The sequence below is a fragment of the Pseudarthrobacter niigatensis genome (assembly GCF_030812615.1).
GTDB lineage: Bacteria > Actinomycetota > Actinomycetes > Actinomycetales > Micrococcaceae > Arthrobacter > Arthrobacter niigatensis.
The window spans coordinates 226993-341673 of the sequence record NZ_JAUSTB010000001.1 but is presented as its reverse complement, the minus strand read 5'-3'; the positions used below and the strand labels follow the sequence as shown (position 1 = coordinate 341673).

Here is a 114681-nt window from a genome sequence, read left to right as displayed (position 1 = left end):
CGCCGGTTCCCTGGGGGCTGCCCGCGAGAACGCCCGCCGTGCACGCGAGACCGTGTCCTCGGGGCTGTGGGAAAGCCTGAACACCACGTACTACGGGCTGAGCCAGCACCGGAAGGACGTGGTGGGCACCTACCGGTTCTGCAACTGGACCCTGGAGCGTACCGCGATGGTCAGCGGGCTTGCCGACACCACCGTGAGCCACGACGAGAGCTGGCTCTTCCTGGTGCTGGGGCGTTCGCTGGAGCGCGCGGACATGACGGCACGGATGCTTTCCACCCGGGATGTGCTCTCTGCCGGCATGTCGTGGGTGAACATGCTCCGCTGCGCCGGCGCCTATGAATCGTTTTTGCGGACCCGGCGGGCAGCGTTTGGCGACCAACACGCCGCCGAGTTCCTGCTCCTGGACCGGCTGTTCCCCCGGTCCATCGTTTACGCGCTGCGGGATGCGGACGAGTGCCTCGCCAAGCTGGACCCCTCCGCCCAGCGCGTGGGCTTCATCAACGATGCTCGCCGCATCGTGGGGCAGGCCCGCACCTTCCTCGAGTTCCACCGCACTGACGACCTCATGTCCGAACTGCCCGAACACATGGAACGCGTGCAGAAGGCCGTGTCCCAGGCCTCGGACGCCATTTCCCGTAAGTACTTCAATCAGGCGGACGAACTTGCCTGGGTGGGAGAAGTGTCATGACCCGGTTGAGCATCGTCCACAGGACGGCCTACAAGTACAACAAGCGGGTGACGCTGTCCTACAACGAGGCCAGGATGACGCCGCTGACGGATTCGCAGCAGGTGGTGCTGGAGTCCGTGGTGAAGGTCTCTCCGTCGCAGGCAGCAGTAAGCACCTACCGCGACTACTGGGGCACCCGGGTCACGGCCTTCGACATGCAGATGCCGCACGAAAACCTCGAGGTGGTTTCCAACATCACCGTTGAAGTGCACAGGGCGGAGAAGATTCCTGCCGAGGCGGACATTGTGGGCTGGGACCAGCTGGCGTCCCCGGAAACCCTCGACGCATTCAGCGACTGGCTGCCCCAGTCCCGGCTGAGCGGGCCCGGTGAAGAAGTCCTGGGCATCATCCCGGGCGTCGTGGCAGGAAAGAACCCGCACGAGGCCGCCATGGCCGTGTTTGCCTGGATGCGCGGGGAGATGACCTACATGTCCGGCTCCACCGCCGTCACCACCAACGCGGAGGAAGCCTGGGGCCAGCGCCAGGGGGTGTGCCAGGACTTGGCACACCTGGCCATCGGCGCGCTGCGCAGCTGCGGAATTCCGGCCCGCTACGTCTCCGGCTACCTGCACCCCCGCTCCAGCTCCGGGATCGGTGAGACCGTTGCCGGGCAATCGCATGCCTGGCTGGAATGGTGGGACGGGGACTGGCGCAGCTGGGACCCCACCAACCACAAACCTGCCGGCGACTTCCATGTCACCGTGGCCAGGGGCCGCGACTACCGCGACGTCCCCCCGCTGAAGGGGATCCTGTCCGGGGGCGGCGGCTCGGCCTTGAAGGTCAGCGTGGAGATCACCCAGCTCGCCTGACGCATGGGGTTCCCCGGCCTCCTGGCCGGGGAACCCGCCGTCGGCCTATTCCTGGGATGCTTTGGCGGAACCGCTGATCTGGGTCCACCACGTCATCGGGTCCGTTACCTTGAAGCGGCGGCCCGTGACGCTGTCCGGGGTGATGCGGACGAACGCGTCCTTGCGCCCGGCCTGCCAGGGGAAGAGGTACAGGCGGGAGGTCTCCAGCACTTCCTCTGTGGCCTTGACCAGGGCAGCGGTGCCCTTGATCACCACGCTCCACGCCAGGCCCGTGTCAGGGTCCACGCCGTCCGCCTCTACCGCCACGGGGGCATCGCCGGAGGCAGCCGACAGTTTGGTTCCCTGCGCCGTCCTGAAGACCAGGGTGCCGCCGTCCACCGTGAAGTTGACCGGGAAGATGTCCGGCCTGCCCTCGACGAGGACCGCCAGCCTTCCTACTGACACAGTCCGCAGCAGCGCCCAGCATTCGTGGTGTTCAAGTTTCTGCACTTGGGAGGAGGATGACTCGTTGCTCATGCCGTGAGCATACCCCGCATCACCAGGGACTGGGCTTGTAATCCTTCAGGAAGACCCCGTACTGGTCCTCGCCGTTTTCACCCACGACGATCGGATCGTAGACGCGGGCCGCGCCGTCCACCAGGTCCAGGGGTGCGTGGAAGCCTTCCTCCATGAGCCGGACCTTGGTGAAGTGCGGGCGCTCGTCAGTGATCCAGCCGGTGTCCACGGCAGTCATCAGGATGCCGTCGGTATCCAGCATCTCCTGGGCGCTGGTGCGGGTCATCATGTTCAGCGCCGCCTTGGCCATGTTGGTGTGCGGGTGACCGGGGCCCTTGTACGCGCGGGAGAACTGCCCCTCCATGGCCGAGACGTTCACAATGTATTTGCGTCGCGCCGTGGACCGCTGCATGGCACCGCGGAGCCTGCTGACCAGCAGGAACGGTGCGGTGACGTTGCAGAGCTGGACCTCAAGCATTTCCAGGGGATCCACTTCGTCCACCACCTGCGTCCAACTGTTGATGGTGGCAAGGTCCGGGACCAGGCCCCCGGCGTCGATCGCGGTGCCCGCGGCGATGCGCTCCAGGGAGGCAGATCCGGTGGACAGCGCCAGGGACGTGACGGCATCGCCTGCAAGGACGGGGTGGTCGGTGACGCTGCCCGCCAGTGCCAGCGGGTGCTTGTCATGGGCATGGCCGAAGGTCAACAGTTCAGGGCCGCCATTGGCCTGGTCCAGTGCCGCCGGAAGCGGTTCCTCCTCGGCGTCCACCAGTGGCTTGTAGGCGTTGCCGGATCGGCGCACGGTCTGGGCCGCATTATTGATGATGATGTCCAGCGGACCGGCCTGGTCGAGGGAATCGGTCAGGGCCATGACCTGGGCAGGATCGCGCAGGTCGATGCCCACGATCCGGAGCCGGTGCAGCCACTCGCCGCTGTCTTCCATGGCGGCGAAGCGACGTGCCGCATCCTTCGGGAACCGGGTGGTGATGGTGGTGTGCGCACCGTCGCGCAGCAGCCGGAGGGCGATGTACATGCCGATCTTGGCCCGTCCTCCGGTGAGCAGGGCCCGCCGACCGGTGAGGTCGGTCCGGGCATCGCGCTTGCTGTGGCTGAACGCAGCGCATTCCGGGCAGAGCTGGTGGTAGAAGGCGTCCACCTGGGTGTAATGCTGCTTGCAGATGTAGCAGGGGCGCGACCGGATAAGGTGTCCCGCGATGTTCCCGGTGGCTGAGGTAGCCAGCTTGTTGCCGCGGGTTTCGTCATCGATCCGGTCCGGGGCCGCGGTGGCGGTCTGGGCAATCACGGCGCGGTCAGCCTCGGCGATGGAATCGCGCTTGGTTACCCTGCGGTGGCGCTTGACGGCCTTGAACATCTTCCCCGTGGCGCGGCGCACCGAGATGTAGTCCGGGTGCTCCTCGTCATACGCGTGGATGGTGTTCAGGACCTTGAGGCAGGCCTGGATGTCCTCAGGGGTCAGATCGGGGGAGCTCATTGGGAAAATTTTACAGCGTGCGCCGCAGGCCGGGGCACCATCTCTGGTGCCCCGGCCTGCGGGATGCCGTGGGAGGTCGTGCGTGGCGGGTCAGCGAAGCCGCGCGGCTGGAGCGGCCTCCGCCGCTGCGGCGGCGTGCGTGCCGGCCACCTTGTCGGCTGCCTCACGGACATCCGGGTACTGCTCTGCCGCCGCTTTGATGGCGTTGGGCAGGACGCTCAGGTGGCTCGCGGCGAGCTGCCGTTCCTGCTCACCGGGCTCCGGAACTTCCTGGCCCTTGGCGAGGACCGTGATGCCGGACTCTGTCACCTTGAATCCGCGCGACCGGTCCAGCTCGGGGTCCAGGCCGATGGCGGCTCCGGCGGGGACCTTGACGTTCTTGTCCAGGATGGCGCGGTTGATCACTGCCCCTTCACCCACCTGCACCTTGTCCATCAGCACGGAATCGATGACCCGGCCGCTGGTTGCTACATAGACGTCGTTGGACAGCACGGAGCCCTCCACGACGCCGCCGGAAATCACCACCCCGTTGGCCACGATGGAGTCCAGCGCCGTGCCCACGGTGTTGTTCTTGCCCCGGACGAACTTGGCGGGCGGGGAAATGCTCTGCCGGGTGTAGATGGGCCACTCGGAGTTGTAGAGGTTGAACACCGGCAACGGTGAAATCAGGTCCATGTGGGCGTCGTAGAAGGAGTCGATGGTGCCCACATCACGCCAGTAGGTGCGGTCCCGCTCGGTGGAACCGGGGATGTCGTTGAGGGTGAAGTCGTAGACTCCGGCCTCGCCCCTGTTGACGAAGTAGGGGATGATGTCCCCGCCCATGTCGTGCTTGGTGTCAAGGCGCTCGGCGTCCACGTGCAGCGCGGCCACCAGGGCGTCGGCGTCGAACACGTAGTTGCCCATGGAAGCAAGGAACTGTGAAGGGTCGGCGGCAAGCCCGGGGGTGCTCGAGGGCTTCTCCACGAAGGCGGCGATCTTTTGGGCGTCGTTCTGGTCCACTTCGATCACGCCGAACTGGTCAGCCATGTGAAGCGGCTGCCGGACGGCCGCCACGGTGGCTTTGGCGCCGCTGCGGACGTGCTGGTCCACCATTTGGGCGAAGTCCATGCGGTACACGTGGTCCGCGCCCACCACGACGACGATGTCGGGGTTGGCATCATGGATCAGGTTCAGGGATTGGTAGATGGCGTTGGCGCTGCCCAGGAACCAGCTCTTGCCGACGCGCTGCTGTGCGGGGACGGAGGCGACGTAGTTGCCGAGCTGGGTGGACATCCGCCATGCTTCGGAAATATGCCGGTCGAGGCTGTGGGATTTGTATTGGGTGAGGACCACAATCTGCAGGTAACGCGAATTCACCAGGTTGGAAATCGCAAAATCGATAAGGCGGTAGCTGCCCGCGAAAGGCACCGCGGGCTTTGCGCGGTCTGCCGTCAGTGGCATCAGTCTGTTTCCCTCGCCACCTGCGAGGACAATGGCCAGGACTTTTTTGGTCAACGGCATAATGGTCGCTCCTGTACGCCTTCGTAACTCCCCAAGACAGTCCGGTAGGCCCGGACTCCTTCACACTAGAACAGTTATGCGTGAACGACTACCTTGGGTCTTGTGCGAATAGACATTGTGACTAAAGAGTTCCCGCCGGAGATCTACGGTGGCGCCGGGGTGCACGTAGCCGAGTTGAGCAGGGTGCTTAGTAAGCACGTTGACCTGCAGGTTCGTGCATTCGGGGCCCCCCGGGACGCCGACTACCACGGCGCCACCGTGACGTCCTACCAGGTCCCGGAGGACCTCGGCGCGGCCAACGCGGCGGTGCAGACCCTGGGCGTGGACCTGCGCATTGTGCCGGACGTGCAGGGCGCGGACCTGGTCCATTCGCATACCTGGTACGCCAACATGGCCGGGCACCTGGCCTCGCTGCTGCACGGAATTCCGCACGTTCTCAGCGCCCACAGCCTTGAGCCGCTCCGGCCCTGGAAAGCCGAGCAGCTCGGCGGCGGCTATGCCCTCTCCTCCTGGGTGGAGAAGACGGCGTACGAAGCGGCGGCGGCGATCATCGCCGTGTCCGAGGGCATGCGCCAGGACATCCTGCGCAGCTACCCTGACGTTGACCCGGAAAGGGTCCGCGTGGTCCACAACGGGATCGACGTGGCCCTCTGGCAGCGTGATGAAAACGACGACGCCGTCCGTGCCCTGGGCATCGACCCGGCCAAGCCAAGCGTCGTCTTTGTGGGAAGAAACACACGCCAGAAGGGCGTTCCCTACCTTCTGCGGGCGGCAGCGAAACTGCCCGCCGATGTCCAGCTGGTGCTGTGCCTCGGCGCGGCGGACACTCCGGAACTGGCTGCGGAAACAGCGGCACTCATCGAGGAGCTGCAGAAGCAGCGCACCGGCGTGGTGCTGATTGAACGGATGCTGCCGCGCCACGAACTGATCCAGGTCCTCAGCCATGCCACGGCCTTTGCCTGCCCCTCCATCTACGAGCCGCTCGGCATCGTGAACCTTGAAGCGATGGCTTGCGGCGCGGCAGTGGTGGCCAGTGCCACCGGCGGCATCCCCGAGGTGGTCCAGCACGGTGAAACCGGGCTGCTGGTGGACCTGGAACAGGTCACCGATGGCACCGGGACGCCCCTGGACCCGGAGAAGTTCGTTGCGGAGTTCGCAGCCGCCCTGACCGAAGTGGTATCCGATCCCGCACGCGCCCGGGCCATGGGGCAGGCAGGCCGCGAGCGCGCCGAGAAGCACTTCTCGTGGGAATCGATCACGGAAACCACCCTTGAGGTGTACCGCTCGGTGCTGCCTGCCGGAGCCTGAGCGTCCCGGCAGTACAAACAACGACGGCGCCGCTCCCCTTTTGCCAGGGGAGCGGCGCCGTCGTTGTTTGCCTTGTTCGTGGTGTCCGCCGGGGGTCAGGCCTTCCGGCCGGTGGTCCTGGCGATCAGGACTTTCTCGTCCACCGGGGCCTGCCCGCTGGCCCGCTCGCTGCGGAAGTGCGCACGCGCCTCGTCCTGGCGGCTCATTTCGGCGCCCGTGGCGATGGCCGCACGGACGTGCTCCGCGCCGTACCCGAAGGCCTCCACCAGATCGAGGGCATGTGGGCGGATCTTTTCCACCAGCCTGTTGATGTAACCGCCCACCGTGCGGGCACGCTGCATGGAGAGCCTGCCGTTCATGAGGTACCAGGACAGGTTCTTCTCAATCAGGGACAGGCCAAAGAGGTCCCGCAGCCAGGTGAGCACCGTCCTGGTTCCCGGATCTTGCACCTCCCGGAGAGCCTCCGTGAACGCCTCCCACTGCAGCAGTTCAGCGTGCGCCTGGGCGGCGTCGATGAGTTCGTTCTGGTGCCGGTTGAACAATGCAGCGCCCTGGTCCTGCGGCAGGCGCTTGCTGCCCTTCAAGGCAGCGCCGGCCTCAGCCACCATGGTCTGTACCCGGTCCGTGAGCAGGGCTCGCTGGCCTTCCTCGTCGCGGAGCGCGATCGCGGCCTTCTGGACCGACCCCGTGTCCGCCATGAACTGGGCCACCTGGCGCAGGCCGGTGCGGTGCACAGCGGCGCCGGCGGCCTGGTTCACTACGTACCGGGCCAGCACGCCGAAGTCCACATTCCTGAACTCCTTGGCGTAGTCGGCCAGCAGGCGCTTGGCCACCAACTGGAGAAGCACGGTGTTGTCTCCCTCGAAGGTGACATACACGTCCAGGTCGGCGCGCAGCGAGGCGAACCTGTTTTCGATCAGGAAGCCGGCACCGCCGCAGGCTTCGCGGCATTCCTGGAGGGTGTCCAGGGCGTGCCAGGTGCTGAGGGGCTTCAGCGCTGCGGCCAGGGTTTCCAGGTCCTGGCGGTCTGCGTCGGTGTCGTGGGCGCCGGAGAAGACGTCGTCGAACTTCTGCAGCAGCTGCTCGTGCGCAAAGCCGGCCGCGTAAGTGGTGGCCAGGCGGGTGAACAGGCGCCGCTGGTGCCGCTGGTAGTCGAGCAGCACTTCTTCCTCCGTGTGCGAGGAAGCGTTGAACTGGCGGCGTTCGGTGGCGTACTGGATGGCGGCTTTCAGCGCGACCTTGGAGGCGGCCACGGCGGCGCCGTCCAGGGATACGCGGCCCTGGACCAGGGTGCCCAGCATGGTGAAGAAGCGCCGGCCGGGGCTGGCGATGGGGGAGGTGTAGGTTCCGTCCGCGTCGACGTTGCCGTACCGGTTCAGGAGGTTGGTCCGGGGGACGCGGACGTTGTCGAAGTGCAGCCGGCCGTTGTCGATGCCGTTCAGTCCGCCCTTGACGCCGTCGTCCTCCCCGCCGATTCCGGGCAGGAATTCCTTGGTGTCCGGATCCCGGAGGTCCACATAGAAGGCGTGGACGCCATGGTTGACGCCGCGGGTGACCAGCTGGGCGAACACGACGGCGCCGAGGCCGTCGTTGGCCGCGTTGCCGATGTAGTCCTTCCAGGCGGCGCGGAACGGGGTGTTGATGATGAACTCTTCGGTGCCGGGATCGTAGGTTGCGGTGGTGGCGATGCTGGCCACATCCGAGCCGTGGCCGGTCTCCGTCATGGCGAAGCAACCGGGGATTTCCAGGCTCATGATTCCGGGCAGCCACTTGGTGTGGTGTTCTGCGGTCCCCAGGTGCATCACGGCGGATCCGAAGAGTCCCCACTGGACCCCGGCCTTGATCTGCAGGGACGGGTCCGCCACTACCAGTTCCTCGAAGCCGGCGATGTTGCCCCCATGGTCGTCGGATCCTCCCAGCTCCGAGGGGAAGGCGCGGTGCACGGCTTCATTGTCCACGAGGTACTTGAGCTGTCCGAAGACGCGGGCGCGGTGTTCGGTGTGCGTCAGGCCCTCGATCTTGTGCAGTTCGGGCCGGCCGGCCAGGTCCCGTGCCTGGAGCCTGACATCGGCCCATTTGCCCAGGAGTTGCCTGCCCAGCGCCTCGATGTCGACGGCGGGTGCGGGGCTTTCGTCCGAGGGCTTGGCGGCGGGGGTTGCGGCGGGGCGGAGGCCCTTGCGCGCAGGGCGGTCCACTACGTCAGTCATGTCACAGTCCTTCTTTGGCGGATAACTTGGTGGTCGGTGAAGCGGGGGTGAGCTCGGGGACGATGCCCACGCACAGCCATGCCGTGATCTGGCGGGCCATGGTCTCCTGGTCTGGTTTGGTGGGGGAGTCCGGGGTGCTGAGCCATTGTTCGCCGGCGTTCCGGACCAGGCCGATCGCCGCCTTGGGCCAGTAACCGATGACGGTTTCCTTGACGTCCGCCAGGTGTGACCGCATGGGAGTGGCGATCATGTCCGCGATGGCGTCGAAGAAGGGCCCCAGCGGTCCACCTGCTGCGGCGGGGTGCGGAGGGTTGGCGGCATCAGCCGGGGCATAGCTGGTGACGAAGGTATAGACGTTGGGGCTGGTGGCGGCCATCTGGAGATAAGCCGAGACCATCGCGAGCAGGCCCTCCCGGGGCGTGAGTGCACTTTGCGCGGCCTCCTGGATGCGGTGCTGCATCTGGCTGAGGACTACCTCGCCCACGGCCTGCTGCAGCCCGGCCTTGTCCCCGAAGTACCTGTAGAAGACGGACTTCGATGTCCCGGCTGCCGTGGCGATGTCCTCCATTGAGGCATCACTGCCGAGGGCATGCACCGCGCGCCGGGCCTGCTTGATAAGTTCCCTGCGCCGCTCCTCCCGGTGGCTCTGCCAGCGCGACGAACGCCCGTCGGGGCTGGCCGGCGACGGCAGTTCGATGGTCAAGGGGGAGTGCGTGTCCTGGAGGTTCACGATACCCAGCGTATCAGGTACGCTGGGTATCGGTAACCACTTGTGACCAGAGGAGCCCTCCATGTCCACAGAAGGACAGTCCATCCCCGCACGCGGATCCGCGCTGCCTGCCGTTCCGGCAACGCGCAGGGCGGTGATCGTTGGCGGCAACAGGATCCCGTTTGCCCGCGCAGGCGGAGCCTACGCGAAGTCATCCAACCAGGACATGCTGACGGCGGCCCTCGACGGCCTGATCGCGCGGTTCGGGCTCCAGGACGAACGGATCGGGCAGGTGGCGGCGGGCGCGGTCCTGAAGCACTCCCGTGACTTCAACCTCACCCGGGAGGCAGTGCTGGGATCGGCACTCTCGGCGGAAACGCCCGTGTACGACCTCCAGCAGGCGTGTGCCACGGGCCTGGAGACCGTGGTGGGCCTGGCGAACAAGATCAAGCTCGGGCAAATCGATTCGGCCATCGCCGGCGGCGTGGATTCTGCCTCCGACGCACCCGTGGTGGTCAGTGAAGGGCTCCGCGAGGTTGTACTGGACCTTCACCGGGCCAAAACCCTTCCCCAGCGGCTCCAGATCCTCAGCCGGCTCCGTCCCAAGGACCTGGCGCCTTTGGCCCCGGGCACAGCGGAGCCGCGTACCGGCCTGTCCATGGGCGAGCACCAGGCCCTGACCACCGCGCAGTGGAAGATCTCCCGGGAAGCGCAGGACGAGCTGGCACTGAACAGCCACCACAACCTGGCCGCCGCCTACGACTCCGGGTTCTTTGACGACCTGATGACCCCGTACCGGGGACTGACGCGTGACGGGAACCTGCGGGCGGACACGTCGCTGGAGAAACTGGCATCCCTCAAGCCGGTCTTCGGCCGCAGCCTTGGCGCCGATGCCACCATGACGGCGGGCAATTCCACCCCGCTGACAGACGGTGCGTCCACGGTGCTGCTGGCGTCGGATGAATGGGCAGATGCCCGCGACCTGCCCAAGCTGGCAGCCGTGGTCGACGCCGAGGCTGCCGCCGTCGATTTCGTCCACGGCAAGGACGGGCTGCTGATGGCGCCCGTATTCGCAGTGCCCAGGCTCCTGGCCCGGCAGGGTCTGACGCTGGCCGACTTCGATTTCTTCGAGATCCATGAGGCGTTTGCCGCAACAGTGCTCAGCACGCTGGCAGCATGGGAGGACGACGAGTTCGGACGCACGCGCCTGGGCCTCGACGGTGCGTTCGGCAGCGTCGACCGTTCCCGCCTCAACGTCAACGGGTCCTCGCTCGCAGCAGGCCACCCATTTGCCGCCACCGGTGGCCGCATCGTCGGCACGCTGGCCAAGATGCTCCATGCCAAGTCTGCTGCCACCGGGAAGCCGGCCCGGGGCCTGGTCTCCGTATGCGCTGCCGGCGGCCAGGGCGTCGTCGCCATCCTGGAATCTCTGTAGGGGGCGGCCATGGCAGATACATACACCCAACTGGTCAACAGCGGCATGGGCCGCAGCCTGGCAAAGAAACTCGGCCTTCCGCAACCTGCGGTGCTGCGCCGGTACCAGCCCGGCCAGCCATTGGTCACCGGACCGGTCGTGGTCCTGGGAAACACTCCGGGGGCGGACAAGCTCGCCGCGGAGCTGCTGTCCTGGGACCTCGACATCCGGCGGCATGCTGTACCCGCCGAAAAGCTGGGCGCCATCATCCTGGTCCTGGACGAGCTGGAGCACCCGGCGGACCTTGAAAAGCCCGTGCTGGCGGCGGCAGGCTCCCTCCGTGACCTGCGCGCCGGCGGGCGGGTCATCACGCTTTCGCGCCCGGCGTCGGAAGCGTCCGCACCCGAAGCTGCGGCAGCCCGGCAGGGGGTGGATGGCTTCCTGCGGTCCCTGGCCAAGGAACTGCGGGCCGGCGCAACCGGCAACGGCGTGGTTCTGGCCGATGGCACCACCGCCACCAGTTCCAGTGCCCTGGGCGCCCTGCGGTTCTTCCTCTCCGGCCGGTCGGCATTCGTAGACGGACAGTTCCTGACCGTCTCCTCGGAGGACGGCAGCCTGCCCGCTGATCCGGAACGGCCTTTGGCAGGCAAGGTCGCCGTCGTCACCGGAGCCGCCCGGGGCATCGGAGCCCAGATCGCCAGGACGCTGCACCGCGATGGCGCCACCCTGGTCCTGGTTGATATTCCTGCCGCAGGGGACCAACTGGCCGCGGTGGCCAACGAGGTGCGGGCCACGGCGCTCCAGCTGGACATCACCGGTGCCGACGCCGGCCAGCGGATCATCGACCACGCCGTTCAACGGCACGGGCGGCTGGACATCGTGGTGCACAACGCAGGCGTTACGCGGGACAAGCTGTTGGTCAACATGGACCAGGCCCGGTGGAACCCGGTGATCAACATCAACATCGCCGCGCAGCTCCGTATCAACGAAGCCCTGCTGGCCTCCGAACACTTCCGGCAGTCACCGCGCATTGTTTCAGTGGCCTCCACCAGCGGCATCGCCGGAAACCGGGGACAAACCAACTACGCCGCGTCCAAGGGAGGGGTCATGGGAATGGTGCGGGCCACAGCCCCGCTGCTCGCGGCCCGCGGCGGCACCATCAATGCCGTGGCTCCCGGCTTCATCGAAACGGAAATGACGGCCCGCATTCCCTTCGCCGTCCGGGAGGTGGCGCGCCGGCTGAACTCGCTGCAGCAGGGCGGACTGCCGTCCGACGTCGCGGAGACCATCGCATTCCTGGCCAGCGATGCCGCGGGCGGGATCAACGGGGAGGTGCTGCGGGTATGCGGGCAAAACCTGGTGGGGGCATGACGGTCCAGCAACCGGTGGTCCTGGCCGAAATGCCCTCGCTGTCCAAGCTTTATGTCAACGCCGCCGCGCAGGCCGCAAGGCGCAGGCTCCTGGGAACGCATGACTCCGTAGTCCTCCCGGCGGAGAGCCATGAAGTCAGGGGCGTCACGGTCGGGGTGGAAAACCTTACGGCCTACCAGCACCTGATCGGCGAGACGGCCAGTGACGTCCTGCCCGCCGGCTTCATCCACGCCATCGCCTTCCCTTTGGCCATGAGCGTCATGAACCGGGACGACTTCCCGTTGCCACTGCTGGGGATGATCCACCTGCGCAACAGCGTTGAGCAAAGATCACCGCTGTTGTTCACCGACATCCTTGACATGGCCGCCCGGGTGGAAAACCTCCGCGGCCACCGTGCAGGGACACAGGTGGACGTCGTGGCGGAAGTGCGGCGCGCCGGCTCCGGCGAGGTCCATTGGCGCGGAGTTTCGACATACCTGGCCAAGGGCGTCTTCCTGCCTGGGATCGACAAACCCACAGCCATCCCTCCCAGGGCTGACTTCACGGCACCGGACCCCACGGCGCTGTGGCTGCTGGGCGTGGATACGGGCCGTGCCTATGCGGCTGTTTCGGGGGACTTCAACCCCATCCACCTCAGCGTGCTCTCGGCCAAGGCCCTCGGTATGCGGCGATCGATAGCGCACGGCATGTACCTCGCGTCCCGCGCGCTCGCAGATGTGGGGCCCGCCCGGGGTGACTCGTTCACGTGGGACGTGGAATTCGAAGCCCCGGTCTTCCTGCCATCCCGGGTGGCCCTGGAGATCGGCACCGAACAGACAGGTTCCGGGGCATGGAAACAGTCCAGCTTCGTCGCCTGGAGTCCACGCTCCGGGCGGCGCCATTTCAGCGGGACGGTTTCGGCACTGTAGGGACCAGGCCCGCTATTTCCGGCCAGGTCCTGCCTGGTCCTCCCGCCGGATGGCCCGCAGGATCCGGTGGAGGCTGAGGAGGACAGATTCTGAGGCAGGGACCGCTCCCTGTTCTGCCGGCCTGTGGGCGGTGGCAGCCATGCAGGCTTCCACCGCCGCGCTGGCAGCGTCGTAGCGGTCCTTCCACTCCTGGACGTCACCATCGGAGTCTGTGGACACCAGTTCCCCGGTGGCGGTGATGGCGTCTGCCAGCGGTTCATTGTCGTGCAGCGGAATCTCGTAGGGCACATCGTCCTCCCAGATCACATCGGACAGCACATCCGTCATGTCCTGGATGTGGAAGGTGACCCGTTCGAGGTTCCGCAGGTCCTGGTAGTCGCGGTCCATGTCCCGCGGGTGCAGCTTCCGCCGGGGATTGGCGCGCCGGCTGGCGTCCGCTTCCTTGACCAAATGACGCACTGAACGTGCCGCTTCCGCCAGTTCGTCCGACCTGCGCGACCAGTCCTCGTGCTCAGGGGGCCATTTTTCCTTCAGGGCTGCGCCCATGTCCGTCAGCTGCCGGCCAAGGGCGAGCCGCAGGTCGGCAAGGCTGGATGCGGCGGCGTTCAGGTGCAGCGGAGGAAAGATCAGGAAATTCACCGCGATCCCGACCACCACGCCCGCCGCCATTTGCACAAGGTAGCCGTAGGAGAAATCTTCGGCATTGCTGCCGCCCACCAGCAGGACCAGGAGCGCCGCCGTGGGAATCCAGTCACTGCCTGAGCCGATGCCCGGCAAGCCGCCCAGCAGGACGCCGACCCCCATGAACACGGCGACCGTCAGCGGCGAAGGTTCGCCGATGCTTACCAGGACGAAGGCAAGACCGATTCCCATCGCCAGCCCCGCCAGGGCCTGCGCCCCCTGCTTCATGGACCCGGCGACATTGCGGTACATGGCCACCAGGGCGCCCAGCGGTGCGTAGTACGCGTAGTGCGAGGCGGCGCCAGGCATGAGGGGTGCGATGGCGAACGCCAGCCCCGCGGCTATGGCAGCTTTCCCTGCCAGTTGCAGCCGCTGTGCGGCGAAGGCAGCAGAAAGCCCCGCCACTGATTGTCTAAGAAGTTGGGTCCCCCGAGCCCACCGTGCGTCCGGCCGTGCCTGAGTATTGCCCATCCGGACAACAGTAGGGCCGGGGGTGCCTCAGGACAAACCTGCTGCTGAGCGCCTTACCTCAGCGGCCAGCCTGTGGGCGCGGCCCGGGGTGCGGCCCTCTTCCGCGCGCCGGGGGATGTAGCCGAAGCCCAGCCCGTACGAGGGATCGGCGAAGCCCAGGGCAGCGTTCGCTCCCTCGTGGCCGAAGGCCCGGTGGCTCCCGAAGTTCCGCGAGGGGTGGGGTTTCATGAACACGACGGCGAAGGCATTGTCCAGGCCGGAGGACCGGTCCAGGCCCCAGACCTGTTCCCTCGTCATGGCCGTGATGGTCCCGCCGGAGAGGAACGGCCCTGCACCTCCGATACCGGTGGTGGCCGCTGCGTACAGGCGCGCCAGCCCCTCGGCGGAGCCCACTCCAGCCGCGGCGGACATGCCCGCGGCACGCACGGAGCGGATATTGGGCAGTTCCATGATGGTACTCACCGGGGCGTTGCTGTTCAGGCCGTCGAGGCTAAGCGGATCCAGCCACGCTTCGGCCGGGTCTGCTTCATACAGCACGTCCCGGTACCTGTCCTCCTGGCAGTCCGGCAGGCCCAGAAAGAAATCCACCGCCTGCGGCTTCCGGATTCTCCGTTCGTAGATGTCCTGCAGGGCCTCGCCCGTGGTCCGCCGGCACAGCTCTTCCATCAGGATGCCAATGGTGAGGGCATGGTAGCCGAACTGGCGGCCAGGCTCCCAGGCGGGAGCCGCAGCGGCCAGCCGGGCGGCGGCCCCGGAGGTGGTGAATTCGTCCAGGGCAAAACCGCCCTCGACCCCCAACAGCCCCGCCTGGTGCGACAACGCCTCCCGGACGAGCAACCGTTCCTTGCCGTGGACCGCAAACTCCGGCCAGTAATGGGCCATGGCCCGGTCAAGGTCAAGGACACCGTCCTGGACCAGCAGGGCGATGACCAGTGCGGCGACGCCTTTGGAGCAGGAGTAGGCGCCGGTCAACGTATCAGGGGCCATATCCGGGCCGCCGGTCAGGCGCACCACCTGCACCCCGTTCCGGTAGGCGGCCAACTGCGCGCTGTAGCGGGAGTCCTCCGCGAGGAAGGACTCAAACAGCGCCAAGACACCCTCGTACCCCGGCGCCACGAAACCCAGAGAAGTCTGCATGCCTTCCAGTGTAGGAGGAAAGCGATTTCCGTCCGCGGATAGGTCAGCGGGAGGCGCCGTGTCCGGTGGCGACTTCCTCCCCGGGGCGCACAGGCCCTGGTGGGGTGCCATCGCCAAACGGGCGTCCACCCAGCGCCTCCCGGCCGTGTTCCGTCAACCAACCGGCAAGATCCGGGCCGGCAGGAACAATCCCAGTGGGATTGATGTCCTCATGGACGATGTAGTAATGCCGCTTGATCTGCACGAAGTCGATGGTGTCCCCGAACCCCGGCGTCTGGAACAGGTCCCGCGCATACCCCCACAGGTTGGGCATTTCGCTCAGCTTTTGCCGGTTGCATTTGAAATGTCCGTGGTAGACGGGATCGAACCTGGCCAACGTGGTGAACAGCCTGACATCTGCCTCGGTAATGGTTTCACCCACCATGTAGCGCTGCCGCGAGAGGCGGTCCTCGAGCCAGTCCAGCGCGGTCCACAAACGCTGGTACGCCGAGTCGTAGGCCTCCTGTGATCCGGCGAAGCCGCAGCGGTAGACGCCGTTGTTGACCTCGGTGAAGACGCGCCTGTTTACCTGGTCGATCTCTTCGCGGAGATGCGCGGGGTAGAGCTGTGGGGCGCCCGGGCGGTGGAACTCTGTCCACTCGGTCGAGAAATCAAGGGTGATCTGGGGGAAATTGTTGGTCACCACTTCACCGCTGCGCACGTCGACGATGGCGGGAACGGTGATTCCGCGGGGATAGCCGGGGAACCGCTTGAAGTAGGCGTCCTGCAGGCGCTCGATTCCCAGGACCGGATCCACTCCACCCGGGTCCAGGTCGAAGGTCCAGGAACGTGCATCGTGGGTGGGTCCAGGCTGGCCAAGGGAAATGGCCTCCTCCAGCCCCAACAGCCTGCGGACGATGACGGTGCGGTTGGCCCATGGACAGGCCCTTGCGGCAATGAGGCGGTAGCGCCCGGCTTCCACCGGCCAGCCCGGTTCACCGTTGCTGCCGGGCGTGGCATTCCTGGTGATGCGGTCCTCAATGTAGTTGGTGTCCCGGGTGAATTCCGCCCCGCCTGTCACGTAGGCTCCGCGGGTGCTGTGCGCGTCGGCGGTGTCTGCTGGTGTGCTTTCCGTTTCCTGGCTCATGACACCAGCCTATGCGCCGGCTTCACGCCCTACGCGCCCTGCCGGAGGATTTCCACGATGGGCTGCCACGCCACCAGCCAGGAACCGGCCACGAGGAGCGTGAACAGGGCAATCCAGATGCCGGTCGGAACGGAGGTGGCCCGGTACAGGAGGTACGCGTCCGAGGTGTTGAGACGGTCGCGATGGCGGAGGTGCACCTGGGTGAGCTTGACCAGGTCCCGGACGGCGGCCACGAGGAGTGCCAGGCCGAAGATGACGGCGGCATGGCCGACGGCGGTGGGCGGCGCGAGGAAGGTGAGGGCACCGGTCGCGGCGATCGCGGCCCCCGTGATCGCGAAACCTGCAAGGTTGCGAAGGAAGAGGAGCGAGGCAGTCAACACCAATGCGCTGGCTGCCACGGCGGCCGGTCCCCATCCGTTGAGCCCGGACCAAACAAATGCGGCTCCCGCCAGCGCTGGTACCGGATATCCCCAAAAGCAGGACCAGGCAGCGGCCAGCCTGCTCCTGCTGTACGCACTGGTGGTTCCGGAGTGGTCAAGGCGAAGACGGATGCCGGAGAGCCGCTGGCCTGACGTAAGGGCAGCGAATGCGTGGCCCAGTTCGTGGGTGGCGGTGGCCAGGAGGCCGAAATATCGCCAGCTGCGCCTGGGGATGGACAGCACGACGGCGGCTGCCAGCGACAGCAGCAGCTCAGCCCATGTGATGTTGGGTACGTTCGTGTGGGTGAATGCCGCGCTGAAGGTGTTCCAGAAACTGGCAGGGCTGTCCAATAGTGCCTCCTGGCTGCCGTGTCGCCGTCGTAAGTCCTGCGCCCCACGCTACGCACCCAAGCTGGACGCGGGCAGGAACCTGCCATTGCTTAAAGCCGAAAGGCACGCCTGGTGCGGCGTGCCCTTCTTGCGGGGCCGGGCGTTGCAGCCCCGGTAAAACCTTCTGACTAACCTTCGCACTCCGTGCAGTAGCTGTGTCCGTCTTTTTGCCGGGCGATCTGGGACCGGTGGCGGACCAGGAAGCAGGAGTAGCAGGTGAATTCGTCCTCAGCCTGGGGGATGACCTGGACTACGAGTTCCTCAGCGACGAATTCGCCGCCAGGAACTCCGGCGCCGTCCAGCCCGTCAGCCTCGTCCAACTCCTGCACAACGCTGCGGGCGTCCGGAGCATTCGCTGACTGGAGCTGCTCGAGTGAGTTGTCCTGCGATTCCTTGACGTCGGAACGCAGTTCATCGTAATCGGTTGCCACTTTGGGTGCTTCTCTTTTCTTAGTTGGGCTGTCGGGTATGAAACGTACAGCATGAACCCGGTATTCCCCAACAGGAAGCGTAGATCCGTTGCCGGTTGGGTACAGGTTCATAGGAGCGGCCGCGGGTACTCAAACCGGCATCCGGCTGCGTGGGCAGGGGAGGGACGGCCATGCGTTTCCCTCCCCGGGACGGAAGGGGCAGTTCTTGGAGCAACTCACTGCAGAGCTTGGCGGTGCCGGACAAATCGGTGTGGGGGTAGGCCCGGTGCTGGAGAAGTTCGACGCCGTGTCCCGGATTGCGGTCCTGCGCGGAGGCGGCCTGGGGGATCTGATGTTCGCGATTCCCGCGATGGCTGCGTTAAAGGCGGCCTACCCTGCAGCACACCTGACACTGCTGGGCACCCCAATCCATGAGGCGGTTCTCGGGGCGGTGGAAAGCCCCGTCGATGAGGTGGTTGTCCTGCCCTTTGCCGAAGGAGTCCGGCCCGGGGAGGAAGATGCCGGCGAGCTGGACCGGTTCTTTGCCGGCATGCGCGGGCGCGCCTTCGATCTGGCTGTCCAGCTCCATGGGGGCGGACGGTTCTCGAATCCCTTCCTGCTGCGGCTGGGAGCCAGCCATACTGTAGGAACGCGGACGGCCGACGCCGCCCTGCTTGAGCGCAGCGTCCCCTACCTCTACTACCAGCACGAACCCGTCCGGGCCCTGGAAGTGGCCGGTTTCGCGGGCGCGTTCCCCGTCGACCTTGAAGCCCGCCTGGCCCCCGCCGGGCAGGCATCCTTCCCGCCGCGCCCCGGCGACGGCGCCCAGCCACTCGTGGTGATCCATCCGGGCGCCACCGATCCCCGCCGTCGTTGGCCTGCCGCAAAGTTTGCTGAGCTTGCTGCCGCCTGTGCAGCCGATGGTTCGCGGGTCGTCCTTATCGGGGACGGCAGCGAACAGGGCCTGGCGGCGGAGATTGCGGACAGTGCCGCTTCAACAGCGGTCAGTTCCCTGGCCGGCGCCCTGGATATGGCAGGGCTTGTGGCGTTGCTGGCGGCCGCCGACGTGGTGGTGGCAAACGACAGCGGGCCCAGGCACCTTGCACAGGCGCTGGGCGTGCCCACAGTCGGCATTTTCTGGGTGGGCAACGTAATCAATGCCGGAGCGCTGGGGCGGAGCCTCCACCGTGTCCACGCCTCATGGGTGACGGCTTGTCCAACGTGTGGTGTCGATGTCACCCAGGTCGGCTGGACCGCAGCGCGGTGTGTCCACGACGACTCACTGGTGGCCGGAGTTGCCGTCAGCGACGTCTATGGGGACGTCTGGAGCCTCACGGCCGGCAAGTTCGCAAAGCAGGATGCGTGACGGGCATGGATGCGCCACACGAAGCCGTTGTTCACGAGCCGGCAGACGGAAGGCCGGAGCTCCTGGTCCTGCGCGCTTTGAAGCTCGGAGACCTGCTGGTGGCCGTGCCGGCGTTGAAAGGCCTCCGGCAGGCCTTTCCCGGGCACCGCCTCCGGTACGCCGCGCAGGGGTGGTTGTCCGAGGCCCTCGGCCTGGTGGGCGGCTATGAACTGCTGCCCACGCACGGGCTGGACGAGCCGCTGGCGCTGCCACCGGGCGTGGTGGACGTCGCCGTCAACCTTCACGGCAGCGGCCCGGAGAGCCAGGGGCGGATAGAGGCGCTAAAGGCCCGGCGGACCCTGGGACATCGAAGTGCGCACCGGAACGGGCCGCACTGGCGGCCGGAACTGCACGAACGCGAACGCTGGGTGCGCCTCCTTGAATGGCATGGGATAGACGCCGATCCGTTGGACGTGCAGTTGGACACGCCCCAGGTCCCCAGTCCGGTCCCCGGTGCCAGTGTCCTGCACGTTGGGGCAGCGTACGGCAGCAGGCTTTGGCCTGCGGAGCGGTTTGCGGCGGTGGCGACCGCACTGACGGAAGCCGGACACCAGGTAGTCTTCACCGGCGGCAGTTCCGAGAGAGACCGGGCCGACGAAGTGTGCCGCCTCGCAGGAATCCCTGGTACCGCTGTCCTGGCCGGGGTGTTGGGCCTGGGGGAGTTCGCTGCGACCATTGCTGCTGCCCGCCTGGTGGTTTCTGCCGACACCGGCGCCGCGCACCTGGCATCAGCGTACGGCACACCGTCAGTGGTGCTCTTTGGCCCGGCCCCACCGGAGATTTGGGGGCCGCCACCGGGACCCCATATCGTCCTCACCCGGGCCGAACTGCGGCGCGGGGACACTTTCGCGGCGCGGCCGGATCCAGCCCTCCTGGCTGTCCAGGCCTCCGATGTCATGGCGGCTGTCAAAGCACTGGGCTTGCTCTGAAACGCTGTGGGTTTCAGCGTCCGCCATGTGGGTCCGCAAGGGAGTGGAACCAGCCCAACGAGCCTAAAATTCTGTGTATGAGCACTGAGCTGGAAATCGCTTTGGTGTTGGGAACGGCGCTCCTCTGGATTGCCCTAACGCTGACCATCCTGTCCGCCATCGACCGGCCGGAAAGAAAGGCCCGGCGGCAGGAACGCCGCAACGTCAGGGCCGATAAGCACCGGATTGAGTACCGTCCGGCGGCAGCGGCGGCCCACAGCCCCGGACGTAACCGGCACCCACGGACCCGGCGGCTTCATCCACACTGACATCGGCGGCGCTCCGGAGGTGGAAAGGCTGGGAGCACCCGGGCCGAACGCGGCTCCCGGCGCTCGCCGTCGTGCGCTCATGGCAGTCACGGGCAGGGCAGTGAACCACGCTGCACGCCCCGGCGCTCCCTTCGCGAGGTCTTGACGGGCCTGGCCGGATCCCCGACACTTTCCCGATGGGAGTAAGCGAAGAGTTGCGGGCGCTTGGCGACGTGGTGGACAGGCTTGCCGCGAAGTTTCCAGCCCTGTCCAGGGAATACATCGAAGATGTGGTGCAGCAGGAGCACAGCCTCCTGGATACGGGCAGGGTCCGCGCCTTCGTGCCGGTCCTGGTTGAGCATGCAGCCAGGGACAGGCTGGCACGGTAGGGCGTCAGGGGGCCGGCGCGACGTCGATCAGCACTTTTCCGACTGTCTCCTGTTCCACGGCGTCATGGGCTGCCGGGGTCTGGTCGAGCGGGAACCGTGTCAGGGGCAGTCCGTACTCTTCCCCCACCCGCAGCGCGCCTGCCGCCAGGGCCTCGCCGACGGCGGCAACGGCTTGACGTTTCTGCTCGTCGGTGACGGTGTAGGTGAGGATGAACTGGTAGCGGACGTTCCTTGCCATGCTTTCGCGGATTGGAACAGTGAGTGATTCTCCGGGGTTCGCCGCGTAAATGGAGATCGTTCCGCCCGGTTTGATGACGTCCAGGTCCGTTGTGATGTTCGCGGGTGCATTGACGTCCACGATCATGTCGACGCCGTTTGCGGCCACCTGGTGGACGGCGCCAACGACGTCCCCGGTCCGGTAGTTGATGATGGTGCCGGCACCGGCACGGCGGGCAAGTTCAGCCTTTTGCTCCCCGCTGACGGTGGTGATCACGGTGGCCCCGGCCCAGCGCGCGAGTTGGATGGCCGCGTGGCCTACGGCTCCGGCCCCTCCCGTGACCAGGACGGTTCGTCCTGCGAGGGCACCGGCGGAGAGCCTCGCCGGGCCGTCCTCGTTCGATGTCAGGGCCCGGTGCGCCGTCAACGCCGGGATTCCCAACGAAGCGCCGGTATCGAAGGATTCGGTATCGGGAAGGGGCACTGCTTTATTGCCGGGCACCACAACGTATTCCTGTGCTGTGCCTTCATTGCTGCCCCAGGCGACGTCCCACAGCCAGACTCGGCCGCCCACGGAAAGGCCGGTCACCCCGGGACCCAGCGCATCGATGACTCCGGCTCCGTCCTGGTTTGGAACTTTAGGGGCATCCAGCTTCTTGCTTCCGTTCCCGGACCGCGACTTCCAGTCGGTGGGGTTGACGCCGGACACCACCACCCGGACGCGGACTTTTCCGGGCCCCGGGACCGGCAGTGGCCTGTCCCGTAGCTTCAGCACGGATGAGGGCCCTGTTTCTTCGTAACTGATTGCCTTCACATCTACTCCCAACCCGGTTGCCGTTGCCCTTAATGCCCCAACCTACCGAACGTGCTGGGGGCGCATGAAAAAAGCGCACCCCGTTCGCTGAGTGCGCTTTTTCCATGACTGCCTGTCAGTGCTTGAAGGCGTCCTTGACCTTTTCGCCGGCCTGCTTCAGATCACCTTTTGCCTGATCTGCCTGGCCTTCGGCCCGCAGGCTTTCGTCGCCCGTGGCAGCTCCGGCTGCTTCCTTGCCCTTACCGCCGGCCTTTTCAGCGGCGTTCTCAATCTTGTCGCCCAGTCCCATGGTGATTCCTCCTCTGGTTGGCAGCCGTTCGCATTCGGCTGTGAATATCATAAGCATGCTTAGGAACCATTTTTCAAGTCCCCGGCCTACTCACTGTCCGCCTAAAACCTGGACGTGCCACGAAGCGGCCGGGGCCGCCCGTCCGGATCAACAATCAGCCGGTAGATCGGATCAGCCCAGATACGGTGGATGGCCCGGACCGGTTCGGGGGAGTGGTGCCGCACCTGGCCTGGCGGCCGCGGCCCTGATCGGCCGGTCCCGTGCCACTTTTCCAGGGCGCCGGCCATCCTGTTCCAAAGATCAATTTCTCCGCCGCCGGTGGTCAGGAGGGGGTCGTCCTGGTCCATGCCCAGATGTTCCGCCCAGAGCTGGAGCCGCAACTTCCGCGGGAGTGGCTGGGGCGTTCGGCCACCGGCGCTGCCATCGGCGTCAGCCGCAGCGGCGGTGTCGATCACTGCGCAGGTGAGCTCGCTGTCGGTGGTCCAGGACCGGCGGTTGAAGTTGTCAGATCCGCAGGTGAACCACGTGTCGTCGATGATGCAGATCTTCGCGTGGACGTAGATCGGTGTCCCGTCATTATTCTCCAGGTCGAACACCCCCACCCGGTCGGGTGCCGCCCGGCGAAGCATGCTGATGGCACGCTGTTGCCCCAAACGCCGGGGCGGGCCGCCAAGGAACCCGTCCGAGTCGGGGTAGCGCGGCACCACGATGATGACCTGCAGCGCCTGGTTGCGCTCCAGTGCCTCCGCGATGCCCGCGGCGACCTCTGTTGACCACAGGTACTGGTCTTCGATGTAGATGAGCGAACGCGCCTGGGCGAAAGCCTTTGCGTAGGCCCGCGCGATGCTCCGCTCTCCGTGAGGCGCGAACGGGAAAGGTGGGTGCTTCACGCCGTAGGTGCGGAGCAGCTGCACGGCGTGCGTTCCGGCATCCGGCGGGGGCGGAGCGGCTTCCGGCAATGGTTTGGGGTGCCTTGGCATGCGGGCCAGGCGCTGCAGCAGCATCCGGTAAGGGGTGCGGCGGTCCAACGGGTGGGGATCATTCCAGCGTTCCGCAAAAATAGCCAGCACATCGGCAACCACCGGCCCCCGAAGCTCGAGAGCGGCGTCGTGCCACGGGGGCGTCGGCCCGTAGCGGGAGTCCATCTTCACCGCCTGTGGGTCTCCCAGGTGGGCGGCGTTGTCCCGGCGGCTGTGTGACAGGTCAATCCCGCCCACGAAGGCGACGTCGCGGGAAGGATCGTCACGACGACGGATGACCACCAGTTTCTGGTGGTGCGACCCGAAGACGCGGACCCGTTGGTCCAGCAGCGCCTCGCCGCCGGCGTTATTGATCTGGCGGCTGAGGAGTTCGTTGGACCGACCGCTGATCGGGGCCGATATCCGCTCGCCGTGGGATCTCCAGACGAGGCCCCTGACTTCCACGCCGGACCGGGCCAGTCCCGCGAGCAGCCCGCCGATCGTGGTGTCGCCCGGCTCCAACTGCTCATCGCCGTCGCCGCGCCAGTCGGTGAACCACACCCGGTCTCCAGCCTTCAAGTCCGAGAGCTCCGCATACAGCCTGGCAAAGTAGGCTTCCCCATGCACCAGGGGCTCCACCAGGTTGCCTTCCGACCAGGACGCCGAGCCTGAGCCGCCCGCGTGGATCCCCGAGGCAGGGTTTCCCCGCTCAGCGCCGCTCAGGAACCACTTGCCAACGGTGCTGTCCACTCGGTGCTCCTTTCGGGGCCCGGGGACCCAGGCCGCTGCGGCTTCCAAACTAGCCTACGGCCGCTCCGGGGTGTCTTTCCCGCGGGGTGGAACCAGCCGGGGACACCGGATTACTCGGGCCGCCCGCGGGAATAGGCTTGTCCCGGAACGCTTTCCACCAAAGAAGAACGAGGCACGCCATGTCGTTGAAGGAACAGTTGAAAGGCGACGTCGTCGTCCACATGAAGGCGGGCAACCGGGTTGCCCTTACTACCGTGCGCAATGTCCTCGGAGAGATCGAAACGCGGGAGAAGTCGGGCAAGACCCCGGTGGAACTCGACGATCTCCAGGTCACCGCGCTGCTGCAGAAGGAGGCCGCCAAGCGCCGGGACACGGCCGCCACCTACTCGGCGGCGGGTCATGACGACCGCGCCCAGGCGGAGATCGCCGAAGCAGAGGTCATCGAGACGTACCTTCCGAAAGCCTTGACCCGGGCGGAAGCCGAAGCGATCGTGGATGGGGTCATTGCGGAACTGGGGGCGGACGGTATTGTGCTGACCATGCGCTCCATGGGTGCCGTCATGAAATCCGTGACGCCCAAAATCGGCGGCCGGTTCGACGGCAAGGCCGTCAGCGAGATGGTGAGGGCACGCCTGGCCTGAGTGCTCCCGGGAATGCCGCATCAGCTGCCACTGGGCAGCTGAACAACGATTTGGCGGCAAAAGTCCATAATCTGGGCTCCTGACCTGCGACGCTGAACATACTTGGATGCTTCTATATTCGTCAAGCAGCGGCTGGATTCCATCCGAGGAGTCCCAACGCACAGGGGAAGGACCGGAACGTGCGCCCAGCACCCCCGCGCATCCTGTGGAGCTAGGCTTGGGCTTCGAGCAGTCAAAGGAACTGCGGCCAAACAATAGGGGGACGGGCTTGGGAAGCGGGCAGCATGAAGGCATTGGTTTCCGTGAGGTGAGCAATGGGGACGGTACGGTACCGGCGACCATGACCGCGGCAGCGGCCGAAGAGATCGGGCCTTCGCCCCGGACAAAAAATCCTTTCATCATCATCCTGTGGGCGTTGTCAGGAGTATTGATCCTGGGCGGATTGTTGGCACTTCTGAATGGCTCTTTGGAGGTGAGCATGACCCAGCGGGTCAGTATGGCCGACATCCTCTTCACCTTCGCACCGCAAAGTGTCTTCATCGGCGTCACTACCGTTATCGCACTCATGTTCTGGCACGCTTGGCGGTGGCAACGAGGACAAGGTTAGTGGGGCCTGGCCTCTAGATATCGGCAGGTGATCAAGCAGCCCTGCGCGGGGGAAACCAGGCTCGCATTCCAAAGTATTCAGATCGAACACGGCGAGGGCAGACCGACCACGAGGCGAAGTTCCTTGCTCAATAACAATATGCTCAACAATTACGCGGTGATCGTCACGCCCTGTACCCATGTGGGCGGTGCCTTCGGAGAGTATTACCTGCAGTTCCGGATGACGTAGCCCGAGGAGGATCCATGGTTGGGGGCCGCCTGCCGCGTGGCTCCCAACTTGGCTTCTGTCAGCCCTTTCCGCGGCTAGGGGAGTGGAGAACTTGGGCCAGTCCGATGTGCGACAAACCCGCGGACAGTCCCAGGTAAACCTAGATTTCTCGTCCATTGGGGGCTAAGCTCTATTTACTAAATAGGGGGAGAAATGCTAAGTCGAATTAACCTTTTGCCTGTTTGGGCGAAGATTCTATGTCTTTCCTGCCTTGCATGTGGCGTCATCTTTATTATAGTCACATTGGTGGCGCTTGGTCGCGGTTCGGAGGTTACTGAATTACTTTTTAATCTACTGCTGATCGCCGCTTTCGTTGGGCTTGCAGCTGCGGTCGCTTCGAAGGCTAAGCCGGCTTCAAGTCGAGACGGACACAACTCAGGAAAGCGGCGAGGACCCCTTTTCTTTTAGACCTTTAGCAGATCTAAGAGACTCCCTGCCGCGGGCATCCCGCTGCAGGTAAGGATTCCTGTGCGGCATTTAGGGTTCGATAGATTTGCCGCGTTATGTAGCGCTTGAGGCTTCGGATGATTTCCTTCTTAGTTCTGCCTTGGCTTGTTCGCTTCGTCACGTAACCTCTGGTGGCAGGGTCCCGGTTCATTCTGATGAGGGCGATAGTGTAGATCGCTTTGTTGAGTTGGCGGTCGCCGCTGCGGTTTAGTCGGAATCGTGTGGTGCCGCCTGATGAGGCCGGGACCGGGCAGGTGCCGGCAAGAGCTGCGAATGCGGCTTCGGAGCGCACTCTTCCGGTGTGTGACCAGGCTGTGAGGATGATTGCGGCCAGGACCGGACCAACGCCGTAGACATCGAGGAGACACGGCTGGACTTGCTTCACAAGGATCTCAAGTTCTGCGTGATTCCTGGTCATTTGCTCCTGCAGTGTGAGGATCTGCTTTGCGAGGCGTATTGCTTCGCGGCGGCAGGTTTGGACTCCGAATTCTTCGTCTCTTTCCCGCCATCCTGCGATGGTACGGGTCTGGGTGACGGTCAATGGTTTCCGGGCGTCCATGCCGAGGTCTACGACGCGTAGGAGAGCCGTGAGTGCGTTGATGGCTGCGGTGCGTTCTCGTGCCATGGTGCGGCGTGCGTTGGAGAGGATCCGTAGTGCCATGTGGTTCTGCCCGGACCGGGGTTCTCGGAGGCGGTCCATAGGTATGCTCAGCGTCCCTCGTGCTGCCCGCGCTGCGTCGATGGAATCGGATTTTCCCTGATATCTCCCGAGCCGTTGGTTCGGGACGGGCGCTTCGGTGACTTGAAATCCGGCGTCTGTGGCCTGCTGCCGGAGTTTGGCACCGTACGAACCCGTTCCCTCCATAGAGAGTAGAACCTGTCCAGGAGAAGCTTCGGTGCGGCGCAGGACCCAGGACAGTGCGCGACTGCCTGCGGCTGCGGTGGCCGGGAATGTTTCGTTCGCGACTTCTCCACCGCTGCCGGTTTCGATGATGGCGAATGTATGCGTTTTGGCGTGGGTATCGATGCCGACGACGAAACCGAAGTGCTCTGCCACAATCATCTTTTCCTCCTGAGTTCCGAGAATGGAAACGCGTCGGTGGGTTACGGCGTGGCAGGTCTGTAATGGGCCACACCCGGTGCACGGGTGGGCATGCTTCTAATCAGGCCAGCGCTGTAGACACAACCGATGCTGGGCCCGGCCAGGGCGGACATATCCAAGAAAGCGCACTCCGAAATACTGAGCTCGGAGGCAAACCCATGGGTGAGTCACACCCCAGCCCGGCCACAGCACCAGCCTGCCAGCCGCTCACTGAGCAACCGGGTAAAGACTTACAGCTCATGGGGTTCCAGGCTTTTTGGGCAAGGCCGCCGGGGAAGAGAGTTGTCACGGCGGCCACAGGCTGCGTCTTGTTCGCAGGCTGTTTGTCCGCCTGTGCCGGAACATGGCAAGGAGAGCCGCCCTGCTTTCCTCCCGCCTATGAGGTGAGCCCCGGCGTTGCGGGCCCCGGAGACCCAGTCACCGTCCGCGCAGCCGACGCCGGCTGCAATCCCCGGTACGGAAACAACGCCCGGATTCACATCACCGTCACGGACGCCGCCGGGCAAAACGTCCTGAGTACGACGTCGCCGATGAATGACGCCGGCGGATTCGTTTTCCAGTTTGAAGTCCCTCCGCACGCGGCGCCGGGCGTTGCCACTGTGGAGGCCTACCCGTTCGGCGTGGATTGGTGTGATGACACCGGAACGAATAACCGGGTGCCGCATGCTCAAGGTTTTAGCAGGACCTCGTGCGCGGCTCCCGCGAAACCATTGACAATCGCATCCTGAGCCCCAACCGAATGCCAGGCTCCATAACGGAGGCATTGATCGGATACGCGAAAAAACCCCGGAACATCGATGATGTTCCGGGGTTTTCCCTTTTTGTGCGCGGAGGGGGACTTGAACCCCCACCCCCTTTCGAGGACTAGCACCTCAAGCTAGCGCGTCTGCCATTCCGCCACCCGCGCAGGTGGTATTTCGGAAAGCGGTTCCGCCTTTCAGCGTTTCGCGCCTCTCCGAAGCAGCGAGAAAAACTCTAACACGAACTTTCCGGGAACTACGAATCGGGCCAAGTAGGTAGGCTGAAGGCAGCGATTCAGCTCGTGCCACCCAGTCATTCCCTACCAAGGAGCCACCAATGCCTGACGTCCTGCCCGAGGATGAAGTTGTCCGGATCTGCCAGGAACTCATCCGGATCGACACCTCCAACTACGGCGACGGGTCGGGGCCTGGGGAGCGGGCGGCGGCCGAGTACGCGGCGGGGCTTATCGAGGAAGTGGGCCTGGATGCCGAGATCTTCGAGTCTGCCCCGGGCCGGGCGAACGTTGTCACCAGGATGGCAGGGGAGGACCCCTCGGCCAGTGCGCTGGTGGTACACGGACACCTGGACGTCGTTCCCGCACTCCGGGACCAGTGGTCCGTTGACCCGTTCGGTGCGGAACTGAAGGACGGCCTCATCTGGGGACGCGGCGCCGTCGACATGAAGGACATGGACGCCATGATCCTGTCAGTCCTGCGGGGATTTGCCAGGGAGGGCAGGAAGCCCAAGCGTGACATCATCTTCGCGTTTTTCGCGGACGAGGAAGCCGGCGGGGTTTACGGCGCCCGCTACGCGGTGGACAACCGGCCCGAATTGTTCGAGGGCGCCACGGAGGCCATCTCGGAGGTGGGCGGCTTCTCCGCCACCATCGGCGGCCAGCGCACCTACCTGCTGCAAACCGCCGAGAAGGGGATCTCCTGGCTTCGGCTGGTGGCACATGGCAGGGCCGGCCACGGCTCGCAGATCAACACGGACAACGCGATCACCCGGCTTGCCGCCGCTGTGACCAGGATCGGCGAGTACAAGTGGCCCATCGAGCTCACCCCCACCAGCAGGCAGTTCCTTGACGGGGTGACGGAACTCACCGGCGTGGAATTCGACGCCGACAATCCGGACCTCCTGCTCGACCAGCTCGGCACGGTGGCGAGATTCGTCGGGGCCACCCTGCAGAACACGACGAACCCCACCCTCCTCAAGGGTGGCTACAAGCACAACGTCATCCCCGAGTCCGCCGAAGCCCTGGTGGACTGCCGCACCCTCCCGGGCCAGGAACAGCAGGTCCTGGAGATCGTGCGCGAACTCGCCGGCAACGGCGTGGACGTCAGCTACGTCCACCACGACGTTTCGCTTGAGGTCCCCTTCGCCGGCAACCTGGTGGACTCCATGATCGACGCGCTCCACAAGGAGGATCCCGGCGCCAAGGTGCTGCCCTACACGCTTTCCGGTGGCACCGACAACAAATCACTCAGCCGCCTGGGCATCACCGGTTACGGTTTCGCGCCCCTCATGCTGCCTGACGAGCTGGACTTCACCGGCATGTTCCACGGGGTGGACGAGCGGGTTCCCGCGGATTCCCTCAAGTTCGGTGCCCGGGTGCTGGACACGCTGCTCACCAACTACTGAGAGGAACCGGCCATGACTCCAGAGGACCTGCTGCCGGATGACCTCCTGGAGCGCATCCGCAGCCGTGCCGCCGGCTATGACCGCGACAACGCCTTCTTCCATGAGGACCTGCAGGAGTTGGCAAAGGCCGGGTACTTGAAGCTGTTCGTACCAGCGTCCGACGGCGGCAAGGGGCTGGGGCTCGAAGCGGCGGCGCAGTGCCAGCGCAGGCTGGCAACGGCTGCACCGGCCACCGCGCTGGCCGTCAACATGCACCTGGTCTGGACCGGCGTCGCCCACGTCCTGGCGGCCCGGGGCGACCACTCACTTGCCTTCGTCCTCGAGGAAGCCGCGCAGGGAGAGGTATTCGCTTTCGGCAATTCGGAGGCCGGCAACGACTCGGTCCTGTTCGACTCCCGGACCACGGCGGTGCCGGACGAAGACGGGGGCTACACCTTCACGGGAACCAAGATCTTCACCAGCCTCTCGCCGGCCTGGACCCGCCTGGGCATCTTCGGCAAGGACCCGGACGCGCGGGACGGTGCCGGTGAACTGGTCCACGGGTTCATCACCAGGGAAACTCCCGGCTACCGGATCCTGGACGACTGGGACACCCTGGGCATGCGGGCCAGCCAGTCCGCCACCACGGTCCTGGAAGGCGTAAGAGCTCCAGCCGGCCGCATCTTCCGCAAGCTGCCCGTCGGCCCCAACGCCGACCCGCTGATCTTTGCCATCTTCGCCTGCTTCGAAAGCCTCCTTGCCGCCGTCTATACAGGCCTGGGTGAACGCGCCCTGGCAGTCGGCGTGGAGACCGTGAAGCGGCGCGCCTCCTTGAAGAACGGCGGCCGCAGCTACGCGCAGGACCCTGACATCCGCTGGAAGGTGGCAGAGGCTGCCATGGCCCTGGACGGCCTGTACCCCCAGCTCAAGACCGTCACCGCCGACGTCGACGCCCTGGCTGACCATGGCGCCCAGTGGTTCCCCAAGCTGGTGGGGCTGAAGGTGAACGCCACCGAGACGGCGCGGCGCGTAGTTGACCTCGCCATCCGCGTCAGCGGGGGATCGAGCTACTTCAGGGGCTCCGAACTGGAGCGGCTTTACCGGGACGTGCTGGCCGGGATGTTCCACCCCTCGGACGACGAGTCTGCCCATAACACCGTGGCCAACGCGTGGCTCGGGCCGGTCGAAGACTGAACTGTCCCCTGGACCGCGAGTCGCTAAACGGTCCTTTGGACCTGCATCACCCGGCGCCGCAGCCAGAAGCGCCGGCCGCCGCCCACGTAAAGCTTGCTGCGTTCCAGTTCCCACTTGCCATATTCGGAGTGTTCAACGAGCCGGCGCCGCGCCTCCGGCAAGGAATCATCAGGGCTCACGGTCAGCACGAGGTACTCGTACTGCCGCAAATAATCCCGCTCCCGCTGGACCGAGCTGGTGAGAAATTGTTCCTTCATTTGCTCTCCATTTTCGTCCTTTTCCGGCTAACGTGAAGTCATGAGCATCGATCCGCGTGTCGCGCTTTCGTCCCTGACCACCGCTTTGGAAGAACACCTTATAGCAGCATCGAACCGCCGCGGGGACGGTGATCCCTCCGTTGAGGCAGCGTTTTTCGCAGTTGCCGATGCTTTCGAAGTTTACGAGGACGCCCTTTACGAGGCCTACAACGAAGTAACGCCCCTGCAGGTCTTCGACGACGAGGATGACGAGGACGAAGAAGCCGACGTGGACGAGGATGAGGACCTCGAAATCGTCGAGGAATAGCAGCGGCCCCGGATCAGGGAAATCCGGGAACAAACCCTAGGACACCGCGGAAACATCCTCCAGCGCGCGCGCAATCTGCGGCGGCAGGGGCGCCAGCTGGGCATCGAGGATTTCCTTCAGCTGCACCGGAGTGCGCGCGCCAACGATCGCCGTGGCAACTCCCTGCTGCGCGAGCAGCCAGGACAGCGAGACATCCTGCGGAGTCCGGCCCAGCCCGTTGGCAGCCATGCACACGGCATCCACGATCCGCGACGGCTTGTCCTCCAGATACGGCTCCACGTATGCGGCTTCGCTGACGGAGGCGCCGCGTGAACCGGCGGGAATGCTGCCACGGTACTTTCCCGTGAGTACCCCACGGCCCAGGGGGGCCCAGGCCATCAGGCCGAGCCCGGCATCGTCGGCGGCCGGCATCAGTTCCGCTTCCGCCGTCCGGTCAAGGAACGAGTACTCCGCCTGGACAGCCACCAGCGGCACAACGCTGGTTGCCGCGGCCTTCGCGGCCTGCCAGCCCCTGTAGTTCGAGATTCCCGCGTACCTGGCCCGCCCGGTGCGGACTGCGAATTCCAGCGCCGCCAGGGTTTCGTCGAGGGGAACGTTGCCATCCCAGGCTTCGGCGAACCAAAGGTCCACATAGTCCGTACCCAGCCTTGCCAGGCTGGCGTCCAGTCCGGTGAGCATCGCATTGCGTGACGTGTCCACCGCGCGCCGGCCATCCGGCGTCGTCATCCCCGCTTTCGTGGAGATGGAAACCTCCGTGCGGGACACTACATCGCCCAGCAGCGATCCAAGGATCGCCTCCGATCCGCCGCCCGCATATGACGCCGCCGTATCCACGTGCCGGCCGCCCGCCTCGAGGAAGGTGCGCAGCAACTCCGAGGCGTCCTGCTCATCCGTGTCGCCACCCCAGGACCGGGTGCCAAGGGAGAGGGCTGAGACTCGCAATCCACTGTTGCCGACGTAACGCTGCTGCATAGCAGCAAGCTTACGGGCAGGAGCACCGCCGCCATGCCGTAGGGTCTTAGCGTGAACTGGTTTGAAGCGGCCCTGCTGGGCCTAGTGCAGGGACTGACCGAATTTCTACCGATTTCATCAAGCGCGCACCTGCGGATCGTGGGGGAGTTCCTCCCCAACGCGCAGGACCCGGGGGCAGCCTTTACGGCCATCACCCAGCTCGGCACGGAGACCGCCGTCCTGATCTTCTTCTGGCGGGATATTGTCCGCATCGTCAAAGCCTGGGCCGGCTCCCTTTCCGGCAAGGTGCCACGGCAGGACCCTGACGCACGCATGGGCTGGCTGGTGATTCTGGGCAGCCTGCCCATCATCGTGCTGGGGCTGCTCTTCCAGGACCAGATCGAATCCGTGCTCCGCAGCATGTGGATCGTGGCCACCATGCTGATCGTCTTCGGCCTCATCCTCGCCGTGGCGGACGCAACCGGCGCCCAGAAGCGGGACCTGGCCCACCTGACCTACAAGCACGGCATGTTGTACGGACTGGCGCAGGCCCTGGCCCTTATTCCGGGCGTCTCCCGCTCCGGCGGAACCATCACCGCGGGCCTGCTGATGGGCTACACCCGTGAGGCCGCGGCACGGTACTCGTTCCTGCTGGCAATCCCCGCCGTTTTCGGCAGCGGGCTGTACCAGCTGTACAAGGTGGTCACCAAGGAAGGGATCTCCGGACCCTTCGGCCTTCCCGAAACTGCGCTTGCCACCGTCATCGCCCTTGTGGTGGGCTACGTCATCATCGGTTGGTTCCTGAAGTTCGTCTCCACCCGCAGCTACCGGCTCTTTGTCTGGTACCGGATCTTCCTGGGGCTCGCCCTCTACCTCCTCCTCGGTTTCGGCGTCATCAGCGCCTAGGACTAGGCTTGGCATGTGAAATCCTGGACTTCCCGCCCTGTGCCTGCCCTGCCCGGAAACATGCCCGCCATCCGCCTGTTCGACACCGCGGCGGGCCGCGACGTGGCACTGGAACCGGAGGCCCGGCCGTCCATGTACGTCTGCGGCATCACCCCCTACGACGCAACGCACATGGGGCATGCGGCCAGCTACGTGGCTTTTGACCTGCTGAACCGCGCCTGGCGCGATGCAGGCAGCGAAGTCTCCTACGTTCAGAACGTCACGGACGTGGACGATCCCCTGCTGGAACGCGCCACCGCCACCGGCGTCGACTGGCGCGACCTCGCCGCGGAACAGGTGGAACTCTTCCAGACCGACATGGAGGCGCTGAACGTCCTCGCGCCGGACAACTACGTCGGCGCCGTCGAATCCATCGGCCTGATCGTCCCCGAAGTGGAACGGCTGGTCAGCATGGGGCTGGCGTACCGGGTTGCAGGCACCAACGGCGAACCTGACGGGGACGTCTATTACGACGTCGAAGCCGCCGGCAAGCAGTCAACGGCACCTGATGCGTGGGCCCTGGGGTCCATTTCCCACCTGGGTGAAAGCGCCATGCTGGAGCTCTTCGCCGAGCGCGGCGGGGATCCGGGCCGCGCCGGTAAGCGGCAGGCCCTGGACCCGCTGCTCTGGCGGGTGGAACGGGAAGGGGAGCCGAGCTGGCCTGGTGGCAGCCTTGGACCGGGACGGCCGGGCTGGCACATTGAGTGCACCGTGATCGCACAGAAGTACCTCCCCGCGCCCTTCACCGTGCAGGGCGGCGGATCGGACCTGATTTTCCCGCACCACGAAATGGGCGCGGGCCACGCCTACTCACTGGCCGGCGTCCCGCTGGCGAAGCACTACGCCCACGCCGGCATGGTTGGGTTGGACGGCGAGAAGATGAGCAAGTCCAAAGGCAACCTGGTGTTGGTTTCGAAGCTCCGCGCTGCCGGGGAAGACCCGGCGGCCATCCGACTGGCCATCCTTGCCCACCACTACCGCTCGGATTGGTCCTGGACTGACGAAGGCTTCGCTGCCGCGAAGGCAGACCTGGCGGCCTGGCGGACGGCGCTCGACCACGCCCCGGAGGGCTCGGGCCCGGCCCTGCTGGCCGGGATGCGCGAAGCGCTGGCAGCCGACCTGGATGCGCCTGCAGCGGTCGCCGCGGTGTCGCGCTGGGCCCGGGCAGCCAACGACGGCGGTGCTGCCGCCAGCGCCCCTGACGCAGCGCTGGTCAAGGACGCGGTTGACGCGCTCCTGGGCGTCCGGCTCTAGGAGTCGATCCACAGCAGCAGACGGGAAGGGCCTGGCGGGATCGCTCCCGGCCAGGCCCTTCCCGTTGAGGCAGTCAGTACGGCCGCATCAGGGCCGGTCCTGGCCCCGGCGCTTCAGGTAGCGCTCGAATTCACGGGCGATGGACTCGCCGCTGGCTTCGGGCAGGTCTGCGGTGTCCTTGGCTTCCTCCAATTGCCGGACGTACGCGGCAATTTCAGGATCCTCCGTGGCGAGTTCGTCCACGCCGCGCTCCCACGCGTCAGCTTCCTCCGCCAGCTCGTGCGTGTCCAGCGGCACCTGGAGGAGCTCCTCGATCCGGTGCAGGAGGGCCAGCTGGGCTTTGGGGGAGGGCGCCTGGGCCACATAGTGCGGCACTGCGGCCCACAATGACACGGTGGGGATGCCGGCCAGGAGGGCCACCTCTGACAGGACGCCCACGATCCCAACGGGGCCCTCATACTGTGACGCCTCCAGGTTCATGCGCTCACGGAGCGGAGCGTCGTCCGAGGACGTGCTCACCGGGATTGGGCGGCTGTGCGGAACGTCGGCCAGGAGCGCCCCCACCAGCACCACGTAATCCACGTTCAGGGCCTCGGCATGGACCAGCAGCTCGGCCGTGTAGGCACGCCACTTATAGGACGGCTCAGTGCCCTGGACAAAGATGACGTCCACATTGGAGTTGGGGGCACTGGCCTTGTAGATCCGGGTGGAAGGCCATTTGATCTTCCGTTCACCGGCCGCGTTCCGGCGCACCGTGGGGCGCGTGAACTGGAAGTCGTAGTACTCGTCGGCATCGATGGAAGCGACTTTCTTGCCGCCCCACAATTTGTTCAGGTAGCGCAGCGAATCGCTGGCTGCTTCTCCGGCGTCGTTCCACCCCTCAAAGGCGGCAAGCATCACAGTTATGCGCTGTCCGTCAGCGACTGGCTGCAGGAACCGTTCCCGCTCGGGTCCGGCACCCTGTTCGGCGGTGTCTCCCTCGAAGCTATTCATTTCTTCACCCTACGTCCAAGCGGCTGGCCCGTGCAGAGAATGAAGCGCCACAAATCCCGCGAAACCCACCCGCTGGGCCGTCCGGCCGCGGCATATTCGCCGAGGGCGTAGCCCACAGCCGCCGCCCAGCCACGCCCCGTAGACTGGCGGTATGCCAATTCCTGCCGCCAGTTCCCCGCTTAAAGCCGTCCTCTGGGACATGGACGGGACCATTGTGGACACCGAGCCATACTGGATCGCCGCGGAGCATGCGCTGGTGGAGGCCCACGGGGGAACGTGGAGCCATGACCAGGCAATGCAGCTGGTTGGCCAGTCGCTGACGTTTTCCGCCGGCCTGCTCCAGCAGGCCGGCGTCGAACTCGAAATCCGGGAAATTATCGACACCCTGACCGCCCAGGTGGTCAGCAGCGTCCAGCAGCAGGTGCCGTGGCGGCCCGGCGCCCGTGAACTCCTTGAGGAACTGCACCTTGCCGGCGTGCGCTGCGCTTTGGTGACCATGTCAGAGGGCCCGTTGGCCCGCGAAGTGGTGGCCAGCCTTCCCCGGCCGTACTTTGACGTACTGGTTACCGGGGACACGGTGAGCCAGGGCAAGCCGCACCCCGAGGCGTACCTGACCGCCGTCGAACTCCTGCAGGAGGACGATCCCCACCTTGGAATCCACCACTGCGTAGCCCTTGAGGATTCCGTTCCGGGCGTGGCCGCGGCCGTGGCCTCCGGTGTGGCCACTGTGGCTGTCCCGCACATTGTTCCCCTCCCGGACAACGGCAGCTATGCGCTGTGGGATTCCCTGTCCGGCCGGGGCCTGGAGGAGCTGGAAGCCCTGCTCCTGCCGGCCGGTTCCACTGGGGCGGCCGCCTCGCGCGGTGGTCACCGTGGCTGAACCGGATACCGGACAGGGTCCCGCAGCGGGCACGCCAGCGCGCCGCGCGGGCATTCCCCTGGGGCGCATCGCCGGCGTTCCGGTGGTGCTGGCATACTCGTGGTTTGTGATCGCGGCCTTCACGGTGATCGTCTACGGGCCGGTACTTGCGCGGAACAACCCCATGCTGGGCGCCAGCGCCTATGTGGTGGCGTTCGCCTATGCCGTGTTGCTGCTCATTTCCGTCCTTGTCCACGAACTCGCCCACGCCCTGACGGCAAAAATCTACGGCTGGCCCACCCAAAAGATCGTCCTCAACCTCTGGGGCGGCCACACCCAGTTTGAAAGCTTCACCTCTTCTCCGGGCCGGTCGTTGCTTGTTGCTTTGGCCGGGCCGGCCGCAAACTTCGTCCTGGCCGGCGGAGCGTGGCTGGTGCTCAGCACCAACAGCCTGGGCAGCGTGGCCGAAATCCTGACGAACATCTTCATGTGGGCCAACTTCCTCATCGGTGTCTTCAACGTCCTGCCGGGCCTTCCACTCGACGGCGGCCGGCTGGTCGAATCCATCGTCTGGAAAGCCACCGGCAGCCAGGCGAAAGGCACCGTGGCGGCCGGCTGGGGCGGCCGGATCATCGTCCTCGCCATCGGCTACTGGTTCCTCCTTCGTCCGTTCCTCGCCGGCGACCAGCCCGAATTCAGCCTCCTGATGATCACCATCCTGGTGGGCGGGTTCCTGTGGATGGGCGCATCCGCATCCATCCAGCAGGGCACCCTGCGCGGGCGGCTCCCACTGGTCAGCGCCGCAGCATTGTCGACGCCGGCTGCCGGCGTTCCCTCCAGCGGTACGGTCCGGGACGCCCTCCGCCTCGGCGAAGCAGGAACAAAATCCGTGGTGGTTTGCGGCCCCGACGGACGGCCGGAAGGCGTGGTGGACACGGGCGCCCTTGCAGCCGTGCCCGGTTCAGCGGCAGATACGACCCCCGTCACCGCCGTCTCGTTTCCCCTGGCCGCCGGCGCCTATATTCCGGAGTGGTCCAAGGGGCAGGAACTGATCCAGTTCCTCTCCCAGCTTGAGGGACGCCACTACGCCGTGGTTGACCACCACGGAACCGTTACGGGTTTGCTGACGCAGGAAGCCGTCCTGGCCGCCATCACCGGGAAGCGCCTGCGCAACGATAGGCACCCCCAGGGCCAGAACCGGTAGAGTTACCTGCCGGTCGTGCATTGCCACCGCACGTAGCCGCGTCCCTGGGAGCATCAGGCAGCGGCACAACAGGTTTACAGGAGCGAGGAAGAAACATGAGCAGCGAAACTGCCGTCAACGACGCCAAGGGAGCAGCGCAAGCCGGTGCTGCCGCCAGCGGCTCGCAGCCGGTGGGCGCTGCCCGTCGCCGGGGCCCATTCCGGGAGGGCGAACGCGTCCAACTGACCGACGAGCGTGGCCGGATGAACACCATCACCCTGGAACGCGGCGGCGCTTTCCACACCCACCGCGGATTCCTGAACCACGACGAAATCATTGGCCAGGTGGACGGCTCAGTGGTGGTGAACAACGTGGGCCAGCAGTACCAGACCCTCCGGCCCCTGCTCTCGGACTTTGTGCTGTCCATGCCGCGCGGCGCCGCCGTCGTATATCCCAAGGACGCCGGCCAGATCGTCACCATGGCGGACATCTTCCCCGGCGCACGCGTCGTGGAGGCCGGCGTGGGCTCGGGGGCACTCTCCATTTCCCTGCTCCGCGCGGTGGGGGACAACGGCTACCTGCACTCCTTCGAAAGGCGTGAGGAGTTCGCGGACATCGCCCGCGGCAACGTGGAAACCATCTTCGGTGGCCCCCACCCCGCGTGGCAGATCTCCCTTGGTGACTTCCAGGAGGAAGTGGTCAAGGCCGAGGCGCCCGGCTCCGTGGACCGCGTGGTCCTGGACATGCTGGCGCCGTGGGAATGCCTCGACGCCGTGGCCACCGTGCTCGCGCCCGGCGGCGTCTGGATCAACTACGTCGCCACGGTGACCCAACTCTCCCGCACGGCCGAAGCCATCCGCGCGGACGGACGCTTCACCGAACCCGATGCCTGGGAGTCGATGGTCCGCGGGTGGCACCTTGAAGGACTGGCCGTGCGCCCCGACCACCGGATGGTGGCCCACACAGGGTTCCTGCTGGTCACCCGGCGGTTGGCAGACGGCGTCACCGGGATTTCGGTCAAGCGCCGCCCGTCCAAGACCGAGTTCAACGAAGAGGACGTCAACGCCTGGACGCCAGGAGCGGTGGGGGAGCGGGCAGTGTCCGACAAGAAGCTCCGGCGTGCCGCCCGTGACGCCATCGCGGGGACCAACGTCGTGGACAACCCCGAAGTTACGAACTAGTCCATATTTCGGGAGCCTCCATCCCTACCCGGCCTCTTGGGACTAATGTCTTAAGAGAAGCGCAGGAAGGGGCTGATACATCATGGAGACACCAAACCAGGACTCCGGACGTACACCGGCAGAGCAGTCTGCCGCCAACGACCTCTCGGTTGCTGACCGCCAGGTCAACATACTTCGGGACAAGCTCAGGCACATCGACCGCCAGTTGGCAGCGGCAACGCAGAACAACTCGAAGCTGGTCAGCATGCTTGAGACGGCGAAGGCAGAGATTCTCCGCCTGAAGAACGCCCTGGACCAGGAAGGGCAACCGCCCTACAGCTTCGGCACCATCCTCCAAATCAACCCGAAACGGCAGCCCGCCCCCGGCAACAGCGGCCAGGCTGCCACCGAGGAATCGGTGGACATCTTCAACGCGGGCCGGAAGATGCGCGTGGGCATCAGCCCGCTGGTCAACATCAACCAGCTTGCGGTCGGCCAGGAAGTGCTGCTGAACGAGGCACTCCTGATCGTCGCGGGGCTGGGCTACGAGCGGGCAGGTGAGCTGGCCACCCTGAAGGAAATGCTCGGACGGGACCGCGCCCTTGTGGTTGGCCGCGCGGACGAAGAACGCGTTGTCCGGCTCTCCGGTGCGCTCCTTTCCGAAAAACTGCGGGTCGGCGATGCCCTCTCCGTCGATTCCCGGACCGGATACGCGCTGGAGAAGGTTCCCCGCTCAGAGGTGGAAAACCTTGTCCTCGAGGAAGTTCCGGACATCACGTATGAGGACATCGGCGGCCTTGGCCCCCAGATCGAGCAGATCCGGGACGCCGTGGAACTGCCGTTCCTGCACCCGGACCTCTACCGTGAGCACGGCCTCAAGGCTCCCAAGGGCATCCTGCTGTATGGCCCTCCCGGCTGCGGCAAGACCCTGATTGCCAAGGCCGTTGCCAACTCGCTCGCTGCCCGCGCCGCGGAGCGGTCCGGGAATGTCGACCTGAAGAGCTACTTCCTGAATATCAAGGGCCCGGAACTCCTTGACAAGTACGTTGGCGAGACCGAGCGGCACATCCGCCTGATCTTCGCCCGCGCCCGGGAGAAGGCCTCGGACGGCAGCCCCGTCGTGGTGTTCTTCGACGAAATGGACTCGCTGTTCCGCACCCGCGGCACCGGCATTTCGTCCGACGTCGAAACCACCATCGTGCCCCAGCTCCTCAGCGAGATCGACGGCGTCGAGCGCCTGGACAACGTGATCGTGATCGGCGCATCCAACCGCGAGGACATGATCGATCCCGCCATCCTCCGGCCCGGCCGGCTTGACGTGAAGGTCAAGATCCAGCGGCCCGATGCGGAGGCAGCGGCCGACATCTTCAACAAATACATCACGCCGGACCTGCCATTCCACGAATCAGACCTGGCCGAACACAACGGTGATGTCCAGGCAACCGTCGACGCCATGGTCCAGCGCACCGTGGAGGCGATGTACTCCACCGACAAATCCAACGAATTCCTCGAGGTCACCTACGCCAACGGTGACACGGAAATGCTGTACTTCAAGGACTTCAACTCCGGTGCCGTGGTGCAGAACGTGGTGGACAGGGCCAAGAAGTATGCCATCAAGGACCTGCTGACATCACACCAGAAAGGTCTCCGGATCGAGCACCTGCTGCGCGCCGTGGTGGACGAATTCCGTGAGCACGAAGACATGCCCAACACCACGAACCCAGATGACTGGGCACGCATCTCCGGAAAGAAGGGTGAACGGATTACCTATATCCGCACCATCGTGCAGGGCAAAGCCGGCCAGGAGCCCGGCAAGTCCATCGAGACAATGCCCACTACTGGACAGTATCTGTGACGGGTTCACAGGGATCCGCCGGCGGGGAGGCCCTCCCCGCCGGCGGGGCCATGCGGGTTATGGGGGCAGAAACGGAATACGGAATCCACGCTCCGTCAGCCCCTTCCGCCAACGCCACCATGATGAGCGCCCGCGTGGTCCAGGCCTACGCGCAGGTCACCCGGCAGCGGGCGGCCGGCGGGGCAGAGACGCGTTGGGACTACACGGATGAGGAGCCTTTGCACGATGCCCGCGGCTGGACAGTTGACCGCGGTGCCGCCCATCCCTCCCAGCTGACGGACCAGCCGCCGGTGCTCGATGCGGAGGCGGTGGCTTTGGCCTACGGCCGCGAGGAACTGGAGCTCGACGGCCAGGACGAGTCGGGGACGCTCCTGATGAACATGGTCCTCGGCAACGGCGCGCGGCTCTATGTCGACCACGCCCACCCCGAGTACTCCAGCCCCGAGGTAACGAACCCCCGGGACGCTGTGGCCTGGGACGCCGCCGGTGACCTTGTGGGCCTGGCGGCCGTGCGCCGACTGGCAGCCGACCCGACCCTGCCGCCGGTCAATCTCTACAAAAACAACACGGACAACAAATCGGTTTCCTACGGCTCGCACGAAAACTACCTCATGCCCCGGTCCGTACCGTTCGGGGACATTGTGCGCGGGCTGACACCGTTTTTCGTCAGCCGGCAGGTGGTGTGCGGGGCAGGCCGGCTGGGTATCGGTCAGGACAGCTCCATCCCTGGCTTCCAGATCAGCCAGCGCGCCGACTTCTTCGAAGCAGAGGTGGGCCTGGAAACGACCATCCGCCGGCCCATTATCAACACCCGGGATGAGCCCCATTCCACCGCTGACAAGTACCGGCGCCTGCACGTCATCATCGGGGACGCCAACCTCAGCCAGGTGTCCAACTACCTCAAGTTCGGCACCACCGCCCTGGTCCTCAGCCTGGTCGAAGCCGGGCTGGCTCCGAAAATCGAGGTATATGAGCCCGTCACCGCCCTCAAAACGGTGAGCCACGATACGTCCCTGACTGCCAAAATCCGGTTGCTGGACGGCAGGCGCGTCACAGCACTGGATCTCCAGTGGATGTACCACGAGGCCGCCGCCAAACTTGCGCAGGACACCGGTGTGGGCGATGCCGTGGACGGCGACGGACACACCCATGAGGTCCTGGAACGGTGGGCGTCTGTCCTCACCCAGCTCGACAGCGACAGGGCCGCGGCGGCCACCGCGGTGGAATGGCTGGCCAAGCTCTCCCTTTTGGACGGTTACCGCCAGCGCGACGGCCTGGACTGGAGCGACGCCCGGCTGGGCCTTGTCGACCTGCAGTGGGCCGACATCAGGCCCGAGAAGGGCCTCTACTACCGCCTGCTGTCCAGGAACCGGATGCAACGGGTGGTGGATGATTCCGCCATCGCAGCTGCCGTGGCGGAGCCACCGGCGGATACCCGGGCGTTCTTCCGGGGCAAGTGCATCAGCAGCTTTGGCAAGGATGTGGTGGGGGCAAGCTGGGATTCGGTCATCTTCGACGTGCCCGGCTACGGGAGGCTTCAGCGGGTGCCCACCCGTGAGCCACTGAGGGGAACCAAAGCCCTGACTGGAGCGTTGTTTGAGCGCTACCGGGAAGCGGGACCGTTCCTGGGTGAACTGCTGGGACACAACAGCACTCCGCCTGCGGCGTAAACAGCGCAGGAACGCCCGTCCCGTGGCAGGATGGGCATATCGGAGGATCCGCCGGATCCACCGACGGAAGAAAGAGGAAAACCAATGGCAGGCCAGGAGCAGCAGCAGCCGCAGTCACGTGACACCCAGGTCGACGAAGACATCCCCGAAGCACCCCCGGCAGCACCGGAGGCGCAGGCCTCGGCATCCACCGAAGGCGTGGATGACCTGCTCGACGAGATCGACGGCGTCCTCGAATCCAACGCCGAAGAGTTCGTCCGGGCATTCGTCCAAAAGGGCGGCCAGTAACCCGGACCGCTGGGTGGCTGAAGCCGCGGAAGGCCGGGATCTGTACCGACGTTGTGAGTACCACATTCAAGGAGTGATGAGTGCAGGAATCAACCGCCAACCAGGTAGCCGCCAACGCCACCTCGTCCTTTACCGAACACCTGCAGCGGGACCGGCCTGAGCTGTTGCCCTTCAGCCGGCCCCTCCCGGGAGGTGCGTCAACCGCTGCGCCGGTCCAGGTTCCCCATGCCACCACCATCGTTGCCATGAGCTATGGCGGCGGCGTCCTGATGGCGGGCGACAGGCGGGCCACCATGGGAAACGTCATTGCCAGCAGGCACATCGAGAAAGTCTTCCCGGCTGATCATTTCTCCGTCCTGGGCATCGCCGGAACTGCCGGCATAGCCATTGACCTGACGCGGCTGTTCCAAGTTGAACTTGAGCATTACGAAAAGATTGAAGGCACCCAGCTCAGCCTTGAAGGCAAGGCGAACCGTCTGGGTGCCATGATCAGAGGCAACCTCCCCCTGGCCCTGCAGGGACTTGCGGTGGTGCCCCTGTTCGCCGGATTCGACATCAGCGCCGGCGTTGGCCGCCTGTTTTCCTACGACGTCACCGGCGGCAGGTATGAGGAACACGAACACCACACCGTCGGCTCCGGCTCCGTGTTCGCCCGCGGTGCCCTGAAGAAGCTTTGGCGGCCCAACCTGAACCCGGAGCAGGCCCTCTCCGTTGCCGTGGAGTCTCTGTATGACGCCGCCGACGACGATTCGGCAACGGGCGGTCCGGATACAGTCCGCCAGTTGTGGCCGGTGGTGTACACGGTTGATAGGACCGGAGCCCGGCGCGTCCCTGAAGCCGAACTCGCGGCGGCCTCGCGCAGCGTAATCGAAGCGCGCACCATCGCCGGACGGGAGGCCTGAGATGACCCAGCAGTTCTATGTCTCACCTGAACAGCTAATGAAGGACCGCGCGGACTTCGCGCGGAAGGGCATCGCGCGGGGCCGCTCCGTAGTGGTCATCAGCTGTGCCGACGGCATCGCCCTCGTAGCCGAGAATCCGTCGCCGTCCCTGCACAAAATCGGGGAAATCTACGACAAAATCGCCTTCGCCGCCGTCGGCAAGTACAACGAATTCGAAAGCCTCCGCCAGGCCGGAGTGCGCTACGCCGATGTGAGGGGGTACTCCTACGACCGTGAGGATGTGACCGCGCGGGGCTTGGCCAGCGTGTACGCCCAAAGCCTGGGAGCCGTCTTCACCGCCGAGCAAAAGCCCTTCGAGGTGGAACTCGCAGTCGCCGAAGTTGGACCCACGCAGGCCGAAGACCATCTCTACCGGCTTACCTTCGACGGTTCGATCGCCGACGAACACAGCTTTGTCGTCATGGGTGGACAGGCTGAGAAAGTGTCGTCCGCCATCGGGGAAGGGTGGCAGTCCTCGCTGGGCTTCGCCGATGCCGTGAGGCTGGCACTGAAGGGACTCACCCCCGCCCAGGAGGGGGACCAGCCGGCGGCACCGTTGCCGCCGGGTGCACTGGAAGTCGCCGTCCTGGACCGGGTCTCCGAAAACTCCCGCGGCACCCGGCGTGCCTTCCGCCGGCTGAACGACGCGGACATCACCGCACTGCTGGCCTAGGAGGAACACATGGACAAGAGAATCTTCGGTATCGAAACCGAGTTTGGGATCTCCTACTCGAGCCCCGACTCGAGACCTCTTGCGCCGGAGGAGGTGGCCCGGTACCTGTTCCGCAAGGTGGTCAGCTGGGGGCGCTCGTCAAATGTGTTCCTCACCAATGGTTCACGGCTGTACCTCGATGTCGGGTCGCATCCGGAATACGCCACGGCCGAGTGCGACGACCTTGCCCAGCTGATCGCGCACGACCGGGCCGGCGAACTCATTCTCGACGACCTCGTGGATGAGGCCCAGGCACGCCTCGCTGCCGAAGGCTTTAACGGGACCGTGTACCTGTTCAAGAACAACACCGACTCGGCCGGGAACTCCTACGGCAGCCACGAGAATTACCTGATTCCCCGGCGCGGCGAGTTCTCCCGCCTGGCCGAAATCCTGATTCCGTTCCTGGTCACCCGCCAGCTCATAGCCGGCGCGGGAAAGATCCTGAAGACGCCCCACGGTGCCACGTATGCGTTCTCCCAGCGTGCCGACCACATCTGGGAGGGCGTCTCGTCCGCCACCACCCGGTCCCGGCCCATCATCAACACCAGGGACGAACCGCATGCCGATGCCGAGTTCTACCGGCGGCTGCACGTGATCGTGGGCGACTCCAACATGTCCGAGGCCACCGCGCTGATGAAAGTCGGCACCGTGGACCTGGTCCTTCGAATGATCGAGGCCGGGGTGATCATGCGCGACATGCGGATGGAGAACCCCATCCGAAGCATCCGGGAAATTTCCCACGACCTCAGTGGCCGCGCGCTGGTCCGCCTGGCCAACGGACGGCAGCTCACCGCACTTGAAATCCAGCAGGAGTACCTGACCAAGGTCACAGCCTTCGTCCAGGAGCACGGCGCCCACAACCCGCATGTTCCCCTGATCCTGGACCTGTGGGAGCGAACGCTCCGTGCGATCGAGTCCGGAGATGCCAGTGGGATCGATACCGAAATCGACTGGGCCATCAAGAAAAAGCTGATGGACAACTACCGCGAACGGCACAACCTTGGCCTGGAGGCCCCCCGGATTGCCCAGCTCGACCTGACGTACCACGACATCTCCCGCAGCCGCGGGCTGTACTACCTGCTGCAGTCCCGGGGTGCGGTGCGTCGTATTGTCGACGACACCGTGATCAAGGGAGCCGTGGACGCACCGCCGCAAACAACGCGCGCCAAGCTGCGCGGCGACTTCGTCCGCCGTGCGCAGGAACTGGGACGCGACTACACCGTGGACTGGGTGCACCTGAAGCTCAACGACCGCGCGCATCAGACAATCCTTTGCAAAGATCCCTTCCGCAGCGTTGATGAGCGCGTGGATGCCCTGTTGGACTCTATGGGCTGACGTCCAGCTTCAGGGTCTATTCTGGATAAGGTCCTTTTTAAAGGGACCTTCTACGGCGTTGTCCGCAGCCATGCGGAAAGCCGTGTCCACCCTGCCCCGACGAAAGTTTTACTACGTGCGCCGACTACTAGCAATCCTCCTTCCCGGCCTGCTGCTCCTGACCGCCTGCGGAGGCACAGCCCCGCAGCCTGAGCCAAGCAGCCAGTCCGCCGGGGAGACTGCAAAGTTCGACTCCCTCAAGCTGACTGACAACGGGGACAAGAAGGCCCCGGGTGTGGACTTCGACAAGCCCCTGGCCGTCACCCAGCCCACCATCAAGGTGGTTTCCGAAGGCAGCGGCGACACCGTCAAGGCAAACCAGGTAGCCAAGATCTCCATCCTGGCCGTCAACGGTTCGGATGGCTCCCAACTTGAGGATACGTTCCCCAATGAGCCGGAAAGCCTGGAGCTGAACGACGAGCTGAAAACCAGCAGTGCCGTGATCTACAACGCGTTCGTCGGTGCAAAGGTTGGCTCCAGCCTTGCCCTGGCCGTCCCTGCCCAGCAGAGTGCACCCTCGGCCAGTCCGAGCCCGTCAGATGGCGCGAGCCCCAGCCCCAGCGCAGCAGCCGGGCCATCCCAGCTGCTGATCATCAAGGTCCTTTCCGCCTCGGACCCCACCCCCGTCCTCGACAAGCCTCAGGGTGACGCGGTGACGCCGCCGGCCGGGCTGCCGACTGTGACGGAAAAAGACGGCGTCCCGGAGATCAACGTCGCAGGGGCACCCGCTCCCACCGCCCTGGTCTCGCAGGACCTGATCAAGGGCACGGGCGCCGCCGTCAAGGAAACCGACACGCTCACCGTGAACTACGTTGGCGTCAATCTCTCCGACGGCACCAAATTCGACTCCAGCTTCGACCGCGGCCAGCCGGCCACTTTCCCGCTCTCGGGCGTCATCAAAGGCTGGACCCAGGGCCTCGCGGGTAAGACTGTGGGCTCCCGCGTCCTGCTTGTCATCCCCAAGGATCTGGCTTACGGAGACGCCGGCCAGGGCCAGGCAAAGGGCGACCTTGTCTTCGTAGTGGACATCCTCGGGGTCAAGTAGCAAGACTTACAGGGACGCCGCGTCCTTCGCGGCACCCATCACCACGCACTCATTAGGAGCAAGCATGTCGTTTGGACAGCGGGAATTCGACCGCCAGAAGCCCGAGATCGACTTCCCGGAAGGCGACGTCCCCACGGAACTCGTCATCACGGACCTCATCGAGGGTGACGGTAAGGAAGCCAAAGCAGGGGACACCGTCTCCACCCACTACGTCGGCGTCGCCTGGTCCACGGGCGAAGAATTCGACGCCTCCTGGGGCCGCGGCGCACCGCTGGACTTCCGGGTCGGTGTCGGCCAGGTCATCCAGGGCTGGGACCAGGGCCTGCTGGGCATGAAGGTCGGCGGCCGCCGCCGCCTGGAGATCCCCTCAGAACTGGCATACGGCTCCCGTGGAGCCGGTGGAGCGATCAAGCCCAACGAGGCACTGATTTTCGTCGTGGACCTCGTCGCCGTCCGCTGAGGCGGCAGCACAAGCAGAAACTGATCGCACCGCAAAGCGCGGCAGCAGGGGGACACCCTCCCGTGCTGCCGCGCTTTCTGCTTTCACCCGGGGAGTTTAGTAACGTAACCAAGGTGTCCGTATCCCGTACTGAACGACTCCTCAACCTGCTGATTGCGCTGCTCAATACCCGCTACGGACTGCGCCGCAGTGAATTGCGGGAAAAGGTCTACCACGACACCTCCGGCAACGACGTCGCGTTCGGGCGCATGTTCGAGCGGGACAAGAACGACCTTAGGGCCATGGGGTTCGAGGTTGAGACCCTGACGGACCTCGGCTGGAGCGAGGATGACCCCGCCACCACGAGGTACCGGATCGGCAAGGAATCCAGCCGGCTCCCGGACGTCCAGCTGGGACCGGAGGAATGGACAGTCCTCCTGCTGGCCTCCCAACTCTGGGAGCGCGCGGCGCTGGGGACAGCCGCCCAAAGCGCCCTCCGCAAGCTCCAGGCTTCGGGAAGGCTGGCCGAGGTGGAACTGCCGGCCGGCGTCCAGCCGCGCATCAAACCCGCCGGCCAGGCCTTCGATGACATCGTTGCCGCCATGCACGCCCGCCATCCAGTCAGCTTCACGTACCTCGCCGGAAGCACCGGCAAAGAGGAGGAACGGACCGTTGAGCCGTGGGGCCTGGGCAGCCGTTTCGGCCAGTGGTACCTCATGGGCTACGACCGGGCCCGCAACGCTCCCCGCCATTTCCGGCTGTCGCGCTTCACCAGCGCCGTGGCCGTCCTCAACAAGGAGCACTACCGGCCGCCAGCAGACTTCAACATCCGCGCCGAACTGGCCCGGCTGCCAGAACTGCCGCTGCGCACCGCCGTCGTTGACGTCAGGCAGGGCCGCCTGCTGGCGCTGCGCCGACGGGCCATGGACGGCCGCGCAGACCAGGGTGCCGGAACGCCCGACGACGGCTGGGACCGGCTGGTCCTCGAGTACCGCGACCCGGAAGTCCTCGCCGAAGAGTTGGCCAGCTATGGCCCCGATGCCCTGGCAGTGGAACCCGCGGAGCTGGCAGCGGCAGTGCGGCGCCGGCTGCAGGCTGCTGCCGACTTCACCGCCGCGCCCGTCCCCGCCTACGCGTTCTCCGATACCCGGCCCCGGGCAGCCCGGAAGGGGACCTCGGAGGACCAGCTCAAACGCATGCTGCAGTTGGTCCCGTTCCTGGTCCATAACCAGGGCCTGCACATCCGGGACGTCGCAGAGCACTTTGGCATCACCAGGGAAGAGCTCGAGGCCGACCTGCGGATCCTCATTTGCTCAGGTTTGCCCGAGGGCTATCCTGACGATCTCCTCGACATCCAGTGGGACGACGACCACGTGTACATCACCCAGGACCTCGACCTGAACAAGCCCGTCCGCTTCACCGTGTCGGAGGCATGTGCCCTGCTGACCGGGCTTGAAACCCTGAACACCCTGCCCGGCCTGCCCGGCGGAGGCGCCCTGGAATCGGTCACGCTGAAGCTGCTGGCCGCCGCCGGCGAGGAAGGACTCGGCGCCGCCTCCATCGCAGGGCCGCAGGTGGCTCCCGCGGACGCTGCCACCCATGCCACGGTCCGCCAGGCAATCGAGTCCGGTTCCCAGCTCCACCTGTCCTACCTCGCGCCGCAGCGGGACGCGGTGACTGAGCGTGACGTAGACCCCCTGCGGCTCTACTCCCTGGACAACACCTGGTATTTCGAAGCGTGGTGCCATTTGGTGGACGGGCTGCGGAACTTCCGGCTGGACCGGGTCCAGGAGGTGCGCCCCAACGGCCGGCCCGCCGCCACGCACGGGCCGCCGGCGGGAGGGGCCCCCGCCAAGCTCTTCACGGCGAACGACGACGACACGACAGTCACCGTCCAGCTCACCCGGCAGGGCAGGGGGTTGGCGGAGGACTACTACGCGGAACGCACGGCGGAGTTGCCCGACGGCGGATTAGTGGCCGAAATCAGGTTCGGCAACACGGCGTGGCTGCCGATGTTCGTGGCCCAGCACGGAGGTATGGTCCGCATCCTGGCACCTGTTGGGCTGGCTGACGCCGCGCGGGAGTGGCTGTCTGCCTCGTTGGACAGGTACGCCGGATAGACTTCACAGCATGCCTTGGTGGTCCTGGATTCTTATATGGGTGGCGCTCGTCGCAGTGTCCGTACTGTTTTACGTCCTTTTGGGCATCCGTCTCTTCCGCCAGTTCATGGCGACGGTCAAGGATCTCAGCGCTGCGGGTGAAAAGCTGGGACATCTGGCCCCCGTTAACCTCGAGGAATCCACCGAGACGCGGCCGGCCGCGCCCGGTTCTGCCGTTTTTGCCTCACCCGCCGCGATGCGACATGATTACGAGGCATCCAAATCGGCCCGGCGCGAAGAACGCCGCCGCCGGCGAGTGCAGCGCAAGAAGGACCGGGGCCAGCCGCAGGCGCTCGGAGATCTCGACTTCACATAGAAGTAGGATGTAGTTAGAGGAAAGGATTTCCCGTGGGAAGACTCTTTGATGGCCCTTGGCCGATCGTCATTATCATCGTTGTTGCTTTGCTTCTCTTCGCCGCCCCCAAGCTTCCGGCCATGGCCCGCAGCCTGGGCCAGTCCATGCGGATTATCAAGTCCGAGGTCAAGGAAATGAAGAACGACGGCAAAGCCGACACCACCACTGAGGCTTCCGGCCCGGTGGAAGGCACCATCGTGAACCACCCCAAGGCGAAGCCCGGTGAGCCGACTGACGGCACTGACGTTCCGCCGTCCACCCGCGCCTGACCTACCGTGGCACTGTCGCGGGCCCGTAAAGCCAATCCTGAGGGGCGAATGTCCCTCTGGGAACACCTCAATGAGCTGAAGAACCGGCTGATCAAGTCGGCTATCGGCGTCGTTATCGGCGGCATTGGGGGCTGGATACTTTACGATCCGCTGTTGAAGGCCCTCGCCGAACCAGTAAACCGGATTTCGAATGAAACCGGGGGCCTGGCGGCCATCAACTTCGGCACCATAGCGTCGCCCTTCGACTTCAAGCTGCAGATGTCGCTCCTCATTGGGGCCGTCATCTCCAGCCCCATCTGGATCTACCAGCTCTGGGCCTTCATTACTCCGGGGCTTACCTCCAAGGAACGGCGCTACACGCTGGGCTATATGGCAGCTGCAATTCCGCTCTTCCTCGCCGGAATCTGGGTGGGCTGGCTCGTGGTTCCGCAGGTGGTCCACGCGCTGACCCAATTCACGCCGGCAGGTTCCTCCAGCGTCATAGATGCCAGGACCTACATCGAATTCGTCACCCGCATGGTGCTGATGCTGGGCCTGGCCTTCCTTGTCCCCGTGGTGCTGGTCGGCGTCAACATGGCCGGCATCGTGTCCGGCCGCACCATCCTGAAGGCCTGGCGCATCACCGTTTTCCTGGTGTTCGTCCTGGCAGCCATCGCAGCACCGGGTGCGGATGCCATCTCCATGTTCATGCTGGCCGGCCCATTGCTGGCGCTCTTCTTTGCAGCGATCGGCATTTGCATCATGAACGACAAGCGCCGGGAACGCCGTGAGGCCAGGCACGTCGAGGAGACCGAAGCCACTGCCGACATCGCCACCCCCAGCAGTGAACTTAAGAAGCTCTAGCCTGCCGCTAGGCTTGGGGTATGTCCTCCACCACCGGACCCTTCTCCGCCGGCCCCGTCGATCCCGATGAACTTTCGCCAGCCGAGAGGTACCGTGCCAGCGCCGAGCGCCGGGCAGAGGCGGCCACCTACCTCGGACAGTTTTCCCGGACGCTTGAGTTCGAGCTTGATGACTTCCAGCGCGAAGCCTGCCGTTCTTTGCAGGAGGGCAGGGGAGTCCTGGTGGCTGCCCCTACCGGAGCCGGCAAGACCATCGTGGGGGAGTTTGCCATCTACCTCGCTCTCCAGCGGGGCCTGAAGGCCTTCTACACCACCCCCATCAAGGCGCTCAGCAACCAGAAGTTCAGTGAACTGAGCCAGAAATACGGCGCGGACAACGTGGGCCTCCTGACTGGGGACACCAGCATCAACGGGGACGCGCAGGTGGTGGTCATGACCACCGAGGTCCTCCGGAACATGCTGTACGCGGACTCAGCCACGTTGGGCGACCTGGGCTACGTGGTCATGGACGAGGTCCACTACCTTGCCGACCGGTTCCGCGGAGCAGTCTGGGAAGAAGTCATCATCCACCTGCCCAGTGAGGTCCAGGTCGCTTCGCTGAGCGCCACCGTTTCGAACGCCGAGGAATTTGGTGCCTGGCTGGATACTGTCCGGGGGGACACCGACATCATCGTCTCCGAACACCGGCCGGTGCCACTGTGGCAGCACGTCATGGTGGGGCGGCAGATTATGGACCTGTTCGCGGGGGAAACCACGTTTGATGAGATCGCCCCGCCAGTGGATGAAGAGGGACAGCCACCTGCTACGTCCGTGAACCCGGCCGGGACCGCCAAGGGGCGCGGCTTCGACGTCAATCCTGACCTGCTCTCCGTTGCGCGCAGCGAAAGCCAGCAAAGCTTCCGGAGCCGCCCCGGCGGCCGGGGGCAGCGTGGCCGCCGGGGGTACGAGCGGCCGGGCCGGGGAGAGTCGACCGGAGTGCGCCCTGCCAGCCGGCCCCAGGTCATTGCAAGCCTGGACCGGATGGACCTGCTGCCGGCTATCACCTTTATCTTCTCCCGCGCGGGGTGCGAAGCCGCGGTCGCTCAATGCGTAGGGTCCGGCCTGTGGCTCACCACCGAGAAGGAACAGCGGATTATCGCCCAGCGTGTGGACGAGGCCGGGCAGGACATCCCGCCGGACGATCTCGACGTCCTGGGATTCTGGACTTGGCGTGATGGCCTCCTCCGGGGCTTTGCTGCCCACCACGCCGGCATGCTGCCCACCTTCAAGGAAGTCGTCGAAAAGCTGTTCGCCGACGGCCTGGTGAAAGCCGTTTTCGCTACTGAAACCCTGGCCTTGGGCGTCAACATGCCTGCCCGCTCGGTAGTGCTGGAAAAGCTGGACAAGTTCAACGGCGAAGCCCACGTGGACATAACGGCGGGCGAATACACCCAGCTGACCGGAAGGGCCGGCCGGCGGGGGATCGACGTCGAAGGCCATGCCGTGGTGCTGTGGCAGCCCGGGACGGACCCGACGGCGGTGGCCGGCCTGGCGTCCCGGCGAACCTATCCGCTGAACTCGAGTTTCCGGCCCACCTACAACATGAGCATCAACCTTTTGGCACAGTTCGGGCGTGCCCGGGCCCGCGAGATACTTGAGTCCTCGTTTGCCCAGTTCCAGGCCGACCGCTCGGTGGTTGGGCTGGCCCGGCAGGTGCGCAGCCGGGAGGAGTCGCTTGCCGGCTACGCCAAATCGATGACCTGCCATTTGGGTGACTTCACTGAGTATGCCCGGCTGCGCCGGGAACTTTCCGATGCCGAGAGCGCCACCTCCCGGACCAAGTCCCGCGTCCAGAAATCGCTCAGCGGCGACTCCCTGGCCCGCCTCCTGCCCGGGGACGTGGTAAACGTTCCCGGCGGACGTGCCCCCGGGCCCGCCGTCGTCCTTAGTTCCGACCACGGAAGCCGTGAACCCCGGCCGGCCGTGCTCACCCTGGACAACCAGCTGCGCCGGATTGGAACCGATGACCTGGAGGGACCTATCGCGCCGGTTACCCGGGTCCGGATTCCCAAGTCCTTTAATGCAAAGGTGCCAAAATCGCGCCGGGACCTGGCATCCTCCGTCCGCAACGCCCTGCGCGAAAACCGTCCTCCGGCTCCCGGGCAGAACCGCAACCATGACTTCGGCCGTGGCGCCGCCCTCCCCAACCAGGAGCGGCGGATCGCCGATCTGCGCCGGGCCCTCAAAGCCCATCCCTGCCACGGGTGCAGCGAACGCGAAGACCATGCCCGGTGGTCGGAGCGCTGGTGGAAGCTGCGGCGCGAAACGGATGGCCTGGTCCGCCAGATCCAGGGCCGCACCAACACCATCGCCAAGACCTTCGACCGGGTCTGCGACGTCCTTTCCGCGTACGGCTACCTGGAAGACGCCGGAGAGGGCCGGCTGAACATCAGCCCTGACGGCCAGCGGCTGCGCCGGATCTATGGTGAAAAGGACCTGCTGATCTCCCAGTCCTTGCGGCTGGGCGCGTTCGATGACCTGGATGCGGCGGAAGTGGCTGCCCTGGCCAGCGTCCTGGTCTACCAGGCTAAACGCGAAGACAGGGGCCTGCGGCCGCGCATGCCCAGTGTTTCCCTGGAGACCTCGGTGGACATCGTGGTTAAGGAATGGTCCGTTCTCGAAGACGTGGAAGAGGAAAACAAGCTTCCGCTGACAGGCGAACCTGAACTCGGACTGGTGTGGCCGCTGTACAAATGGGCCCGCGGGCGCCACCTGCAGGATGTCCTGAGCGGCACCGACCTTGCCGCCGGGGACTTTGTCCGCTGGGTCAAGCAGGTGGTGGACCTGCTGGACCAGCTCGCCAAGATCCCGGGCCTTGATCCGCGCCTGGCGCGGCTCTGCGCCGAGGCGATCAACCTCATCCGCCGCGGCGTCGTGGCTTACTCGTCCGTTCTGTAAACCCGATAACCCCCGGCCGGGCCGACACGGCCTGCCCACCTTCCAGGAGTCCTGACTTTATGCCCCGCCCTGATTCGACCCCCGCCGACGCCTCCCGACCAGCCCCGGTGCTTTACCGCAATGGATCCGTGTATACGGCGGCCGATCCGTTCGCCACCGCCATGCTGGTGGATGGGGACACAGTTGCCTGGGTGGGATCGGAACAGGCGGCGACGTCCATTGCCGACAGCACCATGGACATCATCGACCTCCGCGGCGCCCTGGTTGCACCGGGCTTCGTTGACTCCCACATGCACCTGACCGAAACCGGAATCGCGCTCGAGTCGCTCCAGCTGGGGCCGGTAACGTCGGCCCGGGCACTGCTGGATGCAGTCGCCGGGGACCGCGGGGACGGACCGGTGCTGGGCCACGGCTGGGACGAGAGTACCTGGGCGGATCCCACCCTGCCCACGGCGGAAGAACTTGACCGGGCAGCCGGGGGCCGGCCGGTTTACCTTTCCCGTGTGGACGTGCACTCGGCGCTGGTGTCCACGTCCCTGGCCAGGTCTGCGGATCTTCAGGACAAGGACGGCTACGACGGCGGCGCCCGGGTGGCACGGGCGGCCCACGAGGCAGCGCGGCAAGTGACCCGACGGCTGCCCCAGGGCGTGCTGAAGCGGCACCAGGCCCGTGCCCTGGCGGAGGCTGCGGCGAACGGGTACGTCGCCCTGGCCGAAATGGGCGCACCCCACATCGGCGGGGCTGAGGACCTGAGGCTGGCTGCAGGATGGAACGCCCCTGAAGCCGGGCAGCCCCGCTATCCCGACGTGATGCCGTACTGGGGCGAGCTGGTCTCGTCCGAGGAGCAGGCACGCGCACTGGTGGCCGAACTGGGGGCGGGAGTCCGCGGCCTGGCAGGGGACCTGAACATCGACGGTTCCCTGGGCTCGCGCACCGCCGCCCTGCGCGCCGGTTACAGTGATGCGGGCCAGGAACGGGGCACCCTTTACCTGGGCGTAGACCAGGCGGCAGCCCACCTTGCCGCCTGCTCCCTTGCCGGGATCCAGGGCGGGTTCCACGTGATCGGCGACGCCGGGCTGGACGCTGCGCTCGAGGCCCTGGACCTGGCGGCCAAGGAAGTGGGCGAGCAGCGGGTGCGCGCGGTGGGCCACCGGTTTGAGCACGTGGAGATGGCTGATGCCGCGGCCGTGGCAAGGCTGGCGCACTACTCGGTGACCGTCAGCGCGCAGCCCTCCTTCGACGCAGCCTGGGGTGGCCCCGGAGGCCTGTACGAGCAGCGGCTGGGGGAGCGGAGCCGGTCGATGAACCCGTTCGCTGCCTTCCACTCCGCCGGAGTTCCCGTCTGCTTCGGCAGCGACAGCCCCGTCACGCCTCTGCGTCCCTGGTCCAGCGTGCGCGCCTGCGTGGAACACCACAACGAGGACCAGCGCATTTCCGCGCGCGCAGCGTTCCTGGGGCACACCCGTGCGGGCTGGAGGGCGGCACGGCACGCCAACCCCATGGCCGGCCAACTGGTCCCGGGCGCCCCTGCCAGCTTCGCCGTCTGGGAGGTTGAGGAGCTGATGGTCCAGGTGGCTGACGGGAGGGTGCAGTCATGGAGCACCGATCCGCGCGCCAGGACCCCCCTTCTTCCGGCGCTCGACACGGGCTCGGACCCGGTGTGCCTGCAAACCGTGAAAGACGGTGCCGAACTGTTCGTGAGCCCGGCCCTGCGTTCCTGACCCGGGAACGCTCCACCCTATAATGGGGAGTTGCGCCCGCCGCCGGCCCACCCGGTATCAGGTGCACCGACCACTTCCACCAGGAAAGGCCCTCTGTGCGCGTCCTTACGATCATTCCCACTTACAACGAACTGGAATCGCTGCCCAAGACGCTCCAGCGCCTGCGGACGGCCGTTCCGGCGTCGGACGTGCTGGTGGTCGATGACAACAGCCCTGACGGCACCGGCCAGCTCGCCGACGGCTTTGCAGCAGAAGACTCCCAGGTTCACGTCCTGCACCGCAAGGGCAAGGAAGGGCTGGGCGCCGCCTACATTGCCGGTTTCAAGTGGGGCCTGGATGCCGGCTACGACGTCCTGGTGGAAATGGATGCAGACGGCTCCCACCAGCCGGAACAGCTTCCCCAACTGCTGGAGGCCGTTGAGCAGGGCGCAGACCTGGCCATGGGGTCCCGCTGGGTTCCCGGCGGCAGCGTGGTCAACTGGCCGCTGTACCGCCAGGCAATCTCCCGCGTCGGCAGCACCTACGCCCGGTTGATGCTGGCCCTGCCCATCAGGGACGTGACCGGCGGATACCGCGCCTTCCGCAGGACCACCCTGGAAAAGCTCAACCTGGACCAGGTGGACTCCGTGGGCTACGGCTTCCAAGTGGACCTGGCATGGCGCGTCGCCAAATTGGGCCTGCGCATCGAGGAACGCCCCATCACCTTCGTTGAACGCGAGCTCGGCGCATCCAAGATGAGCGGCAACATCGTGGTCGAAGCCATGGTCAACGTCACCAAATGGGGTCTGGCAGCGCGCTGGAACACCCTTGCCGGCAAGCTGAAGAACAAGCGGGCCTAGGGCGTGTCTCCTAAAACTGTTAGCCAGATGCTGATTGCCCAAAGAACCGCTCCTCCGCGGTAGGTGAGGGCGAGTTTGTCGTAGCGTGTTGCCAAGGCACGCCATTGCTTGAAGACGTTGAAGTTCCGTTCGACGACGTTCCGGCCTTTGTAATCCTCTTTGTCGAAGGCCGGGGGCCGGCCACCGGAGGAGCCGCGTCGCTTCCGGTGGCCGATCTGGTCGGAAGGCTGCGGGATGACAGCAATAATGCCGCGGTCGCGGAGGTGGGTTCGGATCGCTCGAGACGAGTAGGCCTTGTCACCGCGGACACGGTCCGGGCGGGTTCTGGGTCTGCCCTGACCGGCCCGGTTGATCTTCAGCTGGTTCATGAGGTGGGCGAACATCGGCGCGTCCCCGCCCTGGCCCGGGGCGACCAGCAGAACCAAGGGCCTGCCTTTGCCATCAACCAAGGCGTGAATCTTGGTGCTCAGTCCGCCCCGGGACCGCCCAACCGCATGATCGTCCGGCTCAGCAAACAGATTCATGTAATTCGAGCCGGCCCCCTGTGGCGCGCGGAAGGTTGGTGCCGTGCTGGTGGGCACGGTTCACCGTCGAATCGACCGAGACCGACCAATCCACTTCACCCTGAGAGTCCGCGACCGTCAGCAGTGCAGCCAGGATGCTGTCCCACGTTCCGTCACCGCTATAGCGGCGGTGACGCTTCCAAATGGTCTGCCACGGACCGAACTCGGCAGGCACATCCCGCCACGCGATCCCGCACCGATACCGGTAAATGATGCCCTCGACCACGCGCCGGTCGTCCCGAAAAGGACGACCCCGACGACCATCAGAGGACGGCAACAACGGCTGGATGCGGGCCCACTGCCCATCAGTCAAAACAGAAGTACGCGACACCCATCAAGCATCCCGCCTAAACCAACCCAGGTTTAGGAGACACGCCCTAGGCCTCTGCCCGCGGGGGCACCGCCGGCGTCACGCCGGCACAAAAATAGGGGGCGGCCCCGCACCATTGTGCGGGGCCGCCCCCTATTTGCGGACTGGCTCTATGCCGAGCGCCGCTCTCCGCGGCGTTCGCGCAGGATGGTAAGGCGGTCCTCGAGGATCTGTTCGAGTTCAGGCAGGGAGCGGCGTTCGAGCAGCATGTCCCAGTGGGTGCGGACTGCTTTGTCGTTGCTGGTGTCAGGCTTTTCGCCGTCGACCAGGAGCGCTTCCTTACCGGTTTTGGAGACCCACACCGGAGGAATTTCCGCCTCGGAGGAGAACGTGACGAAGACCTGCTCGCCATCCGCGCAACGGTACTCGACCCGCTGGCGCGGAGCCGGCTCAACTCCGGACTCGGTCTCCATGCTCTGCGCACCAAGGCGCATGCCCCGCAGGCTGCGATCGCTCATGATTTCTCCCTCTGGTCGGTTCGCGGATGAAATCTCCGCGCTAGCCGGTGGCGCCGTGGCACCGCCGGACTACTTTGTGCAGTGTGTTGCATCATAGGATTCAACGCATTGCGAAGCTTGGTTGTTCCAGCTGGTATTCTCCTGCCGGACAAATACCCAATTATACGACTCTTATCCCACCGCAGACAAAACAGGAGGGTTCGGCGTCCGCGGCCAAACCCTCCTGGTGTTCGGGATGCTTATGGTTGCGTGCGCTCTGTGGAGGCGTCCTGGAACAGTGTCCCGGCCTCCCCGTTGGTGCCGCCCAGGGCGTTCCCAATTCCCTTCAGGGCTTCCCCGACTTCGCTGGGGATGATCCACAGCTTGTTGGCGGAGCCTTCGGCGAGCTTGGGCAGCGTCTGCAGGTACTGGTAGGCCAGCAGTTTCTGGTCCGGGTTTCCCTTGTGGATGGCGTCGAAGACCTTCTGGATGGCCTGCGATTCGCCGTCCGCCCGCAGAATGGCGGCCTTGGCTTCACCCTCCGCAGCCAGGATGGACGCCTGGCGCTGCCCCTCCGCGGTGAGGATGGCCGACTGCTTGGTTCCTTCGGCGGTCAGGATCGCGGCCCGGCGGTCACGTTCGGCGCGCATTTGCTTCTCCATGGAGTCCTGGATGGAGTGGGGCGGATCAATGGCCTTCAGTTCAACCCGCGAAACGCGGATGCCCCAGCGGCCGGTGGCCTCGTCCAGGACGCCGCGGAGCTGCCCGTTGATTTGGTCCCGGGATGTGAGGGCTTCCTCCAGGTTCAGGCCGCCCACCACGTTGCGCAGGGTGGTGGTGGTGAGCTGTTCGACCGCCTGGATGTAATTGGCGATCTCATACGTCGCGGCTCGGGGGTCTGTTACCTGGAAGTAGACCACCGTATCGATGGAGACCACCAGGTTGTCCTCGGTGATGACGGGCTGCGGCGGAAAGGACACGACTTGTTCACGCAGGTCCAGGAGCGGCAGGAGCCGGTCCACAAAGGGAATCAGGATGGTCAGGCCCGGATTCAGGGTTCGCTGGTACTTACCCAGCCGTTCAACGACGCCGGCGCGCGCCTGCGGAATAATCCGGACGGACCGGACCAAAACTATGATGACAAAGACGATCAGAACCACCAGCACAATGGCCAGTGCGGTTCCGCCTGCGTTTTCCATACAACTCCTTGTTCCCCAATTGTCAGGCTGTATCAGGCCCGGTGGCCGCCGTGGGCGGCACCGAAACCACTGCTGTTGCGCCGTCGATGGCCGCTACAACCACCGTCTGGCCTGCGGGAAGCACTCCCGCAGCGGAGCGTGCACTCCATATATCTCCACCGATTTTCACCAGGCCGCCGTCGGACGTCACGGCCTCCATGACCACGGCCGGCTCACCGATCAGCCGGTCCACGTTGGTCCGCTGTTCCGAGGGTCCCTTCTTCAGGTGGGACAGGGCCACGGGCCGGACGAAGGCCACCATGAGCAGCGACACGATGCAAAAGATGACTACCTGGAGCCAAGGCTCGGCGCCGGCGAAATCGGCTACCAGTGCGGCAAGCGATCCGCCGCCCAGCATGATGAAAAACAGGTCAAGGGTGATCATCTCGATCACTGCAAACGCCAGGAAAGCCGTAAGCCACAACGCCCACCAGTTTTCCCCAAGCCATTCGAACATTCCTGCTTCCCCCTTTGTCACGGGGGAGCCGCGTCCGCGGACCCGCCAGTAACTGTCTTTTCATCGTAGTCCGCGGACCTGGCTTGTGGGCGGGTTCACAGCGGGCGCCGGGGGATAGTGGCCAAGTCGTTACGGGGCGCCCTGGGCCCGGGGCCGGAACACGGAAATCCGAAACCTTGCGTCGTCCCGAACCGGTTCCGGGGAGCTTTCCAGCCGGGCCGTGATCTGGTCCCGGTCGAGGTGGTGGCCGGCCGGTCCCATGAACGCCAGGTCCGCCGCGGCCGCGCGGCCCAGCGTGAGCGGTATGTCCACGTCAAGGGATGTTTTGGGCTCGAAGTGCCCGGCCATTGCGTCCGCCAGGCGCTCGTCCTTGCCCTCTTCAATGCCGAGCATTCCGGTTACGGCCGCGATGCCTGCCAAATGTCCGGGCCGCGGCGTCACCACTGCCAGCACGCCCCCTGGGCGCAGGACCCTGGCGAACTCTTCGGGGTTCCGCGGAGCGAAGACCACGGTGACCGCATCCACCGAATTCTCCGCCACCGGAAGCGGCCGCCAGATGTCCCAGACCAGGTTGACGGCCTCCGGGTTGAGGCGGGCAGCCCGGCGGAGGGCGAACTTCGAGATGTCCAGGCCGATCGCAGAAGCCGGGCGGCCCGCGGTGGCTGCAGCGTCGAGGATCTCCCGCAGGTAATGGCCGGTCCCGGTTCCGGAGTCCAGAACCACAGCGCCTTCCTCCCGCAGTAAAGGTACGACGGCGGAGGCCAGGGCGTGTGCCAGCGGCGCGTAGTGGCCGTTCCCCAGGAAGGCGAACCGTGACGCCACCATCGCGGCGCTGTCAGGTTCAAAGGGTGTGCCCTTACCCACCAGCAGGTTGAAGTAGCCCTGCCGGGCGGCATCGAAGTTGTGCCCCTCCGGGCACGACAGGCGTGGCTGGCGCGTGGCCTCCGCAGGCAGGTACTCCAGTGGACGTGAGCAGACGGGGCACAGGAGGGGAAGGTCCGCGGAAGGCATGGGAACCAGTTTAGGGCTGGCTGGGTGTTCAGCCCTGCCGCCCTGCATGCGGAGGAAGCGGTAACTGTCAGCCGAGGGAGATCCCGGCGGGTCCGTCGTCGAAACCCAGCCCTTCCCGCGCCTTGGTGATGCCCGCTTCCGCCCAGTGGGCCGCGTACTCGGCGTTGCTGCTCAACGAACGAAGCTGGGCACGGTCTATGTACAGGATGCCGTCGAGGTGGTCCGTCTCGTGCTGCACGATGCGCGCCTGCCACCCGGAAAACTCACGCCGCTCCGCCGCGCCGTCGGGCGTTGCATACTCCAGCAGGACGGTCTCGGGACGCGCCACCACCGCCTGCAGCCCGTTGAGGGAAAGGCAACCTTCGAAGAATGACGCATGTCCCGGGCCAACCGGTGTATAGCGGGGGTTGAGGATGGCAAGGAAGTCCAGGGGGCTCCGGTTCCTGAGGGCGGCAGCAGCCGGGTCGATGTCGTACTGGTCCTCCAGGACGGCCAGCCGCAGGGGGATGCCCAGCTGCGGCGCGGCAAGGCCTACTCCGGGTGCTTCATGCATGACCTGGCGCATGACTTCGACCAGGCGGCCCAGCTGGTCGTCTGACAGCTGGCCATCGAAGTCAGCGGCACACTGCCGGAGTGCCGGGTGCCCGGCCTGGACAATGGGCGGGAGGGATCCGGCAGAGAGGACCTGATCAACAAGCTCGCGGATCTGGCCGGCGCTGGCGGTGGTCGGGGGAACAGTCTGGGTCATGGGTTACTCCTATGTCAAGCCGCTAAGGCGGCGCAAGTCGTTGTCTGTTTCTGGTGGTCGGTTCGGAGGTTGTTGAAGACGATCCGGGCGAGGCGTCGTTTGAGGCAGCGCAGGGCTTCGGGTTTACTGTCTCCGCCGTCGAGGCGTTTCTCGTAATACACCTTTCCCAGCCCTTCGAGACGTGCCTGGGTGATCGCGATACGGTGCAGGGCGGCATTGAGTTGGCGGTTTCCCGAACGCGTCAAACGGAACCGTCCTGCGGTATTGCCTGACCAGACCGGCACGGGGGCTACACCGGTGTGCCGGGCGAAGGCGGCTTCGGATTTGAAGCGTGCGATGCCAGCGACCTCGCCGACGATCTTGGCCGCGGTCAGCTCCGCGCAGCCAGGCATTGCCACCAGTGTGGGAGCGACTTCACGAACCAGCGAACAGATGCGCTTTTCCAGGGCCTTGATGCGCCCGGTGAGTTCGACAACGTCCTGCAGCTCATCCACCGCGATCTCGGCCAGCACCCCGTGGAAGCACTCGAGCCGCGCCCGCAGCTGTTGCTGATGCTTGGCAAGGCCCAGCGAGCGGGCAGGCGGGGCCATCGAGGGGTCGAGTTCGTGCACCCGCCACAGCAACCGGTTTACGGTCGCAGTACGATGCTTGACCAGGTCCTCGCGCCGGTCCACTAACAATCTCAGCTCACGGGAGACTTCATCATGACTGACAGCGGGAAGGTCTGGTTCCCGCTGCACGGCCCGGGCCACGGCAAGGGCATCAATCGGATCCGACTTGCCCCGGGTGCGGGCGGAGGCCCGTGACTGGGCCATGAGTTTGGGTGGTACCCGCACTACCGCCTGGCCCGCGGCCAAAAGGTCCCGTTCGAGCCGCGCCGAGAGATGCCGGCAATCCTCGATGCCCCACAGCACCTCCCGCCCAAAGCGCTCCCGGGCCCACCGGATCGCCTTCCCGTGGCCTTTCTCATCGGCCGTGACCGTGACCTGGCCGAGCTCGCGGCCGACCTCATCGACCGCAACAAACGTGTGCGTACGCTTGTGAACATCCGCGCCAACGACAACCATGGTGGTTGCCTCCTTCCATTCTGAGGACGGCTGGGCCGGTCGGCGGACAAACCTCAGTGGGGGCGATGCCACGCTCCTATCAAGTCACGCCGGCCGGTCCATCACACCCGGACGCCGGCAAAACCCATGCACGCCAACCCGAAGGCGGCAGCCAGCCTAAGAGCCAGACAACCAGGTGATCAGGATCCAACCACCGCAACAGCGGCAAGACCACCCTCACACTGAGGACAGCCTACTGGCGGACGGCACGCAGGAACGGTCGGCTAGGGTCTACTGCATGGCTGATGATTCCCTTCCTGCACAGTCCCCGCTGGAACACGTCCTGGCATTCATCCGGGTCCTTGAAGCGGGTGGCGGTGCCGCGGACATCCGGCCGTTCCTTGCGGAGCAGTTCGTGCTGATCGAGGCCCCGCACCTGTTGGCACCGGAAGGTTCCACGCGGACACTGGCGGCGGTGCTGGCCGGCGCCGACCAAAGCCGCGAGGTGGTCAAGGACCAGCAGTTCACTGTCCGGCGCACCACGTGCGAGGGCGGCCGGGTGGTGGTGGAGGCTGACTGGTCCGCCACGGTGCTCATGGACCTGAAGTACTGGGACCGGGGCGAGACGATCCGTGCCAGGACGTCGTCCGTCTTCCAGGTCAGCGACGGTGTGATCGTGAGCCAGGACAGCTACGACTGCTACTTCCGGTAACCGCCCTCCGCGCCGGAAACCTGCTACTGCATGGTGAAGCGCTTCGCGGCCCAGCGGTTCACCGCGGGTATTGCCGCGGCCGCACCAATGCCGGCAACACGGAACTGCAGGAGCGGCTGCGGCAGCGGCCTGCCCAGCATCATGTTGATTTCCGCCTGCCGACGGGCCACATGGGCTGCCCGGCGGCGGTTCCGCTCGAATTTCCGAAGTTGAAGGCCCATGGGTTTGCCCGACAGGGCGGCGCAGACCAACGGCGCAAGGTCCCGGGCTCCCAACCACCCAAGGTTCATGCCTTGCCCGCCGATGGGGCTGATTTCATGGGCGGCGTCACCCAGCAGCACTGCGCGTCCGGCGACTGTCCTCTGCGCAATTCCGGAACGCACGCTGAAGGCGCTCAGCATGGAGTTGGACGCTGGATCCGGCTGATTCCCGGTCCGGCGGCGCACCAGCTCCGCAAGATCGTGGGGCCCTGCAGCCGCTCCGGCGGGGGAGTCCAGCCGCACCACCCAGCGCCGGACGCCTCCCGGCAGCGGAAACGACTCAACGATTCCGTCGGGCTCGAGGAACAGGACGGCATTGTCCCCGTACTCCGTGCCGTCCTCAAAATCGCCCATGAGGTAATGGTCCGGATAGGTCCTGCGGACAACGGGGACGCCGAGCCGCTCCCGCAGCGCTGACCGGGCGCCGTCGGCCGCAACGAGCAACGCTCCAGTCGCACTGCCGCACGGACGCGTGGCACCCGGGCCGGCCTCCACCGCAGCGGTGACCCTGCCGCCGTCGTCCGTAACCCCCGTGACGCGGGCGCCCCTGACAATCGCGCCCGGATCGAGGGCGAGGACACGCTCTTCCAAGAGCTGTTCGGTCCTAAACTGCGGGAGTGCCAGCACGAATGGAAAGTCCCTGGACACATGGTCGAACACCATGGTTCCCGTCGTCCTGCCGCCGCTGACCGCCATTCCGGCACGGATGCGGACGCCTTCGTGAACCATGCTGGATGCCACCTGCACCCCGGCAAGGGCCTCCAGGGCCGGCGGGTGGATGCCGATCGCCCTGGTATGCCGGTTCGGGGCTTGCCGCTGCTCGAAAACCCTCACCGTTACGCCTTCCTGCAGCAGCGCGGCTGCCAGGTACAGGCCCACGGGACCGCCGCCCGCGATCAGGACATCGGCGTCCATGTCAGTCCTTCCGGCAAGCCAGGACCTGGTGGAAGGCCGACGGGCGCTCCACGGACCAGCCCGGGGGAGCGGAAGCGGCCAGCTCCGCGGGCGTATAGCTGCGCCGGATGGAGGTGAGGCCGTCCCCGCGGATGTAGGACTTCCTGAAAGGCAGCGCGGCCACACTGAACAGGGCAAAGGCGGCGGGGCTGCGGATGAGGTCGTTGTGCAGCGCTTTCCTGGTGGCCAGGATTTCCGAGTCCGACAGCAGCTGCCGGAGTTCCGCGCGATCAAGGTGGTGCAGTACGTGGTTGGAAATCACGACGTCGAACCGGGCGCCTTCCCGGACCAGGTCGCCGCTGTGCGCCTGCCGGAAGTCGACGCCAGGGATTGCCGGACGCCGGCGGGCGAATGCGGCGGCGCGCGGGTCCGGATCGATGCCGGTGACGTGGATTGGCCGGCCGTCCCGCTCTGCCCAGCGCGCGAGCATGACGGCAAGGTCGCCGCCACCGGAGCCGATGTCCAGCACGGTCAATGGGCGCTGCTGCGACGCAGCGGCGGTGCGCAGCTCCGTCCGGTACAGCCGCCGCCAACCGGACAGCACCCTATTGATGACCCAGAACTGCCGGTACGTATTGTCCAGGAGCCGGGCATCGCAGTCGGCGCGGTCCATCTGCTCCACCGCTCCGGCAGCGCGCGTTCGCAGCAGGATTCCCACGCGAATCCCGTCAGGCCATCTCAGTCATCCGGTCCTGGCCCGGCATGAGGGAGGCCACCGCAGCGGATTCCCGCAGTCCGGGGTCCCAGGTGCATGCCGCGGCTTGCCGGAGCTTGGTGAACAGGCCGGTCTCCACCGTGAGTCCCGGGCCAAAGGCCATGGAACAGATGGCCTCGCCGTCGTGGCGACCATCCGGGTGCAGCGGTTGTTCCAGGATGTGCTTGAGGACGAACAGGACTGTGGCGCTGCTCATGTTGCCGTAGTTGCGGAGAATGTCCCTGGCGGGAACCAGCTGCTCATCGCTGAGGCCAAGCCGGGACTGGACCTTGTCGAGGATGCTGCGCCCGCCGGGGTGGATCGCCCAGTGGGGGATTGCGGTGTAGGGGAGTGCCGCCAATTCCGGGTCTTTTGCCAGCAGCGGCTGCAGGGCACCGACGATGTGGTCATCGATGATGTGGGGCACGTAGTTGCCCAGGACCATCTCGAACCCATGATCGCCGATGTTCCACGCCATGGAGTCCTCACCAACAGGGGTCAGGACTGTTTCGAAATGGTCCAGCTTCAACAGTGCGGCTTCCTCTACGCCGGGGCGTGCAGTCACGACGGCGGCAGCGGCGCCATCGGCGAACAGGGCCGAACCCATGATTGTGTCCGGATCATTGGACGTGCGTACGTGCAGTGAGCAGAGTTCGGCGCAGACCACCAGGACAACCGCATTCGGGTCGGATTCACAGAACAGCTTGGCCGCGCGGAGGGCGGGAAAGGCCGCGTAGCAGCCCATGAAGCCCAGGTGGTACCGCTGCACGGAAGGACTAAGTCCTAGCTCGCGGACCACCTTGTAGTCCGGGCCAGGATTGAAAAAGCCCGTACATGACACCGTCACGAGATGAGTTATGTCAAGTAAATCCAACTCCGGCGCAGCCTGCAGGGCAGCCCGGGCCGGTTCTACGAAGAGTTTGGTGGCTTCCCGGGCAAAGATATCGTTGCGGACTTTGGTGCTGGGGTTCAGCAGGAGCCCGGTGTCCGGGTCGTAAAACTGGGGGTTCTCCGAGCGTGACGCGTTGGTGAGTTCCTGGACGGCGGTGAATCTCGTCTCGATGGCTGCGCCGTCGAAACAGGTGTTGACCAGGCGGGACCCAAGCCGGGAAAGTCCCGGTTGGGCGGCAAAGACATCACGGGCTTCGGACTGGATCAGTTTTGTCGCCGGAACTGCAGTTTCAAGTGAACGCACGTAAACCGTCATCACGTCATTCTTGACGTGCGGTTGGAGAAAGACAATGGGCCCGGTGACTGGAACGGCGGTGCTGGGTCTTTGATGGCGCATCCAGGCCCGGACGGCCGAAGTCGATGCTCCGCTTCCGGACCTGCCCAAAGCGCCGATAATCTACATTATGTCAAGTAACGGCAAGATGGCACTCCCTCATTCGGCCACCCAGCCTCTAGTGGCTCCGCCGAATTGAGGCCCCCACAACGGCACCCAGGCCGAGCCCCACTGCGAAACCCCAAAACGGCGTGTGGAAGATCGCCAGGCCCAGGCTGATCCCCAAAGCAGCACCCACCAGGCTGCAGATCCATAGGGCTTTATTCACGGTGTCTCCGTCATGGCTAGGGGGCCTCACCTACTGCAGCGAGATTACTGCATCCCCAACAAGGGGTGCCACGGTGACAGCCCGCTTCAGTAACCGGCACTAGAGTCCACTCCCCTTCTTTAGAGAGCCCGTCAGCGCGCCTCCTGGCGGCAGCTAAGCTCGAAACATGAGTTCCCTGAAAACCAAGCCTGCACCGACCACACCCGCACGGTCAGCACTGGCTGCAGCAGTGGCCGACGTCGTGCTGATCCTTGTTTTCGCCGCTATAGGCCGGGATGCGCACCACCGCGAGGAGCCCGTCCTCGGCGTGCTGCTGACCGCCTGGCCATTCCTTGCCGGCGCAGCGGCAGGATGGGCGGCTGCCAGGGTGTGGCGCAGTCCATTGGCCATCGCCCGGGCCGGCGTTCCAGTCTGGCTCGCTACCCTGGTTGGCGGAATGCTCCTCCGGGCCCTGACCGGGCAAACGGTGGTCCTTCCCTTCATTATCGTTGCAACGCTGGCCCTCGCCGTGTTGCTGGTGGGGTACCGGCTCCTGGTGGCAGGCGTGGTGCGCTTCCGCCGACGGCAGGGCAGGTAGAGAAGGCGGATTCAGGGTGTCAGCCGGGTCCGGCGCCCGTGTAATAGGCTGGCCAGAGAGAAAAGCCTGCCGTGGGTCATCGCGGCGGCACTGATTGAAGGGGTTCAAGCGTGGTTACCGCATTTGTTCTGATCAAGACTGACGCCGCCCGCATCCCGGAGACGGCTGAAGAGATTTCAGCCATCGAAGGCATCAGCGAGGTGTATTCGGTCACCGGTGAATGGGACCTCATTGCAGTAGCGCGGGTCCGCAGGCACGAAGACCTCGCCGACGTCATCGCGGACCGGCTTTCAAAAGTTCCCGCAGTGGTCCACACCACCACGCACATCGCGTTCAGGGCCTACTCGCAGCACGACCTTGACGCCGCTTTTTCCCTGGGCTTCGAACAATAACCGCGGTTTAGGCGCGCGAGAGGGACACCCAACGGTCCAGCACGGCCGCGGCGGCACCGGAATCGATCGAGTCCGCCGCCCGCGCGAATGCCTCCTTCATGCGGTCAAGGAACGGGCCCTCGGCGTCCCGGTCGAACGCAACCAGGCCTGCCGCGGCGTTCACCAGCACGGCGTCCCTTGCCGGGCCCTCACTGCCGGCCAGCACATCCCGGACAACCCCCGCGTTCGCCGCCGCATTACCGCCACGGAGTTGTTCAACAGTAGCCAGCCTGATGCCGAGGTCCTCCGGGGAGAAACGCAGTTCACTGACGGCCCCGTCGCGGATCTCCCAGACAGTGGACGGGCCCGTTGTGGTCAGTTCGTCCAGCCCGTCATTGCCGCGGAAGACCAGTCCCCTGCTCCCCCGGCGGGCCAGGACCCCGGCCACGAGTGGTGCCATCCGCGCATTGGCGACGCCCACGGCTGACGCCTGCACATTGGCAGGGTTGGTGAGCGGTCCCAGGAAGTTGAAGGCTGTGGGTACCGCCAGTTCCCGCCGCGGGACGGCCGTGTGCCGGAACGACGGGTGGAACACCTGGGCAAAGCAGAACGTGATTCCTGCCTCCTCCGCGTTCCGGGCCACCTGGGCAATGGGCAGGTCCAGCCGGACGCCGAGCGCCTCAAGTACGTCAGCGGAACCGGACGACGACGACGACGCGCGGTTCCCGTGCTTGACCACCTTGGCGCCGGCCCCGGCAGAGACCAGCGCGGCCATGGTGGAGATGTTGATGGTGTTAAGTTGGTCACCGCCGGTACCGACAATGTCGAGTTTTTCCCCGCTGATGGTCACGGGGTTGGCGTGGGCAAGCATTGCCTCCACGAGGCCGGAGAGCTCATCCACCGTCTCGCCTTTGGCGCTGAGGGCCACAAGGAATCCGGCGATCTGGGCCGGTGTTGCTTCCCCGGACATGATGGTGTCCATGGCCCAGGAGGTGTTCTCCGCAGTGAGGTCAGTGCCCTTGATGAGCGCCGAGATCAACCGGGGCCAGGTGTTGGCGGACGCTTTAGTTGCCTGAGAAGTCACGTGCTGATGCTATCGACCGATGGCGGCCAGTGACCAATGTGAACCGTCGCGGGAACTTTTCCGGGCAATTTCGCGTCTTTGTAGAAAAAGTCCTCCGAAAAGGCGGTTTGCGTTGGGCAGCACGGACTTTTACAGACATAATGTCTATGTGACATCTGCGACCCATGCCCCCAGTACCCCGGCGCACCCCACGCTGAACCGCCCCAATATGGTTTCTGTCGGAACCGTTGTGTGGCTGTCCAGCGAGTTGATGTTCTTCGCCGGTCTCTTTGCCATGTACTTCACTCTGCGCTCCACGAGCGGACAGATGTGGGCGGAAGAGACGGCCAAGCTCAACTTCCCCTTTGCGCTCGTCAACACGATCGTCCTCGTGGCCAGTTCCTTCACTTGCCAGATGGGCGTCTTCGCCGCAGAGCGGCTGCAGCCACGGCGCACCGGCGGTGCCCTGCAGTTTGCCCGCTGGGGAATGAACGAATGGTTCACCCTGACGTTCCTCATGGGTGCGTTCTTCGTTGCCGGCCAGACCACCGAATACGCCATGCTGGTTTCAGAGCACGTATCGCTCTCCTCCAATGCATACGGCTCGGCCTTCTACATGACCACGGGCTTCCACGGCCTCCACGTGATCGGCGGCCTTATCGCCTTCCTGCTCATCATGGGCCGGTCGTTCGCCGCGAAGAAGTTCGGACATTTCGAAGCAACGTCCGCGATCGTCACCTCTTACTACTGGCACTTCGTTGACGTCGTGTGGATCGGCCTCTTCCTGGTCATCTACGTACTCAAGTAGCCAGCTTTGATTCTTTTTCTACAAGAGGCAGAATTTCAGGTAGCGGCTCCCGGAGCCGGCGCAGGATCGAATAAAGGAACCACCACGTGAAGGCACTCTCACAAAAGCGGCGTCACCCACTTGCAGCAATAGCGCTGCTTCTGATGGGGCTCCTCATCACGGGTGGGCTGTACGCCGTGGCAACCACCGTCAACCAGGCCAAGGCTTCCACCACCACGTTCAGCGCAAGCGACACGGAAGAAGGCGGCAAGCTCTTCGCCGCCAACTGCGCCACCTGCCACGGCATGGGTGCCAGTGGTTCCAAGGATGGCCCGTCGCTGGTGGGTGTCGGTGCAGCCGCTGTTGATTTCCAGGTAGGCACCGGCCGCATGCCGATGCAGATGAACGGCCCGCAGGCCATGAAGAAGCCCGTCCAGTTCAACGACGAGCAGACCCACCAGCTTGCAGCCTACGTTGCGTCCCTGGGAGCCGGCCCGGCAATCCCTGCAGAAGACCTGACAAACGCTGGCGGCGATGCAGCTGCCGGCGGTGAGCTCTTCCGCACCAACTGCGCCATGTGTCACAACGCCGCCGCTGCCGGTGGTGCACTGACCCGCGGCAAGTTCGCGCCTGCCCTGGCCGACGTCTCCGGCAAGCACATCTACGAGGCCATGGTCACGGGCCCGCAGAACATGCCGGTGTTCAACGATGCCAACATCACTCCTGAAGGCAAGAAGGACATCATCACCTTCCTGAAGCAGATTGAAACCACCGGCTCGCCGGGTGGGGCCGACCTCGGCTCGCTGGGTCCGGTTGCCGAAGGCCTGTTCGTTTGGGTAGCTGGCCTTGGCGTCATCATTGCCTTCACCATCTGGCTTACGTCCAGGACGTCCTGACTTTCCGCAGGAACCCACAACTTCTGCTGCCCAGTCAGCAGCTTGAAATTAGAAACTAACCCGGCAACTGCCGGGACGAGAGAAGGATGAGGCGAATTATGGGCAACCATAGTGACGGCAGTCCGAACCACTCGGGCACCGTAGCTACGGCTGGTCAGAATGAGGTGGAGAAGTTCCAGGATCCTGGAATTCCCCCGCATCGTTTGCGCCTGGCTGACACGGACCCGAAGGCCGCAAAGCGGGCAGAACGGCAGGTCGCCTTACTATTTGGCATTTCTGTTGTTGGAACCCTGATCTTCCTGGTGGCGTACTTCGCCATTGATCTGGGTGATGACTCCAGCATTGCCACCATCCGGCTCCAGAATGCCCTGCTCGGCATTGGTACAGCGTTCGCCATGCTGGGTATCGGTACCGGTATCGTGCACTGGGCCAAGGCCCTGATGCCCGACCACGAAGTCTCCGAGGAACGCCACGCCATCCGGTATGAAGAAGACCGCCAGGCTGCGGTCCGCATCGTCGACGACATTGTGGAAGAGACCGGCATCAAGCGCCGCCCGCTGATCCGCAACACCCTCCTGGGTGCGGTCGCACTGGCCCCGCTTCCCGCCGTCGCCATCTTCGGTGACCTCGGTCCCCGCCCTGACGACAAGCTCGCGCACACCATGTGGGCTCCGCAGGACGGAAAGCGAAAGCGCCTCACCCGCGACCCTGATGGAACTCCCATTAAGGCCTCGGACGTCACCATCGGTTCAGCCTTCCACGTCATCCCCGAGGGCCTGAATGAACTGCAGGAAGGCAAGCTCAACGAGAAGGCAAAGTCCGTTGTGCTGCTTATGCGCCTTGATCCCGCATCGCTGAACCCCTCAAAGGGCCGCGAAGAATGGGGTTACAACGGCATCGTTGCCTACTCCAAGATCTGCACCCACGTTGGCTGCCCCGTTGCTCTGTACGAGCAGCAGACGCACCACCTGCTGTGCCCGTGCCACCAGTCCACCTTCGACCTCACGCAAGAGTGCAAGGTGATCTTCGGCCCCGCCAGCCGTCCTCTGCCCCAGCTGCCCATCGCAGTTGATGACGAGGGCTACCTCGTCGCTACCAGCGACTTCCATGAACCCGTAGGACCAAGTTACTGGGAGCGTGATTCGCATGAGCGCAGCATCAACAGCTGAGCCGGCTTTCGTCGCCAAAACCAAGACAGGCCGGATCACCGACTTCGTCGACTCGCGTGTTGGCGGCTCCGGAATCCTCCGCGAGTTCGGCCGTAAAGTCTTCCCCGACCACTGGTCCTTCATGTTCGGTGAAGTGGCGCTGTACTCCTTCGTCATCCTTCTGCTGTCCGGAACCTTCCTGACGTTCTTCTTTGATCCGTCAATGGCGGAGACCCATTACGACGGCGGCTACATTCCCCTCAAGGGAGTGGAAATGTCGGTGGCGTACAGCTCCTCGCTGAATATCTCCTTTGACATCCGGGGCGGACTCTTCATGCGCCAGGTGCACCACTGGGCCGCCCTGCTGTTCGTGGCCTCCATCGCAGTCCACATGCTGAGGGTCTTCTTCACCGGCGCGTTCCGCCGTCCGCGTGAAATGAACTGGGTCGTGGGCAGCGTCCTGCTGATCCTGGCCATGGCTGCCGGCTTCACCGGCTACTCACTCCCCGACGACCTGCTGTCAGGCAACGGCCTGCGCATCATCGACGGCGTCATCAAGTCGATCCCGGTCATCGGAACGTACATCTCGTTCTTCCTGTTCGGCGGCGAGTTCCCGGGCACGGCCATCATCAGCCGCCTCTACATGCTCCACATCCTGCTGGTTCCGGCCTTGATCCTGCTGATGATAGTCCTGCACCTGTTCATGGTGGTCGTCCACAAGCACACCCAGTACCCCGGTCCCGGCCGGAACGACAACAACGTTGTCGGCTACCCTCTGGGTCCTGTCTACGCAGCGAAGGCCGGTGGGTTCTTCTTCATCGTCTTCGGTGTTATCGCACTGATGGCAGCATTCTTCACCATCAACCCGATCTGGAACTACGGTCCGTATGACCCCTCCCCCGTGTCTGCCGGTACGCAGCCTGACTGGTACATCGGCTTCGTCGATGGTGCGCTCCGGCTCATGCCCGGAACGCTCGGCAACTGGCACGTGGAACAGATCTTCTTCGGACATGTGTTCACGTTCAACGTGCTGCTCCCGGCACTGGTCCCCGCCGGAATCCTGTTCACCGTGATGTTCACCTACCCGTGGATCGAACGCTGGATCACCAAGGATGACCGCGAGCACCACGTGCTGGACCGTCCGCGCAACGCCCCGACCCGTACGGGCATCGGTGTGGCTGGCTTCATCTGGTATTGCGTGATGTGGGCAGCTGCAGGTTCAGACCTCATTGCCACGCACTTCCACGTGTCCCTCAATGACGTCACCTACTGGCTCCGCGCCCTGTTCTTCGTCGGACCGGTAATCGGCTTCATTGTCGCCAAGCGCGTCGCCCTGGCGCTGCAGCGCAAGGATCGGGAGATCGCCCTCCACGGCCGCGAGACCGGACGGATTGTCAGGCTCCCGCACGGTGAATTCATCGAGGTCCATGCGCCGCTGGACGAGTACAAGCGATACAAGCTGGTTGGTTTCGAGTCACCCCAGGTTCTGCCTGCTGTGCCGAACGAGCACGGTGTCGTGACCCGCAAGGAAAAGCGCCGCGCGTTCCTCTCCCGCTGGTTCTTCGAGGACCGTGTTGCGCCCGCAACGCCCGCAGAGCTCGAAGCAGCCCATGGCCATGGCCACGAGGCAGTCGAAGCAGCTGAAGGATCCAAGAGCCTGACGCACTAGGCTCTGTGTTCCAACAGTGAAGGCCCGATCCGTAAGGATCGGGCCTTCACTGCTTAATTGTCCCGACTGCGGCAAGACCGCTCGCCGCGGCTGTCCCTGCGTGCTGCAGCAAAAAGGTAATCGTGAACCTGTCAGTGGTTGCGGGCGCGGCGGGCTCCGGGCCGTTGGAGGGGCACCCACAGCTTGTACCGGTCCGCCCGGTAATAGGACACGGAGTAGTCAACCATCGCCCGGGCCACGAAGGCATGCCGCTGGATCTTCAGCAACGGCGCCCCCACCTCTACGTTCAGGAGCCGGGCGGTGGACGGTGAAGCGGCCGTGGCCTCGATCATGTCCTCACCCCACTCCATCACCAGCCCGAACTGCTCGCTCAGGACGTTGTACAGGGACGTGGGCGGCTCACCATCGAGCAGGCCGGGGACGCGGTGGGCCGGGATGAAGTTCTCATCCACACTCATGGGCTCCCCATCGGCCAGCAGCAGCCTGCGGAACCGGACCAGCGGTGTACCCTCATCGAGCTGGAGCTCGCGGGCCAGGAACGCGCTGGCACCTATTTGCTCGAAGCTAAGCACCTTGGCTGCGGGCACCATGCCGCGCCGCTGCATCTCTTCACTGTAGGAGGTGAGCTTCACCTGAAGATCCAGTTTCGGCCGCCGCACGAAGGTCCCGAGGCCCACAACCCTCTCGATAACCTCCTCCCCCACCAAGGCATCAATAGCCTGGCGCACTGTCATGCGCGCCAGCCCGAACCGGTCCGCCAGGTCCCGTTCTGACGGCAGCGCAGATCCCGGTGGGCAGGACTGGGCGATGTACGCCCGAAGGATCTCACGAAGCTGGACGTAAATCGCCGTGCCGGTGGTGCGGTCAATGTCGCCCGTGATTGCCGCGGCGCCAGCTGCCATGTTCTTTCTCCTGCCGTTGGGTTCATTCAATTTTAGGACGGTCTAGACCAGCGCCGGCACAGTCTCCGTCTTTGCTAACCACAACGTGGTGACCGCTATATTTGGTCTGGAAATTCACTAAATGACGGAGGGGGCCGTCTCTCGAAAAGGAGTCCCTTTGCCAGTAGAAAAGGCAGTGGTGGCAGCGCCGGCAGGCCTGCATGCACGTTCCGCAGCGGTATTCGTCCGGGCCGCCACGGACACCGGGCTTCCCGTCACCATCAGCAAGGCCGGCGCCGCGGAGGTGGACGCGCGGTCGCTGCTCCAGGTGATGGGAGCTGACTTCGCGCAAGGCTGTGAGGTGGAGCTCTCGGTGAGTGAAGTTCCGCTGGCGGACGCTCAGTGGCTTGGAAGGGCGAAGGCGGCCCTGCGGGAGCTTCGCGATCTTTTGGAGTCGCAGGTGGCTGGATAAGGGCCGTTGGAAGGCAATTAACGACGCCGGGCCCCACCAATCTGGTGGGGCCCGCCGTCGATATTCTCTTTGTTGCTTAGTGTGCGTGGTCTCCGCGGCTGTACTCGTACACCCAGCCCACGAGGGCTACGACGGCGATGCCGCCGGCGATGAAGATGATCCAGGGACCAACGGCCAGGCCCAGGAAGCCGGTAGCGCAGGCGATACCGAGGACCAGAGGCCACCAGCTCCAGGGACTGAAGTGGCCCTGCTCGCCGGCGCCCTCGTGGATCTCAGCATCGCTGCGGTCCTCGGGACGAAGCCCTACGCGACGGGCGGTGAAGCCGAGGTAGGCACCGATCATGCCAGCCAGGCCGCCCAGCAGCAGGATGCCCAGGATACCGACCCACTCACTCCAGTTGGTCAGGAAGCCGTAGACCAGCGAGACGGGTACGAAGAAGAAAACTCCGGAGCCAAAGATCCAGGATTCGATTTTCACTGTGCAGTGTCCTTCTGGTCGGCGTTACCGAGAACTGCGGCCGCGGGAGCCGGCGAATCGGCGGTGTGGACCTGGCGGAGTTCCGGGTGGTGCAGGTCCAGGGCGGGACGCTCCGAACGGATCCGGGGCAGGGACGTGAAGTTGTGCCGCGGCGGCGGGCAGGAGGTGGCCCATTCCAGCGAAGCTCCGAAGCCCCAGGGGTCGTCAACCTGGACTTTCTCAGCCTTGCGCCAGGTGATGTAGACGTTCCAGAAGAACGGGATCAGGGAGGCGCCGAGCACGAAGGAAGCGACGGTGGAGAACTGGTTCATCCAGGTGAAGTTGTCCTCCGGCAGGTAGTCCGCGTAGCGGCGGGGCATGCCCATGACGCCGAGCCAGTGCTGGATCAGGAACGTGCCGTGGAAGCCCAGGAACAGCAGCCAGAAGTGGATCTTGCCGAGCCGCTCGTTGAGCATCTTGCCGGTCCACTTCGGCCACCAGAAGTAGAAGCCGGCGAACATCGCAAACACGACCGTGCCGAAGACCACGTAGTGGAAGTGCGCCACCACGAAGTAGGAGTCCGACACGTGGAAGTCCAGCGGCGGGGACGCCAGGATGATGCCGGTGAGGCCGCCGAACAGGAAGGTGATGAGGAAGCCGAGGCTCCACAGCATGGGGGTTTCGAAGGTCAGGGACCCCCGCCACATGGTGCCGATCCAGTTGAAGAACTTCACGCCGGTGGGTACCGCGATGAGCATGGTCATGAAGGAGAAGAACGGCAGCAGGACCGCGCCGGTGACGTACATGTGGTGGGCCCATACGGTGACCGACAGGGCTGCGATGGCAATGGTCGCGTAGACCAGGCCCTTGTAGCCGAAGATCGGCTTGCGGCTGAACACCGGGAAGATCTCCGAGACGATGCCGAAGAACGGCAGCGCGATGATGTACACCTCGGGGTGGCCGAAGAACCAGAACAGGTGCTGCCACAGGACGGCGCCGCCGTTGGCGGGATCGAAAATGTGGGCACCGAACTTCCGGTCCGCACCGAGGGCGAACAGTGCCGCGGCCAGCGGCGGGAACGCCATGAGCACCAGGATGGCGGTGATCAGGGTGTTCCAGGTGAAGATCGGCATGCGCCACATGGTCATGCCCGGGGCGCGCATGCAGATGATGGTGGTGATGAAGTTGACGGCACCGAGGATGGTGCCGAAGCCGGACAGTGCCAGGCCAAAGACCCACAGGTCGCCACCGATGCCCGGCGTAAATGTGGTGTTGGACAGGGGCGCGTAGGCGAACCAGCCAAAGGATGCCGCGCCCTGCGGGGTGATGAAGCCGGACACGGCGATGGTGGAGCCGAACAGGAAGAACCAGAAGGCCAGCGCGTTCAGGCGCGGGAACGCCACGTCAGGTGCGCCGATCTGCAGCGGCATGATCACGTTCGCGAACCCGGCGAACAGCGGGGTGGCGAACATCAGCAGCATGACGGTGCCGTGCATGGTGAACAGCTGGTTGTACTGTTCCTTGGTCTGCAGGATCTGCATGCCGGGCTCGAAGAGTTCGGCGCGGATCAGCAGCGCCATAACCCCGCCTGCGCAGAAGAACACGAAGGACGCGATCAGGTACATGTACCCGATGGTCTTGTGGTCGGTGGAGGTGATCCAGTTGACGACGATGCGCCCCTTGGACTTGGGTACCACGGGAGCAGACAGGACTCCCGTGGGTGCGGATTGGGTGTACGTAGCCACGTCGCTCCCCTTACTTGGTTTCGTTCAGGTTCGGGTTGCGGTCGTACTCAACACCGAGCAGGCCGGTGTTGCCTGCAGCCTTGAGCTGGTCCATGTGGGCCTGGAATTCGGATTCCGACACCACCTTCACGCGGAACAGCATTTCGGAGTGGTACTCGCCGCAGAGTTCGGCACACTTACCGTCGTAGGTGCCCTCTTTAGTGGGGGTGAACCGGATGTAGTTGGTCTTGCCGGGAATCATGTCGCGCTTCTGCAGGAAGGCGGGAACCCAGAAGGAGTGGATGACATCACGGGAATTGAGCTCGAGGTCAACGGACTTGTTGACCGGCAGGTACAGGGTGGGGAGCTGTTCCATATCGATGGTGTTGCCAGTGAGATGCGCCTGGACGCCTGCCTCGTGGAGGTCTTCCTGGATCACCTGGCCGGACTTGTAGTTGAAGTCCCAGGCCCACTGTTTGCCGCGGACGTCCACGACGACGTCGGCAGGCTGTGAGCGGTCATCGATCGCCTGCTGGTCACGGTCCGTGAAGTAGAAGAACACCAGGACCATGAAGATGGGGATGGTGAGGTAGAAGACTTCCAGCGGAAGGTTGAAGCTGGTCTGCCGCGGGAAGCCGACGGTTCCCTTGCGGCGGCGGTAGGCGACAATACACCAAATGATCAGGCCCCACGTGATGGCGCCAACCACGAGCGCAGCAATCCATGAGTTGACCCAGAGGTCCATGATGCGGTCGGTGTTGCTGGTAGTGCCCCGTTCAGTGGGCATCCAGCCTTTCTCTACCTCTGGCGAACATCCGGTCAAAACCAACGCGCCGGCTATAGCCAAGCTTGAGATCGTGGTGATCGTTTTGCGTCGGCTGCCGGTTCGGTTCTGCGAACTCACAGACGGCCCTTCCTACTTGTTGCTGTTGTCCGGGCAGCCCATCGGCGCTCCGGGCACAAAAAAGTTTTACTACTCGATGTAGAGCTTACCGCTCCGCCGGGCGTTTCGCCCACATGTCGGCGCCGAGCCCCCGTGCCGTTTTAAACGGCTGGAAGCCCGGCGCCGACATCAGGCGAAATAACCGGCTTAGTGGAATGAATCGCCGCAGGCGCAGGAGCCGCCGGCGTTCGGATTGTCGATGGTGAAACCCTGCTTCGAGATGGTGTCCTCGAAGTCGATGCTTGCACCGCTCAGGTACGGCACGCTCATCTTGTCGACGACGACTTCCACTCCGTCGTAGTCGCGGACAGCGTCACCATCGAGGAGCCGTTCGTCGAAGTAGAGCTGGTAAATCAACCCTGAGCAGCCACCGGGCTGCACGGCAACGCGCAGGCGCAGGTCCGTGCGGCCTTCCTGCTCGAGGAGGCTGCGCACCTTGCCGGCGGCGACATCGGTCAGGTTGACCTCGTGAACGGGCAGTTCGTCGCTGGCCACGGTGGTGGCGGTGCTGTTTTCGTTGGTTGAGGTGCTCATTGGCCTACCTTCTTAGGACGGTCTGGCGGCGTCGCCGTAACGGCGCCTGCCCCTACAAATACGGTATGGGCTATAGCTACATGCTACGCGCGGCAGTCCTGTAGCTCTAACTCCTGGCGTAACCGTCAAAGAACCCAGCTTGTTCCCTGGCAGCAGGGCAGGTGCCGGTGTTCCGAACGGCCATCAATTCCCTGTGGTGAGGGCTTCATTGTTCAACCGGCTGAGCATGAGGGCTTCAGCCAGGATGGCATTACGGAAGTCGCCGATGTGCAGTGACTCGTTGGCACTGTGCGCACGCGAATCGGGGTCTTCCACCCCGGTCACCAGGATCTGGGACTCGGGATACAACTCAGTGAGGTCTGCAATGAAGGGGATGGACCCGCCGATGCCCGTTTCGACCGCCTGAACGCCCCAGGCCTCCCCCAGTGCCCACATGGCCACAGTTGCAGCGGGGGACGATGTGTCGGTCTGGAAGGGGTTGCCTGCCTCGCCCGGGGTGAAGACAACCTTCGCCCCGAAGGGCGCGTTGGCTTCCACATGCCTGCGCACTGCATCCATGGCCTCGGCCGGGACCTGGCCGGGCGCCAGCCGCAGGCTGAATTTTGCCCTGGCCCGCGGAAGCAGCGTGTTGGACGCCACCTCGACGGCGGGAGCGTCGAAACCGATGATGGACAGGGCCGGCTTGGTCCACAGCCTCGAGGCGATGCTTCCCGTCCCGGCCAGGCGGACGCCGTCGAGCACGGACGCGTCGGCGCGGTAGTCCGCCTCCGGCATCTCCACGGCAGCCGTATCGGTGGCCACCAGCCCTTCGATGGCGACGTTTCCGTCGGCGTCGTGAAGCGTGGCAATGAGCCGGGACAGCAGGGTGGGGGCGTCCAGGACCGGCCCACCGAACATGCCGGAGTGCACCGCGTGGTCGAGTACCTGCACCTCGACAGTGCCGTCGACCAGGCCGCGGAGGCTGGTGGTGAGGGCAGGCGTGCCGACCTTCCAGTTGCTCGAGTCGGCAACCACAATGACATCGGCCCGGAGCAGCTCCCGGTTCGCTTCCAGGAAGGTCCGGAACGTGGGCGACCCCGCTTCTTCCTCGCCCTCGATGAAGAATGTCACGCCGAGGCCCAGGGAACCGCCAAGGACCTCGGCTGCAGCTGCATAAGCGGCAATGTGCACCATGATGCCGGCCTTATCGTCGGCGGCGCCGCGTCCGTACAGCCGTCCGTCCTTCTCGACGGCGGTAAAGGGCTGGGTTTCCCACAGCGACTCATCGCCCACGGGCTGGACGTCGTGGTGGGCATAGAGGAGGACAGTCGGCTTTCCAGCGGCAGCAGGGCGGCGGGCGACGACGGCCGGCCCGCCGGGCGTGCCGTCGTCCTTATTGACGGAAAGCACCTGGACGTCGTCGATCCCAGCGGCGCGGAGGAGCTCCGCGACGGCGTCGGCGCTTCGCTCCAGGGGGGCGCGCTCGAAGCTGGGCCACGCAATCCCCGGGATGGCAACCAACTCCTTAAGCCGTGCCAGGGTCTGGTCGAAGGACCGGTCTACAGCGGACCGAAGGTCTTCCGTCCCGCCGCTGGCCTCCCGGCCCGGTCCTGTCGTAGTGGTCGTGCTGCGCGGGGTTGCCGCAGGTGATGAAGTCATGGCCAAAACATTACCCCCGCCACTTTTGGCCGCCGGCCAGCGGACCTGCCACCGCAGGCAGGAGGCGGTCCGCTGCAAGGTATTCTGGTCAGGTGTTCGGACGTAGAAAAGAAGCGCCCTCGGCGCAGGAGACCATAGACCAGCAGGCAGCGGAGGCGGCGGCTCGGCAAGGAAGCGTGGCGGGCAAGGGCGCACCCACCCCAACGCGGAAGGCCCAGGAAGCCGCCCGCAAACGGCCGCTGGTACCCGAGGACCGCAAGGCATCCAAGGCCGCCGAACGCCAGGCCGTCCAGGACCAGCGCCTCAAGATGCGCCGGGCCTTGGATACGGGCGATGAGAAGTTCCTGCCGCTTCGCGACAAGGGTCCGCAGAAACGGTTTGCCCGCGACTTTGTGGATGCCCGGTTCAACCTTGGCGAGTACCTGATGTTTGGTGCCCTGGTTTTCGTGCTGGTGTCGCTGGTGGTTCCGGCCTCCAGCGACATGATGATCTACGTCCTGGGAGCTTTTTGGGTGATGTTCCTGGCGGTCTTCGTGGACGTGTTCATCCTGTCCCGCAAGCTCCGCAAGCGCCTGGCGGAAAAGTTCGGCGAGCTGGAGCGCGGCACGGTCTGGTACGGCTCCATGCGGTCCCTCCAGTTCCGGAAACTGCGGCTGCCCAAGCCCCAGGTGCAGCGCGGCCAGTACCCCGCCTGACCATCCATCAACCTCTTAACCACAGGCACCCCGGCGGAAATCCGCCGGGGTGCCTGCTTTTGATATGGGCCGCGCCCATCGCGGGCGCCGTGGGGCTCGAGGGTCAGGAGCGGCGGTTCCTTGCCAGCTGCTTGTTGATCCGGGCAGCCCAGAACGGCCCCTCGTAGAGGAAAGCCGTGTAGCCCTGCACCAGGGTGGCGCCGGCGTCGAGCCTTTCCTGGACGTCCTGCGCCGACTCAACGCCGCCTACCGAGACGAGGCTCAGGGCGCTGCCGGTGGCGTGCTTGAGCCGTTTCAGCACCTCAAGGGAACGCTGCTTCAGGGGAGCTCCGGACAATCCGCCGGCGCCGCATTTCTCCACCGTTTCCGCCGGCGATGCCAGCCCTTCGCGGGCGATGGTGGTGTTGGTGGCAATGATGCCGTCCAGCTTCAGGTCCAAGGCAAGGCGCGCAACGTCGTCGATGTCCTCGTCGCTGAGGTCCGGTGCGATCTTCACCAGCAGGGGTACGTGCCGTCCGGCGGCGCGATCGGCCTCCTGTCCGACGGCGGTAAGCAGGGGACGAAGTGTTTCCACGTCCTGGAGCAGCCGCAGTCCGGGGGTGTTGGGGGAACTGACATTCACCACGAGGTAGTCGGCAGCAGGCGCCAGGCTGCGCGCGCCCACCAGGTAGTCATCAACTGCGTCGGCAAGTTCCACCACTTTGGTCTTGCCGATGTTGACCCCGATGACCGGACGCACGGACGGGTAGCGGCGCTGGAGTGCGGCACGCGCTGCCTTCAGCCGGGGCGCAACGGCAGACGCGCCGTCGTTGTTGAATCCCATCCGGTTGATGACGGCCCGGTCCTGGACCAGGCGGAAGAGCCTCGGCTTGTCATTGCCGGGCTGCGCCTGTCCGGTGATCGTGCCTACTTCGATGTGCCCGAATCCAAGGTCCGCCAGGGCCTCTATCCCGTGGCCTTCCTTGTCAAAACCGGCGGCGAGTCCGAACGGCGACGGAAAAGTCACGCCGAAGGCCGTGGTTTGCAGCGATGGCGCCGGAGCAGTCAGCTTCTGCAGGACCCTCCCGGCTCCCGACGCATGCGCGAGCCGGATGCCCTTAAATCCGATCTTGTGGGCGCGCTCGGCGTCCATCCATGAAAAGGCCAGCCTGAAGAAAGTGGGGTAAACGCGCATGCCTTTAGTTTCGCGTCTCCGGGGCCCCGCACCAAAACGGAGACGCGGCCGAACGGACCGGCGCGGCGCGGCGTCCCGGTCTAGCATGAGGGACATGCAGTGGCAGCAGGACATCCTGGGGGAGGATTTCGAGTCCCAGACCTTTACGGCCGCCGGACCTGACGGGGTGGGCCGGACAGCCACCTTGGTGCGGCTCAGGCCAGGCCAGGGCAACGCGTCCGACGACGGCCCGCGCCGGGCCGTGCTCTTCCTGCACGGCTGGAGCGACTATTTCTTCAATGTTGACCTGGCCCGGTTCTGGGCTGCCGCCGGCTATGACTTCTACGCCCTGGACATGCATAATCACGGACGGAGCCTGCGCCCGGAGTCACCTGGGGGTTACGTGGCGGACCTGGCCGCTTACGACGCAGAGATCGAAGAAGCCGCCCGCTTGATCCGCCAGGAGGGAATCCCCGGGCCGCTGGTTTTGATGGGACATTCGACCGGCGGGTTGGTGGCGGCCCTGTGGACCAGCCAGCATCCGGAGGCCGTCTCCCTGCTGATCCTGAACAGTCCTTGGCTGGAGATGCACGGAAGTTCGCTGGTCCGGCGGGCAGCCTCCAGCATGGTGCGTCCGGTGGCCCGCTTGCGCCCGCAGGCGGTCCTCCGCCTTCCGGAGCGTGGCCACTACTGGCGTACCATCAGCGACGCCGCCGACGGCGAATGGCCGGTTGATGAGCGCTACCGCCCCCGCCTGGCTTTTCCCGTTCGGGCAGGGTGGCTGCGGGCAGTCCTCGCCGGGCATGCCCGCGTGGCGCGCGGCCTGGACATCGAGGCGCCGATCCTGGTCTTGCTGTCCAAAGGAAGTGCCAACGGCCTGCTCTGGTCCGAAGAAATGCGGCGCACAGACGCCGTCCTGGATGTGAACATCATCAGCACCCGGGCACTTGCCCTGGGCCGTACCGTGACCATCGAGCGGATTGACGGTGCGCTGCATGACGTCTTCCTCTCCCCCGGGCCGGTCCGGTCCGACGCCTATTTCCGGCTGGCCCGCTGGCTGCGGGCGTACGGCGAACGCTAGTCCGCCTGGGGATCCGCCGGTGCAGCGGCAGCATCTATGGCACCGCCGTAGCGGCGGTCCCGCCTGGCATATTCCTCGACGGCGGTCCAAAGGGTCCGCCTGTCGACATCGGGCCACAGCGTGTCCATGAAGACGAACTCCGCATACGCGGACTGCCAGAGCAGGAAGTTGGAGAGCCGCTGCTCCCCCGAGCTGCGCAGGAAGAGGTCCACGTCGGGGAGGTCGGGCTCATCCAGGTACTTCTGGATGGTCCGCTCGGTGATGGCGCCCGGCTTGAGCCTGCCAGCTGCGACGTCCGCAGCGATCGCGGAGACGGCGTCGGTTATCTCGGCCCGGCCGCCGTAATTAACACACATGGTCAAATTGCAGGTGGTGTTGGCGGCGGTGAACTCCTCAGCCTCCTCCAGTTCCCGAATCACGGAACCCCAAAGGCGCGGCCGGCGGCCTGCCCAGCGCACGCGCACCCCCCAGTCGTCCAACTGGTTCCGTTGCCTTCGAAGCACGTCCTTGTTAAATCCCATCAGGAAGCGGACTTCCTCCGGCGAACGGCGCCAATTCTCGGTGGAAAACGCGTAGACGCTGACATACTCAATCCCGAGCTCGATGGCACCGGCCATCACATCAAGCAGGGCCGGCTCCCCCGCCTTGTGGCCCTCGATCCGGGGCAGGCCGCGCTGGTTGGCCCACCGGCCGTTGCCGTCCATGACGATGGCCACGTGCCGGGGAATGAATTCAGCGGGGATGAAGGGTGCCACCGCGCCCGAAGGGTGCGGATACGGGGCCACCACGGGATGGGTGCGCTTCCGGGGTGCATTGTTCTTTTTTCCCAAGGCCACTGTCAGCTGCGCTCCACATGTTTGAGGGATTTCAGTACTCGTTCAAGATGCCATTGCAGGTATGCCGCCACCAGGCCGGCGGCCTCCTTGCGGTGCTGCGGCAACGACGCATCCGCAGTGGCCCAGTCACCGGTCAGCAGGGCTGCCAGCAGGACAACGGTTTCGGAAGCGGGTGCAGGTGACCCGGGCGGCCTGCACTGTGCGCAGACCATGCCGCCAAGGGGTGCGGAAAACGCTGTATGCGGGCCGGGCATTCCGCAGCGCGAGCAATCGGTAAAGCTGGGGGCCCAACCGCCGGTGGCCAGGGCACGAAGCAGGTAGGAGTCCAGGATGAGGCCTGCGGCGTGGTCGTCGCGGCTCAGTGCGGCGAGGGCGCCCACCAACAGGTTGTATTGGGCGGTTCCGGCTTCACCGTCCACATCGGTCAGTTTCTCCGCGGTCTCCGTCATGGCGGCGGCAACCGTGTACCTGCCGTAATCCGCGGCAATACTGCCGCCGTATGCACCTTTGGCAACTGCCTGCGTGACGATGTCCAGCGTGCGGCCGGACACCAGTTGCAGGTCTGCCACCATGAAGGGTTCAAGCCGGGCACCGAACCGGCTGCTGGTGCGGCGCACGCCTTTGGCGACGGCGCGGACCTGGCCATGGTGCTTGGTCAGGAGCGTGATGATGCGGTCCGCCTCACCCAGCTTGTGGGTACGGAGTACCACGGCGTCGTCCCGGTACGCCCGGGAGGCAAAAGACTGTTGAACCACGCTCTATCTTCCCATCCTGCCCGGCAGCCTGCCGACAGGTACGGTGGTGCGGCCGCTTGGAACCGGCGGCACCACCGCCAGGTGTCAGGCCCGGGCGTCCCGGATGGCCCGGTTGACCGCCGAAATGACGGCCTTGAGGGAGGACATGCTGGTGTTCGCATCGATGCCGACACCCCACAGGACCCGCTCCCCCACGGCGCATTCGACATACGCGGCCGCGGCGGCGTTGCCGCCCTCGGACAGGGCGTGCTCGCTGTAGTCCAGCACCCGGACGTCCACGCCGTCCTCGTGGAGGATGTTCAGCAGGGCCGCGATAGGGCCGTTTCCCGTCCCGGTGCGGCTGACCTGGGCACCATCGATGGTGAGCGAGGCGTGAAGCGTCATGCCGCCGTCGGCATCCGTTTCCGTCTTGACCCCGCCCAGGGAGTAGCGGCCCCACTGCCCCTCGGCGTTGCCGGACGGCAGGTACTCGTCCTGGAAGATCTGCCACAGCTGTGCTCCGCTGACCTCGCCGCCCACGGTGTCAGTGCGGCGCTGGATGACGCCGGAGAACTCAATTTGCGCGCGGCGCGGCAGGTCCAGGCTGTGCTCATTCTTCAGCAGGTAGGCCACGCCGCCCTTGCCGGACTGGGAGTTCACGCGGATGACGGCTTCGTAGCTGCGGCCCAGGTCCTTGGGGTCCACCGGCAGGTAAGGAACCTGCCAGGTGAAGTCATCCACGGCCTTGCCGGCCGCTGCGGCGTCGCGCTCCAGTGCTTCAAAGCCCTTCTTGATCGCGTCCTGGTGGGATCCGGAGAAAGCGGTGAACACCAGGTCGCCACCGTACGGCGAACGCTCGGGAACCGGCAGCTGGTTGCAGTACTCCACGGTCCGGCGGACGTCGTCGATGTTGGAGAAGTCGATCATGGGGTCGATGCCCTGGACGAACATGTTCAGGCCCAGGGTCACCAGGTCCACGTTGCCGGTCCGTTCACCGTTTCCGAACAGGCAGCCTTCGATGCGGTCGGCGCCGGCCATGTAGCCCAGTTCGGCGGCAGCCACCCCGGTTCCGCGGTCGTTGTGCGGGTGCAGCGAGAGGATGATGCCTTCGCGTGGGTGCAGGTGGCGGCTCATCCACTCGATGGAATCGGCGTAGACGTTGGGGGTGGCCATTTCCACAGTGGCGGGCAGGTTGATGATCACCTGGCGGTCGGCGGAGGCTTCGAAAACATCGGCGACGGCGTTGCACACCCGCACGGCGTACTCGAGTTCCGTACCGGTGAAGGACTCCGGTGAGTACTCGTACGTCACGTGCGTGTCAGCGAGGGTTTCCTCGTACTTCCTGCACAGGCGGGCCCCCTGCAGCGCGATGTCCAGGATGCCGTCCTCGTCCTGGTTGAAGACCACGCGCCGCTGCAGCACGGACGTGGAGTTGTAGAGGTGGACGATGGCCTGCTTGGCGCCCACCAGGGACTCGTAGGTCCGTTCGATCAGGTGTTCCCGGGCCTGCGTCAGGACCTGGATGGTGACGTCATCCGGGATGTGGTTACCTTCGATGAGCTGGCGGACAAAGTCGAAGTCCGTCTGGGACGCGGACGGGAAACCAACCTCGATTTCCTTGTAGCCCATGCGCACCAGCAGGTCGAACATCTTCATCTTGCGGGCGGGGCTCATGGGATCGATCAGCGCTTGGTTGCCGTCGCGCAGGTCAACTGCGCACCAGCGCGGGGCCTTGGTGATGACCTTGTCCGGCCAGGTGCGGTCCGGCAGCTCAACTTTGATCTGGTCCTGGAACGGCGTGTACCGGTGGGCGGGCATTCCGGAGGGCTTTTGTGCGTTACGCATGATGTTCGTGGCCTTTTCTATCGATCTTCAGTGAAAGGGTGGCCGGGCAACACAAACTCCGCAGCGAGGGTGGGCCGTGCGCTAGATAGCGTCTGTGGCCTCGCCGCGGCAGCTAAGGAGAAGGAGCTCTGCACGCACACTTTGAGGGTAACACGGGTGCGTAAGATGAAAGGGCACTACCGTCCGTAAAGTCCAGCATGCAGACGCTCTGCGGTGTTCCGCCCGGCAGCGGCGTCCCAGCAAAGGAGTTGCAGTGCCCATTTCGGGGATCGATCTGTCCACCATTGATCACACAGTCCGCCCGCAGGACGACCTTTACCAGCACATCAACGGCGCCTGGCTGAAGGCCACCGAAATTCCGGATGACCGTCCCCTGGAGGGGACCTTCACCGCCCTGCGGGACGGGTCCGAAATTGCCGTCCGGGACATCATCGAGGAGGCCGCGGCAAAGGGCGGCGACGCCACCGGGATCGAGCGGAAGATCGGCGGGCTTTACAGCAGCTTCATGGACGAAGCCACCGTCGAGGGCAAAGGCATGGAGCCCATCCGCGGGCGACTCGCGGAAGTTTTCGCCACCGCCTCGGCGCGGGACCTCATTGCCCTGGCGGGACGGCTGTTCCGCAAGGACGTGGGCGGCTTGTTTTACATCTACCCCGCGCCGGATGCGGGCAACCCCGACCGGGTCCTTCTCTACACCGGCCAGGGCGGCCTGGGCCTTCCCGATGAGTCCTACTACCGTGACGGGAAGTTCGCCCCGATCGTTGCCGCGTACACGGCACACGTGGAGAAGATGTTCGAACTGGCCGGTGTTGCGGATCCGAAGGGTGCAGCAGCGCGCGTGGTCGGGCTGGAGACAAAGCTCGCGTCCCACCATTGGGACAACGTCACCCTCCGGGACCCGCAGAAGACCTACAACCTGAAGACAGCGGAGGAGGCCGCCGGGCTCTTCCCCCTGCTTGCCACCTGGTTTGACGCCGCCGGAATCGATGCGGACAAGCGCACTGAAATCGTGGTCAGCACTCCTGACTTCTTCGCCGGCGCTGCCGGGCTCCTGGACGAAGTCCCGGTCAGCACGTGGCAGGAGTGGCTGGCCATGCGCGTCGTCAGTGCGGCCGCACCCTATCTGTCCTCCGAGTTCGTGGACGCCAACTTTGCCTTCTACGGCACCACCATCAGCGGCACGCCCAGGAATAAGGACCGGTGGAAGCGCGGCGTCGCGGTCGTCGAAGCAGGCCTCGGTGAAGCTGTCGGCCAGATCTACGTGGCACGCCATTTCCCCGAGTCCCACAAGGCGCGGATGCAGACTTTGGTGGCGAACCTGATCGAGGCCTACCGCCGCAGCATCAATGACGTCGGCTGGATGGGCGAGGACACTAAAGCCGAAGCCCTGCGCAAGCTGGAGGCGTTCAGGGCGAAGATTGGCTACCCGGACGAGTGGATCGATTATTCGGCCGTGGAGATCGACCCCGAGGACCTGCTGGGCAACGTGGAACGCGCCCACAACGCGGATGTCGACAGGCACCTCGATGAGGTGGGCAAGCCCGTGGACCGGAACAAGTGGCTGATGACGCCACAAACGGTCAATGCGTACTACCACCCGATGATGAACGAGATCGTCTTCCCCGCGGCTATCCTGCAGCCGCCGTTCTTTACCGCCGATGCCGACGACGCCGTCAACTACGGCGGCATCGGCGCTGTGATCGGCCATGAGATAGGCCACGGCTTCGATGACCAGGGCTCACAGTTCGACGGCGGCGGGGCCCTTCGGAACTGGTGGACCGACCAGGACCGGCAGGCTTTCGAGGCGCTGACGGCCCGGCTCGTGGCGCAGTACGACGCGCTCTCCCCCACCGCCGCGCCCGGGCACCACGTCAACGGCCGGCTTACGCTGGGCGAGAACATCGGCGACCTGGCAGGGCTCACCATCGCTTACAAGGCGTACCTGATCAGCCTCGACGGCAGGGAACCCGAGGTCCTTGACGGCCTGACCGGTCAGCAGCGTTTCTTCGCTTCCTGGGCCGCGGGCTGGCGCCAGGTCATCCGGCAGGAGGAAGCCATCCGCCGGCTTGCGACCGATCCCCACTCACCGAACGAGTTCCGGACTAACGCCATAGCGAAGAACCTCGATCCGTTCCATGAGGCCTTCGATGTCACCGAGGACGATGGAATGTGGATGCCGGCCGCCGAGCGGGTCAGCATCTGGTAACCGGAGCGCAAGAACATGGGCCCCGCCGTTTTCGGCGGGGCCCATGATCTTGCTGGTGGCGCTTGAGCGCCGCAGGAACCGCTGCTGCTACCGGACGATCAGCTCGGGGTTTGCCTGCTGGCAGACCTTGTCACCTGCGGTCTGGTTGACAATGTCCTGGGGCAAGGCAGCGGCAGTTCCGCCACCTGCCGCTCCGTAGGCCGTGCCGGTGGTGAAGTCGCTGCCGACATACACCTGAACGCCGGACACGCCCGGGGCAGGAATCATGAGCGTGGCAGGGATTCCCAGCAGCGCGGCCACATCGGCAGCCACATCCGCGAAGCCATTCCCGTAGTAGACCGCTGACTTGGCGACCGGCTGGGCGAGGAATTGCCCGGTCTGGGTGAAGCCGCCGGCTACCAACGCCTGGACCAGCTCCTGGGCACGGCCGTTGACGCCGCTTCCGTTAGCGACCATGACCGGCTGGATGGCCTTGTTGTACGGCGGAACCGGCGGAGCGGTCTCTGTGGGGGCCGCCGAAGGCGGTGCCGACTCCGTGGGCGACGGCGTGGTGGGCGCAGTGGGATCGGTCAGGTCCACGTTCTTCCGCAGCGCCGAAAACAGCTGGGCCCCTGCGGGTTCTGCGATGACGAGCCTGTTGGGGTCGACGGGTGCGGGCGTCGTGGGCACCGCGACGAACGCCACCTTGCTGATGTCGATGTTCTTGAGCCGGTTGCCGATGGTCAGCAGCGTGGGAACGGAAGCGAGGCCGTCATCCACCGTCAGGTTCTGGGTTACGACGTCGGCGATCTTCAGCATTTTCGCGGGGTCCGACAGGGTGCCTTCGTCCTTGATCTTTCGCGTCAGCGACGAGAGGAAGCCCTGCTGGGCCTTGATGCGGCCCAGGTCGCTGCCGTCGGCGAAGGCGTGGCGGGTACGGAGGAAGGAAAGCGCCATCTCGCCCTGTACGGACGACGTGCCGGCCGGAAGCCGCAGCCTCGAATCAGGGTCGTAGACTGCGTCGCTGATGCAGACGTCCACGCCGCCGACGGCGTTGGAAAGTTCCTTCACGGCATTGAAGTCCGCCATCATGAAGTGGTCCACCTGCATGCCAGTGAGTTTGTTGACCGTGTCCACGGCGCAGCCGATGCCGGCCTCGCTCATGGCCTCATTGATCATGACTCCGGTGCGTGCCGGGTAATCCTTTTTGGTCTTCGTGTCCTTGCAGTCGGGGATGTCCACCAGCAGGTCGCGGGGAAAGCTGATGACGTTGACGCGCTTGTTGTCCTCGGAGATGTCCATCAGCATCATCACATCGGACTTGCCGTACCCGGTGGAATCATCGGCAGTCCCATACTCCGAGTTCTTCCCGTCGCGCGTGTCCGAGCCAAGGATGAGGATCTGCAGCCGGCCCGTGGCATCGTTCCCCGGGGACTCGGTGCTCTCCCCGCCCGCGTTCAACGGCGCCTTGGAGATATTGTTCTGGAGCCGGAAGAACCAGAATCCGGCGAACGCAGCAGCCGCGACGAGGACCAGCGCCACCACACCGGTGACGGCCTTCAGCCACAAGGGCATGCTCCGCAGGGGCCCGAGGTGCCGTGCGGCACCCACGGTATGGCTGTCCGCGTGACGGGATACCGGTCCCGGTCCGGCTGACAGGTCAGCCCCGTTGTCGCGATTGTCGCGGCCTCCACCCACGTGGTGAACCTTCCTCTAAAAACGAAATCCGGTCCATTTTAGTGGTCCAGTCTGGTCAACTTACCTTGCACGCGCCCGCGAACAGTCCCAATGCTGGTCAGAAACCGAGTTTGACCAGTTGTTTCGGGTCCCGCTGCCAGTCTTTGGCCACCTTGACATGGAGATCAAGGTAGATGCGCGTGCCAAGGAGGGCTTCGATGCCTTTGCGCGCGTTGGTACCGACTTCACGGAGGCGGGCGCCGCCCTTGCCAATGATGATGGCCTTCTGTGAGGGGCGTTCGACGTAGAGGTTGACGCGCACGTCCAGCAGGGGGTTGTCATCCGGCCTGTCATCACGGGGAACAATTTCCTCCACCACGACGGCGAGGGAGTGCGGAAGCTCATCCCGGACACCCTCCAGGGCTGCTTCGCGGATCAGTTCTGCCACCATGACAGCCTCGGGTTCGTCCGTCAGTTCCCCGTCCGGGTACAGCGGGGGCGACGGCGGCATGTGGCTGATGAGCACATCGGCCACCGTTTCCACCTGGAAACCGTCGGCGGCGGAAACGGGGACGATGTCCTTCCAGCCGTCCTCGCCCATCACCTCGCGGCCCAGGGCGGCCACGGCCAGGAGCTGTTCCGTCAGCGCCTGCTTGTCCACGAGGTCGGCTTTGGTGACGATGGCGACCACAGGCTTGCGGCCCACGGCTGCAAGTTGGGCGGCGATGAACTTGTCGCCGGGCCCGATCTTTTCGTTGGCAGGCAGGCAGAAGCCGATGGCGTCCACTTCGGCGAGGGTGTCGGCCACCAGGTCATTGAGGCGCTTGCCGAGGAGGGTGCGGGGACGGTGCAGCCCCGGCGTGTCCACCAGGATCAGCTGGGCGTCGTCGCGGTGCACGATGCCCCGGATGGTGTGCCGGGTAGTCTGCGGCTTGGCGGAGGTGATGGCCACCTTCTTCCCTACCAATGCATTGGTCAGGGTGGACTTGCCCGCGTTGGGCCTGCCAACCAGGACAGAAAACCCCGCGCGGAAACCGCCGAAGTCGTCCGGTTCGGCAGCCTTACTTTTCTTGCTCACGTGGAACTCCCTGCTGGGTTGTTTCGGCCTCTTCGAGGAGGCCTTCAAGGTCAGTCTCTACTCTTGGTACGGGCGCCGCAATGATGTGGCTGACGCGGTTCCGCCGGCCCTCGAGCCGTTCGGCCCGCAGCGAGACGCCCTGCACGTCAACGCTGCTTCCCACGATGGGGACACGGCCGAGCGCCTTCGCGAGGAGGCCGCCCACTGTGTCAACCTCGTCGTCGTCAATTTCGAGGTCGAAAAGCTCGCCGAGGTCGTCGATGCCCATGCGGGCGCTGACCCGGTAGGAGCCGTCCCCCAGCGCCACGGCTTCGGCGCTCTCGGTATCGTATTCGTCCACGATCTCGCCCACGATCTCCTCGATCAGGTCCTCGAGGGTTACCAGCCCGGCGGTGCCGCCGTACTCGTCGATGACGATGGCCACGTGCGTGGACTCCTTCTGCAGCTCGCGCAGGAGGTCGCTGACGGGCTTCGACTCGGGCACATAGCGCACCTCGCGGGCCAGTGATTCGACCAGCGGCGGCTCCTGCCCGGGTCCCATCTGATGGATGACGGCGGCCACGTCCTTGAGGTAAACGATGCCGAGGATGTGGTCCGTGTTCTCGTTGATGACCGGGATCCGCGAATATCCCGAGCGCAGGAACAGCGACATCGCCTGGTGGAGGCTGGAGCCGGCGTCGATACTGACGATGTCCGTCCTGGGAACCATGACGGCCCGCACCAGGGTATCGCCGAAGTCGAAGACCGACTGGATCATTTCGGCTTCGGTGTCCTCGATCATGTCGGACTCGCTGGCGCGGTCAACGAGTTCCCGGAACTCCTGCTCGCTGAAGAACGCGTCGTCGCCGCCGGGTGCGCCTGGAGCTGCCGAACTTCCCAAAGCCACCAGCCAGCCCGGGATGGGACCCAGCACGCTGGTGAGGAACCGGACCATCGGGGCGGTGAAGCGGACGACCGCGGAGGAGTGCAGCCTGCCGAGCTGGCGGGGTGAGACCCCAACGATCACGAACCCCAGGACGGCCATGATGCCGGTGGCGACAAGTCCTGCGAGCCAAACGTTGTCGAGCAGGCTTGCGATCAGGACGGCGACGGCCACCGCGGAGGCCATTTCGAACCAGACGCGCCAGAAGCGAAGCGCCCGGGTGTGGGCCACGGGTTCAGCCAGGATGCGGCGCATCGCAGTGTCGCGGCTCCTGTGGAGTGCCTCTTCAGCGTCGTGCCGCGGAAGGAAGCTGAAGGCAGCCTCGGCCGCCGTCAGCAGGGCTGCGACGGCAAGGAAGACCAGAGCCACCGCAACCAGCAGCAGTTGTGTCACTGGGTGGTCTCGGCAGGTGCTTCTTTGCCGGTAAAGCCGGACAGGAGTTCCCGCTGGAGCCCGAACATCTCCGCCTTCTCTTCCGGTTCGGCGTGGTCGTAGCCCAGCAGGTGAAGGATGCCATGTGTGGTAAGCAGCAGCATTTCGTCCTGCAGCGAATGCCCGGCGTTCCTGGCCTGGACCTTGGCGACCTGCGGGCAGATGGCGATGTCGCCCAGCATGCCCTGGGGCGTGGGCCGGCCGGGTGTCCCGGGGGTCAATTCGTCCATGGGCACCGAGAGCACATCCGTGGCGCCCGGTTCGTCCATCAGTTCAATGTGCAGCTTCTCCATGGCCGGCTCATCCACGAGGAGGATGGACAGTTCGGCCTGCGGATTGATGTAAAGATGTTCGAAGATGTACCTTGACAGGGCCACAAGCGCGGACTCATCCACCTGGATGCCGGACTCGTTGTTGACCTCGATACTCACGCGTGTTCCCCCCGTTTTTCGCGGCTTGCTGAATGCTTGACGCGGCTCCGCTGGGCTTCGTCCCAGATGCTGTAGGCGTTGACGATGTCGCCGACGAGCCTGTGCCTGACGACGTCGGCGGCGTCCAGGACGGAGAAGTTCACGCCCTCGATCCCCTGCAGGATTTCTTCGACGATCCGCAGCCCGGACCGCGTCCCAAAGGGAAGGTCCACTTGGGTCACGTCTCCGGTGACCACCATCTTGGACCCGAACCCGAGCCGGGTGAGGAACATCTTCATCTGTTCCGGCGTGGTGTTCTGGGCTTCGTCGAGGATGATGAAGGCGTCGTTGAGGGTGCGTCCGCGCATGTAGGCGAGGGGTGCCACTTCGATGGTGCCGGCGGCCATGAGCCGGGGAATGGATTCGGGGTCCATCATGTCGTGCAGGGCATCGTAAAGCGGCCGCAGGTAGGGATCGATCTTGTCGCTGAGCGTGCCGGGCAGGAACCCGAGACGCTCCCCCGCCTCTACCGCCGGCCGCGTGAGGATAATCCGGCTGACTTCCTTTTGCTGCAGTGCCTGCACGGCTTTCGCCATGGCCAGGTAGGTCTTGCCGGTGCCGGCCGGGCCGATGCCGAAGATCACCGTGTTGGCGTCGATGGCGTCAACGTAGGTCTTCTGGTTGAGCGTCTTGGGCCGGATGGTCCTGCCGCGGCTGGAGAGGATGTCGTGCGTGAGCACGTCCACGGGATTCTGCAGCGACTGCGTGCGGAGGAGGGCCACCAGCTGTTGCAGCACCGCTGGGGTGATGACGGTGCCCCGGGCCACTAGGCCACGGACCTCCTGGAGGAGCCGCATGATGCGGGGAACGTCGCTGACCGGTCCGCTGATGGACAGTTCGTTGCCGCGGGCATGGAAGTTGACGTCCGGGAACTGCTCCTCGATGAACCGCAGTGCCTCGTCATGACTGCCGAGCGACTGAACCATCTGGTCGGAGTTCTCGAAGAGGACTACTTCGGTCCGGATGCCGGGAAGGGAGTGCGGGAATTCCCCCGGACTGCCATCGCCCGTGTTGAGCCGGCGCTTACCATTTGCTGATTCAGTCATGGTGCTGGCCCGCAGGCCCGTGGTCCCCTCAAAGATCGACATCAGTTGTTCGCTGCAGCCGATGCCCGATGAACGGGGCACCTGCCAGCGGGTCCCTTTATCTTACGCCAGCACACGCCCCGGCCGGATACCTGCCGGGGCAGTGACCTGCACCTCCACCACCCTGAAGAGCCGTTTGCGGGCAGCGAAATGCAGCGTTTGGTATCAACTTCATATCGGCCTCATATCGTTCCCGTTGCAGTTGGGGCCGGGGAGGCGAATGCGCGGTTGGGGCGGCCCTCCCCTGTGTAATGCTGGAAATCCAGCATCTGCTGGAACGCCAGGCCGCCAGGGGGATCGGCCCGCCACGCCATGAAAGGACAAGGGCAGGACAGTGCCGGAAACCTCTGCGCCCGAAAGGGCAGGACGACCCATGGGGCGCCTGCGCCCGGCCGTCCTGGCAGGAATCCTGGTGCTCGTTCCGGTCCTCACTGCCTGCACTGCCGAAGGCGGACCAGCCCCCACGGGGACCGTCGCCTCGGTCCCCGCCACAGGCGGCACCATGCCGGACGCTCCCTCCACCAGCGCCCCCCTGGAAACCACCCAGTCCTCCAACAAGGCGCCCGTGTACTGGATCGGCCGCACGGGCGGGAACGTCTTCCTCTACCGCGAGTTCCGGGACGTCCCGGAACAGGAAAACCCGGTGACCCGCGCCCTGCGCGCCATGATGTCAGAGAAACCGCTTGACCCTGACTTCTTCACGCCGTGGCAGAATCCGGACAAACTTGCCACGTCCATTTCAGGCAAGGACATCATCACCGTTGACGTCTCCGCAGATGCCTTCAACAGCAACCTCGACGCTGATATGGCAGCCCGTGCCATCCAGCAGCTGATCTATACGGCCACCGCCGCCGCTGCCAGCTCGGGCCTGATCGACACCGGGCAGCAGGTCCGGGTCCGGATCCTGGTGGACGGCCACACGGACTACGTGGCGTTCGGAAAAGTCCAGCTGGGCGCGCTGATGACCCGGGCCGCCGGCCTGGTGGCACCGGTCTGGATCATCGATCCCCAGGAAAACACCGAGGTGCCCAGCGGCAGCGTGAAAATCACCGGCCGCAGCACGTCGCCGGGGGCAAAGCTGCACTGGCAAATCCTGCAGTCCGGGGACGGTGGCAGCAAATCGCCCTTCCTGACCGGAGAAACCACGGCGGCCGCCGGGCAGGGGCAGGCCGGAGTTTTCACGCTGGCGCTCAACCTTCCGCCGGGCGACTATGAGCTCCGGGTGGCCCAGGCAGGTTCCGGCGGGGAGCCGGACCGCAATGAGGACACGAGGTCCTTCAAAGTCAGGTAGCGGTCCACCGGCCAAGGATGTCGCTTGCAAGCACGACGGCGGCGGGACCGGCTGTGGAGGACCGCAGGACGTGGTGCCCCAACAGGGCAGTCACGGCACCTTTGTCGCAGAGTTTCGTTACTTCCCGCGGGCTGATTCCACCCTCCGGACCGACAATCAGAAGGACTTCCAGGATTCCCGCCCGGGCATTCCCCTGCCACTCTTCAAGGACAGCACGCAGCGGGCGCACTGCGTCTTCGTGCAGGATGACTGCCAGGTCAGCGGCCTCCACTGCAGCGGACAGCCCTGCTGTTTCAACCGCTGCCCGGACTTCGGGAATCCAGGCCCGCCGGGCCTGTTTGGCGGCTGCCGCCACGGCGGATTCCCACTTGGCGTGGGCGCGGGCGGCCCTGTCGCCCTTCCACCGGACGATCGACCGTTCCGACTGCCACGGTATGACGGCGTCGATCCCCAGTTCGGTGGCCGTCTCGATCGCCAGCTCGTCACGATCTCCCTTGGCCAGCGCCTGGACCAGCACCAGCCGTACGTCCGGCATTTCATCCGTGGCCACGGCACCGCACTCCACTTCAAGGCCGGAGGGTGCAGCGGAGACGACCTTTCCGGTCATGCGGGTGCCGGCCCCGTCGACGATGTCCACCGACTCCCCCGGCGACAGCCGTTTAACCGTGACTGCGTGGCGTGCCTCGGAACCGTCCAGGACAAAGTGGCCGCCGGGGGCCATTCCGGCCAGCGACCCGGCGGGTGTGAAGAAGACGGGATTGCTCACCGCTACAGGTTACCGAACCGGTCCCGGAGCTTGGCGAACATGCCGCCGCTGGCAGCGAGCTTTCCCTCCGTGATCTGTTCCCCGCGAAGCTTGGCGAGCTGCCGGAGGAGGTCTTCCTGCGCCGGGTCGAGCTTCGCCGGGGTGTCCACCTGGAGGTGGACCTTCAGGTCCCCGCGGCCGTAGCCGCGCAGGTGGGTGACACCAAGGCCGCGCAGGGTGATGACCTCGCCGGACTGTGTTCCCGGCTTGACGTCGATGTCCTGGGTGCCGTCGAAGGTTTCCAGGTTGACGTCGGTGCCCAGGGCAGCGGCAGTCATGGGGATGTGCAGGGTGGCGTGCAGGTCGTCGCCTTCCCGCACATAGGTGGCGTCATTGTTGACGCGGATTTCCACGTACAGGTCGCCGGCGGGGCCGCCCGCCGGGCCGGCCTCACCCTGCCCGGAGAGCTGGATCCTGGTTCCGGTGGCTACGCCGGCGGGGACCTTGATGGTCAGCGAACGCCGGCTGCGGATCCGGCCCTGGCCGCTGCATTCGTTGCAGGGGTCCTTGATGACGGTGCCGAAGCCTTCGCAGGTGCCGCAGGGGGCCGCAGTCATGACCTGGCCCAGGATGGAGCGGACGGCCCGCTGGACCTGGCCGCTGCCGCCGCAGATGTCGCAGCGCTCGGGGTGGGTGCCGGGCCGGCAGCAGGATCCCTCACAGGTGGGGCAGACCACGGCGGTGTCCACTTCGAGCTTCTTGTTCACGCCGAACACGGCGTCGCGAAGGTCGATCCGGACGCTGATGAGGGCGTCCTGGCCGCGGCGGACACGGGAAGCCGGGCCGGAGCTGCCCCCGGCGCCGAAGAAGGTGTCGAAGATGTCCTGGAATGCGAAGCCCTGGCCCGCGTAGCCGGCTCCGCCGAAGCCGTTGTCCGTGCCGTTCTCGTTGCCCGTGGTGTCGTAGATCCGCCGCTTCTGGGGGTCGGAGAGGACCTCGTAGGCGTGAGTTACTGCCTTGAAGCGTTCCGAGGCATCCTCACCGGGGTTTACGTCCGGGTGGAGGGTGCGGGCCAGTTTGCGGTAGGCCTTTTTGATCTCTTCGCCCGTAGCTTCGGGTGAGACTCCAAGGACGTCATAGTGGCTGCTCAAAGTTCGTATCTCTTCCTTGTTGTACTGCGTTCAGTCGGGCGGCCCGGCCCGTTGTTCCCGGCCGCAACATGCTCCGGCCGCGCGGGTCAGGGCCCCAAAATCCTGGAAAGGTACCGGGCCACTGCCCGGACGGCGGCCATGGTGGTGGGGTAGTCCATCCTGGTGGGCCCGAGGATTCCTACCTTGGCGACGCTGTCGGGGCCGTAGCCGGTGGCCACCACCGACGCTTCGGCCAGGCCGTCGTAGGGGTTTTCCCTTCCGATGCTGACGGCAACGCCGCGGTGGTCCTGGGCCATCTCGCTCAGCAACCGCAGCATCACCACCTGCTCCTCGAGGGCCTCGAGCACGGGACCGATGCTGAGGGGGAAGTCAACGTTTGACCGGGCCAGGTTGGCTGTCCCGGCCATGACCATCCGGTCCTCCCTGGTGTTTTGCGCCAGCCCCTCGAGGCCAAGTGCCAGGGCGTGCGCAGCCTGCCGCTGTGCCTGTGCCGTGCCGGCCACGACGGAGGGAAGCGCCGTGGCAAGCCGGCTCAGCGGCGTCCCGGACAGTGCGGCGAGGAAACGCGTGCGGAGTGCTGCCACTGCGTCGTCGCCCAGGTCCTGGCCGACGTCGATGACCCGCTGCTCCACCTTGCCGCTGTTGGCAATGAGGACCACCAGCACCTTGCGGGGGGCAAGCAGCACGAATTCGATGTGGCGCACCAACGCCTTGCTGAGGTGCGGGTACTGGACCACAGCCACCTGGTTGGTCAGCTGCGACAGCAGCCGGACGGTGCGGTCCAGGACGTCGTCGAGATCGTCTGCGCCTTCAAGGAGGGACTGGATAGCCCGGCGTTCGGCCGCCGACAGCGGCTTGACCGCCGAGATCTGGTCAACGAAAAGCCGGTAGCCCTTGTCCGTGGGAATCCGCCCTGCACTGGTGTGGGGGGCCGTGATTAATCCCTCGTCCTCAAGGGCCGCCATGTCATTCCGGATGGTTGCGCTGGAAACCCCAAGGTGGTGCCGCTCAACCAGGGCTTTCGACCCAACCGGCTCGCGGGAGTGGACGTAGTCCTCCACGATGGCCCGCAGCACTTCCAGTTTGCGTGGCTCGCTCACTCTCCACCTCCATCCATGGTGCAGGGCCCATGCCCCGTCAGATGCCACCTTGTTAGCACTCGACATGCCTAAGTGCTAACAGTCTATTATGCCTTGGCCCGTTGTTAGCATTGGTACCGCTCCGGGCGAAATTCCGGTGCGGAGGACCTAGCGCTAGGCGGATCGAATCCATGGACTACCAAAACTGGGGGCCCCGCGGCATTTCCGCCCCGGCCAAGTCGGAATTGCCCGAGGTGCCGGTGGAGCGGGGCATGGTGCTGGAGGATGTGCAGTCAGGCTGGGTAGGCGCCGTGACGCGGGTGGAAAAGTCCGGAGGGATGCACGTGGTTGCCCTGGAGGACCGCCGCGGGAAGTCCCGGTCCTTCAAGCTGGGCTTCGGTTTCCTCCTGGAGGGCCGCCCCATCAGGCTCATACCCCCGGCGCCGCGGCCGGCTGCCGGCGCTCCGGTTGCCGGCAGGACGGCCTCCGGTTCTGTCCGGGTCGCCGGCCAGCGGGCCCAGGTGGCCAAGGCAAGCCGCATCTGGGTGGAGGGCAAGCACGACGCCGAACTCGTGGAAAAGGTCTGGGGCGACGACCTTCGGGTGGAAGGCATCGTCGTCGAACCCCTGCATGGCATCGATGATCTGGCGGCGGCGGTTGCCGGCTTCAACCCCGGTCCCGGCCGGCGGCTCGGCGTCCTTGTGGACCACCTCGTTCCGGATTCCAAGGAGTCCCGCATTGCCGACGCGGTCATGGCATCCCCCGGCGCGGCCGGGAATGTCCTGATCGTGGGACACCCCTATGTTGACGTCTGGCAGGCCATCCGGCCGGCGGTCCTGGGCATCGACAAGTGGCCGGCTGTGCCCCGCGGACAGGATTGGAAGACCGGGATCCTTAAAGCCTTCGGCTGGCCGCACGCCAACAAGGAGGACATCGGCCTCGGATGGCAGAAGCTGCTGGGCGCCGTACGCACCTACGCCGACCTGGAAGCATCGCTGCTGGGGCGGGTTGAGGAAGTCATCGACTTCCTCACCGTGCCCTGAGGGGCGGACACCGCGCCGGAAGCCAGTATTCTTGGTAGTGCAATGCCGCCTTTTTCAGGGGCATTGCACTACGCGCCCGTATTTGACGTCAGCACCACTTGCATCTCCGAAGGAACAGACTGTGGCAGAAAACGCACGTGATCACAGGGATGGCCAGGGCCGCTCCGAGTACCATGGCGTCCCCGCCAATGCCCTGCCGCTCACGGCCAGCGAAGACCGCCAATGGGCCACGCTGGCACATTTCGGCGGGATCCTTGGCTGTGTCCCCTCGCTGCTGATCTACCTGATCTTCCGCGACCGCGGGCCGTTCACCGCGCAGGAATCCAAAGAGGCGCTGAACTTCAGCCTGCCGCCCACCATCGCCGCCGTGCTGGCCAACATCCTGGTGTTCATCCCCTATGTTGGCAACATCTTCGCCGTGATCGCGACCCTGATCTGGGTGGCGCTGACCTGCTTCTCGGTGGCCGCAGGAATCCACGTCAACAAGGGCCAGCCGCACCGCTACCAGTACAACCTGCGCTGGATCAAGTAGCGGCGCAGGCCGTCCCCCTGGACGCGCCGGTGGCCGTCAGTCCGGAAGGACGCGGCGGACCACAGCGTCCGCCAGGAGCCTGCCCTTCAGTGTAAGGACAAGGCGGCCCTTGAAAGCGGCGGCCGGCTCCACCAGGCCGTCAGCGATGAGCCCGGCAACCTGGTGCCTGCCCCCGGCGCCGAGGGCCGAAACCTCAAGCCCTGACTGCAGGCGCGCCTCCAGCATCACCCGTTCCATGTTCCTGGTTCCGGCGTCAAGGGTTTCCCGGCCCGCCGCGGGCGAATGCCCCTGGGACAGTCGGTTGGCATAAGCGGACGGGTGCTTCACGTTCCACCAGCGCACCCCGCCCACGTGCGAATGCGCGCCGGGGCCGATGCCCCACCAGTCGTCGCCACGCCAGTAGGCCAGGTTGTGGCGGCACGCGTGCTCCGGGCTCCGCGCCCAGTTGCTGACCTCATACCAGCCGAGCCCGGCGTCGGTGATGAGCTGGTCGGCGAGTTCGTACTTGTCGGCGTGGTCGTCGTCGTCAATTCCCGGCACCTCGCCGCGGCGCATCTGCGCCGCCAGCTTGGTCCCGTCCTCGACAATCAGGGCGTAGGCGCTGATGTGGTCCGGCTGGTAGGACAAGGCAGTTTCCAGGGAGTGTCGCCAGTCGGCCAGCGACTCCCCCGGCGTCCCGTAAATCAGGTCCAGGCTGACATCCAGCCCTGCCTCCCGCGCCCACTGCACCACCTGCGGAACCCTGCTGGGCGTGTGGGTGCGGTCCAGGACCTTGAGCACGTGCGGGACGGCGGACTGCATCCCAAAGGAGACCCTGCTGAAGCCCGCCTCCTTGAGGACGGCAAGGGACTCCGGCGTGACCGAATCCGGGTTGGCTTCCGTGGTGACCTCGGCGCCGTCCTCGATTCCCCACCGGTCAATGGCGGCGCGAAGGATCAGGGCGAGGTCATCGGCCGGAAGCAGGGTGGGCGTGCCGCCCCCGAAAAAGACAGTGCTGAGCTTGCGCTCCGGCAGCCCGGAACGGGTCATCACCCTGGCGGCCAATGACACTTCCGATACTGCCGTTTGGGCGTAGGCGTCCTGTGACGCGCCGCCACCCAGTTCCGTGGCGGTGTAGGTGTTGAAGTCGCAGTACCCACAGCGCACCGCACAGAACGGGATGTGGACATACAGGCCAAAGGCCCGGGCCGCCGCACCGTCTGCTGCCTGGGCAGGCAGCAGACCGTCCGACGGCGCCGGGTCGCCGAGGGGAAGCGTGCTGGGCATCAGCGGGTCCCCTGCTGCGCGGTGGTCACTTCTTCTTGGCCTTGTCCTTCGATTCGTCGGTGGTCAGGGCGGCGATGAACGCTTCCTGCGGCACCTCCACCGTGCCCACCATCTTCATGCGCTTCTTGCCTTCTTTTTGCTTCTCCAGCAGCTTGCGCTTCCGGGAGATGTCACCGCCGTAGCATTTGGCCAGCACGTCCTTGCGGATGGCCCGGATGCTTTCGCGGGCGATGATCCTGGAGCCGATGGCCGCCTGGATGGGCACCTCGAACTGCTGCCGCGGGATGAGTTCGCGGAGCTTCCCGGTCATCATCACGCCGTAGGCATAGGCCTTGTCCCGGTGGGTGATGGCGCTGAAGGCGTCCACTTGTTCGCCTTGGAGCATGATGTCGACCTTCACAAGGTCGGCAACCTGTTCGCCGTCGGCCTTCCAGTCAAGGGAACCGTAGCCACGGGTCTTGGACTTCAGGATGTCGAAGAAGTCGAACACGATTTCCGCCAGCGGCAGGCGGTACCGGATTTCCACCCGGTCCTCGGAGAGGTAGTCCATGCCGCCCATGACGCCGCGGCGGGACTGGCACAGTTCCATGATGGCGCCGACGAATTCGTTGGGGGCCAGGATGGTGGCCGACACCATGGGTTCGCGGACCTCAGCGATTTTGCCCGTGGGGTACTCACTGGGGTTGGTCACGCGGACCACCTTCTTGTCCTCCAAAGTCACCTCGTATTCCACGTTCGGTGCGGTGGAGATCAGGTCGAGGTTGTACTCGCGCTCCAGCCGTTCGCGGGTGATCTCAAGGTGCAGCAGGCCCAGGAAGCCCACGCGGAACCCAAAGCCCAGCGCGGCCGAGGTCTCCGGCTCATAGACCAGTGCGGCGTCATTGAGCATGAGCTTTTCGAGGGCGTCGCGGAGTACCGGGTAGTCCGCGCCATCCAGCGGATACAGGCCCGAGAACACCATGGGTTTGGCGTCGGCGTAGCCGGGCAGGGACTCGGCCGCCGGCTTGGCAAGGTTGGTGACCGTGTCGCCCACCTTGGACTGGCGGACGTCCTTGACGCCGGTGATCAGGTAGCCCACTTCACCTACGCCGAGGCCCTTGGAGGGTGTGGGTTCCGGGGAGCTGACGCCTATTTCCAGGAGTTCGTGAGAGGCCCTGGTGGACATCATCTGGATGCGTTCGCGGGGGTGGAGCATGCCGTCCACCACGCGCACATAGGTCACGACGCCCCGGTAGGTGTCGTAGACCGAGTCGAAAATCATGGCGCGGGCCGGCGCGTCCGGGTCGCCTTTCGGCGCCGGCAGGTCCTGGACGATCTTGTCCAGGAGGGCCTCCACGCCGACGCCGGTTTTACCGGACACCCGCAGGACATCCTCGGGGTCGCCCCCGATCAGGCTGGCCAGTTCGGCTGCGTATTTTTCAGGCTGCGCCGCCGGGAGGTCGATCTTGTTAAGGACCGGGATGATGGCGAGATTGTTCTCCATGGCCAGGTACAGGTTCGCGAGCGTCTGGGCCTCAATGCCCTGGGCCGCGTCGACCAACAGGATCGCGCCTTCGCACGCGGCCAGCGACCTGGACACCTCATAGGTGAAGTCCACGTGGCCAGGTGTGTCGATCATGTTCAGCGCGTAGCTGACACCGTCCACCTCCCACGGCATGCGGACTGCCTGGGACTTGATGGTGATGCCGCGTTCGCGCTCAATGTCCATCCGGTCCAGGTACTGGGCCTTCATGTCGCGCGCCTGGACCACCCCGGTGGACTGCAGCATGCGGTCAGCAAGGGTGGACTTGCCGTGGTCGATATGCGCGATGATGCAAAAGTTCCGAATAATTGCCGGATCTGTCGCGGCGGGCACCGGTGCGGTGCGGGCCATGGGAGACACGCAGGGTCCTTACTGTTGGCTTTTCTGCAGCCCTCCGCCAGGCACACCGAAAGGCGCCCGCGGTCCAGCCGCACATCTTGAACTTCCAGTGTCCCACGTCCCGGACCCCGCCTCCGCATCCTGGCGGCTCGTCCACAGCACCCGGTGCCGCCACTCCGCCGATAGGCTGTCCGGATGGCAATTAATCTGCGTTCTCTGGGCAACGCCGTCCGCCGCGGCCTGCGCATGCTGCAAAACCGGCCCCCGACCCAGCCGACCGCCCCGGAACAGCATTCAGGCGGCCGCGGCCCCGCGTTCGGCAGCCTCGGCGTGCCCGCCGAGGCTGCCGCCTATCCCGGTGATTACCGCGGCCGCGTCTCCGTCCGCTACGCTCCCCAACCGGACGGAGACCCGGATCCGGGCGAGGTGGTGTGGGCCTGGGTCCCGTACGAAGAGGATCACAGTAAGGGGAAGGACCGGCCGGTGCTGCTGGTGGGCCACGATGGCCCGTATCTTTTGGGGCTGATGCTGACCAGCAAGGACAGGGTTCCCGCCGGTTCGTCGTCCATGGATTATGTGGATTTGGGCGCCGGCGGCTGGGACAAGCAAGGCAGGCCCAGCGAAGTACGGCTGGACCGTATCCTGCAGATCCGCGCGGAGTCCATCCGGCGCGAGGGTGCGGTGCTGGACAGGGCCCGCTTTGAAAAGGTGGCGTCCGGTCTCCGGCGGCGACACGGCTGGGAGTGACCGCCCGGAAATGGCCAGAGCGGCCGCTGACCTGCTAGTCTTTATTGCTGTGTGTCCGTGCAGGTCGACGGTCACTGATGGTTGGCCGCCATAGGTATCCCCACGCCGCTCAGTCAAGGCCAGCCTGAAAGCCCTCTAGACCATTTCCGCATTACAAAGAGAGTTCACACGTGGCGAATATCAAGTCCCAGAAGAAGCGCATCCTGACCAACGAGAAGGCCCGCCTGCGCAACAACGCAGTCAAGTCTGAGCTGAAGACGGCCATCCGCGCCGTCAACACTGCTGTTGAGTCCGCTGACAAGGAAGCTGCTACTACTGCGCTCGTTTCTGCCAGCCGTAAGCTGGACAAGGCTGTCAGCAAGGGTGTTCTGCACAAGAACAACGCAGCGAACCGCAAGTCGGCGATCTCCAAGAAGGTCAACGCACTCTAAGGTTTCCAGTTCCCACGAACTGATGGTGTGGCCGGTACCCGAGGGTACCGGCTACACGCTTTTAAGCTGTCCCGCCTGACCGCGGCAGCACGCCGTCGGACGTCGCCGGGACATCGCGGGGCGGGACGCCTAAAAAAGGTTAGGCGCGTCAGGCGCTATCTTCCCTGGACCGACATGGCAATTACCGTGACGGCATGCTCGACGGCGTAGACGGGGTCCCGGGACAAACCCTTGACCTGCGCGTCCGCCTCAGCCGTGGCCTGGATGGACCGCACCAGGCCCTCGGGGGTCCAGCGCCGGACGTCCCGCTGCGCCTGCTCCACCAGCCAGGGCTGCATGCCCAATTCCGCGGCTATCTGCGCAGACGAGCCGGACGCACCAGCCACCCGCGCCACTGTCCGCAACTTCGATGCGAGTGCGGCCACCAGCGGAACCGGGTCGGCGCCGGTCGCCAGGGCGTGGCGCAGTGTGGAGAGGGCAACAGGGGCGTTTCCCGCCATGGCGGCGTCCGCTACCTTGAAGGCAGTAGCTTCGACCCGGCCGCCGTAATACTTGTCCACGGTGTCGGTGGTGACCGTGCTGCCGGCATCGGCGATCAACTGGGCGCACGCGGCAGCAAGTTCTGAGAGGTCTGCCCCCACGGCATTCACCAGCGCCTGCACGGCGTCCTGGTTGATGCGGCGTCCGGCTGCCTTGAACTCCGCGGCAACGAACTGGACCTTGTCCGTGTCCTTCTTCAGCGGTTGGCAGTCAACCACCGGCCAGCCGGCCTTCCTGACGGCGTCAAGGAGCTTTTTCCCGCGGACACCGCCGGCATGGCGAAGAACGACGACAGCGTCCTCCTCCGGATGCTGAAGATACTGGAGCGCGTCGGCGAGGAAGGCGTCATTCATGCCCTCCACGGCTTCCACCTCGATCAGCTTGCTTTCGCCGAACAGCGACGGGCTCACCTGCATGCTGAGGGTCCCGGGCTCATACCCAGCCGCATTGATGCGGCTGACTTCCACGTCCGGTGCTGCCGCCCTGACCTGGGCGCGGATCGTGTCCATGGCCCTGATGCCCAGGTACTCTTCGGGCCCGCTCACCAGGACGATCCGGGCCGGAGCTACGTCCCGCCAGGAAGCTGTGTTCGATGCCGGGGAGCGGGATGCTCGCTTTTGCGCAGCGGCCATCGAATGTTCCTTCCGGAGGTTTTATTGCAATAACCAAGCCTGCCACGTCTGTGCCCGCGGTCCAAGCTGCCCGGGTCCCGGAGACCGGTCAGCCGCCGCCCGGCACCGTCCAGCAACCCTACGGTTGCGGCGTGAGCCTTCCGGATCAGCCGCACAACCCTGCGGGGCCGGGCCACCGCCCAGAGCGCAGCCAGCGACAGGACCGACAGCAGCACCATGGACAGCATGCCGGGCACCCCTTCCGGCCATGGCAGCGCCGAGCCCGGCAACTGGGCAGCGAGCCTGGCCGTGGCGGCAACGCCGGCACTGAAGGTTCCGGCCACGGCTACCAACGCCGTGGCGGCCCAGGGCAGCACCACCACCAGGGGCACCGCGGCAGTTCCCAACAGGGTGACCGGAGCCACCAAGGGCGACGCGACGACATTTGCCGCCAGCGAATAGGTTGAAAACTGGGGCTGCAGGAGCACGATGACGGGTCCGCACAGCAGCTGGGCGGATAAGGGGACCGCTAGTGCCGCGGCTGCCCACCGTGGAACTGCCGGGGGAATCCAGCCGATGATCCGCCGGCCCAGGATGATGATGCCGAGCGTGGCCAGCACCGAGAGCAGGAACCCGAAACTCGAGCCCAGCGCCGGGTCGGCCAGCAGGAGCCCCATAACGGCGAGGCAAAGAAAACTGAGGCCACGTCCCGAGCGTCCACCGGCCAGGGAGGCCACCCCGATGGCCCCCATCAGGGCTGCCCGCAGGACACTGGCATCGGGCCCGACCAGGACGACGAAAAGGGCCAGGCCCCCAAGGGCCGTGGCCGCAGCCAGTACGCGCGGCAGCCGGAGCCGCCGGCAGAGTAGCAGCAGCGCCCCCAGCACCAGGCTGCAGTTCGCCCCACTGACAGCAGTCAGGTGGGTCATGCCCACGGCCTTCATGGCGTTGTTCAATCCCTCGTCCAGCGCACTGGTATCCCCGGTAACCATTCCCGGAAGGAGTCCGCTGGCATCGGGCGGCAGGAAGGCCGCGGCGGCGACGAAACGCTCCCGAAGTTTCCTGGCGGACCCTTCCAGCAGTGATCCGCCCACCGCGGGGCCGGGCGGGGTGGACGCTGCCAGGTTTCCGGCTTCCGGACCTCCGGGGTCCGCCGCCCGCAGCTTGCCCGCTGCACGCAGCGTCTGCCCCGGCACAACGCCGCCCCATCCCTGCCCGCCCATCACCACCAACCGGGCGCGGGTCCGCACCTGGATTCCTCCCGTCGTCACTTCCTGTGTCCACACCGGCACGGACCAACGTCCGTCCGACCCGCCAGGACCGGCCACAGCCCGGGGAGTTCCTGCTACCTCGACGACGGCGACAGCGGACTTTCCGGCTGTGACCGCCTCGGCAAGCGGTCCGGTGAACCGCTGGCTGGAGGCTGTGGCAGAGTGGGCCGCGGCCGCGCCCGCCAGCAGCAGGGCCACGCCCGCAGCGGCCGGGAAGCTTCGAACCCGCGGGCGGGACACGGGATTACGGCCCCCACCGACGGCGTTGGAGATCCGACGCGCCCCGCCGCCCCTGGCCGCCCGGGCGAGCACGAGGCCGCCGACTGCAGCCAGGGTGCAGCACAATACGGCAAGCTCGGCGGGCGGGAGCCACAGCCCTGCCAGCGATGCCGCCCACACCAGGGCCGCCGGGAGGGCGAGCCGGAGGTCGATGCGGCGGCGAGGTTGCCCGGAACCTGCTTCCCTTTCCGCCTCGGCCCCGCTGCGATCGCCCATCTGCTTGCGTACGTGGGCCGCGCCCTGCGCCAGGAGCCCTTGCAATACCTTGCGGTGCCGTCCGGGCAGGCCACGTGACTTCAGGCGTCCCCGAGTTGATGGCGGCCGCACTCCCCCGGAATGGGACTGTGGTGTGGCAGCCTGCACTGTACCTGCGGGGGTCCCGCCCTGCTGTCCGGGTCCGGCGCCCTGAACGGCAGATTCAACGAACCGGCTCCAAGGACTTCCAGACCCTTCTCCGCCGGTGGCCGCGCCCCGCCCCGTCTGCCCGGCCCCTCCCGTCCTGCCCGTGGTCGCAGACATGGAGCGCCCTAGACCGTTACCAGGGGCAACAGGGCTTCAAGCATCTTCGGCCCGACGCCATCCACCGCATCCAGTTCTTCGATGCTCTTGAAAGGTCCGTGGTCCTTCCGCCAGTCCACAATCCGCTGGGCGAGCACCGGCCCGACTTTTGGCAGCGTGTCCAGTTCCGCAGCGTCCGCTGTGTTGAGGTTGACCTTCCCGCCGTGTGTCCCGGATTGCCCGCCGGCAGGACCGGCGCTGCCTGGACCAGGATCCTCCGCACCCGCACCATCCGGTCCTGCCGGCAGTGGCTCCCCACGCTGCGGCACGTAGATCTTCTGCCCGTCCTCCACTACGAGGGCAAGGTTGAGCCGGTTCACGTCGGCGTCCTGGGCGGCGCCGCCGGCGGCAGCAATGGCGTCATCAACCCGGCTGCCCTGCTGGAGCCTAATGACGCCGGGCGCCGCCACAGAACCTGCAACATGCACCACCACAAGCCCGCCGGCAGGATCCGCAGGTGGCGTACGGTCGGGATCAGCTCCAGCCTCTCCTGCACGTCTGCCGTCAGAACTGGCGCCGCTGAGCGGCAGGACTTCCGGGGATGCCAAACCTGCCTGCCACCAGAACCAGGCTCCAGCCGCCACCGCCAAGGCACCCAGCAGCAGGGCAACCCGCAGACCTATCCGCCACCGGAGAGACGGCGCTTCGGCTGAACCGGCCTGGGTATTGCTGCCGGTTTCGGTTCCGTCTGCCCCGCCGGCGCCGCGGTACTCGAAGCCACCGGCGCCGCCTCCATCCTCCAGGAGCCCGGCGGGGGCCTCTCCCAGTGCCGCCTGCAACCGGTCCCTCGCATGCCTTGCCTGCTGACGTGCTGCTCCAGCATCCCGGCGTGACATGGTCCCACCCTAGGAACCTCCGGTGGCGCGCCGCACCGGGCCAATGATGCTATGTGGAAAGGTGCGCACCTTGTGCTCCTGGAGCACGCATGATCTCCTCCAGGCTCCGGCTGCCGTCCCGAACTGGAACGTCGCTGATGGGGGCGACGCTACGGATTCCGGCGAATGGCCGCCAGAAGAGGCTAGGGGCCCTGCAGTTGGTGTGGCAGCGTGCCACCCACTGTCACCCGCTTAGCTGGGCCCTCCACCGCCATGAACCTGGGCCGACCTGCCGACAATCACCGCAAGGACCCCGAGGCCGGCGTGCGCTGCCAGGACCGCGGGAAGGGAGCTGATCTGCGCGGGCAGACAACCGGGAAGCGCCGCTTCAAGCCTGGCAGCCAGGCCTGCAGCCTCCTCCTGGTTGCCGAAGTGGTGCACGGCGAGGACGACGGAATCGTCCGGCTGCGGTGCAGCGGCGGCCACGACGATTTCCTCGAGGCGTGCCACGGCCCTGGCCGCTGAGCGCACATTTTCCAGCGGGACGATCCTTCCGCCGTCGACTGCCAGGATCGGTTTGATGGCGAGCATGGTGCCCAGCAGCGACGCCGCTGCCCCGATGCGTCCGCCGCGTCGCAACTGCTCAAGGCTGGGCACGTAGAAGAAGACATGGGTGTTTTCCGCCTGGGCCGCTGCAGCCGCGGCCACCTCAGACCGGCCTGCACCGGCTGAGGCGGCTTCAACGGCAGCCTGCACCGCCAGTCCCTGCGCCATGCCCACGGTGCGGGTGTCCACCACATCCACGGGAATACCCACCCTGCCGGCGGCCAGCCGCGCCGCGTCAGCCGTGCCGGAAAGTTCGCCCGAGATATGCACCGAGACAATTCCATCGAAGCCCCGAAGTTCCGCGGCCCGGTAGGCCTGCTCGAACTGTCCCGGCGAAGGCCGTGACGTTTTGACCGGAGTCCCGGCAGCCAGGGCAACGGCAATGGTCTCGAGGATGTCGTCTTCGCCCTCGCCGTAGATTTCGGCGCCCACCATGACGGGCATCGGAGTCACGGTGAGGATCCCATCCGGGGGAAGTCCGCTGACATAGGCCGCCGGCAGGGCAGCGGCTGAGTCGGTGACGACGGCGGTCCGCACCACAGCGCCTGGGCCCGGACGCCTGGACCCCGGCCGGACGGCCGGACGCAGGCCCGACAGCCGAGCACGGACCCACGGCCAGGCTGCGGCATTACTGTCGGGCAAGGTGCCTCCTGGAATCGGCGTCCGGCTCAACCGGCACCGGCCGCCGGAAAGCTTCCGACGGCCGGTAAATCACTGCGGGTACAGCAACTAGGCCGGAACGATGTTCACCAGCTTAGGGGCACGGACGATCACTGTCCGGATGCCCCGGCCGTCCATGGCCCGCTGGACGTTCTCCGACGCCAGGGCCAGCTCGCGCAGCTGGTCCTCCGAGACGTCCGGGGACACTTCCAGCCGGTCGCGGACCTTGCCCTGCACCTGGACGACGGCGGTCACCGTGTCCTGGACCAGGAGGGCGGGATCGTGGGCCGGCCAGCCCGCGTTGGCAACCGATGCAGGGTGCCCCAGCAGGTTCCACATGTCCTCGGCAGTGTACGGCGCGAACAGGCTGAGGATCACGGCCACTGCTTCCGCGGCTTCGCGGACCGCGGGGTCCCCGGCACCCGCCCCGGAGTCGATTGCCTTGCGGGTGGCGTTGACCAGCTCCATGAGCTTGGCCACCACCACATTGAACTTGTTGGCGTCCAGCAGTTCGGCGGCATCGGCGATGGTGCGGTGGGTGACGGACCGCAGCCCACGGTCGCCGGCGGCGGCGTCCGCACCCGGGGCACTCGCCACATCCTGTGCCAGGCGCCAGGCCCGGGCCAGGAACTTGGCTGAGCCGGACGGCGACACGTCGGCCCAGTCCACGTCGTCCTCGGGCGGGGAGGCGAACACCATGGTCAGGCGGACGGCGTCCACGCCGAACTTGTCCAGCTGTTCGCCGAGGTCAACGCCGTTGCCCAGGGATTTGCTCATGGCCTTGCCGCCGTTGAGGACCTGGCCCTGGTTCAGCAATGCACTGAAAGGTTCGTCGGCATCGATCATGCCCAGGTCGTGGATGACCTTGGTGAAGAAGCGGGCGTACAGCAGGTGGAGGATGGCGTGCTCCACGCCGCCCACGTACTGGCCCACCGGCATCCAGTCATTGATCTTCTGCGGATCGAAGGGGCCGTCGGTGTAGTGCGGTGAAACGAAGCGCAGGAAGTACCAGGACGAGTCAACGAACGTGTCCATGGTGTCGGTGTCCCGTTTGGCCGGCCCGTTGCAGGTGGGGCATTCCACGTTGACCCAGGACTCGGCTGCCGCAAGGGGCGAGGTGCCCTTGGGTGCCAGGTCCTCACCGCGGAGGTCCGCGGGCAGCGTGACCGGCAGCTGCTCGTCCGGGACGGGAACTTCGCCGCAGGACGGGCAGTGGATGATGGGGATGGGCGTGCCCCAGAATCGCTGGCGGCTCAGCAGCCAGTCCCGGAGCCGGAAGTTCACGAACTTCTCGCCGGTCCCCTGCTTCTCCAGCATGGCGATGGCGGCGGGGATCGCCTCACCCTTGGGCATGCCGTCCAGCTCGCCCGAGTTGATCAGGGTCCCCTCCCCCGCCGTTGCGGTGCCGGACACGGCCGGGTCCTCCTCGCCGGTGTCCAGGACCGCCCGGACCGGCAGGCCGAAGGCCCTGGCAAAGTCGAGGTCGCGCTGGTCGTGGGCCGGCACGGCCATTATGGCGCCGGTTCCGTAATCCGCCAGGACATAGTCGGCAGCCCACACGGGCAGCTTCTCCCCGTTCAGCGGGTTGATGGCGTAGCGGCCGGTGAAGACGCCGGTCTTCTCGCGTTCGGTGGACTGGCGTTCGATCTCCGAGAGTGCCTTGACCCGTTCGCGGTATTCGTCCAGGGCCGCGGCGTGTTCGTCAGTGACAAGTTCGACGGCGAGGGGCGCGTCCGCAGCGACCACGAAGAAAGTTGCCCCGTACAGGGTGTCCGGGCGGGTGGTGAAGACCGTGACGTCCCTGGCGGGCTTGCCGCCGTCGGCCTCGATCACGAAGTTCACGTGTGCACCCTCGGACCGGCCGATCCAGTTCTTCTGCATGGCCAGGACACGCTCGGGCCAGTGGCCGCGGAGCTCGTCCATGTCATCCAGCAGGCGGTCGGCGTAGTCGGTGATCTTGAAGTACCACTGGTTCAGGGACTTCTTGGTGACGGTGGTGCCGCAGCGCTCGCAGGCGCCGTTGACTACCTGCTCGTTGGCCAGGACGGTCTGGTCCTTGGGGCACCAGTTGACCGGGGAATCTTTCCGGTAGGCCAGCCCGCGCTCGTAGAAGCGCTTGAACAGCCACTGGGTCCAGCGGTAGTACTCGGGGTCTGAGGTGTGCAGGCGGCGCGACCAGTCGGCGGAGATGGCGTACCGCTTGAAGGACGCTGCCTGGGTGTCGATGTTGGCGTAGGTCCACTCGCTGGGGTGGGCGTTGCGCTTGATCGCGGCGTTCTCCGCGGGCAGGCCAAAGGAGTCCCAGCCGATGGGGTGCAGGACGTCGTAGCCCTTCTGCCGCAGGTAGCGGGCCACAACGTCGCCCATGGCGAACGCCTCGGCGTGGCCCATGTGCAGGTCGCCGGACGGGTACGGGAACATGTCAAGCACGTAGCGGCGCTCCCGCGACCCGTCGTCCACCGGGGTGAAAACCTTGAGGTCTTCCCACACCTGGGGCCACTTGGCCTCCATGGCGGCGAAACTGTAGGTGCCCTCTTCAGGCTCCGCCGATACTGTTGTTGCTGTTCCGGTCTCTGTCTCCGGCTGAACGCCCACTGCTGCCCTCTTCTGTTCTGTTACGGCATCTGTGCTGCCATAACGGCCTGATCCTCCTGCTGCCGGCCCGGTGCCATGCCCCGGACACACAAAAGCCCCTCTCCATGGAGGGGCTGCCGCTCAGCTGTCCGATAATCGGAGCCGGCGGCTAACTAAGCAGAAGGATCGCACGCATGGATCTACTTTAGCGCACCGGCCCGGCCCCCGCCTCAGCCGGGCCTAACGGCCCGTTGCATTGGCCGGGGCAAGCGCGCATGATCATCCCACAACGTTGGGAGGCGGCACACCATGTCAGAGGCAACCACCGCCGGTCCTGCTGAAGGACAGCCACTCTCCCTCTGGCTGGCAACAACCGGAGCCACCGACTTTCCGGTCCTGCACGGCACCGTGGAAGTGGACGTGGCAGTCATCGGTGGAGGCATCGCCGGGCTGACCGCCGCGCTGGCCCTGAAACGCTCGGGGCGCTCGGTGGCCGTCCTCGAAGCCGGCCGGATCGGCACGGGCGTCACTGGCCACACCACCGGCAAGGTGACCTCCCTGCACCGCCTCGCCTACACGGATCTGCAGCGCAGCCACGGCACGTCGGCTGCCCGCGTTTACGGAGCAGCGAACCAGGCCGCCCTGGAACATATCGGCCGCACAGTGGCGGCCGAAGACCTTTCCTGCGGATTCCGCCGCGTTGCCAACTACACCTTTGCGGCAGGTCCCGAGGCGCTGCCGGAGGTACGGGCGGAAGCCGGACTTGCGGCCACCCTCGGCCTTCCGTCGACCTTCACTACCGACGTCCCCCTGCCGTTTCCGGTGGCCGGCGCCGTCCGGTTTGACGGCCAGGCCCAGATCCACGCGGTCCAGTACCTTCAGGGGCTGGCCGGAAAGGTGGACGGCGGCGGCAGCTTTGTCTTCGAACGGACGCGCGCGGTGGATCTTCGCGAGGGCACGCCCGTCACCGTTGCGGCCGCGACAGGAACAGTGCTGGCCGGGGACGCAATCGTGGCCACGAACGTCCCCTTCGGAGACCATGGCCGATTTGAGTCACTTTGCCGGCCGCACCGCTCATACATCGTCGCCGCGCCGGTTGATACGCCTCCCCTGGACGCCACCTTCATCAGCGCCGATGAACCCATGCACTCGCTGCTGACCGTGCGGCTGGACGGGACTACATACCTGCTGGTTGGCGGCGGAGGCCATCCCGCCGACGAGCAGGTTGATCCGGCACCGCGCCACGCCGCGCTCGCCCGCTACGCGCGCAGCCACTTCGGGGCCGGCAGCGTGTCCTACCGCTGGTCCACCCAGGATGCCCTGCCCCAGGACGGGCTGCCCTACGCCGGGCCGCTGAACCCTGACAGCCGGCACGCGTTCGTGATCACCGGCCTGCGCAAGTGGGGCCTGACCAACGGTACGGCCGCAGCATTGGCACTGGCTGACCTCCTCAATGGCACTCCCAACGCGTGGGCCGCCCTGTTTGACAGCAACCGAGCCCCGCGGCGGCCCACAGCGCAGGCAGCCCCACGGGCCGGGGACAGCGTTTCCCACACTGACTCCGCAGCGCGGGCAGCTGACCTCGCGCCGGGCGATGGAACGGTGCTTGACGCGGACGGAACCAGCACGGCCTGCTACCGGGACGAGGCCGGACACGTCCACGCAGTGTCGGCTGTCTGCACCCACCTGGGCTGCACGGTGGGCTTCAACCGGGCAGACCGGACGTGGGACTGCCCCTGCCATGGCTCCCGGTTCGATGTGGACGGCAAAGTCATCCAGGGTCCGGCCACTGAAGATCTGCCACCGCGGCCCGTTCCCTGACATCCCCACGCTTAGGCGGATTTAATCCCGGACACGGCAAGGGGCCGCCCCGCCGGAAAGGCAGGACGGCCCCTGGGTTGAAGAACCTACTTGACGTCCTCGTCCACCCAATCCATGGACTTGGTGACCGCCTTCTTCCAGAGCCGCATCTGGCGTTCCTGCTCGGCCTTGTCCATCTGCGGTTCCCAGCGCTTGTCCTCGGACCAGTTGGCCGAGCACTCGCCCAGGTCCTTCCAGAAACCGACGGCCAGGCCTGCCGCGTAGGCAGCACCCAGTGCGGTGGTCTCAATGACCTTCGGACGGATGACCGGCACGCCCAGGATGTCCGCCTGGAACTGCATCAGGGCGTCATTGGCCACCATGCCGCCGTCGACCTTCAGCTCGCTCAACGGCACGCCGGAGTCCGCGTTGACCGCGTCCAGCACCTCGCGGGTCTGGAATGCGGTGGCTTCCAGCGCTGCCCGGGCGATGTGGTTCTTGTTGACGAACCGGGTCAGGCCCACAATCGCGCCGCGGGCATCCGAACGCCAGTACGGGGCGAACAGGCCGGAGAACGCCGGAACGATGTAAACACCGCCGTTGTCCTTGACTGATGCAGCGAGGGTTTCCACCTCAGGGGCGCTGCCGATCATGCCCAGGTTGTCCCGCAGCCACTGGACCAGCGAACCGGTCACCGCGATGGATCCTTCCAGCGCGTAGTGGGGTTTGGCATCGCCCAGCTTGTAGCCCACCGTGGTCAGCAAGCCGTTCTTCGAGTGGACGATTTCCTCGCCGGTGTTGAAGATCAGGAAGCATCCTGTGCCGTAGGTGTTCTTAGCCTCGCCCGCATCAAAGGCTGCCTGGCCGAAGGTCGCTGCCTGCTGGTCGCCCAGGATCCCGGCAACCGGTGTTTCGCGGAGCAGCTGCGAACTGTGGACGCTGCCGTAAACCTCGGACGAGGACTTGATCTCCGGCATCATGCTGCGCGGCACGCCAAAGATCCCGAGGATTTCGTCGTCCCACTGCAGGGTTTCGAGGTCCATGAACAGGGTCCGGGAGGCGTTGGTGACATCGGTGACGTGGACACCGCCGTCCACGCCGCCCGTGAGGTTCCAGAGGACCCAGGCGTCGGTGTTGCCGAACACCAGGTCCCCGGCCTCTGCCTTTTCACGGGCGCCGTCAACGTTGTCCAGGATCCATTTGATCTTGGTGCCGGAGAAGTAGGTGGCCAGCGGAAGCCCGACTTTTTGCTTGAAGCGGTCCCCGCCGCCGTCCTTGGACAGTTCATCGACGATGTCCTGGGTCCGGGTGTCCTGCCACACGATGGCGTTGTAGACCGGCTTTCCCGTGGTCTTGTCCCACACCACCGCGGTTTCGCGCTGGTTGGTGATGCCGACGGCGGCAATATCGTGCCGCGTCAGGTTTGCCTTCGAGAGGGCCGAACCGATCACCTCGCGGGTGTTGTTCCAAATCTCCGAGGCGTCATGCTCCACCCAGCCTGCCTGCGGGAAGATCTGCTCGTGCTCCATCTGGCCGGAGGAGACAATGGCGCCGCTGTGGTCAAAGATGATGGCGCGGGTGCTGGTGGTGCCCTGGTCGATGGCGATTACGTACTGGTTCATAATGACGTCCTTGTCTTGTTGATCGAGCTGTTTGCCGGGGGCTTAGGAGGCGGCGGTGATGATGATCGGAACGATCCTTGCCACAATGCCGGCGAGGGCGCCGCCGACGAGCGGGCCAACCACCGGAATCCAGGCATAGCTCCAGTCACTGGAGCCCTTGCCCTTGATGGGAAGCAGTGCGTGGGCAATGCGGGGTCCGAGGTCACGGGCCGGGTTG

108 protein-coding genes and 1 tRNA gene (2 of these 109 cut by a window edge) are annotated in these 114681 nt (G+C 65.5%); 53 read left to right on the top strand and 56 right to left on the bottom strand.

From position 1 onward, the window contains the following. Window positions 1-688, top strand: the 3' portion of a protein-coding gene (locus tag J2T23_RS01645; RefSeq protein ID WP_141160461.1) for an alpha-E domain-containing protein. 239 nt of this gene lie to the left of the window's left edge; only the last 688 of its 927 coding nucleotides appear in the window; the start codon falls outside the window, past its left edge; its stop codon occupies window positions 686-688. Further along, complete coding sequence (locus J2T23_RS01640; protein ID WP_307356583.1) at window positions 685-1536, top strand: transglutaminase family protein; 852 nt, start codon at window positions 685-687, stop codon at window positions 1534-1536. The genes J2T23_RS01645 and J2T23_RS01640 overlap by 4 nt, the downstream gene beginning before the upstream one ends. A 45-nt stretch (window positions 1537-1581) precedes the next feature. On the opposite strand, the gene J2T23_RS01635 is transcribed toward J2T23_RS01640, so the two are convergent. The 3 genes from J2T23_RS01635 to glgC all read right to left on the bottom strand — a co-directional run bounded on the left by J2T23_RS01635 (window position 1582) and on the right by glgC (window position 5023). Beyond that, a complete protein-coding gene (locus J2T23_RS01635) occupies window positions 1582-2052 on the bottom strand; it encodes a pyridoxamine 5'-phosphate oxidase family protein (RefSeq protein ID WP_168223141.1) in 471 nt (156 codons plus the stop codon). A 19-nt stretch (window positions 2053-2071) separates the two neighbouring features. After that, window positions 2072-3523, bottom strand: a complete 1452-nt coding sequence (locus tag J2T23_RS01630) for an SDR family oxidoreductase (RefSeq protein ID WP_307356580.1) — start codon at window positions 3521-3523, stop codon at window positions 2072-2074. Between the two features lie 90 nt (window positions 3524-3613). Continuing rightward, window positions 3614-5023, bottom strand: a complete 1410-nt coding sequence (glgC, locus tag J2T23_RS01625; RefSeq protein WP_141160458.1) for a glucose-1-phosphate adenylyltransferase — start codon at window positions 5021-5023, stop codon at window positions 3614-3616. A 102-nt stretch (window positions 5024-5125) separates the two neighbouring features. Between glgC and glgA the strand changes: the two genes are divergently transcribed. Beyond that, window positions 5126-6331 (top strand): glycogen synthase, encoded by a 1206-nt coding sequence (gene glgA / locus J2T23_RS01620; RefSeq protein ID WP_307356578.1) that lies wholly within the window; start codon window positions 5126-5128, stop codon window positions 6329-6331. Window positions 6332-6426: 95 nt separating this feature from the next. Here the strand turns inward: glgA and J2T23_RS01615 are convergent, their stop codons facing one another. Both J2T23_RS01615 and J2T23_RS01610 read right to left on the bottom strand, forming a co-directional pair. Next, window positions 6427-8538, bottom strand: a complete 2112-nt coding sequence (locus J2T23_RS01615; protein WP_307356576.1) for an acyl-CoA dehydrogenase family protein — start codon at window positions 8536-8538, stop codon at window positions 6427-6429. A 1-nt stretch (window position 8539) separates the two neighbouring features. Next, window positions 8540-9268 carry a TetR/AcrR family transcriptional regulator gene (locus tag J2T23_RS01610; protein WP_246857445.1) on the bottom strand — a complete coding sequence of 243 codons (729 nt, stop codon included), beginning with the start codon at window positions 9266-9268 and terminating at the stop codon, window positions 8540-8542. Between the two features lie 61 nt (window positions 9269-9329). On the opposite strand from J2T23_RS01610, the gene J2T23_RS01605 reads away from it, so the two are divergent. From J2T23_RS01605 to J2T23_RS01595, 3 genes are read left to right on the top strand one after another with little or no spacing between them, the layout of a single operon-like run. After that, window positions 9330-10682, top strand: coding sequence for an acetyl-CoA C-acetyltransferase (locus tag J2T23_RS01605; protein WP_141160455.1), 1353 nt, complete (start codon window positions 9330-9332; stop codon window positions 10680-10682). A gap of 9 nt (window positions 10683-10691) precedes the next feature. Continuing rightward, window positions 10692-12032 carry a 3-oxoacyl-ACP reductase gene (locus J2T23_RS01600; protein WP_307356572.1) on the top strand — a complete coding sequence of 447 codons (1341 nt, stop codon included), beginning with the start codon at window positions 10692-10694 and terminating at the stop codon, window positions 12030-12032. Next, entirely contained in the window at window positions 12029-12940 is a 912-nt protein-coding gene (locus J2T23_RS01595) for a MaoC/PaaZ C-terminal domain-containing protein (protein WP_307356570.1), read from the top strand. Before J2T23_RS01600 ends, J2T23_RS01595 begins: the two co-directional genes overlap by 4 nt. Before the next feature lie 12 nt (window positions 12941-12952). Here J2T23_RS01595 and J2T23_RS01590 read toward each other — a convergent pair whose 3' ends face one another. From J2T23_RS01590 to J2T23_RS01570, 5 genes are all read right to left on the bottom strand, one after another. Beyond that, entirely contained in the window at window positions 12953-14026 is a 1074-nt protein-coding gene (locus tag J2T23_RS01590) for an FUSC family protein (protein WP_307356568.1), read from the bottom strand. Between the two features lie 93 nt (window positions 14027-14119). Then, a complete protein-coding gene (locus J2T23_RS01585; protein ID WP_307356566.1) occupies window positions 14120-15229 on the bottom strand; it encodes a serine hydrolase domain-containing protein in 1110 nt (369 codons plus the stop codon). Window positions 15230-15272: 43 nt separating this feature from the next. Continuing rightward, the gene (locus J2T23_RS01580; protein ID WP_141181581.1) at window positions 15273-16355 is read right to left on the bottom strand and encodes a glutathione S-transferase family protein; all 1083 of its coding nucleotides are present in this window, start codon (window positions 16353-16355) and stop codon (window positions 15273-15275) included. A 29-nt stretch (window positions 16356-16384) separates the two neighbouring features. Next, window positions 16385-17125 (bottom strand): M50 family metallopeptidase, encoded by a 741-nt coding sequence (locus J2T23_RS01575; RefSeq protein WP_307356564.1) that lies wholly within the window; start codon window positions 17123-17125, stop codon window positions 16385-16387. 167 nt (window positions 17126-17292) lie between these two features. Further along, complete coding sequence (locus J2T23_RS01570; protein WP_018761323.1) at window positions 17293-17595, bottom strand: DUF4193 domain-containing protein; 303 nt, start codon at window positions 17593-17595, stop codon at window positions 17293-17295. A gap of 205 nt (window positions 17596-17800) precedes the next feature. Here J2T23_RS01570 and J2T23_RS01565 point away from each other — a divergent pair, with 205 nt between their 5' ends. From J2T23_RS01565 to J2T23_RS01550, 4 genes are all read left to right on the top strand, one after another. Beyond that, on the top strand, window positions 17801-18940 hold the full coding sequence (locus tag J2T23_RS01565; protein ID WP_307356562.1) for a glycosyltransferase family 9 protein: 1140 nt from the start codon (window positions 17801-17803) through the stop codon (window positions 18938-18940). A gap of 5 nt (window positions 18941-18945) precedes the next feature. Beyond that, window positions 18946-19908, top strand: coding sequence for a glycosyltransferase family 9 protein (locus tag J2T23_RS01560; protein ID WP_307356560.1), 963 nt, complete (start codon window positions 18946-18948; stop codon window positions 19906-19908). A gap of 77 nt (window positions 19909-19985) precedes the next feature. Further along, window positions 19986-20216, top strand: a complete 231-nt coding sequence (locus tag J2T23_RS01555; protein WP_307356558.1) for a hypothetical protein — start codon at window positions 19986-19988, stop codon at window positions 20214-20216. Window positions 20217-20392: 176 nt separating this feature from the next. After that, window positions 20393-20584 (top strand): three-helix bundle dimerization domain-containing protein, encoded by a 192-nt coding sequence (locus tag J2T23_RS01550; RefSeq protein WP_141160444.1) that lies wholly within the window; start codon window positions 20393-20395, stop codon window positions 20582-20584. A 4-nt stretch (window positions 20585-20588) separates the two neighbouring features. On the opposite strand, the gene J2T23_RS01545 is transcribed toward J2T23_RS01550, so the two are convergent. From J2T23_RS01545 to J2T23_RS01535, 3 genes are all read right to left on the bottom strand, one after another. Then, window positions 20589-21614 carry an NADPH:quinone reductase gene (locus tag J2T23_RS01545; protein WP_307356556.1) on the bottom strand — a complete coding sequence of 342 codons (1026 nt, stop codon included), beginning with the start codon at window positions 21612-21614 and terminating at the stop codon, window positions 20589-20591. Window positions 21615-21729: 115 nt separating this feature from the next. Further along, complete coding sequence (locus J2T23_RS01540) at window positions 21730-21903, bottom strand: CsbD family protein (protein ID WP_141160443.1); 174 nt, start codon at window positions 21901-21903, stop codon at window positions 21730-21732. Window positions 21904-22004: 101 nt separating this feature from the next. Beyond that, window positions 22005-23612, bottom strand: a complete 1608-nt coding sequence (locus J2T23_RS01535; protein WP_307356553.1) for a phospholipase D family protein — start codon at window positions 23610-23612, stop codon at window positions 22005-22007. Between the two features lie 179 nt (window positions 23613-23791). Here J2T23_RS01535 and J2T23_RS01530 point away from each other — a divergent pair, with 179 nt between their 5' ends. The 3 genes from J2T23_RS01530 (at window position 23792) to J2T23_RS01520 (ending at window position 25088) form a co-directional block, all read left to right on the top strand. Next, window positions 23792-24253: a GatB/YqeY domain-containing protein gene (locus J2T23_RS01530; RefSeq protein ID WP_307356551.1), complete on the top strand. Its 462-nt coding sequence runs from the start codon at window positions 23792-23794 to the stop codon at window positions 24251-24253. Window positions 24254-24470: 217 nt separating this feature from the next. Further along, window positions 24471-24860, top strand: a complete 390-nt coding sequence (locus tag J2T23_RS01525; RefSeq protein ID WP_141160440.1) for a hypothetical protein — start codon at window positions 24471-24473, stop codon at window positions 24858-24860. Window positions 24861-24887: 27 nt separating this feature from the next. After that, the gene (locus tag J2T23_RS01520; RefSeq protein WP_307356549.1) at window positions 24888-25088 is read left to right on the top strand and encodes a hypothetical protein; all 201 of its coding nucleotides are present in this window, start codon (window positions 24888-24890) and stop codon (window positions 25086-25088) included. Between the two features lie 460 nt (window positions 25089-25548). Here the strand turns inward: J2T23_RS01520 and J2T23_RS01515 are convergent, their stop codons facing one another. Beyond that, a complete protein-coding gene (locus tag J2T23_RS01515) occupies window positions 25549-26637 on the bottom strand; it encodes an IS110 family RNA-guided transposase (RefSeq protein WP_141160439.1) in 1089 nt (362 codons plus the stop codon). 863 nt (window positions 26638-27500) lie between these two features. Next, window positions 27501-27583 (bottom strand) — tRNA-Leu (locus J2T23_RS01510). Window positions 27584-27753: 170 nt separating this feature from the next. Between J2T23_RS01510 and J2T23_RS01505 the strand changes: the two genes are divergently transcribed. Then, window positions 27754-29058 carry a M20/M25/M40 family metallo-hydrolase gene (locus J2T23_RS01505; protein ID WP_307356546.1) on the top strand — a complete coding sequence of 435 codons (1305 nt, stop codon included), beginning with the start codon at window positions 27754-27756 and terminating at the stop codon, window positions 29056-29058. Window positions 29059-29070: 12 nt separating this feature from the next. Then, complete coding sequence (locus J2T23_RS01500; RefSeq protein WP_307356544.1) at window positions 29071-30231, top strand: acyl-CoA dehydrogenase family protein; 1161 nt, start codon at window positions 29071-29073, stop codon at window positions 30229-30231. Window positions 30232-30254: 23 nt separating this feature from the next. On the opposite strand, the gene J2T23_RS01495 is transcribed toward J2T23_RS01500, so the two are convergent. Continuing rightward, a complete protein-coding gene (locus tag J2T23_RS01495; RefSeq protein WP_018771130.1) occupies window positions 30255-30488 on the bottom strand; it encodes a DUF5703 family protein in 234 nt (77 codons plus the stop codon). A gap of 40 nt (window positions 30489-30528) precedes the next feature. Between J2T23_RS01495 and J2T23_RS01490 the strand changes: the two genes are divergently transcribed. Beyond that, a complete protein-coding gene (locus J2T23_RS01490) occupies window positions 30529-30795 on the top strand; it encodes a hypothetical protein (RefSeq protein ID WP_141160435.1) in 267 nt (88 codons plus the stop codon). A 36-nt stretch (window positions 30796-30831) separates the two neighbouring features. On the opposite strand, the gene J2T23_RS01485 is transcribed toward J2T23_RS01490, so the two are convergent. Then, entirely contained in the window at window positions 30832-31767 is a 936-nt protein-coding gene (locus J2T23_RS01485) for an aldo/keto reductase (protein WP_141160434.1), read from the bottom strand. A 51-nt stretch (window positions 31768-31818) separates the two neighbouring features. Between J2T23_RS01485 and J2T23_RS01480 the strand changes: the two genes are divergently transcribed. Beyond that, window positions 31819-32652, top strand: a complete 834-nt coding sequence (locus J2T23_RS01480; RefSeq protein ID WP_141160433.1) for an undecaprenyl-diphosphate phosphatase — start codon at window positions 31819-31821, stop codon at window positions 32650-32652. Window positions 32653-32667: 15 nt separating this feature from the next. Beyond that, entirely contained in the window at window positions 32668-33945 is a 1278-nt protein-coding gene (gene mshC, locus J2T23_RS01475; protein WP_307356539.1) for a cysteine--1-D-myo-inosityl 2-amino-2-deoxy-alpha-D-glucopyranoside ligase, read from the top strand. Window positions 33946-34032: 87 nt separating this feature from the next. Here mshC and J2T23_RS01470 read toward each other — a convergent pair whose 3' ends face one another. Then, a complete protein-coding gene (locus J2T23_RS01470) occupies window positions 34033-34938 on the bottom strand; it encodes a PAC2 family protein (RefSeq protein WP_141160431.1) in 906 nt (301 codons plus the stop codon). Window positions 34939-35137: 199 nt separating this feature from the next. Between J2T23_RS01470 and J2T23_RS01465 the strand changes: the two genes are divergently transcribed. The 18 genes from J2T23_RS01465 (at window position 35138) to J2T23_RS01380 (ending at window position 55586) form a co-directional block, all read left to right on the top strand. Next, on the top strand, window positions 35138-35818 hold the full coding sequence (locus tag J2T23_RS01465) for an HAD family hydrolase (protein WP_370871412.1): 681 nt from the start codon (window positions 35138-35140) through the stop codon (window positions 35816-35818). After that, a complete protein-coding gene (locus J2T23_RS01460) occupies window positions 35811-37001 on the top strand; it encodes a site-2 protease family protein (protein ID WP_307356535.1) in 1191 nt (396 codons plus the stop codon). Before J2T23_RS01465 ends, J2T23_RS01460 begins: the two co-directional genes overlap by 8 nt. 95 nt (window positions 37002-37096) lie before the next feature. Further along, complete coding sequence (locus J2T23_RS01455; RefSeq protein WP_141181595.1) at window positions 37097-38161, top strand: tRNA (adenine-N1)-methyltransferase; 1065 nt, start codon at window positions 37097-37099, stop codon at window positions 38159-38161. Between the two features lie 82 nt (window positions 38162-38243). Further along, on the top strand, window positions 38244-39995 hold the full coding sequence (gene arc / locus J2T23_RS01450; protein ID WP_141160427.1) for a proteasome ATPase: 1752 nt from the start codon (window positions 38244-38246) through the stop codon (window positions 39993-39995). 50 nt (window positions 39996-40045) lie between these two features. Continuing rightward, entirely contained in the window at window positions 40046-41665 is a 1620-nt protein-coding gene (gene dop, locus J2T23_RS01445) for a depupylase/deamidase Dop (protein ID WP_168225796.1), read from the top strand. Between the two features lie 84 nt (window positions 41666-41749). After that, window positions 41750-41953 (top strand): ubiquitin-like protein Pup, encoded by a 204-nt coding sequence (locus J2T23_RS01440; RefSeq protein WP_141160425.1) that lies wholly within the window; start codon window positions 41750-41752, stop codon window positions 41951-41953. Window positions 41954-42033: 80 nt separating this feature from the next. Continuing rightward, window positions 42034-42855 carry a proteasome subunit beta gene (gene prcB, locus J2T23_RS01435; protein ID WP_307356531.1) on the top strand — a complete coding sequence of 274 codons (822 nt, stop codon included), beginning with the start codon at window positions 42034-42036 and terminating at the stop codon, window positions 42853-42855. A gap of 1 nt (window position 42856) precedes the next feature. Then, window positions 42857-43567: a proteasome subunit alpha gene (gene prcA, locus J2T23_RS01430; protein ID WP_141181598.1), complete on the top strand. Its 711-nt coding sequence runs from the start codon at window positions 42857-42859 to the stop codon at window positions 43565-43567. Between the two features lie 9 nt (window positions 43568-43576). Continuing rightward, window positions 43577-44941 (top strand): Pup--protein ligase, encoded by a 1365-nt coding sequence (pafA, locus tag J2T23_RS01425; protein ID WP_141160422.1) that lies wholly within the window; start codon window positions 43577-43579, stop codon window positions 44939-44941. Between the two features lie 115 nt (window positions 44942-45056). Continuing rightward, on the top strand, window positions 45057-46025 hold the full coding sequence (locus J2T23_RS01420; protein ID WP_141160421.1) for an FKBP-type peptidyl-prolyl cis-trans isomerase: 969 nt from the start codon (window positions 45057-45059) through the stop codon (window positions 46023-46025). A 64-nt stretch (window positions 46026-46089) separates the two neighbouring features. Next, entirely contained in the window at window positions 46090-46485 is a 396-nt protein-coding gene (locus tag J2T23_RS01415) for an FKBP-type peptidyl-prolyl cis-trans isomerase (RefSeq protein WP_141160420.1), read from the top strand. Window positions 46486-46598: 113 nt separating this feature from the next. Then, a complete protein-coding gene (locus tag J2T23_RS01410) occupies window positions 46599-48584 on the top strand; it encodes a helix-turn-helix transcriptional regulator (protein WP_307356526.1) in 1986 nt (661 codons plus the stop codon). 10 nt (window positions 48585-48594) lie between these two features. Next, window positions 48595-48939: a hypothetical protein gene (locus J2T23_RS01405; protein WP_141160418.1), complete on the top strand. Its 345-nt coding sequence runs from the start codon at window positions 48595-48597 to the stop codon at window positions 48937-48939. 32 nt (window positions 48940-48971) lie between these two features. Beyond that, window positions 48972-49247: a Sec-independent protein translocase subunit TatA gene (gene tatA / locus J2T23_RS01400; protein ID WP_141160417.1), complete on the top strand. Its 276-nt coding sequence runs from the start codon at window positions 48972-48974 to the stop codon at window positions 49245-49247. A gap of 48 nt (window positions 49248-49295) precedes the next feature. Next, window positions 49296-50090, top strand: coding sequence for a twin-arginine translocase subunit TatC (tatC, locus tag J2T23_RS01395; RefSeq protein WP_307356524.1), 795 nt, complete (start codon window positions 49296-49298; stop codon window positions 50088-50090). Window positions 50091-50110: 20 nt separating this feature from the next. After that, window positions 50111-53026 (top strand): DEAD/DEAH box helicase, encoded by a 2916-nt coding sequence (locus J2T23_RS01390; protein WP_307356521.1) that lies wholly within the window; start codon window positions 50111-50113, stop codon window positions 53024-53026. Between the two features lie 59 nt (window positions 53027-53085). Then, window positions 53086-54747, top strand: coding sequence for an amidohydrolase (locus tag J2T23_RS01385; protein WP_307356519.1), 1662 nt, complete (start codon window positions 53086-53088; stop codon window positions 54745-54747). Window positions 54748-54842: 95 nt separating this feature from the next. Next, a complete protein-coding gene (locus tag J2T23_RS01380) occupies window positions 54843-55586 on the top strand; it encodes a polyprenol monophosphomannose synthase (protein WP_141160413.1) in 744 nt (247 codons plus the stop codon). On the opposite strand, the gene J2T23_RS01375 is transcribed toward J2T23_RS01380, so the two are convergent. The 7 genes from J2T23_RS01375 to J2T23_RS01345 form a co-directional block, all read right to left on the bottom strand. Then, window positions 55583-56480 (bottom strand): IS5 family transposase gene (locus J2T23_RS01375; protein ID WP_141181604.1). Its coding sequence is split into 2 segments (ribosomal slippage): window positions 55583-56128 and window positions 56130-56480, totalling 897 coding nucleotides; the frame shifts between segments, so codons are not numbered across the junction. The two genes, J2T23_RS01380 and J2T23_RS01375, sit on opposite strands and share 4 nt — an antisense overlap. Before the next feature lie 149 nt (window positions 56481-56629). Further along, window positions 56630-56977 carry an RNA polymerase-binding protein RbpA gene (locus J2T23_RS01370; protein ID WP_026266052.1) on the bottom strand — a complete coding sequence of 116 codons (348 nt, stop codon included), beginning with the start codon at window positions 56975-56977 and terminating at the stop codon, window positions 56630-56632. Between the two features lie 239 nt (window positions 56978-57216). Further along, window positions 57217-58155, bottom strand: coding sequence for an SPFH domain-containing protein (locus J2T23_RS01365; protein ID WP_307356515.1), 939 nt, complete (start codon window positions 58153-58155; stop codon window positions 57217-57219). A 22-nt stretch (window positions 58156-58177) separates the two neighbouring features. Beyond that, window positions 58178-58651 (bottom strand): NfeD family protein, encoded by a 474-nt coding sequence (locus J2T23_RS01360; RefSeq protein ID WP_141160411.1) that lies wholly within the window; start codon window positions 58649-58651, stop codon window positions 58178-58180. Window positions 58652-58780: 129 nt separating this feature from the next. Beyond that, on the bottom strand, window positions 58781-59662 hold the full coding sequence (locus tag J2T23_RS01355; RefSeq protein ID WP_307356512.1) for a methyltransferase domain-containing protein: 882 nt from the start codon (window positions 59660-59662) through the stop codon (window positions 58781-58783). Between the two features lie 67 nt (window positions 59663-59729). Further along, window positions 59730-60410, bottom strand: coding sequence for a peptide deformylase (locus tag J2T23_RS01350; protein WP_307356510.1), 681 nt, complete (start codon window positions 60408-60410; stop codon window positions 59730-59732). Window positions 60411-60424: 14 nt separating this feature from the next. Next, on the bottom strand, window positions 60425-61477 hold the full coding sequence (locus J2T23_RS01345) for an IS110 family RNA-guided transposase (protein ID WP_307356508.1): 1053 nt from the start codon (window positions 61475-61477) through the stop codon (window positions 60425-60427). Window positions 61478-61754: 277 nt separating this feature from the next. Here J2T23_RS01345 and J2T23_RS01340 point away from each other — a divergent pair, with 277 nt between their 5' ends. After that, entirely contained in the window at window positions 61755-62168 is a 414-nt protein-coding gene (locus J2T23_RS01340) for a nuclear transport factor 2 family protein (protein WP_307356506.1), read from the top strand. A gap of 23 nt (window positions 62169-62191) precedes the next feature. Here the strand turns inward: J2T23_RS01340 and J2T23_RS01335 are convergent, their stop codons facing one another. Genes J2T23_RS01335 through J2T23_RS01325 form a run of 3 tightly spaced genes read right to left on the bottom strand, consistent with a single transcriptional unit; the run spans window position 62192 to window position 65283 of the window. After that, window positions 62192-63343, bottom strand: a complete 1152-nt coding sequence (locus J2T23_RS01335) for an FAD-dependent oxidoreductase (protein ID WP_141181607.1) — start codon at window positions 63341-63343, stop codon at window positions 62192-62194. A 1-nt stretch (window position 63344) separates the two neighbouring features. Continuing rightward, window positions 63345-63995, bottom strand: coding sequence for a methyltransferase domain-containing protein (locus J2T23_RS01330; protein ID WP_307357116.1), 651 nt, complete (start codon window positions 63993-63995; stop codon window positions 63345-63347). A 55-nt stretch (window positions 63996-64050) separates the two neighbouring features. Then, entirely contained in the window at window positions 64051-65283 is a 1233-nt protein-coding gene (locus J2T23_RS01325) for a type III polyketide synthase (protein ID WP_307356504.1), read from the bottom strand. Window positions 65284-65795: 512 nt separating this feature from the next. On the opposite strand from J2T23_RS01325, the gene J2T23_RS01320 reads away from it, so the two are divergent. Both J2T23_RS01320 and J2T23_RS01315 read left to right on the top strand, forming a co-directional pair. Continuing rightward, window positions 65796-66206, top strand: coding sequence for a DUF3054 domain-containing protein (locus J2T23_RS01320; RefSeq protein ID WP_307356503.1), 411 nt, complete (start codon window positions 65796-65798; stop codon window positions 66204-66206). Window positions 66207-66316: 110 nt separating this feature from the next. Then, entirely contained in the window at window positions 66317-66598 is a 282-nt protein-coding gene (locus J2T23_RS01315; RefSeq protein WP_141160402.1) for an Lrp/AsnC family transcriptional regulator, read from the top strand. A 7-nt stretch (window positions 66599-66605) separates the two neighbouring features. Here the strand turns inward: J2T23_RS01315 and trpD are convergent, their stop codons facing one another. Continuing rightward, window positions 66606-67661 carry an anthranilate phosphoribosyltransferase gene (trpD, locus tag J2T23_RS01310; RefSeq protein ID WP_307356501.1) on the bottom strand — a complete coding sequence of 352 codons (1056 nt, stop codon included), beginning with the start codon at window positions 67659-67661 and terminating at the stop codon, window positions 66606-66608. Window positions 67662-67809: 148 nt separating this feature from the next. On the opposite strand from trpD, the gene ctaE reads away from it, so the two are divergent. The 4 genes from ctaE to qcrB all read left to right on the top strand — a co-directional run bounded on the left by ctaE (window position 67810) and on the right by qcrB (window position 72140). Beyond that, the gene (gene ctaE, locus J2T23_RS01305) at window positions 67810-68448 is read left to right on the top strand and encodes an aa3-type cytochrome oxidase subunit III (RefSeq protein ID WP_175318541.1); all 639 of its coding nucleotides are present in this window, start codon (window positions 67810-67812) and stop codon (window positions 68446-68448) included. A gap of 86 nt (window positions 68449-68534) precedes the next feature. Further along, window positions 68535-69323, top strand: a complete 789-nt coding sequence (qcrC, locus tag J2T23_RS01300; protein WP_307356498.1) for a cytochrome bc1 complex diheme cytochrome c subunit — start codon at window positions 68535-68537, stop codon at window positions 69321-69323. Between the two features lie 98 nt (window positions 69324-69421). Next, on the top strand, window positions 69422-70492 hold the full coding sequence (qcrA, locus tag J2T23_RS01295) for a cytochrome bc1 complex Rieske iron-sulfur subunit (protein WP_141181610.1): 1071 nt from the start codon (window positions 69422-69424) through the stop codon (window positions 70490-70492). Beyond that, entirely contained in the window at window positions 70470-72140 is a 1671-nt protein-coding gene (gene qcrB / locus J2T23_RS01290; RefSeq protein WP_141181611.1) for a cytochrome bc1 complex cytochrome b subunit, read from the top strand. Before qcrA ends, qcrB begins: the two co-directional genes overlap by 23 nt. 131 nt (window positions 72141-72271) lie before the next feature. Here the strand turns inward: qcrB and J2T23_RS01285 are convergent, their stop codons facing one another. Next, complete coding sequence (locus J2T23_RS01285; protein WP_307356495.1) at window positions 72272-73042, bottom strand: GntR family transcriptional regulator; 771 nt, start codon at window positions 73040-73042, stop codon at window positions 72272-72274. A gap of 157 nt (window positions 73043-73199) precedes the next feature. Between J2T23_RS01285 and J2T23_RS01280 the strand changes: the two genes are divergently transcribed. Continuing rightward, the gene (locus J2T23_RS01280) at window positions 73200-73493 is read left to right on the top strand and encodes an HPr family phosphocarrier protein (protein ID WP_307356493.1); all 294 of its coding nucleotides are present in this window, start codon (window positions 73200-73202) and stop codon (window positions 73491-73493) included. Window positions 73494-73569: 76 nt separating this feature from the next. Here J2T23_RS01280 and J2T23_RS01275 read toward each other — a convergent pair whose 3' ends face one another. The 5 genes from J2T23_RS01275 to J2T23_RS01255 all read right to left on the bottom strand — a co-directional run bounded on the left by J2T23_RS01275 (window position 73570) and on the right by J2T23_RS01255 (window position 78789). Next, window positions 73570-73971, bottom strand: a complete 402-nt coding sequence (locus tag J2T23_RS01275; protein ID WP_141181614.1) for a cytochrome c oxidase subunit 4 — start codon at window positions 73969-73971, stop codon at window positions 73570-73572. After that, on the bottom strand, window positions 73968-75695 hold the full coding sequence (ctaD, locus tag J2T23_RS01270) for an aa3-type cytochrome oxidase subunit I (RefSeq protein WP_141181615.1): 1728 nt from the start codon (window positions 75693-75695) through the stop codon (window positions 73968-73970). The genes J2T23_RS01275 and ctaD overlap by 4 nt, the downstream gene beginning before the upstream one ends. A gap of 10 nt (window positions 75696-75705) precedes the next feature. Continuing rightward, entirely contained in the window at window positions 75706-76578 is an 873-nt protein-coding gene (gene ctaC, locus J2T23_RS01265; protein WP_141181616.1) for an aa3-type cytochrome oxidase subunit II, read from the bottom strand. A 186-nt stretch (window positions 76579-76764) separates the two neighbouring features. Next, on the bottom strand, window positions 76765-77151 hold the full coding sequence (locus tag J2T23_RS01260) for a HesB/IscA family protein (RefSeq protein ID WP_109044573.1): 387 nt from the start codon (window positions 77149-77151) through the stop codon (window positions 76765-76767). Between the two features lie 183 nt (window positions 77152-77334). After that, window positions 77335-78789, bottom strand: coding sequence for a dipeptidase (locus tag J2T23_RS01255; protein WP_307356488.1), 1455 nt, complete (start codon window positions 78787-78789; stop codon window positions 77335-77337). Between the two features lie 92 nt (window positions 78790-78881). Here J2T23_RS01255 and J2T23_RS01250 point away from each other — a divergent pair, with 92 nt between their 5' ends. Then, window positions 78882-79484, top strand: a complete 603-nt coding sequence (locus J2T23_RS01250; RefSeq protein ID WP_307356485.1) for a DUF3043 domain-containing protein — start codon at window positions 78882-78884, stop codon at window positions 79482-79484. Between the two features lie 103 nt (window positions 79485-79587). Here J2T23_RS01250 and J2T23_RS01245 read toward each other — a convergent pair whose 3' ends face one another. Next, the gene (locus tag J2T23_RS01245; RefSeq protein ID WP_307356483.1) at window positions 79588-80658 is read right to left on the bottom strand and encodes a quinone-dependent dihydroorotate dehydrogenase; all 1071 of its coding nucleotides are present in this window, start codon (window positions 80656-80658) and stop codon (window positions 79588-79590) included. 94 nt (window positions 80659-80752) lie between these two features. Here J2T23_RS01245 and J2T23_RS01240 point away from each other — a divergent pair, with 94 nt between their 5' ends. Next, a complete protein-coding gene (locus J2T23_RS01240) occupies window positions 80753-81718 on the top strand; it encodes an alpha/beta hydrolase (protein ID WP_307356481.1) in 966 nt (321 codons plus the stop codon). On the opposite strand, the gene J2T23_RS01235 is transcribed toward J2T23_RS01240, so the two are convergent. From J2T23_RS01235 to leuA, 3 genes are all read right to left on the bottom strand, one after another. Then, window positions 81715-82554: an isoprenyl transferase gene (locus J2T23_RS01235; protein ID WP_141181621.1), complete on the bottom strand. Its 840-nt coding sequence runs from the start codon at window positions 82552-82554 to the stop codon at window positions 81715-81717. The two genes, J2T23_RS01240 and J2T23_RS01235, sit on opposite strands and share 4 nt — an antisense overlap. Before the next feature lie 2 nt (window positions 82555-82556). Next, a complete protein-coding gene (recO, locus tag J2T23_RS01230) occupies window positions 82557-83309 on the bottom strand; it encodes a DNA repair protein RecO (RefSeq protein WP_141160392.1) in 753 nt (250 codons plus the stop codon). Window positions 83310-83393: 84 nt separating this feature from the next. Next, window positions 83394-85133 (bottom strand): 2-isopropylmalate synthase, encoded by a 1740-nt coding sequence (gene leuA / locus J2T23_RS01225; RefSeq protein WP_307356478.1) that lies wholly within the window; start codon window positions 85131-85133, stop codon window positions 83394-83396. A 253-nt stretch (window positions 85134-85386) separates the two neighbouring features. On the opposite strand from leuA, the gene J2T23_RS01220 reads away from it, so the two are divergent. Next, the gene (locus J2T23_RS01220) at window positions 85387-87339 is read left to right on the top strand and encodes a M13 family metallopeptidase (RefSeq protein ID WP_307356476.1); all 1953 of its coding nucleotides are present in this window, start codon (window positions 85387-85389) and stop codon (window positions 87337-87339) included. 87 nt (window positions 87340-87426) lie between these two features. On the opposite strand, the gene J2T23_RS01215 is transcribed toward J2T23_RS01220, so the two are convergent. From J2T23_RS01215 to J2T23_RS01195, 5 genes are all read right to left on the bottom strand, one after another. Then, window positions 87427-88893, bottom strand: a complete 1467-nt coding sequence (locus J2T23_RS01215) for an LCP family protein (RefSeq protein ID WP_307356474.1) — start codon at window positions 88891-88893, stop codon at window positions 87427-87429. Between the two features lie 220 nt (window positions 88894-89113). Next, window positions 89114-90073 (bottom strand): GTPase Era, encoded by a 960-nt coding sequence (era, locus tag J2T23_RS01210; protein WP_307356472.1) that lies wholly within the window; start codon window positions 90071-90073, stop codon window positions 89114-89116. Beyond that, window positions 90057-91388, bottom strand: a complete 1332-nt coding sequence (locus J2T23_RS01205; protein ID WP_307356470.1) for a hemolysin family protein — start codon at window positions 91386-91388, stop codon at window positions 90057-90059. The genes era and J2T23_RS01205 overlap by 17 nt, the downstream gene beginning before the upstream one ends. Next, complete coding sequence (ybeY, locus tag J2T23_RS01200) at window positions 91385-91858, bottom strand: rRNA maturation RNase YbeY (protein ID WP_307356468.1); 474 nt, start codon at window positions 91856-91858, stop codon at window positions 91385-91387. The genes J2T23_RS01205 and ybeY overlap by 4 nt, the downstream gene beginning before the upstream one ends. Further along, the gene (locus J2T23_RS01195) at window positions 91855-92943 is read right to left on the bottom strand and encodes a PhoH family protein (protein WP_307357113.1); all 1089 of its coding nucleotides are present in this window, start codon (window positions 92941-92943) and stop codon (window positions 91855-91857) included. The genes ybeY and J2T23_RS01195 overlap by 4 nt, the downstream gene beginning before the upstream one ends. Before the next feature lie 412 nt (window positions 92944-93355). On the opposite strand from J2T23_RS01195, the gene J2T23_RS01190 reads away from it, so the two are divergent. Next, window positions 93356-94273, top strand: a complete 918-nt coding sequence (locus tag J2T23_RS01190; protein WP_141160384.1) for a GerMN domain-containing protein — start codon at window positions 93356-93358, stop codon at window positions 94271-94273. Here J2T23_RS01190 and J2T23_RS01185 read toward each other — a convergent pair. The 3 genes from J2T23_RS01185 to hrcA form a co-directional block, all read right to left on the bottom strand. Further along, window positions 94266-95039, bottom strand: a complete 774-nt coding sequence (locus J2T23_RS01185; RefSeq protein WP_141181624.1) for a 16S rRNA (uracil(1498)-N(3))-methyltransferase — start codon at window positions 95037-95039, stop codon at window positions 94266-94268. The genes J2T23_RS01190 and J2T23_RS01185 overlap by 8 nt on opposite strands. A gap of 2 nt (window positions 95040-95041) precedes the next feature. Beyond that, window positions 95042-96169, bottom strand: coding sequence for a molecular chaperone DnaJ (gene dnaJ / locus J2T23_RS01180; protein ID WP_141160382.1), 1128 nt, complete (start codon window positions 96167-96169; stop codon window positions 95042-95044). 86 nt (window positions 96170-96255) lie between these two features. Next, window positions 96256-97269 (bottom strand): heat-inducible transcriptional repressor HrcA, encoded by a 1014-nt coding sequence (hrcA, locus tag J2T23_RS01175; RefSeq protein ID WP_141181625.1) that lies wholly within the window; start codon window positions 97267-97269, stop codon window positions 96256-96258. Between the two features lie 170 nt (window positions 97270-97439). On the opposite strand from hrcA, the gene J2T23_RS01170 reads away from it, so the two are divergent. Further along, window positions 97440-98291, top strand: a complete 852-nt coding sequence (locus J2T23_RS01170; protein ID WP_141181626.1) for a DUF3097 domain-containing protein — start codon at window positions 97440-97442, stop codon at window positions 98289-98291. A 121-nt stretch (window positions 98292-98412) separates the two neighbouring features. After that, window positions 98413-98823: a DUF4870 domain-containing protein gene (locus tag J2T23_RS01165; RefSeq protein ID WP_141941485.1), complete on the top strand. Its 411-nt coding sequence runs from the start codon at window positions 98413-98415 to the stop codon at window positions 98821-98823. A 36-nt stretch (window positions 98824-98859) separates the two neighbouring features. On the opposite strand, the gene hemW is transcribed toward J2T23_RS01165, so the two are convergent. Beyond that, window positions 98860-100089 carry a radical SAM family heme chaperone HemW gene (gene hemW, locus J2T23_RS01160; protein ID WP_307356464.1) on the bottom strand — a complete coding sequence of 410 codons (1230 nt, stop codon included), beginning with the start codon at window positions 100087-100089 and terminating at the stop codon, window positions 98860-98862. Window positions 100090-100114: 25 nt separating this feature from the next. Further along, window positions 100115-101971 (bottom strand): translation elongation factor 4, encoded by a 1857-nt coding sequence (lepA, locus tag J2T23_RS01155; protein ID WP_141160377.1) that lies wholly within the window; start codon window positions 101969-101971, stop codon window positions 100115-100117. A 174-nt stretch (window positions 101972-102145) separates the two neighbouring features. Between lepA and J2T23_RS01150 the strand changes: the two genes are divergently transcribed. Next, window positions 102146-102697: a type II toxin-antitoxin system PemK/MazF family toxin gene (locus J2T23_RS01150; protein WP_307356461.1), complete on the top strand. Its 552-nt coding sequence runs from the start codon at window positions 102146-102148 to the stop codon at window positions 102695-102697. Window positions 102698-102867: 170 nt separating this feature from the next. Next, on the top strand, window positions 102868-103128 hold the full coding sequence (gene rpsT, locus J2T23_RS01145) for a 30S ribosomal protein S20 (RefSeq protein ID WP_018761400.1): 261 nt from the start codon (window positions 102868-102870) through the stop codon (window positions 103126-103128). A gap of 155 nt (window positions 103129-103283) precedes the next feature. On the opposite strand, the gene holA is transcribed toward rpsT, so the two are convergent. The 5 genes from holA to leuS form a co-directional block, all read right to left on the bottom strand. After that, window positions 103284-104300: a DNA polymerase III subunit delta gene (holA, locus tag J2T23_RS01140; RefSeq protein WP_141181630.1), complete on the bottom strand. Its 1017-nt coding sequence runs from the start codon at window positions 104298-104300 to the stop codon at window positions 103284-103286. After that, entirely contained in the window at window positions 104234-106045 is a 1812-nt protein-coding gene (locus tag J2T23_RS01135) for a ComEC/Rec2 family competence protein (RefSeq protein ID WP_307356459.1), read from the bottom strand. Before J2T23_RS01135 ends, holA begins: the two co-directional genes overlap by 67 nt. 311 nt (window positions 106046-106356) lie before the next feature. Next, the gene (locus J2T23_RS01130) at window positions 106357-107223 is read right to left on the bottom strand and encodes a ComEA family DNA-binding protein (protein ID WP_307356457.1); all 867 of its coding nucleotides are present in this window, start codon (window positions 107221-107223) and stop codon (window positions 106357-106359) included. 231 nt (window positions 107224-107454) lie between these two features. Next, window positions 107455-108450: a DegV family protein gene (locus tag J2T23_RS01125; protein WP_307356455.1), complete on the bottom strand. Its 996-nt coding sequence runs from the start codon at window positions 108448-108450 to the stop codon at window positions 107455-107457. An 87-nt stretch (window positions 108451-108537) separates the two neighbouring features. Continuing rightward, complete coding sequence (leuS, locus tag J2T23_RS01120; protein WP_141160371.1) at window positions 108538-111063, bottom strand: leucine--tRNA ligase; 2526 nt, start codon at window positions 111061-111063, stop codon at window positions 108538-108540. Window positions 111064-111351: 288 nt separating this feature from the next. Here leuS and J2T23_RS01115 point away from each other — a divergent pair, with 288 nt between their 5' ends. Beyond that, window positions 111352-112863 (top strand): FAD-dependent oxidoreductase, encoded by a 1512-nt coding sequence (locus tag J2T23_RS01115; RefSeq protein ID WP_307356453.1) that lies wholly within the window; start codon window positions 111352-111354, stop codon window positions 112861-112863. 86 nt (window positions 112864-112949) lie between these two features. Here the strand turns inward: J2T23_RS01115 and glpK are convergent, their stop codons facing one another. Both glpK and J2T23_RS01105 read right to left on the bottom strand, forming a co-directional pair. Next, on the bottom strand, window positions 112950-114464 hold the full coding sequence (gene glpK, locus J2T23_RS01110) for a glycerol kinase GlpK (RefSeq protein WP_307356451.1): 1515 nt from the start codon (window positions 114462-114464) through the stop codon (window positions 112950-112952). Window positions 114465-114506: 42 nt separating this feature from the next. Continuing rightward, window positions 114507-114681: the final stretch of an MIP/aquaporin family protein gene (locus J2T23_RS01105; RefSeq protein ID WP_141160368.1), read on the bottom strand. The gene runs 575 nt beyond the window's last position; 175 of the gene's 750 nt are visible here — the last part of the coding sequence; the start codon falls outside the window, past its right edge; its stop codon occupies window positions 114507-114509.

Coding starts and splice junctions, on each gene's coding strand:
- J2T23_RS01640 (WP_307356583.1), top strand. CDS start 685: ATGACCCGGTTGAGCATCGTCCACAGGACGGCCTACAAGTACAACAAG.
- J2T23_RS01635 (WP_168223141.1), bottom strand. CDS start 2,052: ATGAGCAACGAGTCATCCTCCTCCCAAGTGCAGAAACTTGAACACCAC.
- J2T23_RS01630 (WP_307356580.1), bottom strand. CDS start 3,523: ATGAGCTCCCCCGATCTGACCCCTGAGGACATCCAGGCCTGCCTCAAG.
- glgC (WP_141160458.1), bottom strand. CDS start 5,023: ATGCCGTTGACCAAAAAAGTCCTGGCCATTGTCCTCGCAGGTGGCGAG.
- J2T23_RS01615 (WP_307356576.1), bottom strand. CDS start 8,538: ATGACTGACGTAGTGGACCGCCCTGCGCGCAAGGGCCTCCGCCCCGCC.
- J2T23_RS01605 (WP_141160455.1), top strand. CDS start 9,330: ATGTCCACAGAAGGACAGTCCATCCCCGCACGCGGATCCGCGCTGCCT.
- J2T23_RS01600 (WP_307356572.1), top strand. CDS start 10,692: ATGGCAGATACATACACCCAACTGGTCAACAGCGGCATGGGCCGCAGC.
- J2T23_RS01595 (WP_307356570.1), top strand. CDS start 12,029: ATGACGGTCCAGCAACCGGTGGTCCTGGCCGAAATGCCCTCGCTGTCC.
- J2T23_RS01585 (WP_307356566.1), bottom strand. CDS start 15,229: ATGCAGACTTCTCTGGGTTTCGTGGCGCCGGGGTACGAGGGTGTCTTG.
- J2T23_RS01580 (WP_141181581.1), bottom strand. CDS start 16,355: ATGAGCCAGGAAACGGAAAGCACACCAGCAGACACCGCCGACGCGCAC.
- J2T23_RS01560 (WP_307356560.1), top strand. CDS start 18,946: ATGGATGCGCCACACGAAGCCGTTGTTCACGAGCCGGCAGACGGAAGG.
- J2T23_RS01555 (WP_307356558.1), top strand. CDS start 19,986: ATGAGCACTGAGCTGGAAATCGCTTTGGTGTTGGGAACGGCGCTCCTC.
- J2T23_RS01550 (WP_141160444.1), top strand. CDS start 20,393: ATGGGAGTAAGCGAAGAGTTGCGGGCGCTTGGCGACGTGGTGGACAGG.
- J2T23_RS01540 (WP_141160443.1), bottom strand. CDS start 21,903: ATGGGACTGGGCGACAAGATTGAGAACGCCGCTGAAAAGGCCGGCGGT.
- J2T23_RS01530 (WP_307356551.1), top strand. CDS start 23,792: ATGTCGTTGAAGGAACAGTTGAAAGGCGACGTCGTCGTCCACATGAAG.
- J2T23_RS01515 (WP_141160439.1), bottom strand. CDS start 26,637: ATGATTGTGGCAGAGCACTTCGGTTTCGTCGTCGGCATCGATACCCAC.
- J2T23_RS01505 (WP_307356546.1), top strand. CDS start 27,754: ATGCCTGACGTCCTGCCCGAGGATGAAGTTGTCCGGATCTGCCAGGAA.
- J2T23_RS01500 (WP_307356544.1), top strand. CDS start 29,071: ATGACTCCAGAGGACCTGCTGCCGGATGACCTCCTGGAGCGCATCCGC.
- J2T23_RS01495 (WP_018771130.1), bottom strand. CDS start 30,488: ATGAAGGAACAATTTCTCACCAGCTCGGTCCAGCGGGAGCGGGATTAT.
- J2T23_RS01490 (WP_141160435.1), top strand. CDS start 30,529: ATGAGCATCGATCCGCGTGTCGCGCTTTCGTCCCTGACCACCGCTTTG.
- J2T23_RS01485 (WP_141160434.1), bottom strand. CDS start 31,767: ATGCAGCAGCGTTACGTCGGCAACAGTGGATTGCGAGTCTCAGCCCTC.
- J2T23_RS01470 (WP_141160431.1), bottom strand. CDS start 34,938: ATGAATAGCTTCGAGGGAGACACCGCCGAACAGGGTGCCGGACCCGAG.
- J2T23_RS01465 (WP_370871412.1), top strand. CDS start 35,138: ATGGACGGGACCATTGTGGACACCGAGCCATACTGGATCGCCGCGGAG.
- J2T23_RS01455 (WP_141181595.1), top strand. CDS start 37,097: ATGAGCAGCGAAACTGCCGTCAACGACGCCAAGGGAGCAGCGCAAGCC.
- arc (WP_141160427.1), top strand. CDS start 38,244: ATGGAGACACCAAACCAGGACTCCGGACGTACACCGGCAGAGCAGTCT.
- dop (WP_168225796.1), top strand. CDS start 40,046: ATGCGGGTTATGGGGGCAGAAACGGAATACGGAATCCACGCTCCGTCA.
- J2T23_RS01440 (WP_141160425.1), top strand. CDS start 41,750: ATGGCAGGCCAGGAGCAGCAGCAGCCGCAGTCACGTGACACCCAGGTC.
- prcA (WP_141181598.1), top strand. CDS start 42,857: ATGACCCAGCAGTTCTATGTCTCACCTGAACAGCTAATGAAGGACCGC.
- pafA (WP_141160422.1), top strand. CDS start 43,577: ATGGACAAGAGAATCTTCGGTATCGAAACCGAGTTTGGGATCTCCTAC.
- J2T23_RS01415 (WP_141160420.1), top strand. CDS start 46,090: ATGTCGTTTGGACAGCGGGAATTCGACCGCCAGAAGCCCGAGATCGAC.
- J2T23_RS01405 (WP_141160418.1), top strand. CDS start 48,595: ATGCCTTGGTGGTCCTGGATTCTTATATGGGTGGCGCTCGTCGCAGTG.
- tatC (WP_307356524.1), top strand. CDS start 49,296: ATGTCCCTCTGGGAACACCTCAATGAGCTGAAGAACCGGCTGATCAAG.
- J2T23_RS01390 (WP_307356521.1), top strand. CDS start 50,111: ATGTCCTCCACCACCGGACCCTTCTCCGCCGGCCCCGTCGATCCCGAT.
- J2T23_RS01385 (WP_307356519.1), top strand. CDS start 53,086: ATGCCCCGCCCTGATTCGACCCCCGCCGACGCCTCCCGACCAGCCCCG.
- J2T23_RS01370 (WP_026266052.1), bottom strand. CDS start 56,977: ATGAGCGATCGCAGCCTGCGGGGCATGCGCCTTGGTGCGCAGAGCATG.
- J2T23_RS01365 (WP_307356515.1), bottom strand. CDS start 58,155: ATGGAAAACGCAGGCGGAACCGCACTGGCCATTGTGCTGGTGGTTCTG.
- J2T23_RS01360 (WP_141160411.1), bottom strand. CDS start 58,651: ATGTTCGAATGGCTTGGGGAAAACTGGTGGGCGTTGTGGCTTACGGCT.
- J2T23_RS01355 (WP_307356512.1), bottom strand. CDS start 59,662: ATGCCTTCCGCGGACCTTCCCCTCCTGTGCCCCGTCTGCTCACGTCCA.
- J2T23_RS01350 (WP_307356510.1), bottom strand. CDS start 60,410: ATGACCCAGACTGTTCCCCCGACCACCGCCAGCGCCGGCCAGATCCGC.
- J2T23_RS01345 (WP_307356508.1), bottom strand. CDS start 61,477: ATGGTTGTCGTTGGCGCGGATGTTCACAAGCGTACGCACACGTTTGTT.
- J2T23_RS01340 (WP_307356506.1), top strand. CDS start 61,755: ATGGCTGATGATTCCCTTCCTGCACAGTCCCCGCTGGAACACGTCCTG.
- J2T23_RS01335 (WP_141181607.1), bottom strand. CDS start 63,343: ATGGACGCCGATGTCCTGATCGCGGGCGGCGGTCCCGTGGGCCTGTAC.
- J2T23_RS01330 (WP_307357116.1), bottom strand. CDS start 63,995: ATGGACCGCGCCGACTGCGATGCCCGGCTCCTGGACAATACGTACCGG.
- J2T23_RS01325 (WP_307356504.1), bottom strand. CDS start 65,283: ATGACGGTTTACGTGCGTTCACTTGAAACTGCAGTTCCGGCGACAAAA.
- J2T23_RS01320 (WP_307356503.1), top strand. CDS start 65,796: ATGAGTTCCCTGAAAACCAAGCCTGCACCGACCACACCCGCACGGTCA.
- qcrA (WP_141181610.1), top strand. CDS start 69,422: ATGGGCAACCATAGTGACGGCAGTCCGAACCACTCGGGCACCGTAGCT.
- qcrB (WP_141181611.1), top strand. CDS start 70,470: ATGAGCGCAGCATCAACAGCTGAGCCGGCTTTCGTCGCCAAAACCAAG.
- J2T23_RS01285 (WP_307356495.1), bottom strand. CDS start 73,042: ATGGCAGCTGGCGCCGCGGCAATCACGGGCGACATTGACCGCACCACC.
- J2T23_RS01260 (WP_109044573.1), bottom strand. CDS start 77,151: ATGAGCACCTCAACCAACGAAAACAGCACCGCCACCACCGTGGCCAGC.
- J2T23_RS01255 (WP_307356488.1), bottom strand. CDS start 78,789: ATGACTTCATCACCTGCGGCAACCCCGCGCAGCACGACCACTACGACA.
- J2T23_RS01245 (WP_307356483.1), bottom strand. CDS start 80,658: ATGCGCGTTTACCCCACTTTCTTCAGGCTGGCCTTTTCATGGATGGAC.
- J2T23_RS01240 (WP_307356481.1), top strand. CDS start 80,753: ATGCAGTGGCAGCAGGACATCCTGGGGGAGGATTTCGAGTCCCAGACC.
- leuA (WP_307356478.1), bottom strand. CDS start 85,133: ATGCGTAACGCACAAAAGCCCTCCGGAATGCCCGCCCACCGGTACACG.
- J2T23_RS01215 (WP_307356474.1), bottom strand. CDS start 88,893: ATGCCCTTGTGGCTGAAGGCCGTCACCGGTGTGGTGGCGCTGGTCCTC.
- J2T23_RS01195 (WP_307357113.1), bottom strand. CDS start 92,943: ATGACTGAATCAGCAAATGGTAAGCGCCGGCTCAACACGGGCGATGGC.
- J2T23_RS01190 (WP_141160384.1), top strand. CDS start 93,356: ATGGGGCGCCTGCGCCCGGCCGTCCTGGCAGGAATCCTGGTGCTCGTT.
- J2T23_RS01170 (WP_141181626.1), top strand. CDS start 97,440: ATGGACTACCAAAACTGGGGGCCCCGCGGCATTTCCGCCCCGGCCAAG.
- hemW (WP_307356464.1), bottom strand. CDS start 100,089: ATGCCCAGCACGCTTCCCCTCGGCGACCCGGCGCCGTCGGACGGTCTG.
- J2T23_RS01150 (WP_307356461.1), top strand. CDS start 102,146: ATGGCAATTAATCTGCGTTCTCTGGGCAACGCCGTCCGCCGCGGCCTG.
- holA (WP_141181630.1), bottom strand. CDS start 104,300: ATGGCCGCTGCGCAAAAGCGAGCATCCCGCTCCCCGGCATCGAACACA.
- J2T23_RS01135 (WP_307356459.1), bottom strand. CDS start 106,045: ATGGGCGATCGCAGCGGGGCCGAGGCGGAAAGGGAAGCAGGTTCCGGG.
- J2T23_RS01130 (WP_307356457.1), bottom strand. CDS start 107,223: ATGTCACGCCGGGATGCTGGAGCAGCACGTCAGCAGGCAAGGCATGCG.
- J2T23_RS01115 (WP_307356453.1), top strand. CDS start 111,352: ATGTCAGAGGCAACCACCGCCGGTCCTGCTGAAGGACAGCCACTCTCC.
- glpK (WP_307356451.1), bottom strand. CDS start 114,464: ATGAACCAGTACGTAATCGCCATCGACCAGGGCACCACCAGCACCCGC.